At 68.7% G+C, this 113,985-nt stretch carries 100 protein-coding genes and 1 tRNA gene (1 of these 101 only partly in view); 21 read left to right on the forward strand and 80 right to left on the reverse strand.

The features are described 5' to 3' along the window. The 13 genes from AC07NX_RS04710 to ccoN all read right to left on the reverse strand — a co-directional run. Positions 1–208: hypothetical protein (locus tag AC07NX_RS04710; RefSeq protein ID WP_494639560.1), on the reverse strand; the 208-nt coding region annotated here is incomplete at its 3' end. A 72-nt stretch (positions 209–280) separates the two neighbouring features. Further along, a complete protein-coding gene (exaC, locus tag AC07NX_RS04715; protein WP_494639561.1) occupies positions 281–1,798 on the reverse strand; it encodes an acetaldehyde dehydrogenase ExaC in 1,518 nt (505 codons plus the stop codon). 132 nt (positions 1,799–1,930) lie between these two features. Beyond that, complete coding sequence (locus AC07NX_RS04720) at positions 1,931–2,905, reverse strand: GAF domain-containing protein (RefSeq protein ID WP_494639563.1); 975 nt, start codon at positions 2,903–2,905, stop codon at positions 1,931–1,933. Positions 2,906–3,137: 232 nt separating this feature from the next. Next, the gene (locus AC07NX_RS04725; RefSeq protein ID WP_494640020.1) at positions 3,138–3,737 is read right to left on the reverse strand and encodes an OmpW family outer membrane protein; all 600 of its coding nucleotides are present in this window, start codon (positions 3,735–3,737) and stop codon (positions 3,138–3,140) included. A gap of 151 nt (positions 3,738–3,888) precedes the next feature. After that, on the reverse strand, positions 3,889–5,271 hold the full coding sequence (hemN, locus tag AC07NX_RS04730; RefSeq protein ID WP_494639564.1) for an oxygen-independent coproporphyrinogen III oxidase: 1,383 nt from the start codon (positions 5,269–5,271) through the stop codon (positions 3,889–3,891). 59 nt (positions 5,272–5,330) lie between these two features. Next, positions 5,331–5,492, reverse strand: a complete 162-nt coding sequence (ccoS, locus tag AC07NX_RS04735) for a cbb3-type cytochrome oxidase assembly protein CcoS (protein WP_494639565.1) — start codon at positions 5,490–5,492, stop codon at positions 5,331–5,333. Beyond that, positions 5,489–7,654 carry a heavy metal translocating P-type ATPase gene (locus tag AC07NX_RS04740; protein ID WP_494639566.1) on the reverse strand — a complete coding sequence of 722 codons (2,166 nt, stop codon included), beginning with the start codon at positions 7,652–7,654 and terminating at the stop codon, positions 5,489–5,491. Before AC07NX_RS04740 ends, ccoS begins: the two co-directional genes overlap by 4 nt. Further along, positions 7,651–8,178: a FixH family protein gene (locus AC07NX_RS04745; protein ID WP_494639567.1), complete on the reverse strand. Its 528-nt coding sequence runs from the start codon at positions 8,176–8,178 to the stop codon at positions 7,651–7,653. The genes AC07NX_RS04740 and AC07NX_RS04745 overlap by 4 nt, the downstream gene beginning before the upstream one ends. Beyond that, complete coding sequence (ccoG, locus tag AC07NX_RS04750; protein WP_494639568.1) at positions 8,175–9,692, reverse strand: cytochrome c oxidase accessory protein CcoG; 1,518 nt, start codon at positions 9,690–9,692, stop codon at positions 8,175–8,177. The genes AC07NX_RS04745 and ccoG overlap by 4 nt, the downstream gene beginning before the upstream one ends. 4 nt (positions 9,693–9,696) lie before the next feature. Continuing rightward, on the reverse strand, positions 9,697–10,560 hold the full coding sequence (gene ccoP, locus AC07NX_RS04755; RefSeq protein WP_494639569.1) for a cytochrome-c oxidase, cbb3-type subunit III: 864 nt from the start codon (positions 10,558–10,560) through the stop codon (positions 9,697–9,699). Then, the gene (locus AC07NX_RS04760) at positions 10,557–10,718 is read right to left on the reverse strand and encodes a cbb3-type cytochrome c oxidase subunit 3 (protein ID WP_494639570.1); all 162 of its coding nucleotides are present in this window, start codon (positions 10,716–10,718) and stop codon (positions 10,557–10,559) included. The genes ccoP and AC07NX_RS04760 overlap by 4 nt, the downstream gene beginning before the upstream one ends. Before the next feature lie 4 nt (positions 10,719–10,722). Then, positions 10,723–11,466, reverse strand: a complete 744-nt coding sequence (gene ccoO, locus AC07NX_RS04765; RefSeq protein ID WP_494639571.1) for a cytochrome-c oxidase, cbb3-type subunit II — start codon at positions 11,464–11,466, stop codon at positions 10,723–10,725. Between the two features lie 10 nt (positions 11,467–11,476). Further along, positions 11,477–13,120 (reverse strand): cytochrome-c oxidase, cbb3-type subunit I, encoded by a 1,644-nt coding sequence (gene ccoN / locus AC07NX_RS04770; RefSeq protein WP_494639573.1) that lies wholly within the window; start codon positions 13,118–13,120, stop codon positions 11,477–11,479. A gap of 117 nt (positions 13,121–13,237) precedes the next feature. Between ccoN and AC07NX_RS04775 the strand changes: the two genes are divergently transcribed. Next, positions 13,238–13,531: a hypothetical protein gene (locus tag AC07NX_RS04775; RefSeq protein ID WP_494639574.1), complete on the forward strand. Its 294-nt coding sequence runs from the start codon at positions 13,238–13,240 to the stop codon at positions 13,529–13,531. 68 nt (positions 13,532–13,599) lie between these two features. Here AC07NX_RS04775 and AC07NX_RS04780 read toward each other — a convergent pair whose 3' ends face one another. The 10 genes from AC07NX_RS04780 to AC07NX_RS04825 form a co-directional block, all read right to left on the reverse strand. Continuing rightward, entirely contained in the window at positions 13,600–15,945 is a 2,346-nt protein-coding gene (locus AC07NX_RS04780) for a heavy metal translocating P-type ATPase (RefSeq protein ID WP_494639576.1), read from the reverse strand. Between the two features lie 143 nt (positions 15,946–16,088). Then, complete coding sequence (locus tag AC07NX_RS04785) at positions 16,089–16,469, reverse strand: c-type cytochrome (RefSeq protein ID WP_494639578.1); 381 nt, start codon at positions 16,467–16,469, stop codon at positions 16,089–16,091. A gap of 233 nt (positions 16,470–16,702) precedes the next feature. After that, positions 16,703–17,440: a hypothetical protein gene (locus AC07NX_RS04790; protein WP_494639580.1), complete on the reverse strand. Its 738-nt coding sequence runs from the start codon at positions 17,438–17,440 to the stop codon at positions 16,703–16,705. Then, positions 17,437–17,994 carry a hypothetical protein gene (locus tag AC07NX_RS04795; protein ID WP_494639582.1) on the reverse strand — a complete coding sequence of 186 codons (558 nt, stop codon included), beginning with the start codon at positions 17,992–17,994 and terminating at the stop codon, positions 17,437–17,439. Before AC07NX_RS04795 ends, AC07NX_RS04790 begins: the two co-directional genes overlap by 4 nt. A 168-nt stretch (positions 17,995–18,162) precedes the next feature. Next, positions 18,163–18,318, reverse strand: a complete 156-nt coding sequence (locus AC07NX_RS04800) for a hypothetical protein (protein WP_494639584.1) — start codon at positions 18,316–18,318, stop codon at positions 18,163–18,165. Between the two features lie 117 nt (positions 18,319–18,435). Beyond that, the gene (locus AC07NX_RS04805) at positions 18,436–18,843 is read right to left on the reverse strand and encodes a c-type cytochrome (protein ID WP_494639586.1); all 408 of its coding nucleotides are present in this window, start codon (positions 18,841–18,843) and stop codon (positions 18,436–18,438) included. Next, positions 18,840–19,874 carry an alcohol dehydrogenase AdhP gene (gene adhP / locus AC07NX_RS04810; protein WP_494639587.1) on the reverse strand — a complete coding sequence of 345 codons (1,035 nt, stop codon included), beginning with the start codon at positions 19,872–19,874 and terminating at the stop codon, positions 18,840–18,842. The genes AC07NX_RS04805 and adhP overlap by 4 nt, the downstream gene beginning before the upstream one ends. A 113-nt stretch (positions 19,875–19,987) precedes the next feature. Beyond that, positions 19,988–20,383, reverse strand: a complete 396-nt coding sequence (locus tag AC07NX_RS04815; protein WP_494639589.1) for a response regulator — start codon at positions 20,381–20,383, stop codon at positions 19,988–19,990. Positions 20,384–20,464: 81 nt separating this feature from the next. Continuing rightward, positions 20,465–21,085: a response regulator transcription factor gene (locus AC07NX_RS04820; RefSeq protein ID WP_494639591.1), complete on the reverse strand. Its 621-nt coding sequence runs from the start codon at positions 21,083–21,085 to the stop codon at positions 20,465–20,467. Continuing rightward, a complete protein-coding gene (locus AC07NX_RS04825; RefSeq protein WP_494639593.1) occupies positions 21,075–22,958 on the reverse strand; it encodes a PAS domain S-box protein in 1,884 nt (627 codons plus the stop codon). Before AC07NX_RS04825 ends, AC07NX_RS04820 begins: the two co-directional genes overlap by 11 nt. Positions 22,959–23,168: 210 nt before the next feature. On the opposite strand from AC07NX_RS04825, the gene AC07NX_RS04830 reads away from it, so the two are divergent. The 3 genes from AC07NX_RS04830 (at position 23,169) to AC07NX_RS04840 (ending at position 27,311) form a co-directional block, all read left to right on the forward strand. Then, entirely contained in the window at positions 23,169–25,850 is a 2,682-nt protein-coding gene (locus AC07NX_RS04830; protein ID WP_494639595.1) for a bifunctional acetate--CoA ligase family protein/GNAT family N-acetyltransferase, read from the forward strand. Between the two features lie 240 nt (positions 25,851–26,090). Then, a complete protein-coding gene (locus AC07NX_RS04835; RefSeq protein ID WP_494639597.1) occupies positions 26,091–26,762 on the forward strand; it encodes a helix-turn-helix domain-containing protein in 672 nt (223 codons plus the stop codon). Positions 26,763–26,801: 39 nt separating this feature from the next. Continuing rightward, positions 26,802–27,311: a pyridoxamine 5'-phosphate oxidase family protein gene (locus AC07NX_RS04840; RefSeq protein ID WP_494639599.1), complete on the forward strand. Its 510-nt coding sequence runs from the start codon at positions 26,802–26,804 to the stop codon at positions 27,309–27,311. A gap of 90 nt (positions 27,312–27,401) precedes the next feature. Here AC07NX_RS04840 and AC07NX_RS04845 read toward each other — a convergent pair whose 3' ends face one another. From AC07NX_RS04845 to AC07NX_RS04860, 4 genes are read right to left on the reverse strand one after another with little or no spacing between them, the layout of a single operon-like run. Then, a complete protein-coding gene (locus AC07NX_RS04845) occupies positions 27,402–28,253 on the reverse strand; it encodes a universal stress protein (RefSeq protein ID WP_494639601.1) in 852 nt (283 codons plus the stop codon). Between the two features lie 59 nt (positions 28,254–28,312). After that, positions 28,313–30,763: a cation-translocating P-type ATPase gene (locus tag AC07NX_RS04850; protein ID WP_494639603.1), complete on the reverse strand. Its 2,451-nt coding sequence runs from the start codon at positions 30,761–30,763 to the stop codon at positions 28,313–28,315. An 8-nt stretch (positions 30,764–30,771) separates the two neighbouring features. Next, on the reverse strand, positions 30,772–31,101 hold the full coding sequence (locus AC07NX_RS04855; RefSeq protein ID WP_494639605.1) for a hypothetical protein: 330 nt from the start codon (positions 31,099–31,101) through the stop codon (positions 30,772–30,774). 33 nt (positions 31,102–31,134) lie between these two features. Continuing rightward, positions 31,135–32,814, reverse strand: coding sequence for an MBL fold metallo-hydrolase (locus AC07NX_RS04860; RefSeq protein WP_494640021.1), 1,680 nt, complete (start codon positions 32,812–32,814; stop codon positions 31,135–31,137). A gap of 267 nt (positions 32,815–33,081) precedes the next feature. Between AC07NX_RS04860 and AC07NX_RS04865 the strand changes: the two genes are divergently transcribed. Continuing rightward, on the forward strand, positions 33,082–33,681 hold the full coding sequence (locus AC07NX_RS04865; protein WP_494639607.1) for an NAD(P)H-dependent oxidoreductase: 600 nt from the start codon (positions 33,082–33,084) through the stop codon (positions 33,679–33,681). Positions 33,682–33,712: 31 nt separating this feature from the next. On the opposite strand, the gene AC07NX_RS04870 is transcribed toward AC07NX_RS04865, so the two are convergent. The 8 genes from AC07NX_RS04870 to AC07NX_RS04905 all read right to left on the reverse strand — a co-directional run bounded on the left by AC07NX_RS04870 (position 33,713) and on the right by AC07NX_RS04905 (position 47,209). Continuing rightward, positions 33,713–34,963, reverse strand: coding sequence for an MgtC/SapB family protein (locus AC07NX_RS04870; protein ID WP_494639608.1), 1,251 nt, complete (start codon positions 34,961–34,963; stop codon positions 33,713–33,715). Positions 34,964–35,117: 154 nt separating this feature from the next. Continuing rightward, entirely contained in the window at positions 35,118–35,663 is a 546-nt protein-coding gene (locus tag AC07NX_RS04875) for a DUF2971 domain-containing protein (protein WP_494639610.1), read from the reverse strand. Between the two features lie 424 nt (positions 35,664–36,087). Then, complete coding sequence (locus tag AC07NX_RS04880) at positions 36,088–37,485, reverse strand: DUF1593 domain-containing protein (protein ID WP_494639612.1); 1,398 nt, start codon at positions 37,483–37,485, stop codon at positions 36,088–36,090. Positions 37,486–37,819: 334 nt separating this feature from the next. Continuing rightward, positions 37,820–38,731, reverse strand: a complete 912-nt coding sequence (locus AC07NX_RS04885) for a sugar phosphate isomerase/epimerase family protein (protein WP_494639614.1) — start codon at positions 38,729–38,731, stop codon at positions 37,820–37,822. After that, the gene (locus AC07NX_RS04890) at positions 38,721–39,005 is read right to left on the reverse strand and encodes a hypothetical protein (protein ID WP_494640031.1); all 285 of its coding nucleotides are present in this window, start codon (positions 39,003–39,005) and stop codon (positions 38,721–38,723) included. Before AC07NX_RS04890 ends, AC07NX_RS04885 begins: the two co-directional genes overlap by 11 nt. Positions 39,006–39,036: 31 nt before the next feature. After that, complete coding sequence (locus AC07NX_RS04895) at positions 39,037–41,778, reverse strand: beta-glucosidase (RefSeq protein WP_494639616.1); 2,742 nt, start codon at positions 41,776–41,778, stop codon at positions 39,037–39,039. A 65-nt stretch (positions 41,779–41,843) separates the two neighbouring features. Continuing rightward, entirely contained in the window at positions 41,844–44,615 is a 2,772-nt protein-coding gene (locus tag AC07NX_RS04900; RefSeq protein ID WP_494639619.1) for a M14 family metallopeptidase, read from the reverse strand. A gap of 395 nt (positions 44,616–45,010) precedes the next feature. Then, complete coding sequence (locus AC07NX_RS04905) at positions 45,011–47,209, reverse strand: TonB-dependent receptor (RefSeq protein ID WP_494639621.1); 2,199 nt, start codon at positions 47,207–47,209, stop codon at positions 45,011–45,013. Between the two features lie 397 nt (positions 47,210–47,606). On the opposite strand from AC07NX_RS04905, the gene AC07NX_RS04910 reads away from it, so the two are divergent. Continuing rightward, complete coding sequence (locus AC07NX_RS04910; RefSeq protein ID WP_494639623.1) at positions 47,607–48,065, forward strand: MarR family winged helix-turn-helix transcriptional regulator; 459 nt, start codon at positions 47,607–47,609, stop codon at positions 48,063–48,065. Positions 48,066–48,068: 3 nt separating this feature from the next. Here AC07NX_RS04910 and AC07NX_RS04915 read toward each other — a convergent pair whose 3' ends face one another. The 10 genes from AC07NX_RS04915 to AC07NX_RS04960 form a co-directional block, all read right to left on the reverse strand. Beyond that, complete coding sequence (locus AC07NX_RS04915; protein ID WP_494639625.1) at positions 48,069–48,554, reverse strand: flavin reductase; 486 nt, start codon at positions 48,552–48,554, stop codon at positions 48,069–48,071. A gap of 26 nt (positions 48,555–48,580) precedes the next feature. Beyond that, positions 48,581–49,540: a PDR/VanB family oxidoreductase gene (locus tag AC07NX_RS04920; protein WP_494639627.1), complete on the reverse strand. Its 960-nt coding sequence runs from the start codon at positions 49,538–49,540 to the stop codon at positions 48,581–48,583. A 22-nt stretch (positions 49,541–49,562) separates the two neighbouring features. Next, positions 49,563–50,303 carry an SDR family NAD(P)-dependent oxidoreductase gene (locus tag AC07NX_RS04925; protein ID WP_494639629.1) on the reverse strand — a complete coding sequence of 247 codons (741 nt, stop codon included), beginning with the start codon at positions 50,301–50,303 and terminating at the stop codon, positions 49,563–49,565. An 8-nt stretch (positions 50,304–50,311) separates the two neighbouring features. Further along, positions 50,312–50,809, reverse strand: a complete 498-nt coding sequence (locus tag AC07NX_RS04930; protein ID WP_494639631.1) for an aromatic-ring-hydroxylating dioxygenase subunit beta — start codon at positions 50,807–50,809, stop codon at positions 50,312–50,314. Next, the gene (locus AC07NX_RS04935; protein WP_494639633.1) at positions 50,806–52,062 is read right to left on the reverse strand and encodes an aromatic ring-hydroxylating oxygenase subunit alpha; all 1,257 of its coding nucleotides are present in this window, start codon (positions 52,060–52,062) and stop codon (positions 50,806–50,808) included. The genes AC07NX_RS04930 and AC07NX_RS04935 overlap by 4 nt, the downstream gene beginning before the upstream one ends. Positions 52,063–52,066: 4 nt before the next feature. Next, the gene (locus AC07NX_RS04940) at positions 52,067–52,618 is read right to left on the reverse strand and encodes a nuclear transport factor 2 family protein (RefSeq protein ID WP_494639635.1); all 552 of its coding nucleotides are present in this window, start codon (positions 52,616–52,618) and stop codon (positions 52,067–52,069) included. A gap of 13 nt (positions 52,619–52,631) precedes the next feature. Next, on the reverse strand, positions 52,632–53,003 hold the full coding sequence (locus tag AC07NX_RS04945) for a hypothetical protein (protein WP_494639636.1): 372 nt from the start codon (positions 53,001–53,003) through the stop codon (positions 52,632–52,634). A gap of 44 nt (positions 53,004–53,047) precedes the next feature. Then, positions 53,048–54,208 carry an acyl-CoA dehydrogenase family protein gene (locus tag AC07NX_RS04950; protein ID WP_494639638.1) on the reverse strand — a complete coding sequence of 387 codons (1,161 nt, stop codon included), beginning with the start codon at positions 54,206–54,208 and terminating at the stop codon, positions 53,048–53,050. Further along, positions 54,208–55,356: an amidase gene (locus AC07NX_RS04955; protein WP_494639640.1), complete on the reverse strand. Its 1,149-nt coding sequence runs from the start codon at positions 55,354–55,356 to the stop codon at positions 54,208–54,210. The genes AC07NX_RS04950 and AC07NX_RS04955 overlap by 1 nt, the downstream gene beginning before the upstream one ends. Before the next feature lie 117 nt (positions 55,357–55,473). Next, the gene (locus tag AC07NX_RS04960) at positions 55,474–56,838 is read right to left on the reverse strand and encodes an MFS transporter (RefSeq protein ID WP_494639642.1); all 1,365 of its coding nucleotides are present in this window, start codon (positions 56,836–56,838) and stop codon (positions 55,474–55,476) included. Positions 56,839–57,037: 199 nt separating this feature from the next. Here AC07NX_RS04960 and AC07NX_RS04965 point away from each other — a divergent pair, with 199 nt between their 5' ends. Then, positions 57,038–57,925, forward strand: coding sequence for a 2-keto-4-pentenoate hydratase (locus AC07NX_RS04965; RefSeq protein WP_494639644.1), 888 nt, complete (start codon positions 57,038–57,040; stop codon positions 57,923–57,925). A gap of 565 nt (positions 57,926–58,490) precedes the next feature. Here the strand turns inward: AC07NX_RS04965 and AC07NX_RS04970 are convergent. Together AC07NX_RS04970 and AC07NX_RS04975 are read right to left on the reverse strand one after the other, a co-directional pair. Further along, positions 58,491–58,958 (reverse strand): nuclear transport factor 2 family protein, encoded by a 468-nt coding sequence (locus AC07NX_RS04970; RefSeq protein ID WP_494639646.1) that lies wholly within the window; start codon positions 58,956–58,958, stop codon positions 58,491–58,493. A 49-nt stretch (positions 58,959–59,007) separates the two neighbouring features. Next, on the reverse strand, positions 59,008–59,403 hold the full coding sequence (locus AC07NX_RS04975; RefSeq protein ID WP_494639648.1) for a nuclear transport factor 2 family protein: 396 nt from the start codon (positions 59,401–59,403) through the stop codon (positions 59,008–59,010). Positions 59,404–59,695: 292 nt separating this feature from the next. Here AC07NX_RS04975 and AC07NX_RS04980 point away from each other — a divergent pair, with 292 nt between their 5' ends. Next, positions 59,696–60,616 carry a LysR family transcriptional regulator gene (locus AC07NX_RS04980; RefSeq protein WP_494639650.1) on the forward strand — a complete coding sequence of 307 codons (921 nt, stop codon included), beginning with the start codon at positions 59,696–59,698 and terminating at the stop codon, positions 60,614–60,616. 458 nt (positions 60,617–61,074) lie between these two features. Here the strand turns inward: AC07NX_RS04980 and guaA are convergent, their stop codons facing one another. The 6 genes from guaA to AC07NX_RS05010 all read right to left on the reverse strand — a co-directional run bounded on the left by guaA (position 61,075) and on the right by AC07NX_RS05010 (position 67,862). Then, positions 61,075–62,634, reverse strand: a complete 1,560-nt coding sequence (guaA, locus tag AC07NX_RS04985) for a glutamine-hydrolyzing GMP synthase (RefSeq protein WP_494639652.1) — start codon at positions 62,632–62,634, stop codon at positions 61,075–61,077. Between the two features lie 104 nt (positions 62,635–62,738). Then, entirely contained in the window at positions 62,739–64,019 is a 1,281-nt protein-coding gene (locus tag AC07NX_RS04990; protein ID WP_494639654.1) for an RsmB/NOP family class I SAM-dependent RNA methyltransferase, read from the reverse strand. Between the two features lie 8 nt (positions 64,020–64,027). Then, a complete protein-coding gene (locus AC07NX_RS04995) occupies positions 64,028–64,423 on the reverse strand; it encodes an MAPEG family protein (RefSeq protein WP_494639655.1) in 396 nt (131 codons plus the stop codon). A 3-nt stretch (positions 64,424–64,426) separates the two neighbouring features. After that, entirely contained in the window at positions 64,427–65,890 is a 1,464-nt protein-coding gene (gene guaB, locus AC07NX_RS05000; RefSeq protein WP_035077220.1) for an IMP dehydrogenase, read from the reverse strand. Positions 65,891–66,030: 140 nt separating this feature from the next. Continuing rightward, on the reverse strand, positions 66,031–66,738 hold the full coding sequence (locus AC07NX_RS05005; protein ID WP_494639657.1) for an RlmE family RNA methyltransferase: 708 nt from the start codon (positions 66,736–66,738) through the stop codon (positions 66,031–66,033). Next, complete coding sequence (locus AC07NX_RS05010; RefSeq protein WP_494639659.1) at positions 66,735–67,862, reverse strand: Ppx/GppA phosphatase family protein; 1,128 nt, start codon at positions 67,860–67,862, stop codon at positions 66,735–66,737. The genes AC07NX_RS05005 and AC07NX_RS05010 overlap by 4 nt, the downstream gene beginning before the upstream one ends. 160 nt (positions 67,863–68,022) lie before the next feature. On the opposite strand from AC07NX_RS05010, the gene hspQ reads away from it, so the two are divergent. Together hspQ and phhA are read left to right on the forward strand one after the other, a co-directional pair. Beyond that, complete coding sequence (hspQ, locus tag AC07NX_RS05015) at positions 68,023–68,352, forward strand: heat shock protein HspQ (RefSeq protein WP_494639661.1); 330 nt, start codon at positions 68,023–68,025, stop codon at positions 68,350–68,352. An 81-nt stretch (positions 68,353–68,433) separates the two neighbouring features. Continuing rightward, positions 68,434–69,315 (forward strand): phenylalanine 4-monooxygenase, encoded by an 882-nt coding sequence (gene phhA, locus AC07NX_RS05020; RefSeq protein WP_494639663.1) that lies wholly within the window; start codon positions 68,434–68,436, stop codon positions 69,313–69,315. Here phhA and AC07NX_RS05025 read toward each other — a convergent pair. Beyond that, on the reverse strand, positions 69,273–70,484 hold the full coding sequence (locus AC07NX_RS05025) for an acyltransferase family protein (RefSeq protein ID WP_494639665.1): 1,212 nt from the start codon (positions 70,482–70,484) through the stop codon (positions 69,273–69,275). The two genes, phhA and AC07NX_RS05025, sit on opposite strands and share 43 nt — an antisense overlap. A 141-nt stretch (positions 70,485–70,625) precedes the next feature. Between AC07NX_RS05025 and AC07NX_RS05030 the strand changes: the two genes are divergently transcribed. Further along, positions 70,626–71,429, forward strand: coding sequence for a LytTR family DNA-binding domain-containing protein (locus AC07NX_RS05030; RefSeq protein ID WP_494639667.1), 804 nt, complete (start codon positions 70,626–70,628; stop codon positions 71,427–71,429). On the opposite strand, the gene AC07NX_RS05035 is transcribed toward AC07NX_RS05030, so the two are convergent. From AC07NX_RS05035 to AC07NX_RS05065, 7 genes are all read right to left on the reverse strand, one after another. After that, a complete protein-coding gene (locus AC07NX_RS05035; protein ID WP_494639669.1) occupies positions 71,426–71,938 on the reverse strand; it encodes a GNAT family N-acetyltransferase in 513 nt (170 codons plus the stop codon). The two genes, AC07NX_RS05030 and AC07NX_RS05035, sit on opposite strands and share 4 nt — an antisense overlap. A gap of 2 nt (positions 71,939–71,940) precedes the next feature. Further along, positions 71,941–73,284, reverse strand: a complete 1,344-nt coding sequence (astB, locus tag AC07NX_RS05040; RefSeq protein WP_494639671.1) for an N-succinylarginine dihydrolase — start codon at positions 73,282–73,284, stop codon at positions 71,941–71,943. Beyond that, positions 73,281–74,732 carry a succinylglutamate-semialdehyde dehydrogenase gene (astD, locus tag AC07NX_RS05045; protein ID WP_494639673.1) on the reverse strand — a complete coding sequence of 484 codons (1,452 nt, stop codon included), beginning with the start codon at positions 74,730–74,732 and terminating at the stop codon, positions 73,281–73,283. Before astD ends, astB begins: the two co-directional genes overlap by 4 nt. Further along, entirely contained in the window at positions 74,729–75,733 is a 1,005-nt protein-coding gene (locus AC07NX_RS05050; RefSeq protein ID WP_035077201.1) for an arginine N-succinyltransferase, read from the reverse strand. Before AC07NX_RS05050 ends, astD begins: the two co-directional genes overlap by 4 nt. Positions 75,734–75,735: 2 nt before the next feature. Beyond that, entirely contained in the window at positions 75,736–76,992 is a 1,257-nt protein-coding gene (locus AC07NX_RS05055) for a hydrolase (RefSeq protein WP_494639675.1), read from the reverse strand. Positions 76,993–77,183: 191 nt separating this feature from the next. Beyond that, entirely contained in the window at positions 77,184–81,374 is a 4,191-nt protein-coding gene (locus AC07NX_RS05060; RefSeq protein ID WP_494639677.1) for a translocation/assembly module TamB domain-containing protein, read from the reverse strand. Then, on the reverse strand, positions 81,371–83,131 hold the full coding sequence (locus AC07NX_RS05065; RefSeq protein ID WP_494639679.1) for an autotransporter assembly complex protein TamA: 1,761 nt from the start codon (positions 83,129–83,131) through the stop codon (positions 81,371–81,373). Before AC07NX_RS05065 ends, AC07NX_RS05060 begins: the two co-directional genes overlap by 4 nt. 324 nt (positions 83,132–83,455) lie before the next feature. On the opposite strand from AC07NX_RS05065, the gene AC07NX_RS05070 reads away from it, so the two are divergent. Genes AC07NX_RS05070 through AC07NX_RS05080 form a run of 3 tightly spaced genes read left to right on the forward strand, consistent with a single transcriptional unit; the run spans position 83,456 to position 86,914 of the window. Continuing rightward, on the forward strand, positions 83,456–84,946 hold the full coding sequence (locus AC07NX_RS05070) for a circularly permuted type 2 ATP-grasp protein (protein ID WP_494640023.1): 1,491 nt from the start codon (positions 83,456–83,458) through the stop codon (positions 84,944–84,946). A gap of 34 nt (positions 84,947–84,980) precedes the next feature. Then, the gene (locus AC07NX_RS05075; protein WP_494639681.1) at positions 84,981–85,916 is read left to right on the forward strand and encodes an alpha-E domain-containing protein; all 936 of its coding nucleotides are present in this window, start codon (positions 84,981–84,983) and stop codon (positions 85,914–85,916) included. Positions 85,917–85,927: 11 nt separating this feature from the next. Next, positions 85,928–86,914, forward strand: coding sequence for a transglutaminase family protein (locus tag AC07NX_RS05080; protein WP_494639683.1), 987 nt, complete (start codon positions 85,928–85,930; stop codon positions 86,912–86,914). A 12-nt stretch (positions 86,915–86,926) separates the two neighbouring features. Here the strand turns inward: AC07NX_RS05080 and AC07NX_RS05085 are convergent, their stop codons facing one another. The 3 genes from AC07NX_RS05085 to cysT are packed head-to-tail and all read right to left on the reverse strand — an operon-like array spanning position 86,927 to position 89,697. Further along, entirely contained in the window at positions 86,927–87,946 is a 1,020-nt protein-coding gene (locus AC07NX_RS05085) for a sulfate/molybdate ABC transporter ATP-binding protein (RefSeq protein ID WP_494639685.1), read from the reverse strand. 24 nt (positions 87,947–87,970) lie between these two features. After that, positions 87,971–88,831, reverse strand: coding sequence for a sulfate ABC transporter permease subunit CysW (gene cysW / locus AC07NX_RS05090; protein WP_494639687.1), 861 nt, complete (start codon positions 88,829–88,831; stop codon positions 87,971–87,973). Further along, positions 88,831–89,697, reverse strand: a complete 867-nt coding sequence (cysT, locus tag AC07NX_RS05095; protein WP_494639689.1) for a sulfate ABC transporter permease subunit CysT — start codon at positions 89,695–89,697, stop codon at positions 88,831–88,833. Before cysT ends, cysW begins: the two co-directional genes overlap by 1 nt. 873 nt (positions 89,698–90,570) lie before the next feature. Here cysT and AC07NX_RS05100 point away from each other — a divergent pair. Together AC07NX_RS05100 and AC07NX_RS05105 are read left to right on the forward strand one after the other, a co-directional pair. Then, a complete protein-coding gene (locus AC07NX_RS05100; protein WP_494639691.1) occupies positions 90,571–91,227 on the forward strand; it encodes a hypothetical protein in 657 nt (218 codons plus the stop codon). A 43-nt stretch (positions 91,228–91,270) separates the two neighbouring features. Next, on the forward strand, positions 91,271–92,017 hold the full coding sequence (locus AC07NX_RS05105; protein WP_494639692.1) for a hypothetical protein: 747 nt from the start codon (positions 91,271–91,273) through the stop codon (positions 92,015–92,017). A 32-nt stretch (positions 92,018–92,049) separates the two neighbouring features. On the opposite strand, the gene AC07NX_RS05110 is transcribed toward AC07NX_RS05105, so the two are convergent. The 7 genes from AC07NX_RS05110 to AC07NX_RS05140 all read right to left on the reverse strand — a co-directional run bounded on the left by AC07NX_RS05110 (position 92,050) and on the right by AC07NX_RS05140 (position 98,549). After that, positions 92,050–92,964: an RDD family protein gene (locus AC07NX_RS05110; protein ID WP_494639694.1), complete on the reverse strand. Its 915-nt coding sequence runs from the start codon at positions 92,962–92,964 to the stop codon at positions 92,050–92,052. Further along, positions 92,961–93,959: a stage II sporulation protein M gene (locus AC07NX_RS05115; RefSeq protein WP_494639695.1), complete on the reverse strand. Its 999-nt coding sequence runs from the start codon at positions 93,957–93,959 to the stop codon at positions 92,961–92,963. The genes AC07NX_RS05110 and AC07NX_RS05115 overlap by 4 nt, the downstream gene beginning before the upstream one ends. Further along, positions 93,959–95,275, reverse strand: coding sequence for a DUF58 domain-containing protein (locus AC07NX_RS05120; protein WP_494639697.1), 1,317 nt, complete (start codon positions 95,273–95,275; stop codon positions 93,959–93,961). Before AC07NX_RS05120 ends, AC07NX_RS05115 begins: the two co-directional genes overlap by 1 nt. Positions 95,276–95,310: 35 nt before the next feature. Continuing rightward, positions 95,311–96,267 (reverse strand): AAA family ATPase, encoded by a 957-nt coding sequence (locus AC07NX_RS05125; protein ID WP_494639699.1) that lies wholly within the window; start codon positions 96,265–96,267, stop codon positions 95,311–95,313. Continuing rightward, positions 96,254–97,567 carry a hypothetical protein gene (locus tag AC07NX_RS05130; protein ID WP_494639700.1) on the reverse strand — a complete coding sequence of 438 codons (1,314 nt, stop codon included), beginning with the start codon at positions 97,565–97,567 and terminating at the stop codon, positions 96,254–96,256. The genes AC07NX_RS05125 and AC07NX_RS05130 overlap by 14 nt, the downstream gene beginning before the upstream one ends. Then, positions 97,564–98,205: a DUF4129 domain-containing protein gene (locus tag AC07NX_RS05135; RefSeq protein WP_494639702.1), complete on the reverse strand. Its 642-nt coding sequence runs from the start codon at positions 98,203–98,205 to the stop codon at positions 97,564–97,566. Before AC07NX_RS05135 ends, AC07NX_RS05130 begins: the two co-directional genes overlap by 4 nt. 269 nt (positions 98,206–98,474) lie before the next feature. Next, positions 98,475–98,549 (reverse strand) — tRNA-Lys (locus AC07NX_RS05140). 126 nt (positions 98,550–98,675) lie between these two features. On the opposite strand from AC07NX_RS05140, the gene AC07NX_RS05145 reads away from it, so the two are divergent. Next, positions 98,676–99,416, forward strand: a complete 741-nt coding sequence (locus tag AC07NX_RS05145) for a hypothetical protein (RefSeq protein ID WP_494639704.1) — start codon at positions 98,676–98,678, stop codon at positions 99,414–99,416. Positions 99,417–99,478: 62 nt separating this feature from the next. On the opposite strand, the gene tgt is transcribed toward AC07NX_RS05145, so the two are convergent. Next, positions 99,479–100,594, reverse strand: coding sequence for a tRNA guanosine(34) transglycosylase Tgt (gene tgt, locus AC07NX_RS05150; RefSeq protein WP_494639705.1), 1,116 nt, complete (start codon positions 100,592–100,594; stop codon positions 99,479–99,481). Beyond that, the gene (gene queA, locus AC07NX_RS05155; protein ID WP_494639707.1) at positions 100,594–101,700 is read right to left on the reverse strand and encodes a tRNA preQ1(34) S-adenosylmethionine ribosyltransferase-isomerase QueA; all 1,107 of its coding nucleotides are present in this window, start codon (positions 101,698–101,700) and stop codon (positions 100,594–100,596) included. Before queA ends, tgt begins: the two co-directional genes overlap by 1 nt. A gap of 129 nt (positions 101,701–101,829) precedes the next feature. On the opposite strand from queA, the gene AC07NX_RS05160 reads away from it, so the two are divergent. Both AC07NX_RS05160 and AC07NX_RS05165 read left to right on the forward strand, forming a co-directional pair. After that, positions 101,830–102,429: a hypothetical protein gene (locus tag AC07NX_RS05160; RefSeq protein WP_494639709.1), complete on the forward strand. Its 600-nt coding sequence runs from the start codon at positions 101,830–101,832 to the stop codon at positions 102,427–102,429. A gap of 41 nt (positions 102,430–102,470) precedes the next feature. Beyond that, positions 102,471–103,451, forward strand: coding sequence for an endonuclease/exonuclease/phosphatase family protein (locus AC07NX_RS05165; RefSeq protein ID WP_494639711.1), 981 nt, complete (start codon positions 102,471–102,473; stop codon positions 103,449–103,451). Positions 103,452–103,524: 73 nt separating this feature from the next. On the opposite strand, the gene AC07NX_RS05170 is transcribed toward AC07NX_RS05165, so the two are convergent. The 5 genes from AC07NX_RS05170 to gyrA form a co-directional block, all read right to left on the reverse strand. Further along, positions 103,525–103,992 carry a peptidylprolyl isomerase gene (locus AC07NX_RS05170; protein WP_035077308.1) on the reverse strand — a complete coding sequence of 156 codons (468 nt, stop codon included), beginning with the start codon at positions 103,990–103,992 and terminating at the stop codon, positions 103,525–103,527. Between the two features lie 114 nt (positions 103,993–104,106). Further along, a complete protein-coding gene (locus AC07NX_RS05175) occupies positions 104,107–104,955 on the reverse strand; it encodes a peptidylprolyl isomerase (protein ID WP_494639713.1) in 849 nt (282 codons plus the stop codon). Then, positions 104,955–105,770 carry a peptidylprolyl isomerase gene (locus tag AC07NX_RS05180; RefSeq protein WP_494639715.1) on the reverse strand — a complete coding sequence of 272 codons (816 nt, stop codon included), beginning with the start codon at positions 105,768–105,770 and terminating at the stop codon, positions 104,955–104,957. The genes AC07NX_RS05175 and AC07NX_RS05180 overlap by 1 nt, the downstream gene beginning before the upstream one ends. A 1,504-nt stretch (positions 105,771–107,274) precedes the next feature. Continuing rightward, complete coding sequence (gene coaD, locus AC07NX_RS05185) at positions 107,275–107,763, reverse strand: pantetheine-phosphate adenylyltransferase (RefSeq protein WP_494639716.1); 489 nt, start codon at positions 107,761–107,763, stop codon at positions 107,275–107,277. A gap of 49 nt (positions 107,764–107,812) precedes the next feature. Then, the gene (gene gyrA / locus AC07NX_RS05190) at positions 107,813–110,581 is read right to left on the reverse strand and encodes a DNA gyrase subunit A (protein ID WP_494639718.1); all 2,769 of its coding nucleotides are present in this window, start codon (positions 110,579–110,581) and stop codon (positions 107,813–107,815) included. 111 nt (positions 110,582–110,692) lie between these two features. On the opposite strand from gyrA, the gene sodC reads away from it, so the two are divergent. Beyond that, positions 110,693–111,211 (forward strand): superoxide dismutase[Cu-Zn], encoded by a 519-nt coding sequence (sodC, locus tag AC07NX_RS05195; protein WP_494639720.1) that lies wholly within the window; start codon positions 110,693–110,695, stop codon positions 111,209–111,211. 183 nt (positions 111,212–111,394) lie between these two features. Here the strand turns inward: sodC and AC07NX_RS05200 are convergent, their stop codons facing one another. Together AC07NX_RS05200 and AC07NX_RS05205 are read right to left on the reverse strand one after the other, a co-directional pair. After that, positions 111,395–112,303 carry a DMT family transporter gene (locus AC07NX_RS05200; protein ID WP_494639721.1) on the reverse strand — a complete coding sequence of 303 codons (909 nt, stop codon included), beginning with the start codon at positions 112,301–112,303 and terminating at the stop codon, positions 111,395–111,397. Between the two features lie 13 nt (positions 112,304–112,316). Beyond that, the gene (locus AC07NX_RS05205; protein ID WP_494639723.1) at positions 112,317–113,609 is read right to left on the reverse strand and encodes an adenosylmethionine--8-amino-7-oxononanoate transaminase; all 1,293 of its coding nucleotides are present in this window, start codon (positions 113,607–113,609) and stop codon (positions 112,317–112,319) included. Positions 113,610–113,694: 85 nt separating this feature from the next. Between AC07NX_RS05205 and bioF the strand changes: the two genes are divergently transcribed. Then, on the forward strand, positions 113,695–113,985 hold the 5' end (the start) of the coding sequence (gene bioF, locus AC07NX_RS05210; protein ID WP_494639725.1) for an 8-amino-7-oxononanoate synthase. Its footprint extends 864 nt past the window's final position; 291 of the gene's 1,155 nt are visible here — the first part of the coding sequence; it begins with the start codon at positions 113,695–113,697; its stop codon lies off the right edge, out of view.

A 113,985-nucleotide genomic window follows, 5' to 3' on the forward strand; every position in this document is an offset into this window, starting at 1 on the left:
AGTCCAGCCGGCCGGCCACGTCGCGCCAATAGCCCTCCGGATCGGCCTCCACCCGCGCCAGCGCCGCCTCATAGCCGCCGGCGTCGATATGGGCCTTGCCCGCCCAGTCGTCGGGAACCGGATATTCGGGCGACGAGAAGGCCGCCAGGCTTCCTTCACGCTCGGCCGCGCGCCGGAACGGACCGGCGGCTTCCATGGTCTTGGCCATGAATGGGTGTCCCTGCTTGGTGACGACGTCGTGGGGCGTCGATCGCGCCGACGCCCCGTGCGTGGAAGGAGGCTAGAAGAAGCCGAGCTTGTCGGGGCTGTAGCTGACCAGCAGGTTCTTGGTCTGCTGGTAGTGGTCCAGCATCATGCGATGGTTCTCGCGCCCGATGCCCGATTTCTTGTAGCCGCCGAACGCGGCGTGGGCCGGATACTGGTGATAGCAGTTGGTCCAGACCCGGCCGGCCTGGATGGCGCGGCCCGCGCGATAGGCGGTGTTCATGTCGCGCGACCACACCCCGGCGCCCAGGCCGTACTCGGTATCGTTGGCGATGGCGATGGCCTCTTCCAGGGTCTTGAAGGTGGTGACCGCCAGCACCGGACCGAAGATCTCCTCCTGGAAGATCCGCATGTCGTTCGTGCCCTTGAACACCGTCGGCTTGACGTAGTAGCCGCCGGCCAGGTCGTCCTCGAGCACCGCCTGGTCGCCGCCGGTCAGCACCTGCGCGCCTTCGTCCTTGCCCAGCTGCAGATAGCCCAGGATCTTCTTCAGCTGCTGGCTGGAGGCCTGGGCGCCGACCTGGGTGCCGGGGTCCAGCGGATCGCCTTGCCGGATCGCTTCGACCCGTGCGATCGCCTTCTCGATGAAGGCCTCGTAGATGTCCTCGTGGATCAGGGCCCGGCTGGGGCAGGTGCAGACCTCGCCCTGGTTCAGGGCGAACATCGCAAAACCCTCCAGCGCCTTGTCCAGGAAGGCGTCGTCGGCGTCCATCACGTCCTTGAAGAAGATGTTCGGCGACTTGCCGCCCAGCTCCAGCGTGACGGGGATGACGTTGCGGGTCGCGTATTCCATGATCTTCTGGCCGACGGCGGTCGAGCCGGTGAAGGCGATCTTGGCGATGCGCGGATTGGTGGCCAGCGGTTCGCCGACCTCCATGCCGGTCCCCGAGACGATGTTCAGCACGCCCGGCGGCAGCAGATCCTGGATCAGCTCGATCACCACCAGGATCGAGGCCGGCGTCTGCTCCGCCGGCTTGAGCACGATGCAGTTGCCCGCCGCCAGGGCCGGGGCGATCTTCCAGGCGGCCATCAGGATCGGGAAGTTCCACGGGATGATCTGGCCGACCACGCCGAGCGGCTCGTGAAAGTGGTAGGCGACCGTATCGTGGTCAAGCTCGGAAATACCGCCTTCCTGGGCGCGGATGCAGCCGGCGAAGTAACGGAAATGATCGATGGCCAGCGGGATATCGGCGGCCAGAGTCTCGCGCACCGGCTTGCCGTTGTCCCAGGTCTCGGCCTCGGCGACGGCCTTGAGGTTGGCCTCGATCCGGTCGGCGATCCGGTTCAGGATCACGGCCCGTTCGGTGACGCTGGTCCTGCCCCACGCGTCCTTGGCGGCGTGGGCCGCGTCGAGCGCCAGCTCGACGTCGGCCGCGTCGGATCGCGCCACTTCGCAAAGGACCTGGCCGTTCACCGGGGACGTGTTCTCGAAATAGCGGCCGTTGACCGGCGCGACCCACTGGCCGCCGATGAAGTTGTCATAGCGCGGCTTGAACTGAGGGGTCACGGCGCGGACGAATTGCGGCTTGGTCATCAAAGCCTCCTGGTTTCCTCGGGCGTCGATTGTCGACGTCTTTGGAAACCAGGCTCCGCCCGCCAGGATGGAAACACCAGACCGCCCCTCGATGCTGCGACGCAAACCTGTCGCAGGATTGCGACAGTCGCCTCAGTGCGGTTCGCTGGCCAGGCCGAGCCGATGAAGCTTGCGATGCAGGGTCGCCCGGCTGATCCCCAGCGCGCGCGCCGCCGCCGAGACGTTGCCGCCGCTCAGGGCCAGGGCGCGGCGCACGGCTCCCCGCTCGGCCTCGAGGAGATCGCCTTCGACCGAGCCGGGACCCAGCACCTCCGAAGCCGCCAGTTGCCCGGCGATACGCTCGTCGGTGATCGCCAGCGCTAGGCGCGCGGCCCGGGTGGCCCCGATGACGAGGTCGTCCCGATCCACGGCCAGCAGCGCGGCGGCGTTGCGCTCGGCCGCCTCGCCGGCCAGCACGATCCGCGCCGTGGCGAAGGCCTGGCGGAAAGACTGGGCCTCGATGGCGCGTGCCGCGTCCGCTACCGCGGCGGCGATCAGGCCCAGCATGCCGGCGGTGGCGTCGGCCCGGCAGGACGAGACGTCCAGCAGACCCGCCAGCCGCCCCTGCGGATCGTGGATCGGGTGGCTGACACAGCTGAGCGCGGTGTTGCGGGTATGGAAGTGCTGTCCGCCGTGGATGGTGAGGGGGCGGTGTTCGACCAGGGCCGTGCCGATGCCGTTGGTGCCCTCGACCGCTTCGGACCAGACCGCGCCGGGCCAAAGGCCCCAACGACGAAAAAGCGCGTCATCGGCCGCCGCGCCCCGGCGCTCGATGGGCACACCGTCGGCATTGGTCAGCAGCACGCAACATCCGGTGTCGCCTATGGCGAGAAACAGCCGATCGAGCACGCCCTGCGCGGCCCGCGTCATCGGCTCCATGGCCTGGCGCGCCTGATGCAATTGCGTCTCGGTCAGGGTCTGGGGGCCGCCGGCGTCCTCGGGATCAAGCCCATGCAGCGACATCGATCGCCGCCAGGACGCGGCCAGGGCCGAACTCGCTGGGCTGGCGGCGTCGTCCAGCGCCTGTTTGATCCGGCTTCCGTGCCCCCCTCTGGATCTCTCGTCCATGCTGGTGCTCTCCCGCCCCCTTTCGTCCATGGTCGCGCCCGGCGCGGCCAAACGTCAATGAGACCTTCTGTCAGAAAGGCGCGTCGTGATCCCGACCGCGGCCCCCTCGCCCCACAAGCCTTTGTACAGCGCTCTCGCGCGCCCGGTCTGCGAGACCAGGCGCGCTTGGGCTTTGCCAAGACAAAGTTCGGCTGGACAACGGTTCACGCGACGCGCCTGGGGGCAAGCGCGCCTAGAACTTGCGGCTGACGCCGACCGACGCGACGATCGGGTCAAGGTTGACCTTGGCCTTCAGCGCGCCGCCGTTGATCTTGGCGTCGGTGTCGAACCACACTTTCTTGACGTCGGCGTTCAGCGACCAGGGTCCCTTGACCGCCACGTCGACCCCCGCCTGCAGCGCGTAGCCGAAGCCGTCGTCGACCTTCACCTTGAAGCCGTTCTTGTCCTTGCCGCCGTAGAACAGCATGTAGTTGATCCCGGCCCCGACATAGGGGCTGACCCGGGCGGCCGGCAGCGGGTGATATTGCAGGGTCACGACCGGCGGCAGCACCCAGGTCTTGTGGGTCAGGACGTCCGTGCCCGGGCCCTGCGCACGGATGCTGTGCTGGGTGGTCCCCAGGATCGCCTCGACCGCGACCTTGTCGCTCAGGAAGTAGGTGAAGCCCAGGGTCGGCATCACGTCGTCGCCGACATGGGCCTTCAGGCCGGTGGCCGCCCCGGCGCCGGTCAGGATCGCCGCGTCCTTGTCGGGCGCCACCTCGCTCAGGCGAAGATGGACGATCAGGTCGCCCTTCGCCTTGGGCTGGAAATCCTCGGCGTGGGCCACACCCATCGACAGCTCGGCGGCGACCGCCGCTACAAACAGGAGCTTTTTCACAGTCTATCCCCATTTCATCGCAACTCACTCTCAGCAGTGGTTGCCTGGGCTTGTTCTAGAGGATACGCCGATCCTTAAACTTGACCTGCGTCATAAATCCGAAAATCTATACCGCGCGCGAAAATCGCTGCTGAACATTCGAGTGGCGATCGAACACCTGGGCCACGACCCGTACGAAGGGTCGCCCCAGGGCCGTCACGACGACCCGACCGCCGTCGACCCCGACCAGGCCGTCCGCCTGCAGGGCCGACAGCCTTCGCAGGTCGGCGGCGAAGGCGGAGCGGTCCTGGCCATGCCGCGCGGCCACCGCGTCCAACTCGACGGAACCGTCGCACATCAGCCGCTCGATTACCTCACCGCGCAGGCGATCCTCATCGGTCAAGATCAGGCCGCGGGCGACCGGCAGCCGGCCCGCGTCGAGATCGGCGCGCCAGGCCAGTTCGCCGACGTGGTTTTGCACGAAGCCCTGCGGCAGGCGGCCGATCGACGAGGCGCCCAGCCCGATCAAGGTCGGATACGGGTCGCTGGTGTAGCCCTGGAAATTGCGCCGCAACGCGCCCTGGCAGAGCGGATCGCTCGGCAGGGCGAAGTGGTCCAGGCCGACCGCCACGTAACCGGCGGCCAGCAGGCGTTCGGCGGCGGCCAGGCTCTGCTCCAGGCGCTCCTCGGCGCCGGCCAGCACGCTGGCGTCGATCAGCTTTTGATGGGCCTTGGCCCATGGCACATGGGCGTAGCCGAACAGGACGATGCGCTCCGGGCGCAGGGTAAGCACCTTGTCGAGGGTGGCGACGACGTCGGCCTGGCGCTGGCGCGGCAGGCCGTACATCAGGTCGAGATTCACCGAGGCGACGCCCGCCTGGCGCAACCACCCGACCGCGCGCTCGACCACCTCGAACGGCTCGACCCGGTTGACGGCCTGCTGGACATGGGGCGCCAGGTCCTGGACGCCGAGGCTGGCCCGGGTCAGGCCATGGAAGGCCGCGGCCTTCACCCAGCTTTCGGTCAGGACGGCGGGATCGAGTTCGGCGGAAATCTCCACGCCCGGCCGGAACGGGAAGACGTGGCGCAGGGCGGCGAACAATCGCACCAGGTCGTCGCGCGACAGCATGTTGGGCGTGCCGCCGCCCAGGTGCACGGCGCCGGCCCCCATCCGGCCCGGCAGGCGCCGCTCGACCAAGATCAGTTCCTCGATCAGCCCCTGGACGTAGTCGGAGATCAGTTCGGGCTTGCGCACCACCCGGGTGTTGCAGCCGCAGTACCAGCACAGGCGCGCGCAGAACGGCACGTGGACATAGAGCGACACCGGATCGGCCGGATCCAGGGCCGACAGCCAATCGCCGTAGACCTGGCCGTCCACCGACGGTCCAAAGTCCAGGGCGGTGGGGTAGCTGGTGTACCGTGGAGCGCGCTGGTCGTAGCGCTCGAGCAGCCGCAGGCGCTGCGAGGCGGCGGGGTGGGGATGGCGCTCACACGGCGTCGAGAGGGTCATGGCGGGTCTCCAGTCGCCGTGAGAAGACCCGTCGGCTGGGCGCTTCGCCGTGATCTGGATCAATCGGGCGGCGGCCTGTCGTCGAGATGGTCGTAGAGCACGCGGGCCGCGTCGCCCTTGGGGTCGTCGTACTGGCCCGCCCGCATGGTCCACAGGAAGGCCGCCAGGCCCAGGGCGCCCAGCCCGATCGAGCACGGCGCCAGGAACAGGATGATGTTCATCGCCGCCATCCCGGACGCAGGGCGTTGAGCAGAACGACCATCGAGGAGCCCGACATCGCCAGGGCCGCGATGAACGGATTTACCAGGCCCGCCATGGCGGCGGGCATGGCCACCAGGTTGTAGGCAGCGGAGAAGGCGAAGTTCTGCAAGGCGCGCGCCCGGGCCGAGCGGGCCACGCCGACCGCCGTGGCGACCGCCGCCAGGCCCTCGCCGGTGAACACCAGGTCGGCGGCGTTCTGCGCCGCGTCGACGGCCGCGCCCGGCGCCATCGAAGCATGGGCGCGGGCCAGGGCGGCGGCGTCGTTGAGGCCGTCGCCGACCATCAAGACCTTGCGATTCCGCGCCTTGAGCGTGTCGATCGCCTCCACCTTGTCGAAGGGCGTCAGGCCCGCGCGCCAGTCGGCGATACCCAACGCCGCGGCGATCCTCGAGACCGGCCCAGGCAGGTCACCGGACAGGATTTCGACCGTCAGCCCCAGCGCGCGCAGGTTCGCGACGGCCTGGACGGCGTCGGCGCGGGGCGCGTCCTCGAGGGTGAAACGGATCTTCAGGTCGCCCTCGAAGCCGAACCACAGCTCCGTCTCCGCGCCCTGGGTCTGCTCGACGCCGACGAACGCGGCCCGCCCCAGACGCGCGCGCCGGCCCTGGATGAGCCCTTCGACGCCCTGCCCCACCGTCTCCACGCAGGCCTGCGCCACCAGGCCCACGCCCGCCTCGCGCGCCAGGGCCAGGGCCAGGGGATGGCGCGAGGCGCGGGCCAGCGGCGCGGCCAGGGCGACCAGATGGGCCGGCGCGTCGACCAGGCGCGGGCGCCCCTCGGTCAAGACCCCGGTCTTGTCGAGCACCACGTGGTCGACCTCGGCCAGGCGTTCGAGCGCCGCGCCGGACTTGACCAGCACGCCCCTGCGAAAAAGCCGCGCGCTGGCGGCGATCTGCACCGCCGGCGCGGCCAGGCCCAGCGCGCAGGGACAGGTGACGATCAGCACCGCCGCGGCCCTCAACAGGGCCTCGCGCGGGCCAAGGCCCAGCGACCACGCGCCGACGAAGGTCAGGGCCGCGGCGGCGTGGACGATCGGCACATAGAGCGCCGCGGCCTTGTCGGCCAGACGCACATAGGCCGATCGGCTCTGGGCGCCGGCCTCCATCAGCCGCGCGATCGCCGCCAGGGTGGAGTCCTCGCTGCGGGCGCTGGCGACCATCACTAGCCGCCCGGTCAGGTTCAGGGCGCCGGCGTGCAGCCGCGCGCCCGGGCCGACGGCCGTCAGGGCCGTCTCGCCGGTGATCAGGGCGTTGTCGATGTCCGACACGCCCGCCTCGACCTGGCCGTCGACGGGGATCCTCTGGCCGGGCGGAACCGCCAGGCGGTCGCCCACCCGCACCTGGACCACGGGCACGCCCGACTCCACGCCGTGATGCAGGCGCAGGGCCACGGGCGCCTGCAGGGCCAGCAGGTCCCGCGCCGCCGAGCGGGCGCTGGCTCGCAGGCGGTGGTCCAGATAGCGGCCGATCAGCAGCAGGAAGAGCAAGGTCACGGCCGCGTCGAAATAGGCGTGACGGCCGTGCAGCAGGGTCTCGGAGAAGCTGACGGCCAGGGTGAGGATCACGCCGATCGAGATCGGCACGTCCATATTGGCCTTGCCCCGCCGCAGCGAGGCCCAGGCCGAGCGAAAGAACGGCCGCCCCGCGAACAGGGCGCAGGGCGTGGCGACGATGGCGGCCATCCAATACATCAGCGTCAGGGTCGAGGCGTTCAGCTCCTGGCCAAACAGCCCCGCCCAGGCCGGGACCGTGAACATCATCACGTTGCCGGCGCCAAAGCCCGCCACGCCCAGGGCCACGGCGAGCTCTCGCCCCTCCTGGTCCTGGGCCGCGATGGCCTGGGCCGGATCGAAGAGGGTCGCCCGGTACCCCAGGGCCTCGACCGTCTCCATGATCACGTCCGGCTGGGCGTCCGGGCCCGCCAGGTCGACCGCCAGCTTGCCGGTGGTCAGGTTCAGGCGCGCGCCCGCCACGCCCGGCAGGGCGTCCACGGCCGCCTCGATCTTGCGGATGCAGGCCGCGCACCGCGCGCCGGCGACCAGCAGCTCCAGACGCCCGCCGCCCTCGCCGTCGCGGCGGACGAAGGCCTCCAGGTCCGGGCGGCGCGCCAGGACCGGGCTCACCGACCCGCTCCGGCCGGGGCCACCAGCCGGGTCTCCAGCTCGAGAACGTTCCGATCGTCGCGGGCCGTGGCGCGCAGGTCCCAGGCGCCGTCCAGGCGGGCCCGGGCCTGGTATCGCCCGTCGCCCAGGGGTTCGAAGGCCAGGGTCTGGCGGCCGCTTTCCGTGGCCGGGCGATCGAGCGCCCCGGTCAGGGACAATCGGTCGAGGGGACGGCCGGCGCGATCGACCAGGCGAACCACGACGGCGTCGCCGGCACTCGCGTCGACGGCGGCCGACCAGCCCAGGGCCGCCTCGCGTTCGCGCTGGGCGAGGGTCCTGTTGAACGCCAAGCCCGCCTCGTACGGATTGGAGGCCACCTGGCCGGAGAAGGTGGCGTAGGCCTTGACCATGAAGAAGGCGTCGACGCCGATCACCACGGCGAAGAACGCCACCACCATGGCCAGCACATGCCAGCCGGTCAGGACGGTCTTGCCCGAGGCGATGCCCGGCGCGGCCGGGGCGGATGGGGGGGCGGCGAGCGTCATTGCGGGTTCTCGGCTCCGGAGAGGAAGACGGTCTTGGCCTCGGCGCGCGCGGCGCCGGAGGTGATGACGAACCGCACGGGCGTGCTGGTCGCCAGGGCCGCGTCGGCCGGCGCGGTGACGAAGACCCGCACGGACACGACCTGGTCGGCGGGCGCCAGCACCACGCCGGGATCAGCCGCGCCGCCGGGCCGGCCGAGGCGCGCGCCGGCCACCCCGTCGAAGGCGATGACGAAGCGCTGGTCGAAGAAGGTGCGGTTGCTGATCTTCAGCGTGTAGCCGTCGCGGACCGCCCCGTCGTGCATGCGCACGAAGATCGGATTGCGATCGCGGATGACGTGGAGGTCGACCTTGGGCCGGGCCAGCAGACCCCACAGCGTCAGCCCGCTGACCAGGACGAAGGCCAGGGCGTAATAGAGCGTTCGCGCGCGCACCGGCTTGTAGGCCGCCGCCTGGCCGCGGGCCCGGGCCGCCACCGCCGCATCGGTGTCGTAGGCGATCAGGCCGGTCGGGCGGCCGAGCTTGCCGAGGATCTCGTCGCAGGCGTCCACGCACAGGCCGCAATTGATGCATTCCAGCTGGCTGCCGTCGCGGATGTCGATCCCCATCGGGCAGACGACCACGCATTGCTTGCAGTCGATGCAATCCCCGCGTCCGGCCCAGTCCCGGTCCTTCTTGTGGGCGCCGCGCGGTTCGCCGCGATCGCGAAGATAGGTCACCTGCAGCGAGTGCTCGTCGAGCATGGCCCCCTGGATGCGCGGCCAGGGGCACATGTAGGTGCAGACCTGCTCGCGCATCCAGCCGGCGAAGCCGTAGGTGGTGGCGGTCAGCAGGGCGCAGGAGACGTAGGCCGTCACGGGGGCTTGGCCCGTCCAGAACGTGCGGATCAGGGTCGGGGCGTCATGGAAATAGAAGATCCAGGCCCCGCCCGTGCCGAAGGCTATGGCCAGCCAGGTCAGGTGCTTGCCGCTCTTGCGCCAGGCCTTGTCGAGCGACAGCGGCTGGGCGTCCAGGCGCATGCGGGCGTTGCGGTCGCCCTCGAACAGGCGCTCGACGACGATGTAGAGGTCGGTCCAGACGGTCTGGGGACAGGCGTAGCCGCACCACAGCCGTCCAAACAGCGCCGTCACCAGGAACAGGGCCAGCGCGCCCATGATCATCAGGCCGGTGAAGATATAGACTTCCTGCGGCCACAGCTGGATGTCGAAGAAGTAGAACCGGCGGCCGGTGAAGTCGACCAGCACCGCCTGCTGCGGCAGGTCGCCGGGCCGGGCCCAGCGGATCCAGGGGGTGACGTAGTAGATGGCCAGGGTGGCGATCAGCAGCGCCCACTTGACGGTCCGCCACCGACCATGGACGAGCTTGGGATAGATCGGCTCGCGCGGCTTGTAGAGCCCGCCCCTGGCGTCGCCCCGCCCCTTGGCGCGCGCGGCGGCCGAGACCGCCGCGCGTGCTTGCGCCTTGCCCTCCGACTTGGGCGGCGTGGGGGAACGGGTGCTGTCGATCAGGGTGGGCATGACCCTACTGGCCAGCGTTGGCGTGGACGTAGACGGCCAGCGCCTTGAGGGTTTCCGGGCTCAGCCGGCCGCTCCAGGTGGGCATGACCCCGCCCTTGCCAGCGTAGATCTGGCCGCGAATGTCGGCGCGGCCTTGTCCATAGAGCCAGTCGCGGTCGGTCAGGTTGGGCGCGCCGATGGTCTGGTCGCCCAGGCCCGCGACGCCGTGGCAGCTGGCGCACTGCTCGGCGAACACCGGCGCCGCACGCGCCGCGGCGGCCGCGTCGGCGGGCCGTCCCGACAGCTTGACGACATACTCAGTCAGGTCGTCGATCGTCGCGGCCGACAGCATCTCGTCGCGGCCGAAGGCGGGCATCTGCGACAGGCGCGCGCCCGGTCGGCCGGTGCGCACGCCGTGGGTGATGGTGTCCTGGATGTCCTCGAGCTTGCCGCCCCACAGCCAGGCGTCGTCGCGAAGATTGGGATAGCCCTTGCCGCCGGTGCCGCCAATCCCGTGGCAGGTGGCGCAGTTGTCCCCGAACACCGATTGGCCGACCTGCTGGGCGTAGGCCAAAAGCTTGGGATCGCGCTCGATCTCTTCGAGGCTGGCGGTGCGCAAGGCCCGGGCGCTGGCGCCGCGCTGGGCGTCCAGGACCTTGAGGCTGTCAGCCACGGCGACACGATCGGACGCGTGCAGCAGGCCCCTGGTGTAGCCATGCACGCCCGGCCAGGCCGGCATTGCAACCCAATAGCCGACCGCGAACACCACGCAGGCGGCCCAGATCCACAGCCACCAGCGCGGCAGGGGATTGTCCAGCTCCTTGATGCCGTCCCACTCGTGGCCGGTCGTCTCCACCCCGGTCGGGGCGTCGGTTTCGCGCTCGCTCATCGCAGGTCCCCCTCGTCTTCGAGCGGCAGGCGCGCGGCGCGGCGATATTCGGCCGTCTTGGACGGCCACAGGGCGTAGGCCACCCCGGCCAGGAAGATCAGGCCGAAATAGATCAGCCCTCCCTGCTGGGCGATGCGGGCGACGGTTTCGTAGGTCATGGCGCTACCTTTGGTTCTCGGGCGCTTGGGCCTTGTAGGAACTGAAATCGACCAGGGTCCCGAGCATCTGCAGGTAGGCCACCAGGGCGTCCATCTCGGTGATCTTGTCGGGGTCGCCATCGAAGTCGCGGTTGACCGCCTTGGCGCCGTAGCGCTTTCGCAGGCCGACCGCGCCGGTCGAATAGGGATCGGCCTGGACCTCCAGGTCGGCCTTGGCGTTGGCCAGATCGTCGACCGTGTAGGGCACCCCCACCGCGCGCTGGGCCTTCATCTTGCCGACCAGGTCTCGGTAGTCGAGTTCGGTCTCGGCCAGGAACCTGTAGGGCGGCATCACCGACTCCGGCACCACCGCGCGCGGATCGATCAGGTGGTCGCGATGCCAGGCGTCGGAGTACTTGCCCCCAACCCGCGCCAGGTCCGGGCCCGTGCGCTTGGACCCCCACTGGAACGGGTGGTCGTACAGGCTTTCGGCGGCCAGGCTATAGTGGCCGTAGCGTTCGACCTCGTCGCGCAACGGACGGATCATCTGCGAATGGCACAGATAGCAGCCCTCGCGGACATAGATGTCGCGGCCTTCCAGCTCCAGAGGCGTATAGGGCCGCGTGCCGTCGACCTTCTCGATCGTGCCCTGCAGCCAGAACAGCGGGGCGATCTCGACCAGGCCGCCGATCGAGACCACGACCAGGATGCCGATGATCAGCCACAGGGAGTGGCGTTCGAACTTGGCGTGATGCTTCCAGAGTGACATCGCAAGATCCTCAGGCGGTCGCGAGGGCGGGCGCGGCCGCGACGGCCGGCTCGACGGCGCCGGGCATCCGCGCCGTGCGCCAGAGATTGACGATCATGATCAGGGCGCCGGCCAGGTACATGAGCCCCCCGACCATCCGGATGACGTTCTCGACGTGCTTGGCCGAGACGGTCTCGATGAAGCTGTAGGCCAGGAAGCCCTGTGGCGTGTATTCTCGCCACATCAGGCCTTCCATGATCCCCGAGACCCACATCGCGGCGATGTAGAGAAGGATGCCGGTGGTCGCGAGCCAGAAGTGCCACTCGATCAGCTTGTTGGAATAGATGGCCGGCTTCTTCCACAGCCACGGGACCATGCAGTAGACCGCCCCGAAGCTGATGAAGCCGACCCAACCGAGCGCACCGGAATGCACGTGGCCGATGGTCCAGTCGGTGTAGTGGGAAAGCGCGTTGACCGCGCGGATCGACATCACCGGCCCTTCGAAGGTGCTCATGCCGTAGAAGGCGATCGAGACAACCATCATGCGCACCACCGGGTCGGTGCGCAGCTTGTCCCAGGCCCCCGAAAGGGTCATCAGGCCGTTGATCATGCCGCCCCAGGAGGGCATCCACAGCATGATCGAGAAGGTCATGCCCAGGGTCTGGGCCCACTGCGGCAACGCCGTGTAGTGCAGGTGGTGCGGACCGGCCCAGATGTAGATGAAGATCAGCGCCCAGAAGTGCACGATCGACAGGCGGTAGCTGTAGACTGGGCGCTCCACGCGCTTGGGCACGAAGTAGTACATCATGCCCAGAAACCCGGCGGTCAGGAAGAAGCCGACGGCGTTGTGGCCGTACCACCATTGGACCAGGGCGTCCTGGACGCCGGAGAACACCCCGTAGGACTTGTGGTTCAACAGGCCGACCGGCACGGCGGCGTTGTTGACCAGGTGCAGCAGGGCGATGGTGACGATGAAGGCCAGGTAGAACCAGTTGGCCACGTAGATGTGGGGTTCCCGGCGCTTCCAGATCGTGCCCAGGAACACCAGCAGATAGACGACCCAGACGATGGTCAGCCAGATGTCGACGTACCATTCGGGCTCGGCGTATTCGCGGCCCTGGGTCGCGCCGGCCAGATAGCCGGTGGCGGCCAGGACGATGAACAGCTGGTAGCCCCAGAACACGAACCAGGGGGCGATGCCGCCGGCCAGCCGAGCCTTGCAGGTGCGTTGCACCACCCAGAACGAGGTGGCGATCAGGGCGTTGCCGCCGAAGGCGAAGATCACCCCGGACGTGTGGACGGGCCGCAGCCGTCCGAAGTTCAGCCACCCGGCTTCGGGGAAATAGAAGATCCGCGGCCAGGCCAGCTGGCTGGCGATCACCACCCCGACCAGCAGGCCGACGGCCGCCCAGAACATGGTCGCCACGACCCCGGCCTTGATCACCCCGTCGGCGTAGCGGTCGGGCGCGTCGCGCAAGGTCCCGCCGGCCAGGCCGCCGATCAGGAAGAAGGCGCTGATCACCCCGGCCAGACATGCCAGCCCGGCCTGAAACCGGAAGATCGGATCCTCGGACAGACCCGCCGCCATGATCGCCAGGAAGGCGCACAGGACGGACAGGACCAGGACCGCGCCCGCCCCCTTGGGCGGCGCGGCGACGGTGGCGGACGCGGACATGAAGACTCCCTCGACGTTCGGGGCAATCTCACATGGCCGACGGCGGACAAAATTGACTCCGATCAAAGCCAAGCTTCGAGCATGGCGCGACCTATTGGCCGTCTCGAAAGAGCGCCCATGATCGAAGGTTCGCCCGCCATGCTCTCCATCGTTCGCCCAATCCTGCTGACGGCGCTGGGGCTCGCCGCCGCCGGCGCCTGGCTGGCGGCCCTGGACGCCGCCTGGAACCGCTGGAACGCGCTGGCGCTGGGTCCGATCTGCGGCGAGACGACCGGTTGGGCGCTGCTGCCCGGCCACTGCCCAGCCTGTCCGTCGGCCGTCATCCTGACCGCGCTTCTGGCCCTGACGATCGCCGCGCGGCGCCGGACCGCGCCCCGGAGCGCCTGGCTTGAGCGGCCCGTCCAGGATTGACGGATCGCCGTCAAGGCGCGCGCCCTCCGCCGCCGTCTTGACGTGCGCCAAGAACTCCGGAGCGCTGGCTAGAGCTTGACCGCCCGCAGCCTCAAGGCGTTGGCGATGACGCTGAATGACGACAAGGCCATCGCCGCGGCCGCGAGCTGCGGCGACAGCAGGAGCTTGAAGCTCGGATAGAGCAGCCCGGCCGCGATCGGCACGCCCGCGACATTGTAGACGAAGGCGAACAGCAGGTTCTGACGGATGTTGCGCATCACCGCCCGCGACAGCCGCCGGGCCCGGACGATGCCGACCAGGTCGCCCTTCAGCAGGGTAACGCCGGCGCTTTCGATCGCCACGTCGGCCCCCGCTCCCATGGCGATCCCGACCTCGGCCGCCGCCAGGGCCGGCGCGTCATTGACCCCGTCGCCGGCCATGGCCACCGCCCGACCTTCGGCGCGCAGCCTCTGCACGACCTTGGCCTTGTCCTCGGGCAGAACCTCGGCCTCCACCTCGTCGATGCCGAGCCGCTGGGCCACCGCCAGGGCGGTGGCGCGGTTGTCGCCGGTCATCATCACCAGGCGGACGCCCTGCGCCTGAAGGGCGCGGATCGCTTCCAGCGTCGTCGGCTTGATGGGATCGGCCACGCCCAGCAGGCCGGCCAGCCGGCCGTCGATCGTGGCGAACAGGGCCGTGGTCCCCTGGCCGCCCAGGCGCTCGGCCTCGCCTTGCAGCGAGGTGGTGTCGACGCCCTGCTCGCGCATCAGCCGCGCGCCGCCCAGGGCGATGCGCTGGCCGTCGACCACGCCCAGGACGCCCTTGCCGACCGGGGAGTCGAATTCGCTCGCCTCCGACAGCTTCAGACCGCGCGCCGTGGCGGCGCGCAGAATGGCGTCGGCCAGCGGGTGCTCGCTGCCGCGTTCGAGGCTGGCGGCCAGGCGCAGCAGCTCGGCCGCGTCGAAGCCGGGCGTGGGCAGGATGTCGGTCACCGCGGGCCGCCCCTCGGTCAGGGTGCCGGTCTTGTCGACGACCAGGGTGTCGATCTTCTCGAGCCGTTCCAGGGCCTCGGCGTCCTTGATCAGCACGCCGGCCTGGGCCCCGCGGCCGACCCCGACCATGATCGACATCGGCGTGGCCAGGCCCAAGGCGCAGGGACAGGCGATGATCAGCACCGAGACCGCCGCCACCAGGGCGTAGGACAGCCGCGGCTCGGGACCGATCAGCGCCCAGGCCGCGAAGGCGATCGCGGCGGCGGCGATCACCGCCGGCACGAACCAGCCCGAAACCTGGTCGGCCATGCGCTGGATCGGCGCGCGGCTGCGTTGGGCGTCCGCGACCATCCGCACGATGCGCGACAGCAGGGTGTCGGCCCCGACCTTCTCGGCCCGCATCACGAACGAACCGGTCTTGTTGATCGAGCCGGCGATCACCTTGGCGCCGGACTCCTTGGTGACCGGCATCGACTCGCCGGTGACCAGGGACTCGTCGATCGACGCCCGCCCTTCGGTCAGCTCGCCGTCGACCGGGACCTTCTCGCCAGGCCGCACGCGCAGCCGGTCGCCGACCTGGATCAGGTCGAGCGTGACCTCCTCGTCGGCGCCGTCGGCCCGGATGCGACGGGCGGTCTTGGGGGCGAGGTTGAGCAGGGCCTTGATCGCCCCACCCGTCCGCTCGCGGGCCCTCAGCTCCAGCACCTGGCCGAGCAGCACCAGGACGGTGATCACCGCCGCCGCCTCGAAATAGACCGGAACCGCGCCCGAGGCGTCGCGGAAGGCGGGCGGGAACAGGCCTGGCCGCAGGGCGGCGACCAGGCTGTAGGTCCAGGCCACCCCGACCCCCATGGCGATCAAGGTGAACATATTGAGCCGCCGGGTGACGATCGACGTCCAACCGCGCACGAAGAACGGCCAGCCGGCCCACAGCACCACCGGCGTCGCCAGGGCCAGCTGGACGCCGTTGGAGACCTGCCGGTCGAGCATCATCATCAGGCCGGTCAGATGGCCGCCCATCTCCAGGGCGAAGACCGGCGCGGTCAGGGCCAGGCCGATCCAGAACCGGCGACTCATGTCGGCCAGTTCGGGGTTGGCGCCCGTGTCGGCGGTCACCGCGGCCGGCTCCAGCGCCATGCCGCAGATCGGGCAGACGCCCGGGCCAACCTGGCGGATCTGCGGGTGCATGGGGCAGGTGTAGATCGCGCCCGTCCGCGCCGCGCCCTTGGGACGGGAATAGTGCTCCGGTTCAGCTTCGAACCGGGTCTTGCAGCCGGCCGAACAGAAGACGAATCTTTGGCCGCCCCATTCGGAGCGATACCGCGTCGCCTCGGCGTCGATCGTCATGCCGCAAACCGGATCGACCGCCACGCCGTCCGCCGATGCGTCGTGGCCAGGATAGTCGTGGCGGTGGCCGGCGGGGTCGTGACCTTCATCGCTCATCGAACTTCCTCCAAACGCGGTGATGTCCCGCTAGACCGCCACGGCCGCCCCGTGATGTCGGGTCAGGGCCACAACCAGGCGCGGCGGGCGTTCCAGTCCATCGGGGCGCCTTCCGTGGCTTGACGGAAACCTCAACGCGCGTCTCATGGCCGGTGGGTTCGCGCCGGAGCGTCCGGCTCCAAGCTCTTCAGATAGGTAATGAGAGCCTCGATCTCGTGAGGCTCGAAGACCCATTGCGGCATCGGCTCATGCCCAACGACGATGCCTTCAGCGAGGGCCTCGCCAAGCTGCTCGACCGGATAGCGGCGGTGAAGGTCACGCAGCCGAGGGGCCTTAGGCAATCGGCTTTCGTCCGAGGGTCCCACGGCGTGACATCCGCCGCAATCGCGCTTGGCGATGGCCTCTCCCAGGGCGAGGGATTCGCGCGGCAGGGGATCGACGATCCTGGTCGGCGGCCGGCCGGCGCCGGTCGCCGCCACGGCCAGGGCGATGATCAAGGTCAGGCCCCACGCTCTGGCGCGCATCTCGGTCTCTCCAATGTGTCACAGCCACCCTTGGTAGTGCGAACGGCCGTCTCCGGTTTGATCCTTGTCAACACGGTGGTGATGCGCCGCGCCAGGACCAGCCTCCAGTCACGCGGTGTTCGCCGTAAGCAAGGCCCGCCGGGTACGGCGGTGCACGAAGCGCCCGCCCAGTCGCCCCCCAAAAGACGCCGAGAGCCCGGCGACCAGGAACCGCGGACGCAGATCCTCGTCGCTCATGCATGCGAACCGCGCGTCGAACGGTTGGCCGGAACCGGCTTGATCGGCGCGGCCGCCTCGAAGAAGGACGGAGGCAAGCCGGCTTGACGCGCCGCCATGATGAAGCCGATGCGGCAACCCAGGGCGTCGATATTGCTGTCCTGGACATCGGCCCAGGCTTCGAACTTCGCCGCGCCCTCGGCGCCGGTCCTCAAGGCCTCCGCCAGCCGTCCGTGGCTGTTGCCCTCCACCACATAGAGATATTGGCAACGCGCCAGGGCCTGGCTGAAGGCGGCGCGCTCGAAGTCCGCCGCGGCTTGGGGCGGTCGCAGCGCCAGCAGGCTCAGGCCCGCTCGGCGGCAGGCGTCGCGGGCGGCCAAGGCGCGTCGCGCCGCCGCCGGCGCCTGTCCCGGCGCGGGTGGCGCGGAATCGACCTTGGCCACCGCTCGGTCGCAGGGCTTCAGGGTCGCGTCGAGCCGCCTCCAGAGCGTGCGGGTCTGGTCGATCAAGGCCGCACTCGGTGCGGGACGCATGGGCGGCGACGAGGGCGCGGCGACGAACGGGGCGGACAACGGCAAGCGAAACACCCGTTGGGCGGGCCAGGCCAGCGCCGCGACCAGCCCTAGCAGCAGCGCGGGGACCCAGAGCTTGCGTCTGGCGCGCGCCCTTTTGGTCGCGTCCGACATGGCGCTGGAGAAGGACGATTTTCCAGCGGCGCGGACCGCGGGCGACCGATCGGCGAAGACCTCGCTCATGGCCTGGCCCGCCGACGCGCCTCCAGGGCCAGCGGCAGGGCCGCCAGATCCAGCGCCACCGCCAGGGCGGCTTCGAGGCTACGCCAATCGGGCGTGGCGTTGGCGGCCAGGATCACCAGGGCCAGCGGACCGCTGAGCGAAAGCAGCACGCGCCCTCGCGCGCGCCATCCCGCGGTCGTCGCCGGACGGCCGACGCCCAGCAGCGCCAAGGCCTGCACCGCGGCGACGCCCAGCACCAGCAGGGTGAGGCTCTGACCGTTCGGCGCATCGAAGACGGCGAGCATGGCGCCCAGAACCCCGGTTGCGCCGCCCCAGGCGAGCAGGGACCAGAAGGCGCCGGTCGGTCGGGCCGCGACAAGGCCGGCGACGGCCCCCAACATCAGGCAGGCCTGCAGCAGCGACGCCGAAGCGCCGCCGGCCAGCGGGGCGACCAGCGCCAAGGCCGAAAGGATCCAGCGCGGCTCGAGGCGCGACCGCGGCGCCGATCGTCTCTTGGCCTGTCGCGCCAGGTGATCCAGGGGGCGCCGATAGGCATGTCCACGCGGATAGGTCATCGGAAGATCTCCTTGGACCCCGGCGCTAGCGCGCGCTCGGCGGCTGCAGGACCGGCTCGTGATAGGGCTGACGGAATTGTCGCAGCTGACAGCTGGCCAGCGACGCCACGGCCACAACGACCACGGCGGCGACCGCCATGGTCCGAAGTCCCAGGAACGGGCGGCGGATCATCGCGCGATCCTCCGGTCCCAAGCCCTTGGCGACCTGCGCATGGTCGGCCCTTCGCCGGCGGCGGCCTGCACCGACACAGCGCCCAAGGTCAGGACGAAGGTCGCGAAGGCGACGACGTTCAGGATGACGAAGGCCAGTTGAAGAACGGTCATGTCGCGAACCTCCTGTTCGTGGTCTGATGATTTCGAGCTTGGGCGCCGTTGGTCTTGATCCTGCTCAACCGTGCAACAACTTCACCGCGGCGAGCGATCGACGCCACGGCCCCTGGCCTATCGCGGCGGTGTCCGGGGCCGAGGATCGAGGCTTCGCAGATAGGCCTTCAGCTGGGCGACTTCGTCATCGTCGAGTTCGACCATCGGCATGCGCGGATGGTGGTCCGGAGACCCCTCCTCCGGCTTGCGGCTGGGCGCCAGCATGCCTTCGGTCAGAATCTCGTCGAGGCCGCCTGGCGGGTAGCGTCGATACAGGGTCGCGAACGGCGGCGCCTCGGCCAGCGGGCTGGGCCTGGCGTCCACGGCGTGGCAGACGCCGCAGTTGCGCTGGGCGATCCCCCGCCCGCCAAGCGCCTGCGAGGACGGCCCTGGCGTCGCGGACTCGGGGGAAGCCTGAACCGCCGCCACCAGGCCCAAGGCCAGGGTGGCGAAAAGCACCGCGCCGATCGTCCTGTCGCCCTTCACGGCCGATCCTCGAAGTCGAGCACCACCCGCCCCTCGATCTCGCCGCGCGCCATACGGTCGAAGACGCTGTTGATGTTGTCCAGCCCCTCGGCGTGGACCGTGGCCCGCACCCGGCCGTCGGCGGCGAACGCCAGGGCCTCCTGAAGGTCCAGCCGCGTGCCGACGATGGAGCCGCGCACGGTGATCCCGCGCAACACCGTGTCGAAGATCGACAGCGGGAAATCCCCCGGCGGCAGGCCGTTGAGCGACACCGTGCCGCCCCGCCGGACCATGCCCAGGGCCTGGGAGAACGCGATGGGCGACACGGCGGTGACCAGGACGCCCTGGGCGCCGCCGATCTCCTTCTGCAGATAGGGGCCAGGATCGGTCCCCTTGGCGTTGACCGTGATGTCGGCGCCCAGGGTGCGGGCCAAACGCAGCTTGTCCTCGTCAATATCGACGGCGGCGACCTTGAACCCCATGGCCTTGGCGTATTGCACGGCCATGTGGCCCAGCCCGCCAATGCCGGAAATCGCCACCCAGTCGCCGGGCTTGGCGTCGGTGACCTTCAGGCCCTTGTAGACGGTGACGCCGGCGCAGAGGATCGGCGCCACCTCCAGGAAGCTCAGATTGGCCGGCAGATGGCCGAGATAGTCGGCGTCGGCCAGCACGTATTCGGCGAAGCCGCCGTTGACCGAGTAGCCGGTGTTCTGCTGCGCCTCGCAGAGGGTCTCCCAGCCGCCCAGGCAGTGGGTGCAATGCCCGCAGGCCGTGTGCAGCCAGGGCACGCCGACCCGGTCGCCTTCCTTGACGTGCTCGACGCCCTTGCCGACCTGGACCACCGTGCCGACGCCCTCGTGGCCCGGAATGAGCGGCAGGCTGGGCTTAATGGGCCAGTCGCCGTGGGCGGCGTGCAGGTCGGTGTGGCAGACCCCGCAGGCGGCGATCTTGACCAGCACCTGACCACGTCCGGGCTTGGGCCGCGCGACCTCTTCCACCACCAGCGCCTGGCCAAAGGCTCGAACGACGGCGGCCTTCATGGTCTTGTCCATGGTGTCTCTCCAGGTGATGGCGGGGGCGTTTCCCGGAAGGAAAGGGTCGCCTGACCATCGCGGTTTGATACCGCCGCCGGAGGCGCCTGGCAGTTGGGAGTAATACGTAGGCGTCAGCGCCCGGCCACGGCGCGCTCGACCGCGTCGACGAGGGCGGCCTCGACCATGGGCTTCTCGACGACGCGGCTATAGCCCGCCGCCAGGGCCTGATCGATCAGATGCGCCGAAGGAAACGCGGTGATCAGCAGCGCCTTGCCCTGCCATCCCAAGTCTCGCAACCGCCTCAGGATCAACAGGCCGTCGATCTCGGGCATGCGGTAGTCGGCGACCAGGCACACCGCGCCGAGCGCCGTGGGATCGGCCAACAGCGCCAGGCCCGAGGCATAGGCGCGGACCTCGAAGCCTCGTCCGCGCAGGAGCAGTTGCAGCGAACGGCGCACGCCGGGATCGTCTTCGACCAGCAACACCCGCGCGCGGGCTTCGGGTTTGATGGGAAGCGCTTGCGTCATGTCCGCCTGCTTGCCGCGACCAGGAGGGGTCGCGACGTGAACATCCCATGACAGGCCGAGGCGGTCGTTACGTAGAGCCCCTTAGGCCTCGTCCTGCAAACCGGCGGCGAAGGCCAGGCGCAGCGCCTCGGAGAGGCTCTTGACCTGCAGCTTGGCCATCAGGTTGGCGCGATGGACCTCGACCGTGCGCGGCGAGATGCCCAGGTCGAAGGCGATGGTCTTGTTGGGAAGGCCCTGGGCCATGCCCCTGAGGACATCCTGCTCGCGGCCGGTCAGGGCGGCGATGGCGACCGCCGCGTCGGCCGCCCGCGCGGCGCGGGCCTGGACATCGTCCAGCCGCTCGAAGGCCGCGGCGATGGCGGTCAGCAGCACGGCCTTCTCGAAGGGCTTCTCGATGAAGTCGACCGCCCCGCCCTTCATGGCGCGCACCGCCACGGTGATGTCGCCGTGTCCGGTCAGGACCACGACCGGCATGGCGATGCCGCGCTCGGCCATGACCTGCTGGACCTCCAGCCCGTCCATGCCCGGCATGCGCACGTCCAGCAGCACGCAGCCCGGCTCGGCGTCCTTGGCGGCCTGCAGAAAGGCGTCTCCCGAAGCGTAGGTCGAGACCGCATAGCCCGAGGTCTTGAGCATGAACCCGGCCGAGCGACGGATCGCCTCTTCGTCATCGACGATATGGATCATCCGTCTAGCGCTCATGGATGGTCTCCTTGTCGACCTTGACCAATGTGAAATGGAACTGCGAGCCGCCGTCTGGCCCTGGCTCATGCCAGATGCGGCCACCATTGGCCTCGACGATCGTGCGGCAGATCGACAGCCCCAGCCCCATGCCCTCGGTCTTGGTGCTGACAAACGCCGTGAACAGCTGCCCGGCGATGCTCGGCGCGACGCCGGGCCCGTTGTCGGCGATCGTCACGCGCACCAGTCCATCGCCCTGGTCGCGCGTGCGAAGCCAGAGCCTGGGCTGTTCGGCGCCGCCCATCGCCTCGACCGCGTTGCGCGCCAGGTTGATCACCACCTGCTGGATCTGCACCCGATCGATCAAGACGGGCGTGGCCTTCGCATCGAGATCGAACACCGGATCGAGCCCCTGGTCGCGGGCTCCCATCAGGCCCAGGGCGGCGGCTTCGTGAATGACGGACGGCAGGTCCTCGACGCTCTTTTCGACCTCGCCCCGGGCGACGAAATCGCGCAATCGGCGGACGATATGGCCCGCCCGCATCGCCTCGCCGGCCGCATCGTCGAGGGCCTCGCGGATCATCGGCAGGTCGTCGGGATCCGGCTGGGTCAGGAGGTCGCGCACCGCCTCGACATAGTTGGCGACGGCGGTGATCGGCTGGTTCAGCTCGTGGGCCAGGGTCGAGGCCATGGTCCCCATGCCGCTGACCCGGGCGATATGGATCAGCTCGGCCTGGAGTTCCTCGAGCCGGGCCTGGGTGCGTTGGCGATCGGTCAGGTCACGGACAAAACCGGTGAACACCCGCGGGCCGTGGCCGATGGCCTCGCCGACCGACAGCTCCATCGGAAAGGTCGTGCCGTCCTTGCGCAGGCCGACGACGACGCGCCCCATGCCGATGACCTTGCGTTCGCCGGTGTCGAGATAGCGCTGGATATAGGCGTCATGGCGCTCGCGATCGGGTGACGGCATCAGGCGGCGAACGTTCTCGCCCAGCACCTCGGCCTCCTGAAAGCCGAACAGGCGCTCGGCGGCGGCGCTGAACGACAGGATCTTGCCCCGCTCATCGATGACCACCATGGCGTCGGGGACGGTGGACAGGATCGAACGTAGATGCTCCGCGCCGGCGTCCAGGGCCCGCTCGCTGGCCCGTTGGTCGGTGACGTCGCGCACGACCTTGCCAAAACCCCGCAAGGCGCCGGCCGGGTCATGGAGCGCCGTGATCGAGACATGGGCCAGAAATTCCGAGCCGTCCTTGCGCAGGATCCAGGCCTCGTCCTCGATCTTGCCTTCGGCCTGGGCCCTGGCGAGGTCGGCCTGCGGCTTGCCCGCCTGCCGGGTGTCCTGCGGATAGAAGGTCGCGACGTCCTGGCCGACGGCTTCGGCCTCGCTCCAGCCCATAAGCCTTTGCCCGCCGGCGTTCCAGATCAGCACCCGCCCTTCGGGATCGAGCATGCAGATCGCGTACTCGGTCGCCCCGTCGATCAGCAGGTTGAATTCGCTGGCGAGATCTTCGGCCTGCCGAGCCCTGGCCGCGGCGCCCTGCTCGCTGGAAGCCGACCGCTGGCGCAGCCGTCCGATTTCCGCCCCCACCAGAATTATGCCCGTCGCCGCCAACAGGAAGGTCAGCGCCTCCGCCGCCGCCAGGGCGTCCAACGGGTCGCGACCGCTGAAGGCGAAACCGGCGACGAGGCCCAGAAAGGTCGCGCCCAGCCCGGCGCCCCTGCCGCCGAACACCGCGGCGACAGCAATGGGCGCGGTGAAGAGCAGATAGGCGGCATGATCCCCCAGCCAGGGGGCCAAGAGCCAGCGTATCCCGACAGCAAGAACGAAGGCCGCCAGAGCGGCGCCGTAACCCCTTATCTGGTCCTGCTGGAGGGCCGAGCCCGACGCCATGCTGTCTTCACCTTCCCCGTGGTCGTGGCTGTCCGCCCCGGGGCCAGACCACGGTCGATCATGCCTCCTCACGTCGCGGCTTACAAACCGGTTCGGCAAGGCTTGGGCAGCAGGCTGCATGCGGGATTCTACGGATGGCGCGCAAGGGCCCCGGCGCGTTCTTTGCCCGCCGACGGCCCCGTCCGGCGGGCCTTGACGCTCGAGGCCGCCATGTCGCTCTTCAATCTCGCTCCTCTGCTCTCTCCCGCCTCGGTGGCGGTGATCGGCGGCTCAGATCGCCTGGGCTCCGTGGGGCAGGTGGTCGTCGAAAACCTGTTGTCCGGCGGCTTCGCCGGTGCGGTGTATCTGGTCAATCCGCGCCCGGTGTCGATGGTCGGCACAACCTGGTCGGCGACCATCGCCGGCCTGCCCGAGCCGCCCGAACTGGCCGTGGTGGCGATCCCGGCCGCCGGCGTTCCCCAGGTGATCGCCGACCTCGGCGCGGCCGGGACCAAGGTCGCCGTTGTTCTGTCCGCGGGGATCACCGAAGCCAACGGCCTGCGCCAGGCCATGCTGGAGGCCGCCAAACCCTTTGGTCTGAGGATCGTCGGGCCCAACGGCCTGGGCCTTCTGGTCCCCCGCGCCCATCTCAACGCCTCCTTCGCCCGCGGCGCCCCCGCCCCCGGGGGCCTTGCCCTGATCTCCCAGAGCGGCGCCCTGGTGAGCGGCGTGATCGACTGGGCCAACACCCGCCAGCTGGGCTTTTCCGGGATCGTCTCGGTGGGCGACATGGCCGAGGTCGACCTGGGCGACCTGATCGACCTCTTCGCCGCCGATCCCCACACCGAGGCCATCCTGCTCTATGTCGAGGGCGTCACCAACGCGGCCAAGTTCATGTCCGCGGCCCGCGCGGCCGCGCGCATCAAGCCGGTGATCGCCTTGAAGGCCGGGCGCAACGCCGCCAGCGGCAAGGCCGTGCGCTCCCACACCGGCGCCCTGGCCGGCGCCTACGACGTCCACGCCTGCGCCTTCGAGCGGGCGGGCGTCGTCCAGGTCGAGACCCTGACCGACCTCTTCGACGCCGCCGCGGTGTTGCGCGCCGGGCGAAGCCTGGCCGGCGACCGCCTGGCCATCGTCACCAACGGCGGCGGAGCCGGCATCCTGGCGCTGGACGCCATGGCGACGGGGGGCGGCGTTCTCGCCGAACTTGAACCGCAAACCTTGGCGCGCCTGAACGCCGCCCTCCCCGCCGGCTGGTCGCACGGTGATCCCGTGGACCTGATGGGCGACGCGCCCGCCGAGCGCTATGGCCTGACGCTCGATGCGGTGCTGGCGGACGGCGGGGTCGACGCGGTCCTGGTCATGAACTGTCCCACCGCCTTGTCCAAGCCGGGCGACATCGCGCGGGGCGTGGCCGCCGGCGTCGTGGCGGCTCGCGGACGCGGCGTGCGCAAGCCGGTGATCGCCTGCTGGCTGGGCGACGCCAACCAGGACGCCGCCGGGCCGATCCTCAGCGCCGCCGGCATTCCGATGTTTGGAACCCCCGACGCCGCCGCGCGGGCCTTCGGCCATCTCCTCGCCGCCCGCCGCGCCAAGGGCAGCCTGATGGCCGCGCCTACTGGCCACGACGAGCGCGTCCGCGACCGCGCCGCCGCCAGGGCGCTGATCCAGGCCGCGCGAGCGGAGGGCCGAACCCTGCTCAACGAAATCGAGGCCAAGGCGCTGCTGAAGGCCTACGGCGTCGCCACCGTCCCGACCCGCCTGGCCCCCACCGCCCAGGACGTCGCCGGGATCTGCGTGGATCTCGCCCCGCCCTACGCCGTCAAGATCGTCTCACCGCAGATCAGCCATAAGTCCGACGTCGGCGGCGTCGCCCTCGATCTCCAAAACGCCGGGGCGGCCAGCGCCGCCGCCGCGGCCATGGCCGCGCGCATAGCCCAGACCCTCCCCGAGGCCGTGATCACGGGGTTCGCGGTGGAGACCATGATCCCGCCGGGCCACGCCCACGAACTCATCGTCGGCCTGGCCCAGGACGCCACCTTCGGTCCGGTGCTGATGGTCGGAGCCGGCGGCAAGGCGGTCGAGGTGCTCAAGGATCGCGCCCTGGGCCTGCCGCCCCTCGACGGCGACCTGGCGCGGGCGATGATCGCCAAGACCCGGATATCGCGCTTGCTGGCCGGCTATCGTGACGAACCCCAAGCCGACATCGCCGGGGTGGTCGCCGCCCTGGAGGCGCTCTCGGCGATCGCCGTCGACCTGCCCGACATCGCGGAGCTGGACATCAACCCCTTGCGCGTCGACGCCTACGGCGTCCTGGCGCTCGACGCCCGCATCGTGATCACCCAGGACGCCAGCCCCGCCTCGCGCCTGGTCATCCAGCCCGTGCCCATGGAATGGGCCGCCGACCTGCGGACCCGAAGCGGCCTGGCCTTCCACGTTCGACCGGTGCGTCCCGACGACACCCCGGCCGTCGCCGCCTTCTTCGCGCGGCTCGACACCGAAGACCTGCGACTGCGGTTTCTGTCGCCCCTGCGCACCGTGGATGCCGACCGGCTGGCCTTGATGACCCAGGTCGACTACCGGCGCACCATGACCTTCCTGGCCTTTGAGGCCGGTGGCCGGACGGTCATCGCCACCGCCATGCTTGTATCTGGCGCCGATCCCGAGCGCGCCGAGGTGGCCGTCACGGTGCGCAGCGACCTGAAGGGCCACGGCCTGGGCTGGACCCTGCTCAACCACGTTCTGGCCTATGCGCGCGCCCGGGGCGTCAGGATCGTCCATTCACTGGAAAGCGCCGACCATGTCGCCGCCCTTCAGCTCGAGCGCGACATGGGCTTCACCGCCCGGATCTGCCCGGACGACACCAGCCTGCGGATCGTCGAACGTCGGATCGACGCCAGCGTCGACGCCTAGGTCCGATCCGAGACCGCCCGCAAGTTCGCCATGACCGGCGGCGAGCCGTCCCAGGCGGCCATCGCCGAGCAGGTGACGTCGACGCCGCGGACATTGTCGGGAACGGCGAGCACCGAAGCAACGAGCCTGGGCGGGCGGCGGCATCGTAGTCCGGTCGTGGTAGCGACTACGTAAACATCCCAATGGGCGGTCCGGCGCCGTTCACCTATCCCTGAGGTCGACCGCTCAAGGAGACGTTTGATGTCCATGCCGGCTTTTCTGCGAGATTGCGCCGACGTTACTGACCCGCGCGCTCAGGCGGTTTCGCCCGTCGAGATCTTCAGCGCGATCGGCGTTGGCATGAACTTCTCCTCTGGCGAGGAAATCTACGCCCAGGATGAGCAGACCGATATGGTCTACCAGGTTCAGCGCGGCGCGGTCCGCGCCTCCCGCCTGCTCGCTGATGGCCGTCGGCAGATCGCCGGCTTCTACTATCCTGGCGACCTGTTTGGTCTGGAGACGGGCCCCACACACCGCGCCTCGGCCGAAGCCTTGTGCGACAGCAAGATCCTGGTGGCCAAACGCTCGGCTCTGAAGCACTACGGGGAGGCTGGCGAGCGTCTGGAGCGTCTGATCTGGCGCGCCACGGGTCAGGAACTGGGCCGCGCTCAGGATCATATGATGCTGCTGGCGCGCAAGAGCGCCTATGAGCGGGTGGCCGGGTTCCTATCGGGCGTGGCCGAGCGCCAGGGCGCGGCCTGGAGCGAACTGGCGATGAGCCGCCAGGACATCGCCGATCATCTGGGCCTGACCATCGAGACCGTGTCGAGAATGATCACCCAACTGCAGGCCGACGGCCTGGTGGCTCTGGAGAGCTGCCGGCGATTTCGCATAGCCGCCCCCGATCGCCTGACCGACCTGGTCGCGGCCTGAGTCAGTAGGCTAGCCCCGCGAAGTCCATAGGAGGACGTCATGGCTCAAGACCATCCCGCCACTGAGCCACCCGAGCCGCTTGGCTCTCCCGAGGCCAAGGTCAGCGCGATCCTGGCCCGCCACCATCTGATGAGCGTGGCGACGCTGCGCCCCGATGGCTGGCCGCAAGCGACCTTGGTGAACTATCTCGCCGACGGGCTGACGCTGTATTTCCTGGTGGCGCAGGACAGCCAGAAACGCGCCAATATCGCCGCCGACCCTCGGATCTCGATCGCGATCGGCGGCGACGCCGACGGTCCGCCCCAGGGCCTGTCCCTCGCCGGTCGCGCAACCCTGATCGAGGATCCGCTTTGGGTCGATGCGCTCAATCGGAAGATCTGGGGAACGCCCGAGTTCGCCCGCTTCGAGCCCCACCCCTCCGGGCACGCCGTGGCCCTGCTGCGGTTCACGCCGCAATGGGTGTCGTTGATCGACTACGCCGCGCGCCCCGGACGGATCCAACTGTTCGCCGTGCAGCCGGATTGGCGCCTCGAACCCGCCGACGCCTAGCGACCGGGCGATCGTGCGCGACGCCACGGCGCGGCCGTCGCCGCGCGTGGGCGCTGCCCCCCTGCCCGACAGAGCGCCGCCAGAGGCGTTTCAGGCATGCGCCATCCAGAGCGCGGTCGGCGGTTTGTGAAGGAGATATTCGGTGGCGCCGCCGAGCACGAAGTCGCGCAGCCGCGCGTGGCCATAGGCCCCCATCACCAGGAGATCGGCGTCGACTTGGCGGACATAGTGCTCGATGGCCGCCCCGGCGGAGCCATGGTCGGGCGCCAGCGCCTTGGCCTGGGCGGTGATCCCGTGGCTGTGCAGGTGGCGCACGACGTCCAGGCCCGTCTGGTCGTCGACCCCGGGCTTGTCACCGCTGATGGTCAACACCGTGACGGCGTCGGCCTTGGCCAGAACAGGAAGGCTGTCGGACAGGGCGCGCGCGGCGCTGGCGCCGCCGTCCCAGGCCACCACCACCCGCGCGCAGCCGCTGGTGCGCGCCTCGACGGCGGTTTCGTCCAGGATCAGGGTCGGACCGCCCGAGCCGAAGACCACGGTCCTGACCACGCCCTGCTGCTCGTCGAACCGCCCGCTCAGCGGCACGATGCAAAGATCCCGCGTCCGCGCCATCCTGGCGATGTGCTCACCGATGTCGAAAAGATGAGCCCGGTGGGTGTGGACGAGGAATTCGACCTCGGCGCGCAGGGCGCAGGCGGCGGCTTGAGCGAGCGCTTCCTGGCCCTGGCGATGGGACTTGGCCTCCTCGGCGCGGGCCAGGTCCGTCAGCCCGATCAGATAGTCGGCGACCCTGTTGCTGTGAACCGGGATCTGGATATCGACGGCCAAGGCCGTGAGCGTTGCTCCCAGGTGCCGCGCCCACCAGACGCCGCGTTCGATCACAGCCAGCGGGGTCGGCTCCGGATAGCTGTCCAGCTGGAGGAGAATATCCTTGAAAGCCATGGGAAGCTCCTTTTCGACGGCCATTTCGGACCTTGCCGCCGCCCCGGCCTTGATCTGGATCAGGTCCGCCGCATCATCCTCTGCGCCCAGGTCCAGCCCGCCGCCGCGCCGCCCGCCGCCACGCAAATCGCCACGAACCCAGCCGGCGGCGTCGCCATGCGGAAGAGGGCCGCCAAACCCGGCGTCGACAAGACCAGGAGCAGGATGGTCCCCGCGACCGCGGCGATCGTCCAGAACACCCAGCGCCGCGCATCCAGCAGCCGGCCGTCGCGCCCCGTGGCGGTGGTGACGGCCAGGGTCAGGTTGCCGACCACCAGGGCCGCGAAGGCGCCGGCCCGCGCCTGGGCGGCGGGCATCCAGGTGAGGCCCCAGAGATAGAGGGCCAGCACCACGGCCAAGATCACCGCCCCCCGCAGGGCGCCTTGGGCGATCTGCCGCGCGCCAAACAGACTGGCCCGGGGCGAGCGGGGCGGCCGTTTCATGCTGTCGCGATCGCTGGCTTCGCCTTCGAAGACCAGGGAGCAGACCGGGTCGATGACCAGTTCGAGAAACACCACCTGCACCGGAAACAGCATCGGCGGCGCGCCGAGCAGCACCGGCGCCAGGGCCAGGCCGGCGATCGGCACGTGGATGGCGGTGACGTAGGTCAGGGCGCGCCGCAGATTGTCATAGATCCGCCGGCCCAGCCGGACGCCGCCGACGATCGAGGCCAGGCTGTCGTCCAGCAGGATCAGGTCGGCGGCTTCGCGGGCCACGTCCGTGCCGCGCAGGCCCATGGCGATGCCGATATGGGCCGCCTCCAGGGCCGGTGCGTCATTGACGCCATCGCCGGTCATGGCGACGATCTCGCCGTTGGCTTTCAGGGCTTCCACCAGGGCCAGCTTCTGTTCGGGCCGCACGCGCGCGAACACGCGAACCTCCGCCAGGCGCGCGCCCAGCGCCGCCTGGTCGAGCCGGGCGATGTCCTCGCCGGTCAGGACGCCGGCCGCCACGTCGAGGCCGGCCTGGCGCGCGATGTTCAGGGCCGTGGCCGGATAGTCGCCGGTGATCATCATCACCTTGACGCCGGCCGCCCGCGCTTCGCGCACCGCAGCGGCCGCGTCGGACCGCAGCGGATCGGCGAACCCGACAAGGCCGCGGAAGCTGAAACGGGCGCCCTCGGGCTCCTCCGGCGTCTCGCCGCCCTCGACCGCCTCGGCGACGGCCAGCACGCGCAGGCCTTCGAGCGCCAGGGTTTCAAGCGCCGCACGGATGGGCGCTATCTCGTCGGGCGTCAGGCGACACAGGGCGAAGATCGCTTCCGGCGCACCCTTGGCGGCCAGCAGCAGGCTCTGGTCGGCGCGACGCCAAGCCTGGACCACGGCCAGGCGCTCTGTCCGTAGAGGCCAGACACGTTCGAGGCGCGCGTCGGCCGGCGGCCGCGCCAAGGCCGTCAGCGCGCGGTCCATCGGATCGACCGGGCGGGCGGCGCAGGCCAGGCTCGCGGTCGCCAGCAGGGGATGGGGAACGGGCGCGTCCGGCGGCGAGGGCGGGCACCGCGCGGCCCGCGTCCAGAGGGCGGCGACTGTCATGCGGTTTTCGGTCAGGGTGCCGGTCTTGTCGACGCAGAGCACGGTGGCCCCGCCAAGGGTCTCGATCACCGCCCCGCGGCGCACCAGCACGTTGTGACGGCCAAGCCGCCATGCTCCCAGGGCCAGAAAGACCGACAACACCATCGGGAACTCTTCCGGGATCATCGCGATCGCGACCGTGATGCCCGCCAGGGCGGCCTCGAGCCAGTCGCCTCGCATCAAGCCGTAGGCGACAACGACCAGGACACAGAACAGGCCGGCGGCCAGGCCGAGCCACCCGACCAGTCTTGTGAGAGCCTTCCGTAGCGGAGCCGGCGACGTCTCCAGGGTGGCTAGCGCCGCGCCGATCTTGCCGATGGCGGTTCGAGACCCCGTGGCGGTCACCTCGGCCACCCCCTGGCCCGAGACGACCAGCGTCCCCGCGAAGATCGCGCCGGACGGGCCGTCCGCCACGCCCGGCGCGCGCTGAACCGGAATGGATTCGCCCGTCAAGGCCGCCTCGTCGATGGTCAGGAGTTCTCCGTCGATCAGCTGGGCGTCGGCGGGCACGCGCTGCCCCTCCCCCACCAGCACAACATCGCCGGGCACCAGCACGCGCGATGACGCCGGGCGCTCGATCCCGCCGCGAACCAGCCGCACCATGGGCTCGGCCAGGTCGCGCAGCGCCTTGAGGGCCCGTTCGCTGCGCGCCTCCTGGAACACGACTTGGACGATGGTGGCCACCGCCGCCAAGGTCAGCAGCAGGCCTTCGGCCAGATCGCCAAGCGCCAGATAGAGGCCCGAGGCCGCCAGGAGCAGGCCGAACATCGGTTCGCGGATCGTCCCCAGCACGATTTGCCCCACCGAGCGCGTGCGCGGCGGGTCGATCTGATTGGGGCCGACGAGGGCGAGGCGACGCGCCGCCTCGTCCTCGTCCAGGCCATTGGCGCGATCCGTCACGGGCGTGTCTATGCGCCGCGGGCCCGGCGGGTCACGGCATAGGTGACGAGACTGGCCGCGGCGGCGGCGACCAGGGCCGCGCCGGCCGCGGTGGCCGCCAGGGCTTCACCGGGATGGCGTCGGATCCGTCGCTCAGCCGCTGTCTCGAGCCGATCGAGCTTGGTCTGGACATCGCCGACCAGCTCGATGGCCGCATGGCCCAGGGCCACGGCGCTCACCGAGACCGCGTCGCCGGCGTCGCGGCCCAGGTGATCGACCATGGTCCTGAGGTGTTCGGTGACGTTTTCGAAAGCGTCACGGCCGTCGCGAGCGAGCGTTTTGATCTTGCGAGCTGACATTGTCTTGCCTTGCAAAGAGGGTGGGATGAGGTCCTACAACGCACCTTCTCGCGGTGACCGGTGTTGACCTGGGTCAAGTTCATGCGAACCGGCCCGCGCTCGGGACGGCTGAGAATCTCCGTCGACAACTTGGCCGTCGACGACCGCGCTCAGGCGGCGCAGCAGCGCCTCGCGGGCTGCATCGTCATGCGCCCCTTCCAGGGCGGCGTTGAGCGCCATCTGGAAGGCGACCCGGTGATTATGCCAGTCGAGCTTGGCGGCGGCGTGGGGCGCCAGTCGGGCCGGCGACGGCTGTCTTGGGATCGCACCGTCTTCGGTCAGGTCGAAGCCGTCGTCCAGGTCGGGGATCAGGATGGCGTCCGCGTCGAAGCCGGCGACGGTCAGCCGATCGCGCAGCCCCGCGGCGGCGTCCGGCTCGCCATGGGCCAGCAGGATCGACCCGGCGACGGGCGCCCGATCGAGCGCCCAGCGTGTCAGGCCCGTCGCGTCGGCATGGGCCGAGTAGGCGTCGAGCTTGCGCACCCGCGCGCGGACCCGAACCTCGTCGCCCTGGATGCTGACACGCTCCGCGCCGTCAGCGAGCAGTCGACCCAGCGTACCCGCCGCCTGGAACCCGCACAGCAGCACCGTCGCCTCGTTGCGCCACAGCAATCGCTTGAGGTGCTTGCGCACGCGCCCGGCGTCGCACATGCCGCTGGCCGCCAGGATCACATGCCAGCCGGAGAGGCGCTCCAGGCCGTCGCTATCCCAGGGCTTGTCCAGGAAGCGAAGATGTTCGGAGGGCCGGACCGGCTCGAATGGGTTGCGCTGGAGGGCGGGATTCCAGCCCCGTTCGAGGAACACCTTGGAGGCCTCGATGGCCAGGGGCGAGTCCAGGAAGATGTCGCCGCGCGGCGCGTTCCCGTCCTCCATCAACTGCAGCAGATCGACCAGCAGTTCCTGACTGCGTTCCAGTGCGAAGGCCGGGATGAGCAGCGGTCCGCCCGCGGCGTGGGCGGCCTTGAGTTCCTCGGCCAGGGCCGCACGGCGGGCGACGCCGCTGATGGCCGCGCGCTCGCGATCGCCATAGGTGGATTCGAGGATCAGGTGATCGACGCCCTTGGGGCCTTGCGGGTCGGCGACGAAGTCGCTGCCGCCCGAGCCGAGGTCTCCCGAGAAAAGCAGGCGCTTCTCGGCGCCGGCGGGGCCAACGACGACCTCGATCGAGGCCGAGCCCAGAATGTGGCCGGCCTCCCAATAGACCGCCGAAATTCCCGGCGCGACCGTCACCGGCTCGCCCAGCTTGACCTTCCGAAACTGCTTCATGACCCGGACGGCGTCAGCCTCGGTATAGATCGGTTCGACGGGCGCCAGGCCTCGTCTCTGGTTGCGCCGGTTGAGCGCCGCCACCTCCCCTTCCTGGATGCCGCCGGCGTCGGCGAGCATCACCGCGCAGAGATCGCGCGTCGCCGCCGTCGCATAGATCGGCCCCTCGAAGCCCGCGAGCATCAGCTTGGGAAGCAGACCGCAATGATCGACATGGGCATGGGTGAGCAGGACGGCGTCGACCTGGCTCGGATCAAATGGAAACTCGCCATAGTTCAGCGCCTTGAGGGTCTTCGAGCCCTGGAACATGCCGCAATCGACCAGGATCGTCGCCGCCTGCGTCTGCAGGCGGGCGCACGAGCCTGTCACGCAGCCGGCGGCGCCGTGAAAGGATAGGATCGGGGTCATGATAGAACCTCGCGGAGACGGATCAGGTCGGACACGGCGCGATCGGTCGCGCCAAAGGAAGCCCGGCTCACGGCGCGCCACGCCGTAGCACGGGCTCGCCCGCCGTCGGCCGCCACCACCAAGGTTCGTCCATCCGTGATCATCGGCGCCTCCTGCGGCCGACAGCATCGGCCAGGCCATGTCCCGATCCCTGATCTGGATCAATTTGGCGGCCGCTCCGGCGACTAGTCTTCGTGGGTCAGCATGTCGCTGTTTGGGAGCCGCCCCATGAAACACGCCGTCATCCTCGCCCACCCCAAGCCCACCAGCTTCTGCGCCGCCATCGCCCGAACCTGTGTCGAGCACCTGCGCGCCACCAACCACACCGTGGTCTTGCGCGACCTCTATGCGCTGGATTTCGACCCGCGCCTGAAAGCCGAGGAACTGCCCTCCCCGTCGGGCGCGCATCCGGCCGCCGACGTGGTCGCCGAACGGCGGCTGATCGGCGAGGTCGACAGCTTCATCTTCGTCTATCCCTTCTGGTTCAACGCGCCTCCCGCCATTCTCAAGGGCTATGTCGACCGGGTGTTCAGCATGGGCTTTGGCTATGCGCCGGGCGCTGGGGGCGCGGAATCGCTGCTCGACGACAAGACCCTGCTCAGCTTTTCGACCTCCGGCGCGCCCGAGGACTGGGTGAACGACACCGGCGCCTTGAAGGCCCTGATGACGGTGTTCGACCTGCACCTGTCGGGCGTCTGTGGCTTGCGGGTCTTGGACCACGAGCACTTCGGCTCCATCGTGTCCAACATCACCGCCGAGTCCGTGGCCGACGTGCTGGACCAGGTTCGCACGCGCCTGGACGACCTGTTCGCACCCGCGCTCGCATAGGACGCGCTCGGGCCAGTCGCGATGAAAGGCTTCAGAGCCACGCCCAGACACCGGCCGCTGCGGCCAGGGCCAACAGGGTTCCCGCCGCATAGAGGGCGCCAAAGCGCGCGCCGCCCACCACCCAGGCGATGACCATCTTCGAACAGCTGTCGACCGTGGCGGCCAGCAGCACCGCCTGGCCGGCGACGCCGATGGCCATGCCCCCCGCGCTCATGCGGGCGGCCGACAGGGTGACCGCGTCGGCGTCGACCAGGCCGCCGAGCGCCGCCACCGGCAGAAGGCCGGACGGACCGTAAAGGCCGGCGGCGATCCTTGACGCCGCCATGATGACGCCCAACACCAGGGCGAATTTCAGCACCAGCGCCAGTTCAAAGGGGCTCTTGGCCGAGGACGACGACGGCGCGGCCTCACCGGTCGACGCCAAGGCGGTCGCCCCCAAGCCAAGGACCGTCGAGAGCGCGGCGAACACGCCCAGCGGCGCCGACAGCGACCAGAACAAGGGCGGCCAGAGCGCCAAGGTGATGGCCCCCAGCCGGATCGCCATGATGGCGCTGGCGACCAGGGCCGCGCCCGCCAGGGCGAAGGGGTTGGGGGCTTCCTTTTGCAGTCGAGCCAGATAGAAGGTCACCGCTGTCGACGAGACCAGCGCGCCGGCCGCGCTGGCCAGCAACGCGCCCCGGGCCGGTCCCCACACCTTGATCGCGGCGTAGGCGACAAAGGAAATCGCCGCCATGGCAATGGTCAGCACCCAGAGTTCCGCGAAGTTGACCAGGCCGTAGGGGCCAAAGGGGCGGTTTGGCAGAAGCGGCAAGGCCACGAAGGTCATGGCGAGCAGGACCAACGCATCTCGGAGTTCGGGCCAGGTCAGGCGCTTGAGCCAGGTGTGCAGCACCTCCTTGCCCGCCAGCAGGGCCGCGACCGCCACGGCGGCGGCGGCGGCGACGCGCTCATCGCCGATCGCCGCCAAGGCCCCGAGCCCGAAGGTCAGCAGGCCCGCGACGATGGCGGTGGCCGAGTGGTCGTTGTCGTCGCGCTGTTCCCGTTGCTTGAAGAGGATGAAGGCCGCCGCGAACGGCAAGCCAAGCGTCAGCATGGCCCAGCCGCCCAGGGCCTGGCTCAGCATCCCCGAGACCCCGCCCAGCAGACCCGACAGGGCGTAGGTGCGCAGTCCGGCGGCCCGCCCCCCTTCGGCGACGTCGCGCGCCCGCCAGCCCCGCTCGATGCCGATCAGGAAGCCGATGGCCAAGGCCAGCCCGAGCCGCTCGAAAGGTTCCGCCGCCACACCCAGTCCCCGTTCGCTTGAGAGCCCAGGCCTCACTCTGGCTCAGACTGGCGGAGCCGTCCTGCGCCAGATCAAACGGCTCGACATTCCCTCGGCGGTCAACGGGCGGCGGCGCTGGCGTAGGCGACCGGTTCGATCACCGTGAGCAAACGGTTCAGGCAAGCCCCCACCCGACCGATGCCGTCAAACGAAAAGAGCGCCGACGATAGCCGGCGCCCTTGGAAGACATAAATACCTCTTCTTCAGCCACGGTTTCTGGTGCGCAGTTGGCGCCCGGCACGATTTTTCGAATGGCGTCCGGGCGGAAGTCGAACAGCAGCAACTCATGGCCGTTGACGACGCCGCCGCGCGGGGCCGCGCCATCGGGCATGTTCATGAAGCGCCACTCCTTCTCGTAGGTCCAGTGGTCCATCTTGGCCGTCAGGAAATTGCTAGTGTCCATGTCGGACATGCTGATGCACGGCTGGCGCCGGACGTACTTCACTTTCAGAGCAGGCAGGAACCGCTTGTCCGACTTAGGGTTCGGGTTGGGAAAAGCCGTAGCCGGTTCGAGGCCTATGGCGAACCCGGTGTGGTTGCCCGCGTAGTGGGCCCACATCGGCACCGAAGCCCAGGTCTCGCTACAACTGAAAACGAGCACCAGTCCCCGTCTCACCTGTTCGAGCAGCAGAACCTCGAACTCGTCGGCCGCAGCAGCCATCACCTTTCGGAACGTCTTGGCGATAAGGGGCCCAGCCGCAGGGTCATGAGGATCGCCAGGGGGGGCGACAAGGCCAAGCTCGATCTGGCGGCGCCAACTATCTCGACACCCTGGCCTGCGCCCTGGCGGTCGCGGACGAGATCGACAGGGCCGTGCGGATCGAGACTGAGGCGATCGCCCTAGATCCGACGAGCGCGGACCTGAAGGCGAACCTAAAGGCCATCAGGACAGGCGGCCCCTGTCTCTATGAGCAGCCTTCACCGACGTTCCGCGCCGCGCCGCTTAGTCGACGCATGGGCAAAGGGGGCGACTACATTCCAGGCGGAAAATGACGGCCGATCAGTTGGTAGTGAGCCGAAGGAGATAGCCGACGACGGTTTTCCGCTCGTGCCGCTCCGCAGAAAACGGCGGCGTGTGATTACTATCAGCCGGGCACGACGGCCACGATCGCGCGGCGGTAGCTCACCAACGACGGGCCGCCGGCGTCGCGAACTTCCAACAGGACGTGCAGGTCGGTCTTGGCCGCCACTTGCGGGGCGGTGAACTCCAGGTTTTGCGACTCGGCGCCATCCAGTCGTAGCTCGGGGTTGAGATGCCCGCCGGCGCCGGCTTCCCGGTAGTAGGTCCAGCGATAGGTCAGGGCCTGGTCGTCGGGGTCGCTGGAGCCGGCGGCGCTAAGGCGAACCCGGTCTCCGGCCTTGACCGTCAATGTAACCGGTTCGCGCCCCGGCCGGCCGTTGAGCACGGCCGCCGGCGCGTGATTGGCCGCTGCGGGATCGGGCGTCAGCGTCCAGGCCATGCGGGCGGCGAAGTCCGACTGGTAGGCCGATCTCCAGCGCCAGACGCCGGCCTGGTAGGTCCGGTAGGTCTTGCCGTCGGCGCCGACGGCGGTGTCGGTCACGTCGGCGAAGAGGCCGTCCGCCGCCGAGACCTTGGCGTACCGGCCGCCCCAGCTGCCGTAGTCCGGGTGCTCCGGGTCGCCCAGACCGTTGGAAATGAGATAGAGGAAGGAGGGGGTATCGCCTTCCATGATGTACTTCGGGGCCGGGTAGAGCGCCCCAAGCGGGCCCTTCTGGATGTGGGCGGCGAGCCAGTCCTTGCTGACCCAGGAGATGTCGGCCCCCGGAACCGAGCGCATCAGGTCGCCGGAGACGCCGAACCAGGCCGCCTGGCCGTAATCGCTGAACCCATGGATGCTGGCGATCCAGAACAGGTCCGGAAAGTTGCGCCGCGCCCAGGGCCCCGCATCGTCCTGGTCCGAGATGGAATAGACGCGCAGCTTGGCCACGAAGGCCGCGACTTCGGCAGGACTGCGCTCGCTGCGCACGCGCCAGAGCGCCTGCGCTAGATCTACGGCCCCGCCCCACACCGTGATCCAGACCGGCCTCGGATCAGGTCGGTCCACCGCCTCGATGATCCGCTGGGAGGCGGCGGTGTCCTTTCCCTCGCCGACGCCCTGCATGCCGTATTCCGAGCGGCCGGACTGGATGAGGCCCAGTAGGGCAGTGGCGGCGGGGTAGCCTTGCGCATGCCGTCGAAGGTTGGGAAGCACCTGGCCGTAGGCCCGGACTCGTTCTTCGATCAGTCGGGGCTGCACTTGGTCCCGTTGCCAGGTCGAGGTGGTGGCGATCAGGCCCTCGATGTCGAATTCATTGGCGTACAGCAGAAGCCGGACCATCGATTCGGAATCGTCCGGCTCGTTGCCGATATCGGTGAGCACGATCAGCCGAGTGCGTTCTGCTGCGGCTGCGGGCGGGACAGCCGTCATGAGCCCGGCGACGGCCGCCAGGGGGAGAATCCCCGTCCACAGGTTCTTGAGCATCAATTTTATCCTTCCGGATCGCATGACGGACTCCTTGGGAAGCCGCATGATCCTGGTGTCGTGGAACTCGATGGGATAGCCATCTCCTTGCAGGGCAAGTAGCCGCCGCCCAGCGCCAGATCGTCACCCCCCGCATCAAGTAGTATTCCATGGCCCACGGATCGGTCGGGGCAATCTGCGGGTGTTTGTATTGAGGTACGAGCTGGCCGGCGGTCATGTGTCGGATCGAGGAGCGGCAATGCCGAACCATATTCGGCCCCTCTGCTGCCGCGGGCGCCGACGGGATTTGAAACCGGTTGGGGAAACGTTCGAGCGCTGATGAGAACCGAAATGGTCACTGCAACCCCCGCAGATAGGCCAAGGAGCGCCGACTTTCCGACAAGGGATCGTTGGAACGATCATATTCGACGAAGAAGTGCTCGACACCGGAAGCGCGCGCCGCCTTGACGAGACCAGGAACATCGAGCACGCCCTCCCCAACCACCGCGAAATCCCCGTTGGCGCTCATGTCCTTGAGATGGCATGCCTTGATACGTCCGGCCTGGCGCTGGAGATAGGCGATGGGATCGGCCCTGGCCTTGGTGACCCAGAACAGATCCAATTCCAGCTTCACGAGATTAGGATCAGTCCCAGCCAGGATCAGGTCGTAGATCACTTCGTCACCGACCTTGGCGAACTCACGGTCATGGTTGTGATAGGCGAACACCACGCCCTCACGGGCGCAAAGCGCGCCGGCGGCGTTGAACAGGGCGACATAGGCGTCGAGCGTCCGGCGGTCGGCCAGATGGGCCGGCATCAGGATCGGCCAGGTGACGTAGGTCTGACCCATGACCTTGGCGCTGGCGACGCCGTCCTCGACGACCGCCATCGCGTTCTCGAGGCCGAAGGCGCGGGTATAGTTGGCGCGATTTTCTTCCGTCGAGATCTCCCGCCGCGACCAGGCCCGGAACGAGCTGTAGATGTCCTTGGGCGAAAGATGCTGCGAGGGTGAAACCAGACCGTTCTGATCCAGCAGGTCGCGGACATAGGCCGGGTCACGACCAAAGCTGCCGATGGTTTCGACCTCGACGTAACCCATCTGCGCGACCTGCTTCAGAACGCCCGGGAAGTCGATCTCCAACGGTGTCAGCACCGTGAAGAGTTGCAGCCCCCAGCGACGCGAGTCTTTGTCGCGGGTCGCCGCCATCGCGGAAGAAGCGGTCGTCAGCCCTGAAGCGGCGAGCGCCAGAAAAAGTCTACGATCCACGTCGGATCTCCGGTGAGATGCGGGAGAGAACTTCAAGAGGCAGGCTTGCGACTGGGGGTCCGGCGTCGATGCTGGCGCGCGGGGCGTCCACGGCGAGATCCGCGCGCATCCGTATCCGCTCCCAGGTGCTGGCCTTGATCGGCTCGCCGCGCCGCAGCTTGCCCCAGGTCGTCTCACTGATGCCGAGCACGGCGAACAGGTGCTCCCGCGTGATCGCCGGCAGCACGCGCCGAAGACCTTCGACCTCCACGGCGGGGATAGAGATGAGTTGCATGGCGGGTCCTGACAGATCGACTTGGCCGGCCCTAGGGCTTGGACTGGGCCAGCGGGGCGTTCAAACGCAGGTCTCTTGAGCTTGCCCCGACCAAGACCTGCCGGTCCAACGGAGCGTCCGCCCACGCCTTCCTGGCCGTCGACCAGTACTGCAGGCGACGCGGCGCGACGTGCACGCTGACGACTTTCTGTTGACCGGAGGCCAGAGATACCCGCTCGAAGCCCGCGAGCACGCTTTGCGCGAACTGAGCGCCCTCCGGCCGCCGCTTCGGCGCGCCCAGATAGACCTGGGCGACCTCGTCGCCGGCGACCACGCCGCTGTTCTTGACCTTGAACGTCACGTCCAGGCCGCCATCGGCCGCCTTGGCGATCTTAAGGTCCGAATAGACGAACCGCGTGTAGGACAGCCCGTACCCAAAGGGAAACAGAGGCTCGATCCCCTGTTTGTCAAACCAACGATAGCCGACATCGACGCCTTCCGAATAGACCGTCTTGCCATCGACGCCATGGCCAGATCGCTCGGGATGGGCCGGATCGGTGGCGGCGTAGTCCTGCAGGCTCTTGGCCCAGGTAAATGGCAGGCGGCCGGCCGGGTTGACCTTGCCGGTCAGGACGCTGGCGGTCGCCCAGCCCCCCTCGTCGCCCGACCACCACATCTGCACGACGCCCTTGACCTTGGAGAGCCAGGGCATGGCGACCGGTTGGCTGGTGTTTAGCACGACGACAGTGTTGGAATTGACCGCCGCGACCGCCTCGACCAGGGCGTTCTGGTCGCCCGGCAGGCCGAAGGCCGGCGCGCCGCGCGCCCAGACGAAGACCACGGCGGTTTTTGCCGCCTTGGCCGCGGCGATCGCCGCTTCACGGTTGACCGCCCGCGCCTCGGGCGTGGACCAGTTCAACCGCACCTGGACGGGATTGTGCGAACCGTCGGCGATCGTCTCGATCTTGATCTCGTGGGGACCGGCGGCGAGATCCAGGCCGACCCGCACGGCGTTCAGGCCATCGGGCGTCGGCAGGAGATTGTCGAGATTGGGCTGAACGGTGTCGCCATGCAGCCCCCCCTTCATCGAGCCCGAGCCGCCGACCCGCTTGCCGTCGATCCACAGGCTGGCGCGAACACCAAGGTGCTGCAGGTTCAGCCAATAGTCACCGGCCCGCTCGACGGTGAAGGTTCCCGCCCAGTGGTGGCTGGTGTCGGCCTTGAGCGCCTGACCATTGGCCAGGGTGTAGTCGACGCGGCTGGAGACCCCTTCGCCGTCCGGGCCCGCATGCGCCAGGCCAGGCTGGCCGTCGTGCGACAGCGCCACGTCTGGGACCAGCGCGCCGGTCATGTCGTTGTCGAGGGCCAGAACGACCTGGCTAGCGTCGGCGCCCGTCATCCGACGCAAGGCCTCGACGGGACTGACCTGACGTTCGGGCATGCCCACCGAGCGCTCGCCGGCCTTGCCGATCGCCACGACCTGGCCGGCGCCCGGCCCAATCATCGCCACGGCGGTCAGAGCGTCGACCTTCAGGGGAAGGATCGCGTCCTGGTTCTTCAGTAGAACCGCCGCGTCCTCGCTGGTCTTGCGGATCACCGCGCCGATCTGATCGGGCGTAAAGGATCGCTTGGTGTTGTTGCGGCCGTCCAGATAGCCAAAACGGTTCATCTCGTAGAGCACGCGCCCCGCCGCCAGGGTCACGGTCGACTCCTTGATCTCGCCGGACTTCAGACCGTCCCAGAGGTTCTTGGGCTCCTGATCGACGGGAAACTCCGCCGCCCAATTGACCGCGCCCTTCTTGGGCTCCTCGGGAATGCCGCCTTCGAACAGGGTGGCCAGGATGCCGAAATCGGGCTTGGAGATCTCATGAGGCCCTGGCGCGTCGTCAAAATAGGAGCGCATCATCTGCGCGAACGGGCTGCTCTTAGGTAGGACGCCGGGCATCTCCATGTCCAGGCCGCCATTGATGTAGAGATGGCCGTGCACCGCGCCCCAGTCCGACGTGACAAAACCCTTGAAGCCCATCTCGCCGCGCAGGATGTCGGTCAGGATCGCGTGATTGCCGCAGGCGAAGCCGCCGTTGATCAAGTTGTAGGAGCACATGATCGAGGAGACGCCCGCCGAGATCGCGTCAGCGAACGGCGCCAGATAGACCTCGTGCAGGGCCTGGTCGTCGATGGTCACATCGTGGCCGTTGGTGTCGAAGCCGACGAAGTGCTTGGCCTGGGCCATGACGCCCTCGCCCTGGATGCCGCGGATCAGGCTGGCTCCGATCTCGCCGGTCAGCACCGGATCCTCGCCATAGGTATTGAAGCCGCGTCGGAAGGTCACGTCGCGGTCGATATTGACGAAGGGCTCCAGCACCACGTCGATGCCCAGGCGCTTGGCCTCTTCAGCGATGATCACGCCATTGAGCCGCGCATCCTCATGGCTGAAGGTCGCCGCCAAGCCCATGGTGGCGGTCTGGGCGGGCGAAGGATGGCGGGTCAGCACGCCGGGCGGTCCATCGGCCAGACGCAGCGACGGGACACCCAACCGCTTCACGCCCGGCAGATATCCTGCTTGGCCCTGGTTGGTGGCGGCGTCTTCCTCCACGCCGCGGATGAGCCCCAGCTTGTCGTCAAGCGTCATCTGGCCAAGTAGCCCATCGACCCGGGCGTCGCCCGTCACCTTGGCGGCGGGTTCGCCCGCCAAGCCGGCCGTGGGATGACCCGCCATGGCGAGGATCACGACCAGGGCGCTGGCCGAGAACAGAGCTTGGGCTCTCGGGCTTGGGGCGGTCTTGCGGATCATTTCAACGCTCCTGACGAAGAGACAACTGGCGCCGACGATCGGGCGGCGGGACGTAGGTCGAAGGTTCAGTGTCGGGCGCCGCTGACGGCGGGGCCGTAATAGACGCCGTTGAAGAGGAACTTGAACGTCCCGTGCGACTGGCCGCGCTGGCCAACCTCCGGGCCCATCAACAGCACGCGGCCCTTGCCCAGCGGCGCATCGACGATCGCGCTGGCGCCGTCCAGGCGCTCCTGTCCCCAGGCCCAGCCGCTCTTCAGCACCTTGGATCCGGAAAACCAGGCGACGGCGTGGACATCCTTGGCGGCGGGATCGATCCTGAACACCGGACTGGAGTCGAAGAAAAGGTCGGCCGTCTCGCCCATCCCATAGGCGAGCGGCTCGCTTGGGTCGACGCGTGCGGTAATCAGCGACCCGCGCACCTGGAATTTGACGGGAGACAAGGCGCTCGTCTTGCCATCGACTGTCTCGGTCAATGGATTGCTCAGCGGCAGGCCAAGGGCCGCGCCCACGGCCGTCGACTCCGCCGAGGCGATCACGGTTCCGCCCTGGCGCGCGAAGGCCTCCAAGGCCGGCCCCGTCCTGGCGGCGGTAATCGAGCCCAGCATGGCGTGATACCGCGCGGGGATTTCCTCGGCCCGTGGCTGGTCCATCAGGAAATGGAACGCGCCAGCCCCGGTCTGGCCAAGCGCGCCGGCGCCGACACCGCTGGGCAGGACCACCACGTCGTACTTGGCGCGCAAGTTCCCGGCATCCAGTTCGGCGGGATAGACGACCGTGTAGGGGAACTCGAACTGATCGAACAGAAACCGGGTCCAGCCCGAACCGGAACTGCCGCCATAGACATCGACCAGGGCGATCCTCGGCGCCTCGAGCGGCAGACGGGGTCCGGCTGGGATCTTGTCCTGGCCATGAACGATCAGGCCGAGTTCAGCCGCGCCCCGCGCCAGGATCGCCGTGGCGCGGGGTGACCGCGGAACCCAGATCGCGCCGGCCGACAGGACGCCTCCATCGACCGTCAGGGGTTGTCGCAGCCAGGAAACCGGCAAACCGGCCTTGGTCAGCCGGTTGACGAGAATGACGCTGTCATTGGTCCGATGATCAAGCACATAGCCGGCCTTCGCCGATCCGACCACGGCCCCGACCGGCGGTGTCAACAGATCATCGACCGGCGCGAACGGGCCGTCGAAGCCTTCAGTGAAACGATCGAACTTCACGCCCATCTGGAAAGCCAGGGTATAGCCGGCCGAGTCATACGGCTTGACCGGCGGTCCGCCGGGATAGGCGAAGGTGGTCGGATGGTCCTGAGCTTCGAACATGTCCAGGATCTGCGGCCGAAAGGCCTGGGCGGTCCTGACGACGAACGAGCCGGCGGGATAGGACTTGCCGGCGACCTCGAAAGCCGATGTCGCCCGTTCGACCTCCACGCCAGTCTTGATCAAGGCGTTGAGGAACTTCACCGCCGTGGGAAAATCGGGCTGGTCGGCCGGGACGATATAGCCGCGCGCATCGCGATAGGCCGGATCGCGCAGGATCTTTTCATAGAGCGCGGCGTCGGTGGTGATCGCCCCGCCGGGCATGAAACGCAGATCCCGATGGGTGTCGGCGGGCGAGAGCTTGTCGGCCGCTTCAAGGGCGGCGATACGCGAAGGGGTGACGGTCCAGGAGTCCGTCGATCCGCGAGCGATCGAATTGGCGCCCATCCTGTAGATGTTGAACAGCAGGCGTTCGCGATTGCGCGAGGCGTAGTCCAGGACCGCTCGGTCCATGGAAAGGGTGTAGTCCAGCGATTGACGGATATGCCAGAGCTGCGGCGCGACCGGCGCCGGCAGGTTGAGGCGCGGCAGCTGGTTCCTGGCCACCAGATGGACGTTGACGGGCGTGGGATTGCCGGTGATCTCGGTGAGGATCCCGACCATGTTGTGGAAATAGGACGTGGTGCGCAGACTGCCATTGTACCAGGTCGAATAGGGCGCGATGTCCTGCATGCCCCCGCCCGGCTTGCCCTCTTCCACCAGCCGGCTCTGCATGGCGTTCCCGACCTCGCCGACCTGGGTCATGGTCAGGGGATCGAAGTTGTAGTTGAACGGGTCTCCGAACGGCGGAATGAACACGGCCGCACCGGCGGGTCCCGGCTGATGCTGGTTGTAGACGATCTGCGGAAACCATTGCCGGAACAGGACCCGATCGACGTTCTCGGTCTCGGGCAGATTGGCCATGTAGTAGTCGCGGTTGTTGTCGTGGCCGGCGTATTTCTGCCAGAGGAAAGGGGTCACCCCGGCAGGCGGAAAGCCGTCGGGGGTCATGCCGATCTGGCGCTTCTCCGGCTCGGCCGTGCGCATGTACCAGTCGGCGACCATTTCCTGGCCGTCGGGATTGACCGCGCCGAACAGGATGACGACGTCGTCGAGGATGCGCGTCCACTCGGGGTCGTTGTCGCTCAGCGCGCGATAGACCGCCAACATCAGGGCCTGGGCCGGGACCGTTTCGTTGGCGTGCATGCCGCCGTCGATCCACACCACCGCCTTGCCGGAGCGCGCCAGATCACGAGCCTGGGCCTCTGTCAGATCCTTGGCCCTGGCCAGGCGTTCGGCGACGGCGCGGATGGCGTCGAGGGCGCGGATGTTGGCGGCGGACGAGACCACCATCATGTACTGCGGGCGTCCCTCGGATGTCCGCCCGATCTCCACGAGCCTGGCCCGGTCCGACTGCTTGGCGAGCGTCTTCCAGTAGGCCTCGAGCTGGCTATAGCTGGCGAGAAAATAGTCTTCGCCCAGATCGCGCCCCAGCGCCTCGCGGGGAGTCGTCACCGTGCCGGCGCAGGCCGGCGAACTCTGCACGGCGCAGATCATGACAGACAACGCGATAGCGGCGACCGCGCTGCGGAGTGTCGGCGGTCTTATTCTCATCGCTAAGCCCATCAGTCGCACGCCCCCTCACCTTAGCTTCCAGCATCAGCCCAGTTAGATGAATATTCAAGTTATAAGCTCGCGCTTGCCAAAGAGGAGCGAAGCAGGCTCAGGGACCCGACACACCAGACCTAACGGCGCTTGCTCGGTCTCGATCGGCGCCGGCTTGGGGACCGCACGGGCGGTCGAAGCTCGAACTCCGGACCCTCCCAGCGCGGCTGGCGTCAACAATGGGCTTGGCGGTTCATCGCAAATCCACGGCCCGCGATCGCAATCGCGCCATCCTGGGATCGCCGCCCGCCGACCGGAGTCGGCGGGCCTGGACGCTACCAGTTAACGGTGAGCTTCACGCCCATCGTTCGCGGCGCCTGATATTGATAGCGATAGGCCAGATAAGTGCTGCTGGCCGGGTTTTGGGCATTGGACAGGATCAGGGTGTTCTCGATGTTGCGAACATAGCCTTCAAGCTGCCATTTCCCACCGTCCGGCTTGTAGGTGACGGTCGCATCCGAGCGGAAATAAGCCGGTTGGCTGTCGGCTTCGTAATTGTAGACCGTAAAGTAGGTCTTGCTCTCGTAGTGGGTCTGAGCCCGAGCGGTAAGCACGCCGCCGAAGAGGTCGAAGTCGTGCTGATAGCCGGCATTGAACGTCCAGCGCGGCGCCTGCGGCGGAATGTTGCCCGCCAGCTGAAGGTTACTCGCACCGTTGGCGACCGCGAAATCCTTGTATTCGGCATGTATATAGGCCGCGTACAGGTTGAAACGATCGACAGGCGTCAACATGGCCACGCCTTCGGCCTCAACCCCGTAGTATTCAGACTCGCCGGCGTTGACGATGGTGCTGTTGGCGCTAGACGGAAGGAACTGAGTAACCTGCTGGTTTTTGTAGGCATAGTAGAAGGCGTCGACATTCAACTGGAGACGGTTGTCGAAGAAGCGGTTCTTGGATCCAACCTCGTAGGCGGTGATGGTTTCCGGGTCATAGGTGGTCAGTTCGTTGAAGCCGCCGGCCTTGTAGCCGGTGTCGACCTTTCCATAGAGCAGGTTGCTCGGCGTGATCTGCCAGTTGAGACCGCCGTGATAGGTGACCTTGCTCGATGAGGATTCGACGTTTTGCGGCGTGGTGGTGTAGTTGAGTGCTCCGGTGGCCAGATAGGCGCCAAGCGAAGCCAAGGTCGCAAAGCCTTCCCGCGACCGGTTGTCCTTGGTGTATCGCGCCCCGCCTTCGATTTTCAATGTATCGGTCAGGTTGTAAGCCACCTGACCGAACACCGCCTTCGCCTTGGCGACATCGTTGGGATAGTCGTAAATGAAGATATTGGTTGGCGCTTCCAACAGCGTCGCGCTGTTTCGATAGTCCTGGAACGTTGTGTAGCCATTATTCTTCTCGTGGAAGTAGAAGCCGCCAACCTGCCAGAACAGGTGCGAGTCGCCCTTCGACGTCAGCCGCACCTCATGGTTCCAGGTGTCGGTCTTGTCGTGCGAATTGTAGCTGAGGTTCTGTCGCGCGCTGCCGTACAATGCGCCCAGGGTGTTCAGGCGCTCGTAGTCCAGGCGACGGAAGCCTCCCAGATAGGTCAGCTGGGCCACGCCAAGGTCATAGGTGGCGTTCCAGCGCACCCCTTTTGTTTCACCGTTCTCATAGCCGCCGGCCGGCACCGAGAACGAACGGCCGTCGTTGGGAATTGAAGGTCGGCTCAGGTCGATCGCGCCGCTGGCGGTGTAGCGCTGGGCCACGCCCTGAACCACGGGACCAACGTCATCGATCTTGGAATAGTCCAGGGTCACAAGCCCGCTGAGACGCTCAGTAGGCTGAAAGGCGATGTGTAGGCGCGCGGCTTTCGAGTGCTCGTCATCGCCGTCGCTGCCAGCCGGATTCTTGCGATAGCCGTCGTGGTCGCGGGTCTGGAACGCCGCTCGCAGTTGGAGCTTGTCGCTGACCGGCACGTTGATCATGCCGGTGGAATTGAGCGTGCCATAGTTGCCGGTCTCGCCGGTGAGATAGGCCGCGAAATTCATGGTCGGCTTGGCGGTGATGATGTCGACCGATCCGCCCGTCGCATTGCGCCCCAACAGCGTGCCTTGCGGGCCGCGCAGGACCTCGACGCGTTCCAGGTCGAAGATCGAGGCGTTCAGACCGGTGGGCTGCTGAGTGTAGAAGCCGTCCATGCTCAACGACACCGCCGGATTGGTGACGTCGCGGCTGGAGACGCCGCGGATGCCGACGATGACACTGGCGTTCTGCTGCGCGAAGCTGACGCTCGGCGCGACATTGGTGAGATCCTTGAGATTGCCGACGCCATTGCTCTTCAGCGTGGTGGCGTCGATCACCGACATGGCGATGGCGGTCTTCTGTTCGGTGGTCGATCGCTTCTCGGCGGTGACGACCACCTCTTCCAATTGCCCGACTTCCGGAGCCGCGGACGCGGCCGTCGCACTCTGGGCCAGAGCCGTGACGGGGCTCAGCAGCGCCATGGCCAAGCCGATGGCGCCCAGGCTCGCGCTGTTCAACAGATGCCACTTCATATTGGTCTCCCCTTTTGTGGTCGCACGCTGCGGCCCCCTTACCTCAGAGAGACCCGCGCAGTTGCGAGAGCCATTGAGTTCAGCGGGCCGGTCTCATGCAATTCTTATTTGAACATTCACGTTATTTAGTTGAATAATCACGTTCCTGCGCAGGTGTCATCCATTTTTTTAGGCTGTCCGCTCACGAAACGGGCGCCGCGAAAAACCCAACCACCATTGCCGTTTGGCGTGTTCTGCATGGGCGCCGCCGATGGTTGCAGGCTTGGATGGCGACCGCGGCGCCCGCGACGCGGCAGAACGGCGCCGCGGAGCACCCACGGCGCAAGACGGAGCGCACGTGACGGCTCTGGATCAAGCCGCTATGGAATGTTGATCGTCCGTCGACCGCAAGGATTCCATGAACACGCTCGCCGACCAGGATCAATTATTTCGAAAGGCGGACTGGCCCTTCTACTGGTTGACCCGCGCCAGCGCCCGCTACCTTCAGCACATGGAAGTGGCGTTAAAGGCCATCGGCCTGGACGTGCCGCGGTGGCGTGTCCTGATGTCCATCCATGAGAGCGGCTGCGCCAGCGTCAGCGAGATCGCCGACCAGGCGATCGTCAAGCTGCCGACCATGACCAAGATCGTGCAGCGCATGCAGTTGGACGGTCTCGTCATTTGCCGGCCGCGCGCCACCGACGCCCGGGTCACCGAGGTGTTGCTGACCCCGGCGGGTTTGACCGCCCGCCAGCAGGCCTGGAACGAAGCCGATCGGATCTATCAACGGGCCTTCGGCGCCATGGCCGACAAGGACATCGTCAAACTCAATCAGTTGTTGACGCGAGTCTTCGACAGCCTGGGAGTCGACGACTGACGCCTAGCCGCCGCCGATCTTGTGAAAGCCGCGGTCGAAATAGATCAGGCCTTCGGACAGGTCGTGCACCGTCAGCGCCTGGACCTCGCAGAGGAAGGCGCTGTGGGTGCCGATGTAGCGCGACAGAGTGATCTTGCAATCGAAGGACACCGCCGCGTCCTGCAGCACCGGGGAACCCGTCTCCAGCGTGGTCCAGTCCGCGCCCTCGAAGCGATCCGTCTCGGGATCCGATTGCCCCGCGAACCGCATCGACAGCGCCTCGTGACGGCCGGCCAGGACATTGACGCAGAGCACGCCGTTTTCCGTCAACTTGGCGTGCGAGCGCGAGCGGCGGTTGACGCAGACCATCAGGGTCGGTGGTTCATCGGTGATGCTGCAGACCGCCGAGACGGTCAGACCGTGACGGCCGGCCGTGCCGTCGGTGGTGACGACATTGACCGCCGCCCCGAGCCGGGCCATCGCGTTGCGGAAGGTTTTCTGATCGACCATCGAAGACTCCTTGGAACGTCCTTGGTCTAGAGATCCAGGACCAGGCGCGAGGACTTGGCGCGCGAACAGCAGACCAGCATCTGGTCGTTGGCGGCCTTTTCCTCATCGGTGAGATAGACGTCGCGGTGATCGACCTCGCCCTCGATCACATCGACTAGGCACGTGCCGCAGACGCCCTCCTGGCACGACACCTCGACGGCGATGCCGACACTGGCCAACGCCTCGACGACAGAGACTCCCTCCCCGACGGTGAAGGTCTGATTGGAGCGCGCCGCGAAAACCTCGAAGGACCCGCCCGAGGTGTCGACTTCGGCGTTGAAATATTCGCGATGGATTTGGTCCTCGGCATAGCCGAGGACCTTGGCCCCGGCGATCACCCAGTCCATGAAGCCGGCCGGCCCGCAGACGTAGAGATGTAGGTCGGGCTCGGGCGGCGGCAGGCTGGCGGCCGGCGTGAAGCGTTGGGCTTCGTCACCGTCGTCGTGATGCAAGCGCACACGATCAGCGAACGGAGCTTCCGCGAGGTCCGTCAGAAAAGCGGTCCTTGAGCGCGATCGTGTACAATAGTGCAGTTCGAACGCCCTGCCGTCGCGGGTGAGTTCATGGGCCATGGCCAGCATCGGCGTCACGCCGATGCCGCCCCCGACCAGCACCGAGCGGCCGGCTCGCGGAGCCAATGGAAAATGATTGCGCGGCAAGCCGACCCGCACGGACGCCCCCGCCCGCAGGGTCTGATGCACCGCCGCCGAGCCGCCGCGCGAGGTCGGTTCCAGGAGCACGCCGAGGCGGTAGCGGCCGGTTTCGGCGGGACTGCCCAGCAGCGAATATTGCCGCACCAGACCGGGCGCCAGATGCAGGTCCACGTGCGCTCCCGCCGTGAACGGCGGCAGGGCCGCGCCATTCGGCGCGACCAGGTCCAGGCCGACGACGTCGCCGGCGTGTTCGACCCGGTTGGCGACCTCAAGGGTCAAAATCGTCTCGCCCATTAGCAACTCCTTGGACCGCGCCTCAGCGCATGTAGAGGCCGCCATTGGCGTCCCAGGTCGCGCCGGTCACGAAGCCGGCTTGCGGACCCGACAACAGGCAGACCATCTGGGCGATGAAATCCGGGTCGCCCAGGTCGCGCACCGGGATGGTCTCGATGATCGCCGCCAGCTTGTCTGGCGGCACCGTGCGGCGCACCGACGGCAGGTCCAGAGGTCCGGGCGCCACGGCGTTGACGGTGATGCCGAAGGCCGCCAGGTCGCGGGCGAAGACCTTGGTGAGGGTGATGATCGCGCCCTTGGAGGCGGCGTAGTGGGCGCCCGTCGCCGAGCCGCCGTTCTGACCGGCCAGGGAGGCCAGGTTGACGATGCGGCCATAGCCGGCGGTCTTGAACCGGCGGCCCAGAACCTGGCAGCCGATGAAGACTCCACGCAGGTTGACCGTCATCACCGCGTCGAACTCGTCGGGGGTGATGTCCAGGACCGGCTTGGCCACGGTGACCACCGCGTTGTTGACCAGCACCTCGACCCCCCCCCAGCGCTGGGCCGCCGCTTCGGCGACGGTTTCGAACGCCGTCTGATCGCGAACATCGAGCGCCAGCGCCAAGACCCGCTCGCCGCCAGGATCCAGGTCCGTCGCCAGGGCCTGGGCCCCGGCCAGATCGACATCGCCGATCGCGACGTTGAAGCCCTGAGCAAATAGCGCGCGGACGATCGCCGCGCCCAGTCCCTGGGCGCCGCCGGTGACTAAGGCTGATTGAGCCATCGGGGGCGCTAGAGCAAGTAGGCGATGCCGCCCAGGGCATCGGTGGAGTTGATGAGGCGAACGACCTTCTGGTCAATCCGCAGACCGTCTGGACCCCGCGTCAGGAGGAAGGTCACGTCGGCGGCGTAGGTGCGCTCGATCCCGCGCTTGGACTCCACCAGATGCTGGGCGCAGCGCACCGTCATCGCCGTTTCCGAGGCCTCGACCATCACGAAGCGCGACACGGTCCGCGCCGTGCGGGCTGCCGAGGTCGCCGACATCGAGTGGTGACTGCCAAGGCGGGTGACCCGGGCCCGCCGCATCTCGTCGTTGTCGTGCAGATAGTTGAGCGTGTTGTCGAAATCCTCGGTGTCGGGATCGATCGGGATCACATAGCTCCCCTCCGGTCTCCACAGGTCGAGCCACGCGGCGTAGTCCCGGCGGTCCAGAGCCTCGGCCTCGGCCCAGATGAAGGCCATGGCGTCGAGCAGGTCGGCCTGTTGCGATGTCATCGTCCGGGCGCTCATGCCGTCATCATCCTCTTCCACATCTGATAGGCGGCCCGCATGCCGGTCTCGGCGCTGACATCGCCAAGGTTTGGCCCCTGGTTGTCGACGCCCTGCCCGTCCAGGCCGCGGTTGAGCATGATCCACAGATCCGAGCCGGCGGCCGAGCCGCGCTGCACCCGCGCCCAGGCCTCGGCGTCGTCGGGACTGCCAAAGCCCATCGGCCCCTGGAAGTGCTCATGCAGGCGCAGCCGGGCGCGATTGCCCGCCGCTGGACCACCGTCCATGGTGATGGCGATATGGCTGATCTCGGTCTCCTCGACCGACACCGGCCGCAAGACCCGGAAGAACGCCATCGAACAGGCCAGGTTGGGAAAGAGGTTCAGGTTGAACCCCGTGCCCCCCACCGCGCGCACCACCTTGCGCACCACCTCGTCAGGATGGTCCTTGGCCAGTTCGGCGGCCAATTCGGCGAAGCGCTCGGGGATCGGCGCGTCAAGGTTTTCGTCCAGATCGACGAGTTCGGGGATCATCACCATGACGCTGTGGCCATTGCCCAGGTCCTGGACGAAGCCGCCCTGGCTCAGAACGTCGAACAGCTCCTCGGTGTCGTCGTCCAGCGAGGTCAGGAACGACTTGTGGACCAGCGGGAAATGATAGGCGTCGGTGGTGTTTTCCAACTGGATCTTCCAGTTGCCGGGGAAGCGGAATTTGTGCTCGCCCGCCGTCTTCACGCCAAAGCCGGCGCCCTGTTTCATGAACAGGTCGATCCACGGCTTGGCCTCGCCCAGGAAGTCCTCGAGCGGCTCGATGTCGGGGTTGAGAGAGGCGAAGATCAGTCCGCCATATTGCTCGACGCGCAGAGCGACGAGTGGAAACTGGCTCTTGTCGAAGCCGGCGTCATAGCCTTCCGGATAGGGCACGCCGCGCAGGGAGCCGTCGAGCGAATAGCTCCAGCCATGGTAGGGGCAGACATAGCTGTTGGCCTTGCCCGACTTGGCCTCGCAGACGCTGGCGGCGCGGTGGCGGCAACGGTTGAGCAGGACGTTGACCTGACCCTTGCGGTCGCGATTGACGATCACCGGCTGGCGGCCGACATGGGTGGTCTTGAAGTTGCCGGCCTCGGGAATTTCGCTGGCATGAGCGACCCAGACCCACGTTTTGCCGAAGATCTTGTCCATTTCCGCGTCGAAGATCGCCGGATCCCGGTAGAGCGTGCTGTGAACCCGGTCGGACTGCACCAGGTCGGCGACCGGGGGCGTTTGAGTGGTCATCTCTTCAAGTCCCTTGGGGGTTTGAAACTGGGTGGTCGGCATTGGGCGTAGGCAGCGTCGTGGGGTCGTCCCAGACGCTGACCGGCCGGCTGAAGATGTTGATGGTGGCGAACCGGGCGATGCGCCACCGGCCCTCGTCGCGGGCGAACTGAACGCTCAACCGCGCGCTGGTCAGGAAGGACGCGCCGGTCGCGAAGGTCGAGGTCTGCAGCATGACCCAGGATCCCGTCGCGACGGCTCCGCTGACCTGGATCGACTCCGAGGTCAGGAAGTGGGCGTTGAGCGAAAAATGTGGCGTTGGTCCTCGATAGGCGTCGAGCATCGCTACGATCGCTTCACGGCCTTGATGGCCGCCGAACGCCGCGCCGTAACGCGCGCCCTTCCCGGCCCACTCGGCGTCTGGAGTGAACAGCGCGCCCAGTTCGTCCATCGGCGTGGCCGCGTCCAGATGGTCGCAAAGTTCCATGTAACGCGCCATGACCTGACGGATCGCCGCTTGGGCCTCGAGGACTTCCAGGCGATCCAGGATCGATGGGGAGAATGAGTGAGAAAACACCGGCCGGCCGTCCCTAGGCCGGGGTCGCGGCCGGGATGGCCAGTTCGCGGCCCATCCGGGCTTCGACGCGGATGTATTTCCACAGCCGGTGTTCGCCGATCTCGATGGTCCGGAAGAGATTGCAGGCGGCCACGACGCTAGCCCGGTCGGGCATGTCGGCCAGGATGTAGAAGGTCCAGGGCCAGCCGTTGGGCGAAGTGCCGACCATGGTCTCGTCGTCGTCCAGGGTGCCGAGGATCTCGGCGCCGGGGATATCGGCGACACCGCGTAGCATCTGGCCCGTGGCCTTCCAGACCCCGCCGATCTCCGCGCCCGGCAGGTCGAAGAAGTTCTGCAGCACGGCCATGCAGAACAGCGTGCGGATCTTGGGTGTGGCTTGCGACATCTGCGGCTCTTGTCTGGAAGGGATGGAGGGGAAGACGGTGAGGTTCAGGGGAATCCAGGGAGGCTCTCGCCGCCGAGCAGGATGCGACCCGCGCCCTGATAGTGGCCCTCGGACAGGAAGGCGTGCTGGGCCACGACCATGGCGTCGCGAACGTGACGCGACAGCGGATGGTCCAAATAGATGCTGGTGGTGCCCGCCAGCCGGAAGATCGCCTGCGCCACCTGGGCCGCGACCTGGGCGGCGTGGATCGAGGCCAGCCTCACAGGAAGGACATCCCGCGGCGCCAGAGCCTCGTCGGTCAGCACCTTGGCCCAGAGGGTCTCGGTGGCCTCGTAGAACCAGGCCCGCGCCGAGCACAGGAGCGCCTCCTGCCGGGCGATTTCGATCTGCACCCAAGGGCGCTGGCCCATTTGGGGCGCGCCGGTGATCGACGTTTTGGCGGAGGCTACGAGGCTGATCTCGTCGATCGCCGCTCGCGCCACGCCCAGGCCGACCACGGCCAGAACCTGGGCGGCCAGGGCCATGGACGGGTAGCGATAGAGCGGCTCGTCCAGCGCCGGCTCGCCGCCGCGGATAAAGGTCCAGGCTTCCGGCACGACCACGTTCTCGACGATCAGGTCGTGGCTGCCCGTGCCCTGCATGCCGATGACGTTCCAGTTCTCCTGGATACGCACCTTGTCGGCCGACATCACCGCCATCCGCGGCAGACCGCCGGTGTCATCGTCCTTGATGACGACGCCGACGCCGATCAGGCTCGCGCCGGGACTGCCGCTGCCAAACTTCCAGCGCCCGGAAACCCGCAGGCCAGCCTCGGTCCTGACCGCGGCCTGGGGCGGAAACAGTCCGCCTGCGAACACCACATCAGGCCCGTTGGCGTAGATCGCCTCGAGAGTCTCCAGCGGCAGGCAGGCCAGATAGGTCGCCGCCGCGCCAAAGCTCGCCACCCAGCCAGCTGATCCATCGGCTTGGGAGATGGTCTCGATCAACCGACAAAACTCGGCCGGCGACTTGGCGTCGCCGCCGAAGCGCTTGGAGACCATGGCCCGATAAACGCCATGGGCTTGAAAGGCCTCGATGATGTCGGGTGACACCGACTGACGGGCTTCGAACTCCGACCGCCGCGCCCGAATATCGGCCAGCAGCGCCTCGAGAGCGGATGCCGTGGGCGCCGGCGTCGCGGGAGACAAGGAAGTCAGAACGCTCATCAGGAAAGCTCTCGTTGCGTCGTGTGCAGGATGACGTCGGCGGCCCGCCCGGCGATCAATTCGCCGATGGCGCAGACGCGGGCGTCCTCGCCCTTGCGGCCGATGATCTGCAGGCCGACGGGCGGCCCTTCGGCCGATCGCAGGGGGATGGACAGGGCCGGGTGGCCGCTGACGTTGAAGGGGCGGACCAGGGCAGTGATCACCAGGGCGGCGGCGGCGTCGCCGGCCGCCGCCAAGGTCAGCGGAAAGACCGGCAGGGTCGGCAGGACCAGGACGTCGAGATGTCGCAGCGCCTGATCGACCTCGGCGATGAACATCGCGCGAACCGTCCGCGCCTGATCCAGTTGCGCGGCGGTGACCGTCGCCGCGCGCCGCAGTCTCGCCGCGACATCCGCACCCAGACGGTCGTCATCGACGAGTTGGCCATAGGCGGACCACGCCTCACCGGCCATCAGCACGATCCCAGCGTCGAACGCCGCCACCAGCCCGTCCAGTTCGAGGGAGCGGACGTCCAATTCGGACTCCGCCAGCGCCTTGGCGATCGTGCTCGAGACACCCGGATCGGCGTTCACGACAACCCGTCCCAGGGTCGGCTCACCGGCGAGCGCCTGCGCGTCGAACGTGGAATCGATCATCGCCATGGCGGCGCGCAACCCCTGCATGGTTCCCGCGAAGGGCCCAACGCAGTCCAGTTCGGTCTCGGCTGGTGTCACCCCGACGCGACTGACCCGGCCCTGGGTCGGCTTGAGGCCGAAAACGCCGCAGCAGGCGGCGGGCACGCGGATCGAGCCGCCGGTGTCGCTGCCCAGGGCCAGATCGGTCAGTCCTGCCGCGACGGCGGCCGCCGACCCGCTGGACGAGCCTCCCGGAATGAGGTTCGGAAAGTCAGGATTGAGCGGCGTTCCGGACCAGGCGTTCACGCCGGTCACACCATAGGCCAGCTCGTGCATCTTGGCCTTGGCGGCGATGCGCCCGCCGGCCGCCAGGATCGCTGTGACGACGGCGGCGTGGCGCTGAGCGGGGCTTGCGTTTTCGAGCGCACGGCTGCCCAGGCGGCTGGGATACCCGGCCACGTCGATACTGTCCTTGATGGCGAAGCTCGGGCCCGAGCCCCCCAGCGCCATGGTTTCAAGAAGCGGCGTGTCCACGAGTGGGATCCTTGAGTTTCACGTTCTTCGGCGCAGTTGGAGGTCGCTGAGGAATTAATAGAAGAGTGAAGCATTTTAGATGAATATTCAACTATTATCTTGTCGTTTTGGCGCCCCCTAGACCATGGAAAGCCGCCGCCGCAGCGCGGGCGTCCCGGCCAGAAGGATGACGATCTGCAAAAGCGCCGCGCCGACCACCACCACGGTCAGGGACTGACCCGTGGCATGGAAAACCTGGTCGTTGAGCAGGCCGACCAGGTAGGCCCCCAGCGCCAGCCCGAGCAGCGAATTGCAAAACAGGAACATCGCCGAGATCCGGGCCCGCATGGTCGTCGGCGCCGTCAGTTGCATGGCGGTCGTCGAGGGCGGCAGGGCGAACGCGGCGAAGAAGAAGCCGCCGGAAAGCAGCGTCATCGCCAAGCCGAAGGACTGGACCCACGGCAGGCCGATCAGGCAGACGACCACGCCGGCCGCGCCGATCACGCCGACGGTGAAAGGCGAGGCCAGGTGGCCCCGGCGGCGCAGACCATCGACCAGGCCTCCGCTCACCAGAACCCCGCTGGTGCAACCCACCACGATGGCCAGGCCGAGCCAGTAGCCGCTGGCATGGGCGTTCAGATGAAAGGTGCGCATCAGATAGGCCGGCGACCAGCCCATCAGCGAGAACAGGGCCATGGCCGCGAAGGAATAGCCGATGAAGATGCACGGATAGATCGCGCCGCATCCGCGCATGAAGGACAGCACCTGAACGAAGGTCGGCGGCGCGATGGTAGTGGTCCGTGCGGGTTCCTTGACGAAGAGGACGACCACCAGCGCCAGCAAGACGCCGGGCGCGCCGGCGGCCATGAACGCTAGTTGCCACGCCTTAAGGTGCTCCAGTCCCGGAAGGGTCACCCTGGCCCCCGCCCCCACCGCGCCGACGATCCAGCCGCTGGCGACGAAGCCCAACCCTGCGCCCAGGAACGACCCCGTCGAATAGACCGCCAGGGCCCGGCCAAGCCTGTCCTTGGGGAAGAGATCGGCGATCAGCGAATAGGCGGCCGGTGACATACAGGCCTCACCGGCTCCGACACAGATTCGCGCCAGAAAAAGCTGGGTGAAGGATCGCGCCAGACCGCAGGCCATGGTCGCCAGACTCCAGACCAGCAGCCCCGCAGCGATGATCGTCGAGCGGCGGCGACTGTCGGAGAGCGCGGCGATCGGAATACCCATCACCGCGTAGAATAGAGCGAAGGCCAGGCCGTTCAGGAGGCCGAACTGGGCGTCCGAGATCGCGAGATCGGCCTTCACCGGCTCGATCAGGAGGGACAGGATCTGCCGGTCAACATAAGCGAACATATAGGCCACGGTGCAGATCAGGACCGCGCTCCAGGCCTTGGCGGCGCTGATCGCTGGCCGGCTCATCGGCGCGTCCGCTGGCGCGCTCATTGACGGGTTCATGTCCGCATCTCCGTTGCTTCCGCTTGGCGCGCCCTTCTCCATTCCCGGAAATCGACGCACCCAGCAGGGTCATGGGCACGCCATTTTACGTGAATAGTCAACTATAATAGCGCGCCTGCCGAGGCCGGGACCATTTTGATGAATTTTCAAGCAATCAGTCGGCGCGATGCGAACGCGCGCCCCGGCCCTTGTTATGAAAATAATTGAATGTTCAATTTATAGCGTAGGCTGGAGCACCTCGATGACGACTGAACCGCCCAAACCCCCGCGCCCGTGGGCGCCAGATGATTTCGCGGCGACCCTTGCGACGGCGCGTGGCGCGGGCCTGGCGCTGAGGGCGTTCCCGGGCGCCGCCCCGTCGACCTTGCCGGAAGCCTATGAGGCTCAGGCCGCGGCGATCGACGCCTGGGCCGGCGACATCGTCGGTTGGAAGGTCGGACGCATCGCCGACTTCGCCAAACAGGAACTTGCCGAGGATCGTTTCATCGGCCCGATCTTCGCCGAGACGGTGCGGCAGGTGGGTGACGGACCGGCCTATTTCGATGTCATCACCGGAGGGACCGCCGCCTTGGAAGTCGAATTCGTCGCGCGCCTGAGGACCGATGCGGATCCGGGCAGGACCTATGACGCTGACGAGGTCAGCTTGCTGATCGACGACGTCTTCCTGGGCATCGAGGTCGCCGGCAGTCCCGTGCCAGGCCTCAACAGCCTGCCGCCGCTGTCCTCGATCGCCGCTTTCGGCAACAATCTCGGCTTGATCCTAGGCCCGTCCGTCGGCGACTGGAGCCGTGAGCGGCTGAACACCCTGGCTTGCTCGGCGACCATCGATGGCTTGGTGGTGGGATCGGGCGGCGCCGGCGATGTGCCGGGCGGAATCGCGACGGCGATCGCCTTCGCGCTCAACAAGGCCGCATCGCTTGGCCGGCAGCTCAAGACGGGCGCACTGATCTCGACGGGCGCGGTCACCGGGATCCATCCGGTGCGAGTAGGTCAGAGCCTGGAAGCGCGCTTTGGCGACACCGGCCGGATCGACGCCGCCGCCATCGCCCTAGACCCACGCGCCTTAGCTTCGCCATTCAAGCGCCAGGATTGTCAAACGGCGTTCAAAACTGGCCCTGACTCAGTTTGATGAAGTTGGCGTGCTGACTGGCGTGAGGATCACGTTCGGATCAGCGCCATGGCCAACCGCCTCTCCCCATCCAGTCTCGTCCAGCCGGCTTCACCTCAGTCGGCGCTTGGCCCAGCGATGACCTCACCACGCTGGACATCAGGAGCACCGGCTCGACAAGTCGATGTCCTTGCTACGACGCCTTGGGCCAGCGCATTCACAGCCGCTACCCCCGCCGGCGACGGTGGTCGCCTTGCGAATAGCGCTGCGCACCGTCTCCGAGAGCTCGCCGCTTTCGAAGTCTGGTCGACCGCTAAGCTCGGGAAGCCAGCGGTCGGCCAGGGCGATGTAGAGGTCCTTCTTGCGGGGATGTTTGAAGATGTAGCTGACCTGCGAGTTGAACGAGCTGCGGTCCCCGACGGCATGGGCTGGGGCTTCAAGGGGCAAAACTCGCGTGAAACAACGCGTCACTAAGCGAGGGAACTTTTTGGGTTCGGCGCGGCCATCTCCAGGGGTACGGCGGCTTGACGATCAACCGCCACGGCTTGCCACGCGAACGAGGTTTGCCGCGGCGGTCTCTGGGCCCCTATCGTGCATAGCCCGAAGGAACCGAGAAGATCTCCTGCGCATGCGGAGCCAGGTCGGCGACGCCATTCGGATTGAGCACCTGTGCAGCGGCCACCGTGTTGAGGGACTCGCGCAGCAGCTTGATCTCGCCGTTCTCGGCGACAAGGCGTCCTGCGAACAGGTGATGAATGACTCGCCCGGTCGCCGCCGCGCGTGCGGTTGTCAGATATTCCGCGAACACCTGATCCTTCGTGTCGATCAGTACCGTGACATTCTCGGGGTCGAAGCCGAAGCCCGGATAAAGGGCGCCGCCGACGAAATCGTAGAAGTTCGCGATGGCTTCGCGCCCCTGATGGCGGGTCGGGATGCCGAGCGAGTGGAGGAAGGGAAGTTCCAGCACACCGTCTTCGGCGAAGAGCGCGGCGACCTTCCTGCCGTCGGGGGCGACGGCAAGAAGGTCGAACAGCAGGGTTCTTGCATCGGTCATGATGATAGTTCTCGAAATGAGTGTGGGAGCGATGGGCGGCTGTGTGCGATCAGTCCGGGAAGTGGTCGCCGAACATCGGCAAGCCGCTCTTTGACCCCTCGCGCGTAGCCTCGTCCTGGATCACGTCCCAATGCTCGAAGAGCTGGCCGTCTTTCATGCGGACGATGTCGACCACGATCCAGTTCACCGGCGCCCCGAAACCCGAAAAGCGGCCATGAAGCATGACATAGTCGCCCGAGGCCACGGCGAGCGCGTTTTCGTACCGGAACTCAGCGGGCGCGGTCTTGGCGAGATTGAACAGGCCCTCACGGCCGGGCTCGATATAGGCGCTGTGCTGGATATAGTCGGGCGACCAGAAGCGTTCGGCCGCGGCGTGGTCGCGCTTGTTGAACAGCGTCTCGAACGCTTCCAGCACAAATTTCTTGTTTTGCTCTTCGGTGCTCATCGTCTGTCATCCTCTGTTTCATCAGTCCGGCTGAGGCTGCTGACGCTCGGATCCGCGCCATGTTCGCTCTCAGTACGCCAGTCAGATAGAGGGCCGCACTTTCGCCAGTAGATCATGTCTTGAGCTATGAGTTATGCGGTACATACATAGATGCGGCATGGCCGCAGGTGCCGCCATCAGCGACCGAAGATAAGGTTGTTGTATAGGCTCGAGAAACGCATCGGCTCGGCGCTTCTTTCATGCATGTAGCGCATGCCATGGCGGTCGGTGATGATAGAGGGTTCGACGATCAATGGCCTCACCGGACTCTAGCCATATCAGGGATATTTCAGCGCTCCGGCTTTATTCGCGCGTCGCACGCCTGGGCAGCTTTTCCGCCGCAGCGCGAGAATGCGGAATGTCACAATCTCAGGTTTCGCGGATCATCGCGGATCTGGAAGCGCATCTTGGAACGCGTTTGCTTACACGCACCACCCGCGCTGTCGTGCCCACCGAATTGGGCACGGAATTCCTCGAACGGATCGATCCGATCCTACTGGCGCTGGACGAGGCCCAATATAGCGTTCGTGAGGGCGGTGAACTGCGGGGCACGCTGCGGCTGAGCATGCCGACAAGCGTCGGAATCCGTGAAGTGGTTCCGCGGCTGAGGGCGTTCGCGAACAGGCATCCAGCGCTTCATATCCAGTTGCTCCTGGACGACAGGCGTCAGGACTTGGTGCGCGATGCGGTCGATGTGGCCATCCGTGTCGGGGCGCAGAGCGATTCCAGCGCGACAGCGAAACTCATCGCCATGATCCCCCGGGTGGTCCTCGCATCGCCATCGTATCTCGAGGAACATGGGACGCCCGAAACGCCCGCCGACCTTGCCTCCCATCGAATTTTGGGCGGGCCCGCCTCCGCCGCGCCCGATGCCTGGTCCTTCCATAGGAAGGAGCAGACCGTGACACTCGATCTTCACCCGCATTTTTCGACCAACGAGAACGAAGGCGTCATTGCCGCGTCTGTCGCCGGTTTGGGCGTCGCGACGACGACGGGTTGGGCGTGTCGGCGCGAACTGGCGGACGGGTCGCTCATTCGGCTGTTTCCGGAATGGAAGATGGCCGAAATTCCTGTCTACGCCTATTTTCCAATGGGCCGGACGACCCGCGCCGCCGGGCGCGCCATTGTCGACTATCTCGTGGCCAAACTCGCGGAAGAAGAGCGCTCCACCTGAAGACCAGGAGACGCCACTTCGCCTCGCCAAAACAGGCTTTCGCAACAGTATGTGCACACTCCCCTGTCGGACGGGTCATGCGACAGACTGATGACATCATCTATCCCAAAACCGGAGAGACGCGGTGCAATGCCACCGCGATCCGGCAAGCTGCACGGCACATAACGCGCTTTTACGATGCCGCCCTGGCACATACTGGCCTGCGCGGTACCCAGGTTCGGTCGCCCCGGCTACACATCGATCTCGGTCCCCGGCGGTCGGCACGGCTGCCAAATCCGCCGATTGCCTGCCTTTGTACGCCACAGTACGACGCCGCTGGGAAGCCGCTTTACACCGAACTGCAAGCGGGCTTCCCTACGGATCACGAGGCCCTGTGAAGGCGAACAGCATTTGCAGGGCTCGGCAAAGTGAGCCGTTGACGACGGATGCAGGTCCGGCGAGTGCGGTATTATATCACCTCACTCCCACTCGATCGTGCCAGGCGGCTTGGAGGTCACGTCATAGACCACCCGGTTGACGCCACGGACCTCGTTAATGATCCGGGTAGCGGCCTTGCCCAGCACCTCCCAGGGGAACTCGAAGAAGTCGGCGGTCATGCCGTCGGTCGAGGTGACCGCACGCAGGGCCAGGACGTTCTCGTAGGTGCGGGCGTCGCCCATCACTCCGACGGTCTTCACGGGAAGCAGCACGGCGAAGGCCTGCCAGATCTTGTCGTAGAGGCCGGCGTTGCGGATCTCCTCCAGATAGATCGCGTCGGCGTCCTGCAGGACCTTGACCTTCTCGGGGGTGATGTCGCCCGGGATGCGGATGGCCAGGCCCGGGCCCGGGAATGGGTGGCGGCCGACGAAGGCCGGGGCCAGGCCCAGCTCGACGCCCAGGGCGCGAACCTCGTCCTTGAACAGCTCGCGCAGCGGCTCGACCAGCTTCAGCTTCATGTAGTCCGGCAGGCCGCCCACATTGTGGTGGCTCTTGATCACCGCCGACGGGCCGCCGCGGGCCGAGACGCTTTCGACCACGTCCGGGTAGAGCGTGCCCTGGGCCAGGAACGCCGCCCCCTCGATCTTGGCCGCTTCCTTGTCGAAGACGTCGATGAACAGCTTGCCGATCGTCTTGCGCTTGGTCTCCGGGTCGCTGATCCCGGCCAGCTCGCCCAGGAACAGGTCGCCAGCGTTCACGTGGATCAGCGGGATGTTGTAGTGGTCGCGGAACAGGGTGACGACCTGGTCGGCCTCGTTCTTGCGCAGCAGACCGGTGTCGACGAACACGCAAGTCAGTTGGTCGCCGATCGCCTCGTGGATCAGCACGGCGGCCACCGAGCTGTCGACGCCGCCCGACAGGCCGCAGATCACCTTGCCGTCGCCGACCTGGTCGCGGATCTTCTGGACCATCTCCTGGCGGAAGGCGGCCATGGTCCAGTCGCCCTTCAGGCCGGCCAGGGTGAGGAAGTTCTTGTATATGCGCGTGCCGTTGACCGTGTGGACCACCTCGGGGTGGAACTGGACGGCGTAGATCTTCTTGGCGTCGTTGGCGATGGCCGCGAACGGGGCGCCGGTCGAGGTGGCGATCACCTCGAAGCCTTCGGGGATGGCCGTGACGCGATCGCCATGGCTCATCCAGACGGTTTCCAGTTCGCCCACGCCGGCCAGGCCTTGGAACAGCGGGCTGACCTTGCCGATCGTCAACTCGGCGCGGCCAAACTCGCCGGCGTGACCGCCCTCGACCTTGCCGCCCAGCACGTCGCACAGCAGCTGCTGGCCGTAGCAGATGGCCAGCATCGGCACGCCCAGATCGAACAGCTTGGTCCCGATGCGCGGGCTGTCGGCCTCCAGCACGCTGGCCGGACCGCCCGACAGGATGATGGCGGTCGGCTTGTAGTCGTCGACCAGAACCTCGGCCTTGTCGAACGGATGGATCTCGCAGTAGACGCCGGCCTCGCGCACCCGGCGCGCGATCAGCTGGGTCACCTGGCTGCCGAAATCGACGATCAGGACGCGCTGGTGGTGGGGTTCGGCGGTCATGGGTAGCGTTCTCCAGCGTGTCGTTTCGGTTCGGTCTCCCTCGCGGGAGGGATCTCATTCTTTGACGAGCCCCTTGGTCCCAACCGCAGGCGGTCGGGCGGGCTCTAGGGCGCGTAGGACCCGCGCTCGATCACGGCGGCGAAGAAGCCGTCGGTCCCAGCGCGATGCGGGGTCAGCCGCAGATAGCCTTCCGGCGTCAGGTGTTGTTCGATCCCGGCCAAGGTGATCGGCTTCACGGAGAAGCCCGGATGACGCTCGACGAAGGCCGCAACGCGATCCTCGTTCTCCTCGACCAGCAGCGAACACGTCACATAGATCAGGCGGCCGCCGGGCTTCACGAAGTCAGCGGCGTCGGCCAAAACCGCGTCCTGCTCGATCTGGCGCTTGGCCAGCTGGTCGGGCGACAGACGCCACTTGGCGTCCGGGTGGCGGCGCCAGGTGCCCGAACCGGTGCACGGCGCGTCGACGAACACCAGGTCCAGCTTGCCTTCCAGGCCCTTCAGCGGTTCGCCCTCGATCGGCGAGCGGATCTGCAGGTTGCGGATGCCGGCCCGCTGGCCGCGGCGGATGGTGTCGGCCAGACGGCGGGCGTCGCTGTCGTGGGCGTAGATCTGACCGCTGTTGCCCATGGCGGCGGCCAGGGCCAGGGTCTTGCCCCCGCCCCCGGCGCAGAAGTCCAGCACCTGCTTGCCCTTGATCAGGCCAGCCGTGGCGGCGGCGATCTGCGAGCCCAGGTCCTGAACCTCGAACCAGCCCTTGGAGAAGGCCGGCACGGCCTCGACCGAGGGGGTACGATCGGCCGCGCCGGGGGCGGGAATACGGAAGGCGGTGTCCAGAACACCCGCCGGCTCGGCCCCGATCAGGGCCACGGCCTTGGCGCCGCGCTCGACGTCGGTCTTCAGGAGGTTGATGCGCAGATCGACTGGGGCGCGCTCGGCCAAGGCGGCCATCTCGGCGGCGCGGTCGTCGCCCAGGGCGCGCGCCAGCGACGGTTCCATCCAGTCGGCATAGTCGCCGGCCACGGCGGGCGGCGCGTCGGTCAGGGCGCGCGGCGCGACGATCCGCTCGCGCTCCGCATCGGTCAGCGCGCCCGGCCCGTGGTCTTCGGCCGCGGCCTCGGCGATCCGCTCCAGCGACCATTTCCAGTCCTGGGCCAGCACGCCCAGCACCACGCCGCGCGGACTGTCGTCGCCCATCATCCAGCCCAGCGAGCGCTTGCGGCGCAGGGCGTCCAGCGCCAGGCCCGAGACGAAGGCGCGGTCCTTGGAGCCCGCATAGCGGGCGCTCTCGCCCCAGCGCTTCAGCGCCATCCGTACGGGGAAATGACGCGTCTCGATCTCGGTGAGGACCTCGATCGCCGCTGCTAGTCTGCCGCCGTCGCGCATTTTTGCTTTCAGATCACCAGGGCCACCAGGATCAGGCCAATGCCGATCACGGAAGCCAGCCAGACCAGCGACCGGGCGACCGGCACGCCGAAGGCGTAGAGAAGGATGTAGATCGCCCGCGCCCCGACATAGAGCACCGCGCCGTGGGCCGAGAGCATGCCCAGCCGGCCGCCCAGATAGGCGACCAGCACGGCGGCGGCGAAGAACGGGAAGGTCTCGCGGAAATTGGCGAAGGCGCGTTCGAGGCGCCCCGCCATGCCCGTCAGCACCACCGGCGTGTCGCGAGGCCCGACGTTCCACTTCAGACCGCGCTGCGGCTGGGCGGCCGCGGCCGCCCAGAACAGTTGAACCAGGCCGATCACGACGGCCCAGCCCAGCATCTGAAGTTCAAGGGCCATCCGCACCGGCTAGACCGCGCTCGGATAGTTCGGCGCTTCCCGGGTGATCATCACGTCGTGGACGTGACTCTCCCGCAGACCAGCGCCGGTGATCCGCACGAAGCGGGCCCGTTTCTGGAATTCCAGAATGTCGGGCGCGCCGACATAGCCCATGGCCGCCCGCAGGCCGCCGACCAGCTGGTGCAGCACCGGAGCGATCGGCCCCTTGAAGGGCGTCTGGCCCTCGATGCCTTCCGGCACCAGCTTGAAGCTGTCGGTGATGTCCTTCTGGAAGTAGCGATCGGCCGAGCCGCGGGCCATGGCGCCCACCGAACCCATGCCGCGATAGCTCTTGTACGAGCGCCCCTGGTACAGGAACACCTCGCCCGGCGCCTCTTCGGTGCCGGCGAACATCGAGCCCATCATGGCGGTCGAGGCCCCGGCCGCGATGGCCTTGGCCAGGTCGCCCGAATATTTGATGCCGCCGTCGGCGATGACCGGCGTGCCGCTCTCGCGGGCTGCGCGGACCGCTTCGGCGATGGCGGTCAATTGCGGCACGCCCACGCCCGCGACGATACGGGTGGTGCAGATGCTGCCGGGACCGATGCCGACCTTCACCGCGTCGGCGCCGGCGTCGATCAGGGCGCGGGCCGCGTCGTAGGTGGCGATGTTGCCGGCCACGATCTGCACGCGGTTGGCTTCGCGCTTGAGGCGGCTGACCGCCTGGGCGACCTGGCTGGAGTGGCCGTGGGCGGTGTCGATGACGACGACGTCGACGCCGGCGTCCACCAGGCCCATCGAGCGCTCGAAGCCGGCGTCGCCGACGGTCGAGGCCGCGCCGACCAGCAGCCGCCCCTTGTCGTCCTTGGCGGCCAGGGGGTGGGCCTGGGCCTTCTCGATGTCCTTGACGGTGATCAGACCGACGGCGCGATAGGCGTCGTCGACGACGATCAGGCGCTCGATCTTGTGCTTGCGCAGCAGCTCGCGCGCTTCGCGGTGATCGACGCCTTCCGAGACGGTGATCAGGTTGTCGCGGGTCATCAGCGCCGAGGCCGGGACCTTGTCGTCGCCCTCGAACCGCATGTCGCGATTGGTCAGGATGCCGACCAGCTTGCCCGACTTCTTCTCGACCACGGGAAAGCCCGAGATCTTGCGCCGCGCGGTGATCTCGCGAACCTCGGCGAGGGTCGTGTCCGGATTGATGGTCAGCGGGTTGATGACCATGCCGCTTTCGTAGCGCTTCACCTCGCGCACGTGGTCGGCCTGTTCGTCCACCGTCAGGTTGCGGTGCAGGATGCCCATGCCGCCGGCCTGGGCCATGGCGATGGCGAGCCGGCTTTCGGTGACCGTGTCCATGGCGGCGGACACGAGCGGGATGTTCAGACTGATTTCACGCGTGAACTTGGTCTCGGTCGTCACCTGGGTGGGCATGACGTCTGACGGACCGGGTTCGAGCAAAACGTCGTCGAAGGTGAGCCCTTCGCGAATCTCCATTGGAGTCTCCATTTTGCGAGCCGCGTATACCTACGCAGGTCGTCCGTGTCGACTCGCTTGGCGGCATAAATGGGGACGAATTGCCGCCTCGCAGCCCCGATCTGAAAACGATGGACCGGGTCGACACGCCGAGACGCCGCCTAGCGCCCCTTGAACCCCGTCGCCACCAGGAACACCTCGGAGCTGTCGCTGCGGCTGGCCTTGGGCTTGAAGTGAACGACCTTGTCGAAGTGCTTCTTCAGCTGGGCGATCACCGCCGCCGTCTCGCCGCCCTGGAAGGCCTTGGCCACGAAGGCCCCGCCGGGCTTGAGCACCTCGATGGCGAAGTCCGCGCCGATCTCGATCAGGCCGACGATGCGCAGGTGGTCGGTCTCGCGATGGCCCACGGTGTTGGGCGCCATGTCCGACATCACCAGGTCCGGCGCGCCGCCCAGCAGCTCCAGCATCTTCGGCGGACAGGCCGGGTCGGTGAAGTCCATCTCCAGGATGTGGGCCGGGGCCACAGGATCGACCGGCAGCAGGTCGACGCCGACGATGTCGGTCACGCCGCGCTCGGTGGCCATCTGCAGCCAGCCGCCCGGCGCGCAGCCCAGGTCGATGACCTTCGCGCCCTTCCTGAAGAACCGATACTTGTCGTCGATCTCGCTGATCTTGAACGCCGCGCGGCTGCGATAGCCCAGCGCGCGGGCCTTGGCCGAGAACGGGTCGTTGATCTGCCGCTCCAGCCAGTGCTGCTGCGAGGGCGTGCGGCCGAACGCGGTCTTAAGGCGAGCCGGCTTGGTGCGGCCGCTGTCATTGCCGCCGGCCGGCGGCTTGACCATGCGCTTGCGGGGAGGTTCGTCGTTCATGCATTCACCGTCGAAGGGCGGGACGCCCGACCGGAGCCGCCTCGCCGACGCCGGCGCGGCTTCTTCTGCTGATCGGACATCAGGGACATCAGGAGACCTTCTCTAAGCCCCCGATCGGCGACACGCACGCGAGAACACGGCCAAAGCTCCTGGACGGCCTGCAGGATCGCCGCCCCGGCCAGCACCAGGTCGGCCCGATCGGCGCCGATGCAAGGCTCCATGGCCCGCTCCCGGGCGGTCAGGGTCAGCAGCCGATCGGCCGCCGCCTCGCATTCGTGGCGCTGCATCCACAGGCCATCGACGATGTTGCGGTCATAACGCGGTAGCCCAAGGTGCAGGCCCGCCAGGCTGGTGATGGCGCCGGAGGTTCCGACCATGTGGGCGCGGCCGCTCTCGAACAGCCGCCGCATCGGCTCGGCGTGCGGAAAGGCCTCGATCCGCGCCTTGACCGCATCGACCATGGCCCGGAACCACCCCTCCTCCACCCGCTCGCCTTCGGGGAAGCGCTCGGCCAGGGTGACCACGCCGATCGGGATCGACAGCCAGGCCTTGATCGGCAGCTTCCAGGCCGCGAACTGGCGCGGCTTGCTGTCCAGCCCGCCGCCCTTGAGGTCGACCCACGACAGCTCGGTCGAACCGCCGCCGACGTCGACCACCAGGGCGGCCTCGGCGTCGCGGTCGAACAGGCTCATGCAGCCGGCCACCGACAGCTGGGCCTCCTCCTTGGGCGTGATGATCTGCAGCCGCAGGCCGGTCTCCTCGGCCACCCGGCGCACGAAATCGGGACCATTGGTCGCACCCCGGCAGGCCTGGGTGGCCACGGCCTTCACGCGCACCACCTTGCGACGGCGGATCTTCTCGGCGCAGACCTTCAAGGCCGCCATGGAACGGTCCATGGCCTCTTCGGAAAGCTGGCCGGTCTGGGACAAGCCCTCGCCCAGCCTCACGATTCGGGAATAGGCCTCCACGACGCGAAAGCCGCGCGGCGAAGGGGTCGCCACCAGGAGGCGGCAGTTGTTCGTACCCAGGTCGAGCGCCGCGTAACACGACTGCTCGCCTGGCGGCCGGCGCCGGCCAGAGCCCGAAGGCTGAGGCGCGCCGGGCGCTCGCGGCGCCTCCGACATGGTCTTTCCACCTTGTCTCGCAGGCGATTCATGCCGAACCACCTCACTTCGAAAGCGAGCATAGCGGCGAGATTCCCGCGCCGGAAGGCCTCGCCTTGTCATCCGACGGCGGAAGTCTACGTTCAGGTTCTAGTCAGGAGACTCATGTAGGCTGCTCGACATGAATTCGAGACTTGCCAAATTCGCGATCGGCCAGGTGGTCAGGCACCGGATCTTCCCCTTCCGGGGCGTGGTGTTCGACGTCGACCCCGTGTTCGCCAATACCGAGGAATGGTGGAACTCCATTCCCGAGGACATCCGGCCGACCAAGGACCAGCCGTTCTACCACCTGCTGGCCGAGAACGACGACAACACCTACGTCGCCTACGTCTCCGAGCAGAACCTGTTGGCCGACGAGACCGGCGAGCCCGTGGGTCATCCGCAGACGGCGGTGATCTTCGAGAGCTTCGACCACGGCGCGTACAAGCTTCGCCCCCGGATTTCGCACTAGGCGCAAGCTCTATCCGGTCGACCTAGGTTCTCGCGCAAAATCCGAACGGAATTTGCCGCGAACCAGGCGTAACGTCGTTTCATGAGCGCAGATGGTTTTGGCAGCGGCCCACCCCCCGGCGCGGCCGCCGATTGGACGATCGACCAAGGCTGGGACAACTACGCCCAGGCCGAGCACGAGGTCTGGATCACCCTTTACGAACGCCAGACCGCCCTGCTGCCGGGGCGGGCCTGCGACGCGTTCCTGCGCGGGCTCGACGCCCTGGACCTGCACCGCTCGGGCATTCCCGACTTCAGGCGGATCAACGAGGAACTCCAGCGCCTGACCGGCTGGCGCGTGGTGGCCGTGCCGGGCTTGGTGCCTGACGACGTGTTCTTCGACCACCTGGCCAACCGCCGCTTCCCCGCCGGCCAGTTCATCCGCAAACCACACGAACTGGACTACCTGCAGGAGCCGGACATCTTCCACGACGTCTTCGGCCATGTGCCGATGCTGACCGATCCGACCTTCGCCGACTATATGCAGGCCTACGGCCGCGGCGGCCAGCGGGCTCTCGGCCTGGGGCGGCTGGCCAACTTGGCCCGCCTCTATTGGTACACGGTCGAGTTCGGCCTGATGGAAACCCCGGAAGGCCTGCGGATCTATGGAGCCGGCATCGTCTCCTCGCGCACCGAGTCGATCTTCGCCCTCGACGATCCCTCCCCCAATCGCATCGGCTTCGACCTGGAACGGGTGATGCGCACCCCCTATCGGATCGACGACTTCCAGCAGGTCTATTTCGTCATCCCCTCGATCCAGACGCTGCAGGAGGTGACCCTGCGCGACTTCGGGCCGCTCTATGACCGGCTGGCCGGCGCCAGCGACCTCGGCATCGCCGAGATCACCGCCGCCGACCGGGTGATCACCGCGGGAACCCAGGCCTATGCGAAGACCGGCGGGCGGCTGGCCTCGGCGGGCGGCTGACCCTTCAGGCCGAACAGGATCCGAACGCCAGGGATGCGCCGGACGATCTCGTAGGTGGCGAAGCAGCCGGCGAAGGTCAGGACGATCAGGATCAGCGCCTCTACCGGTTGAGGCAGGCTCAGCTTGGCCAGGTGGTGGGCCATCACCACGATCAAGGTCTGGTGGACCAGGTAGAACGGGAATACGCCCAGGGTCAGGTAACGCAGGGCCGGTCCGCCCCGGTTAAGGTGCTTGGCCCCGAAGCCCAGGATTGCGGCGATCGAGCACCAGGCGTCGGTGGGATGGACGAAGCGCATGACCAGGCGCATCCATTCCGGCGGGATTGGCGTGTCGTTGCGATAGACATAGGCGTACGTCGCCCAGCCCAGATAGCCGGCGACCGCCAGGCCCAGGGCCGGCCAACGGGCGGCGATCAGCCGTTGGCGCAGCACCTCCGACTTGGCCAGGCCGAACCCCAGCAGGAAGGCCGAGAACGACACCGCGTGCACATAGTGGTCGCCGACCAGGGCGTGGGTCTCGCCGAAGCGCGGATAGAGCGTGGCGCGCAGCAGGCCCAGGAACAGGATCGGCCACAGGACCAGGCCCGGACCACGCAGCGCCGCCTCGGCGGCCGCCTGCAGATGAGCGCCCAGTCGCCGCCAGACCAGCAGCAGACCGGCCAGCACCAGGGTGTAGAACAGCAGGTAGGCCACGAACCACATGTGGTTCCAGGTCGGGGTGACCAGGCAACCCTCCGGCGCGCACCAGCGGCCAGAGGCGGTGACGTACTTGGTCCAGAAGTCCCCGTAGGACGTGAAATGCAGCGACGCGCCAGGGTGGGCGGCTACATACTCGACGATCTGGTAGTAGGACTGCGGCGGGACGATCACGAACATCGCGAACAGCAGCGGCGGTAGCAGGCGGGCGATCCGCGTCCCGGTCAGCTCGCCGACCGTGACCTTGTCGGCCATGAACCGGGTCGCCGCGCCGGAGACCAGGAACAGCAGCGTCAGGCGCCAGGGATTGGTCAGGAACATCGCCAATTCCAGCTCTTCGACCGGATGGGGCGATTTCACGTGCCAGTCCCAGGGCACATAGAACATGCCGACGTGATACAGGATCAGCAGGAAGAACGCGCCGACCCGAATCCAGTCGAGGTCGTAGCGGCGATCAGGGATTGAAGCGCTCAAGGGCATGGCGAGGCGTCCGGCTTGAAAAACGATGCAGACGTCGTGACCCGGACCGACACCGGGAGCCAAGCGGCCGGGGACCGGCGGTCGCCGGCAGGGACGAGCGGAAAAGCGAGAGGGACCAGCGGCGCGCTTTTCGGGATGAGCGGCGAAGAGCGCCAGGGCGTCTGGCGCGCCTGGCTTCTCGGCGTGGGCCTGATCTCGTGCATCGCCGTGGTCAATGTCCTGACCATTCGCCACGACGCGCCGCGCCTCGGCACGCTGGCGCCGGCGATCTGGGAATCCAGCAGCGCCCTGGTGACCATGGTGATCTTCATGATCCCCGCCGCCGTGGCGGTGTGGACCACCCGGACAGCGCCGCGCTGGTGGCGGTCGGTTCCCGTCCACCTCGCGGCGGTCGTGCTCTATTCGGTCCTGCACGTCGCGGGCTTCGTGGCCCTGCGCAAGCTGGCCTATCTGGCGGTGATGGACGGTCCGTACCGGTTCGGTCCGCTATCGAGCGAATTCCCCTACGAGTTCCGCAAGGACCTGCTGGCCTACGGCCTGGCCTCGATCATCTTCTATCTGTCGCTGAGGCGCAGCGCCCGCGAGGCCGCCGCCCAGGCCCAGACGGCGACGGCGGCCGCCAGCTTCGACATCCGCGACGGCGCGCGGCTGGTGCGCGTCCCGGTGTCGGAGATCCTGGCCGTGCGCTCGGCCGGCAACTACGCCGAGTTCCTGCTCGCCGACGGCCGGCGGCCGCTGATGAGGTCCTCGCTCAGCGCCCTGGAGACCGGCATGGCCGGGCACGGCTTCGTGCGCACCCATCGCTCCTGGCTGGTCAATCCGACCCGGGTGACCGGCCTGCGCCCTGAAGGCTCGGGGGACTACGCGATCGAACTCGGCGCCGTCGAGGCCCCGTTGTCGCGGCGCTTCCCTCAAGCCTTGGCGACGCTGCGTGGCTAGTCCAGCAACAGGCCCATGACGATGTCGTCGTCGACCGCGCCGTCCGGCAGCCTCCCTCGCCCGATCATCCGCCCCTCGATCCTGAAACCCAGGCGCTCGTAGAGCCGCTGGGCGCCGAGATTGGCCGCGCCGGTCCACAGCTCGATCCGGCCGACCGGCGGCGCCATCGTCCGGGCCGTGTCGATCAGGGCGCGGAACAGGGCCGAGCCGACGCCCCTGCCCTGCCAGTCCGGATCGACCGCCACGGTCAGGTCGGTCAGCACATGGGCGAAGATCGCGATCTTCATCCGCTCGACGTGCAGTTCGCCGCACAGCACCCCGTCGGCGCTCTCGGCGATCAGGTTCACGCCGCCTTCGGAGGCCGCCGCCAGGGCGTGGGCGACATAGTCGGCCGTCACCTCCTCGGGCTGGCGGGCCAGGCCGCCGGGCTGGGCGGCGACCTTGCGGTGCAGCGCCAGGACGGCGGCCGCGTCGTCGGGCGTGGCGGGACGAACGGTGAAGTCGCGCATGATCAGGCGGCTCGCTGGAACGGATAGAAGTCGCCGCCAAGCTCGAGGATCGCGGTCAGTTCGTCCAGCGCCTCGCGGCTCTCGACGATCAGCGACGGGTCGGACAGGTCGGCGGGCGCCAGGTGGTCACGATAGCGGCGCTGGGCCCAGGCGTTCAGGCGATCGTGCAGGACGGCGTCGAAGCGCTGTCCGAGGTTGGTCGCCGCGAGCTCCGCCTCGGTCAGGACCACCCGCAGCCGCAGACAGGCCGGACCGCCGCCGTTGCGCATGCTCTGGCGGACGTCGACATATTCCACCCGGCCGATGGGGCCGTTCGAGCTGGCCAGGCCTTGGGCGGCCGCATGGGCCCGCGGATTGTCCCGCGTCTCGCCGGGGGCCAGCAGCACCAGACGATCCTCGCCGGGCAGGACCAGGAGCTGGGAATTGAACAGATAGCTCTTGACCAGGTCGTCCATCGGCAGGTCGGCCTCGCTGATCTCGACGAAGGCCGGTTCGAACAGGCCCTCGGCGGCGCGGCGGACGCCTGCCTCCGTCGCCGCGCGATCCTCGAAGGCGCGCTCGTGGAACAGCAGGCATTCGCGCGTGCCGACGCAGACCACGTCGTTGTGGAACGCCCCGCCGTCGATCGCCGCCCGGCCCTGGCGGGCGAAGACGCCACGCGCCGCGCCGTGGCGGCGCTCGACCGCCTCGAAGGCCTCGCGGGTCTGGCGGGCCGGATAGCGACCGGCCCAGTGCTCCCAGGCCTCGCGACCCCAGACGAACAGATTAACCCCGGGCTCGCCATGCTCGGCGCACAGCCGCACATGGTTGGCCGCGCCCTCGTCGGCGAAGTGCGGCTGGGCCGGCAACGGATCGTGCACGGCGAACCGGTCCTCGTCTGGGAACAGCCGCCGCAGGCTGCGCGCGGTCTGCGGCCCCTCGAGGCTGCGATGCAGGTTGGTCAGCAGGTTGGCCGGGGTGAAGTGCACGCGGCCGTCGGTCGTGTCGGCGCTGGGCGTGACCGTGGCGGCGTTGGCCGCCCACATCGGCGAGGCCGAGCACGCGGCCGCCGCCAGGGCCGGCGCGTCTTTCCAGGCCTTTTCAAGGACCTGCGCATCAGAACCCGAGAAGCCGATCGATCGCAGCAGCGCCAGGTCCGGCCGCTCGTGCGGCGGCAGCACGAACTGCGGCACGCCCCAGTCGGCCAGCTTGCGCATCTTGGTCAGGCCCTCCAGCACCGCGGCGCGCGGGTTGGAGACCTCGCCGGCGTTGGTCTGGCTGGCGATGTTGCCCGGCGACAGGCCGACATAGGAGTGGGTCGGCCCCACCAGACCGTCGCAATTGGCTTCCGTCGCGCGCGAGGTCATTCGCGCAGTCCTCTGATATCACTCAAGGTATTGACCACGCCTTGCGCCTCGAAACTGGCCACCGGATAGGCGCAGTAGTCGGCCGCGTAGTAGGCGCTGGGCCGATGGTTGCCCGAACTGCCCAGGCCGCCGAATGGCATGGTCCCGGCCGCGCCGGTGGTCGGCCGGTTCCAGTTGACGACACCCGCCCGGATCCGCTTCAGGAAATGATCCCAACGCGTTGTTTCATTGGAGATCAGGCCAGCCGAAAGGCCGTAGCGCGTGGCGTTGGCGGCGGCGACCGCCTCGTCGAACGAGCCGACCCGGCGCACCTGCAGCAGCGGCGCGAACAGCTCCTCGTCGGGCACGGTCTCGCCGGTCACGTCGACCAAGCCCGGCGAGACGAAGGCCCCGCTCAGGCCGCCGACGGCCGCCATGGCGCGCACGGCCTGCCCCGGCATGGCCTCGGCGCCCGCCAGGGCCATGGCGGCGGCCCGGTCCGAGATCAGCGGCCCCATGAACGGCTCCTCGCGACCGTTCCAGGGACCGATCACCAGCCGTTCGGACAACGCCGCCACGGCGTCGATCACCGCTCGCCCCGTCGCGTCGTCCGGCACGATCAGGCGCCGGGCGCACGAGCAGCGCTGGCCGGTGGTGATGAAGGCCGACTGCACGACCAGGGCCGCCACGGCCTCGGGATCGCCGGCGTCCCAGACCACGAGCGGGTTGTTGCCGCCCAGCTCCAGGGCCAGGATCACGTCCGGCCGATCGGCGAAGTGGCGGCGGAAGAAGGCCCCGGCGGCGGCCGAGCCGGTGAACAGCAGGCCGTCGATCTCCCGGTCGATCAGCGCCTGGCCGACCTCGCGGCCGCCCTGCACCAGGTTGACGACGCCGGGCGGCGCGCCGGCCGCTTCCAGGGCCTCGACCAGCAGTTGGCCGGCCAGGGGGGTCTCTTCCGACGGCTTGAAGACCACCGTGTCCCCGGCCAGCAAGGCCGGCACGATGTGGCCGTTGGGCAGGTGGCCGGGGAAGTTGAACGGGCCCAGGACCGCCATCACGCCATGCGGGCGGTGGCGCAGCACGGCGCGGCCGAAGGCCATGTCGCTGGCGTGCTCGCCGGTCCGCTCGTCATAGGCCTTGATCGAGGCCTCGACCTTGCCCGCCATCGAGCCCAGCTCGGCCTTGGTCTCCCACAGCGCCTTGCCGGTCTCGCGGGTCAAGGCCTCGGCGAAGTCGCCCGTGCGGGCCACCAGCACGTCCTTGTAGCGGCGCAGGACGGCGATCCGTTCTTCACGCGGCAGATCGGCCCAGGCCGGAAAGGCCTTGCGGGCGGCCGCGACGGCCGCGACGACGTCGGCAGGTCCCGCCGTCGCCTGACGCCAGATGATCTCGCCGGTCGCCGGATCAATAGAAGTCGCCTCCGCCCCCGCGCCCGACCGCCAGACACCCTCGATGAACACGCCGCTCATGCCTTCACCCGCACCATTTCGCCGTCCTTGACGCCCAAGGCCGCCGCGGCGTCCCGTCCGATGATCGCGCTCTCGCCGTCGACCAGCACCGGGACGCGCACCGCCCGGAAGCGGTCCACGGCGCCCGAGCAGATCAGGGCCTCCTCGCCATAGGCGTCCTCGCCCAGCCGGACCCGCAGCCGCCGGCCCTCGCGCACGGTCTTGATGTCATCGCGCCGCGCCGCCACCGTCGGGCCGGCGTCGAAGATGTCGATCAGGCCCGAGAAGCGAAAGCCTTCGCTCTCCAGCATGGCCCGCGCCGCCTCGCCCTCGCGATGCACCCGGCCGATGGTCTCGGACGCCGCCTGGGGCAGCAGCTCGGCATAGATCGGGTGGCGCGGCGCCAGGTCGAGGATGAACTGGCCGTCGGTCGAGGCGCTCATCATGTCGGCCTCGTCGAACTCCAGCCGGAAGAACTTGCTGGCCACGTGGTCCCAGAAGGGGCAGCCGCCATCCTCGTCGAACCAGCCGCGCAGTTCAGCCAGCACCATCTCGGCGAAGCGCTGCGGCTCCAGGCCGATCAGCATGTAGCGCGACTGGGCCAGCAGCCGCCCCGCCCCGCCCTTGCGGCGCTCCGGCTTCAGGAACAGCGAGCCCACCTCGGACCAGCCCGCGCATTCGTTGACCAGCACCAGGGCCCGGTGGTCGAAGCGCTTGTCCAGGGTGGGCGAGGACTGGGCCAGGGTCACGACGCGGAACGAGAAGTGCGGGCGCTTCAGGCCCACCCCCGCCTTGACCCCGGCCACGCCGACGACGTCGCCTTCCGCCAGGTCCTCGAGCATCAGGGTGTACCAGGCCTCCGGCGCGGCCACCTCGGAATGGAAGCTGGCCCGGGACAGGTCCAGGCGCGCGCGCAGGGTCTGCTCGTCCTCCGGCAGGCTGGTGAAGCCGCGGCCGGACAGGACGGCCAGCTCCATCAGGCTGTCGAAATCGGCGGGCATCGCGGGACGGACGACAAGCATGCTCAAACGGTCTCCGCGAGGTCGGTCATGGCGGCGCGCAGGGCGGGACCGTCGATCTCGCCGCTGGCCAGCTTCATCAGGATCAGGGCCGACAGCTGGGCGCGCTCCACGAAGCTGTCGGGCCAGGCGTGCTCGGCCTCGCTGTGGATGTCGCCGCCGCGCACGCCCAGGGTGTCGACATTGGGCAGGCCCGAGGCGAACAGGTTGTTGCCCTCGCAGACCCCGCCGGACGGTTTCCAGGCGATGTCCTGGCCCAGCAGGGCGCCGACATCCTTGATGGCCCCGAACAGTCGCTGTTGGGCGACGTTGAACGGCTTGGCGCCGCGGGTGATGCGACCGTGCAGGTGGGCGTGAAGGCCCTCCCCGGTCGCGCCGACGATCCTGTCGACCTCGCCCTCGAACCAGGCGACGTCCTCGGCGGCCGGGAAGCGGACGTTGAACCGCACCACGGCGACGTCCGGCACCATGTTCAGCGGCGAGCCGCCGTCGATCTTGGCGATGTTGCAGGTGACCCCGTCGCGCAGTCCGTTCAGGGCGTGCAGGGTCTGGGCGATCCTGGCGGCCTCCATCACCGCGTTACGGCCGGCGGCGAAGTCGCGGCCGGCGTGGGCGGCCTTGCCGCGGACCACAATGTGGAAATTGCCCGAGCCCTTGCGGGCGCTGGCCAGGGCGCCGTCGGCCAGGGCCGGCTCGTAGGTCAGGCCCACATGCCCCTGGCGCGCGAATTCCGCCAGGATCGGCGCCGAGGCGACCGAGCCGATCTCCTCGTCCGGCGACAGCAGCACGCGATAGCCGACCTTCTGCGCCAGCGGATGGCGTTCGAAGGCCTCCAGCGCCGCCAGCATCACCGAGATCCCGCCCTTCATGTCGGCGATTCCCGGCCCGTGCAGGGCGCCGTCGGGCCGCGTGGCCACGGTCTGGAAGCCGGAGGTCTCGGGATAGACGGTGTCGTAGTGGCCGGTCAGCACGACCTGGACCGGCGCCTGGGGCCGCACGACCACGGCGATGGCCGCCGGATGCGCCTGCTCGCCGATCCGCCCGTCGGCCCCGACCTCGGGCGAGGCGCCCAGCGGGATGTCGGTCGGCGCGGCCGGTAGGCTTCCGAACGCGTCGAGCAAAACCTGCCGTTGGCGCTCGAGGCCGGCCAGGTGCCGGCTTCCCGAATTTATGGCGCACCAGGTGACCGCCCGATCGATGATCAGCGGGCCTTGGCCGGCCAGATGTCGCAGAACGGCGCGATCCTCGTCGTTGAGTCGCATGAATCCACTGTCTCCCTCAGTTCAAACTAAACCAAGGGCCGCGGACAATTCGTGCTTCCTCGAACCTGGAAACCGGTCGCCCACGCAACAGCCTTGCTCCGAACGCGGTCCGATCCCGGTCAAGGCCAGGTCGGTGTTTCGGATCTGTCACGCGCCTCAGGGCCGACCAGGCGGGACGGCGCGGAGACGGATCAGTTGTAGTCCTTTCTCCAGCGGACCGAAAGCTGGGCGTCGCCCTGGCTGCCGATCTTGGACACCAGCGACAGGGCCCGACGCACGCGCCATTCGACCTGGGCCGAGGTTCCCTCCCGTCCGCCGCCGATGATCTCGACATAGACGTCGTCGGTCACGTACTTGCCGCCGGACACGGTCATGCCCGTGGCGCTCTCGGCGAACGACAGGCGGTCCAGGCCGGCCAGGCTGCGAAGATTGCCGATCACGTCGAAGCCGCCGCCGCCCGCCAGGGCCGCCAGGGCCGAAGCCAGCTGCGCCGCCTCGATCGGGGTCAGGTTGGCGGCCGACGACCCGAACAGCACCTGCGACAGCACCTCGTCCTGCGGCAGTTCGGGCTTGGAGGTCAGGGTGATCTCCGGCTTGGCGGCGGTGCCCTGCACCCTGACCACGGCGGTCAGGGCGGGATCTTCGCGCGTGGCGGTCAGGTCCAGCCGTATGCGGTCCAGCTGGGTGGCTAGGCGGACCGTGCCGTTTTGGTCGAATTCGAAGCGCTTGCCGGCGAAGTCGTACTCGCCGCGCACCATTCGCGCCTCGCCATCGAGGACGGGGCTGTTGGTCGAACCACCGACATGGGCGTTCAGCGACAGCTCCACGTCCAGGCCCCGGCCGCGCACGAAGATCCGGCGCGGGGCGGTCAGGGTGACGTCCAAGAGCATGCCGCTGCCCGGAACCACCTTCCGGGCCTCGACGCCCTGGTCCATCTCCTCGGGGCGGTTGCGTTCGACCACGTCCAGCGACACCACCCCGGCCGGCGTCTTGGTCTGGGCCGAGACGTCGGCGCGGTCGATGACCAGGGCGCCGGCCATCTTGACCTTGCCGTCGGCGCCGCGATTGACCGTGGTCTGGCCGCTGGCCGTGGCCGAGGCCAGTTCGTTGTCGATGACCCGGAAGCCCTTCAGGTCCAGCTTGAAGCTGCCCAGACCGCCGCGCGCCAGGCTGATCCGGCCCGACCCGGCCATCGTCCCGCCCTGGCCGTCGCCGGCAGAGACCTGGCTGACGTCGATGGCGTTGTCGGCCAGGGCGACACGCACGATGACGTCGCGCAGGCTCAGGCCCGTCTGGCCGTCGTCGACCCGGCCGCCCTCCAGGCTGGCGCGGCCGGTCAGGCGCGGGTCGGCCAGGGTGCCGGCCAGTTCGCCCTCGGCGTCGATCTTGCCCGACACGCTGCGTTCGGAGCTGCCCAGCAGGTCCCACAGCGGCTTGATCTCGCCCTGCGCCGTGAACTGCCCGCGCACGGGACGCTGGCGGTTGATCGCCAGGTGGAACGGCTTGGCCGAGGCCTCGGTGGGCAGAACCACCTCGGCCTTGGCCTGCAGACCCTGGCTTGTGGTGCTGGTGGCGTTGATGGTCATGGTGTTGTCGCGCAGCACGCCGCGGATCTCGGCGTTCAGGGCGCGGTCCGTGCGGGGCCCCCGCTCGCGGGCCCCGATCAGGTTGGCGTCGAACTCGCCGGTCAGGGTCGGGCCCGAACCGCTGAGCGTCACGTGGGCGTCGACCTTGCCGGCCATGTCGGGATTGATCGCGGTGAGGCTGACTCCGGTCAGCTGGGCGCGCAGCGTGGCAAGGTCGCCGCCGACGTCGGCGTCGAGATCGGCCGCGCCGTCGCCGACCGAGAGGCGCAGGCGGGCGTTGGTGCGCGGGCCGCCGAACCGGATCTGCGCGGCCTCGCGGGTCTTGATCTCGGTGCGCGCCATCGCGCCAGCGGCGTCCAGGGCCAGCAGGTATTCAGGGCCCGACTGGGTCAGCACGCCCGAACCGTTCAGTTTCCAGCGCCCGGACGGAGCCTCGCCCCGCGCCTCGATGGTCAGGGGCAGGCGGGCCATCGGACCGGCGGCCTTCACCGCCGCGTGCCGGACCTTCCAGGCCCCGCCGACAATGTCGTCGGCGGCCAGATCGAGCTGGGCCACGGGGCCGCCCGCGCTGTCGACGATCTTGGCCGTGCCGGCGACCCGGCCCTGGGTCAGGAAGGCGCCGGGTCCGACGGCCACCACCAGGTCGGCCGTGGCGGGACGGCCGCTGCGCAGCGACACCGCGCCCTTGGCCTTGGCGCCGCCGGCGTCGACATCCAGATCCCTCAGCTCCAGCCCGCCTGGCGCGAAGCTGAACGCCGCGCGCGCCTTGGCCGGCCCGTACTGGCTGCCGGCCTCTATTGAGGCCACGCCATCGCCGCCATCGGGGCGCTTGGCGAACGACAGCACCACATGGGCGTCCTTCAACGGCAGGCGCGGCACGTCGATGGAGTCGAAGTCGGCGATCAGGTCGGCCTTGGGCGCCGTCAGCGTCCCGGTCACCGCGCCCGTGCCCTTGGCCTTGCCGGCGACCTCGATCGGGCCGACGACGAACGGTCCCGTAGCGGTCCAATCCAGCTTGAAGCCCAGCGCGGCGCCCGGGCCAAGGACGCCTGAGGCGCGGACCGAGGCGGCCGTCCCGTCCAGCTTGGCGTCGGCCACCGAGAGCCGTTCGTTGGCCCAGGAGGCTCGAGCATTCAGCCGCGGGGTCTTGCCCAGCAGCCGGTCCAGCTCGGCCAGACCGGTGGCGAAGTTGCCGCCGCGCGCATCGACGGTCAGCAGCCACGGCTTGCCGACGCCCTGGCTGGCCGACCATTTGGCGGTCGCCTGGCCCTTCATGCCGGGGCGAACCGGGGACAGGGAGCCGACCTTGGCCTCGCCCTTGAACGACAGGCCGCCCAGGATGCCGCGCTCGCCCTGGGCGACGACGGTCAGGTTGGGGGCCTGGACCTTGGCGGATCGGATCAGGAAGCGGCCGTCCTTCAGCCGCGCGCCCTCAAACTGGGCCGAGGGCGTACGGCCCAGCACGGCCAGCAGTCCCTGCCCGCCGCCGCCCTCCGTGGTGGCTTCGCCCTTGATGGTCAGCTCGCCGCGCTTCCAGCCGATGGTCGCCGGGCCCCTGGCCCGCGCCAGGCGATAGCCGAGCAAGGACAGGTCGCGAACATCGACCCGGCCGTCGATCAGCAGGCCGTCGCCGGTCAGGTGGAGCACGCCGTCCGCGACGCCGGTCCCCATGGCCGGCAATGGCGTCACGCGCGACAGATTGCCGACCTTGGCGCTGAAGGCCAGGCCGGCCGGCGCGGTGATCCGCTTGCCCAGGTCGGCCGGACCGTGGGCGACCAGGCTCAGGTTCTGGCTGTCGATCTTCAGGTCCAGGTCGCTGAAAGCCCCGACCTTGCGTCCGACGATCGAGAAGCGAGCGTCGGCCCCGAACATCTTCTCTTCGCGATCGGTCAGGGTCGACGCCGCCAGGTCGATGTGGCCCGTCGCCGATCCGCCCTGCGGCGTCCAGGCGCCGCCGGCCTTCAGCGGCGTGGCGTCGCCGGACCGCGCCAGCAGGGTGAACGCACCCTGGCTCACAGTGCCGTGGGCCTTGGCGTTCAGGTCGAAGGGTCGGTCGGGCGACAGCCCCATCGCCCCGGCCAGCGCTCCGCCATTGGCCTCCTGGGCCTCGGCGTCGAGCAACAGGGTCTTGTCCCGTCCCAGATCGAAGATCAGCTTCAAATGGTCGCCGACGTGCAGGCGGCTCGACGCCCTCAGGGCGCCTTTCTGGCCGCCCTGCCGTTCGGACTCGTAGTCGCCGCTCAGGTCGAAGTCGCCGGCCTGGCGGCTGAACTCCGGCCGGGTGATCACGCGCAGGGCCACGCGGTCCAGGTCCACCGACAACGGCGCGGCGCTGGACTTGCCCTTGGGGGTCAGGGTCGGCCGACGCAGCACCACGACCTGGCGGGCGGTGATCTCGTCGGCGTGGAAGCGGCGGTAGAACAGCTCGGCCGGACGCCAGTCGACATGGAGGTCGGCGGCGTCCAGCCAGACGCCCTTCTCGTCGCTGATCGTCAGGCGGCGGACGCCGAACGCGCTCCAGATGTCGCCCGTCAGGCCCTCGATCCTCAATCGGCCGATGCGACCCAGCTTCAACCCGCTGGTGCGCGCCTCCAGGAAGGCGCGGCCCTGCGGGGTGATGGCCCCGAAACGCACGCCGCCCAGCAGCACGGCGACCAGCACCACCAGGCTGATCGAAACGATGATGACAAAGCCCGGCCAGCCGATCTTGCGCGCGACCTTGGTCGCCGTCTCGGCGACGGCTTCCGGAAGGTCCTCGGGCGGTGGCCCGCCAGGTGGTTTTTGGGCGTCGGTCAAAAGGCCTGCCCGATGCTGATATAGACCTGGAACGCCGGATCGCCCGATCGCCGGCTGACCGGCATGGCGATGTCGGCCCGGATCGGCCCGAAGCCCAGGTCGTAACGGACGCCCACGCCCACGCCCACCCCGAAATCGTCGCCGTTGGGCCACTTGTCGACCCCGACGGCGCCGGCGTCGATGAAGGCCACCGCCCCCCAGGTGTCGGTGAACCTGTGGCGCAGCTCGAGCGAGCTCTCCAGCAGCGACAGGCCGCCCTGCGGCGTGCTGGTGTTGTCGATCCTCGGTCCGATGGCCTGATAGGAAAAGCCGCGCACCGACCCGCCGCCGCCCGCGTAGAAGCGCCTGGAGGCCGGCACCTCCGGCATGGTGCCGCCCAGGATCTGCCCGGCCTTGATCCGGCCCGCCAGCACGGTGCGCGCGCCCTCGCCGAATGGCAGATAGGCCGTGCTCTGGGCCTGAACCTTCATGAAGGCCATGGTCAGGTCGCCGGTGATCGCGGTGGGCTCGGCCCGCACGTCCAGCCGCCAGCCCTTGGTGGGGTCCAGCACGCTGTCGGACCGGTCCCAGGCCTGCGCCCCCAGCAGGGTGAAGGTGGCGAAGTTCTGCCGGATGTCGGTGGTCACGCCATTGGTGGTGGTGGGCGAATCGATCTGCGAGACGTCCAGCGAGACGCCATACGTCCGGTAGATGGTCGGCTGCAGCCGCCGGGTCAGGTCCGCGCCGACATGGGCGCCGGTTTCGGTATAGGCGTCGGTGTTGTCGCGGAAGATGGCGGTGTTCAGCTTCAGGGTCTGCTGGCTGCGTCGCCAGTGCGGCAGGGCCAGCTCGGCCTCCAGGCGGCTGTCCAGCTTGGCCAGCCGCGCCGTCAGGGTGGTGGTGTCGGCGCGACGAAGACGGTTGTAGCGGATCCACTTGGCGTCCACGCCTGGCCCGTCGGTGCTCGAATAGCTGGCGCCCAGCTCGATCGTCTTGGCCTTGCGGTCGGCCAGGGTGACGATCACCGGCCGCAGGCCGTCGGGCGTCGCCTTGTCCTTGGGCGCCAGCGACACCGAAACCGTGTCGTAGACCCCGGTGTCGCGCAGCCGCCGCTCCAGCTCGGCGATGTCGTCGGGCTCGTAGATGTCGCCCGACTTCCAGGGCGCCAGATGCTGCACCCAGGCGGGGTTCGACCGGCCCTGCGTCACCACCTGGATGCCGTCGACGTGGGTCAGGTCGCCCGCCGCGATGTGAAAGGTCGGACGCACCGTGTGGTCGGCGTGGTCGACGACGACCTCGCGCGGCTCGGCCGTGGCGTCCGCATAGCCCAGCTGCTGCACCTGGGAGACCGCGCGCCCCTCGGCCGCCAGCACGTCGGCGGCCCGCCCCGGGGCGCCCGGCGTCAGTCGGATGACGCTCTGCGCCCGCTGGGCGACGCCTTCGTCCGGCGGGGTTCCGCTCCAGGCCAGCTGGGGATCGGCGATCACGAAGACCGGCCCGGGGGTGATCTTGAGAATCGCGCGGGGCGGATCGGCTTCGGACACGTCGGGCTCGACGACATAGCCGTAATAGCCTTCCGAGCGCAGCACCGCGACGGCCTCGTCGCCGGCGTCGCGCGCCCGGCGGCGGGCTTCCGAGCGGCTGCGCGGCGGCTGCTTGGCCTCGGTCATGGCGCGCTGGATCGCCTCGCGCAGCGCACGGTCCTCGACGCCGGTGATGGTGGCTGCCGGCTCTGCCGCATTGGCATGGCCGGCGACCATCAGAGTCGCCGCGGTCATGCCAAGGGCTAGTCTCTTACGCACCAAGCCTTCCAGTTCCCGCGCAGCGCCCCGAACCCCCTGTAATGGCGCCCCCGCCGGCTGTCACGCGGTGAAATGTAACCAAACGCTCCCCGCCATGAGCCCGTGCGCGTCAGAGCGGCGCCCAAATCTTGAGCAGGACCGCACATTTCGTCATCGCGACAAGAAAAGCACCGCTTGCGTCCTTCGTGCGTTCTAGGCTGGATCGGGACACGTCGCCTCATTGCGGCGGACGGGGTGTGCAAAGTGGACACGGGCGTGGTGGCGAAAATCAAGGACATCGACGATACCCCCACCTTGCCGATGACCGGGGCGGCCTACCTGCCCGGCGCGGCTTATGACGAGATGATCGCCCAGGGCGGCGACGTGCGGGCCCACTACGCGGCGCTGCAAACCCGAATCTCCACCCTGGGCGCCGGCGAGCTGGCCGACCGGCAACGGATGCTGGAACGCTCGTTCCTGCTGCAGGGCATCACCTTCACCGTCTATGGGGCCGACAGCGCCACCGAGCGGATCATCCCGACCGACCTTTTCCCGCGCATCCTGCCCGCCCAGGAATGGGCCAAGATCGAGGCCGGCCTGACCCAGCGCCTGCAGGCGCTGAACATGTTCCTGGCCGACATCTACGGCGAGCAGCAGATCCTGATGGACGGGGTGGTGCCCCGCGAACTGGTGCTGGGCGCGCCCTCGTACCGTCGCGAGATGCAGAACCTCTACGTGCCTCACAAGGCCTACGCCAACGTCTGCGGCAGCGACCTGATTCGCGGCCAGGACGGTGAGTTCGCCGTGCTGGAGGACAATCTGCGGGTCCCGTCCGGCGTGTCCTACATGCTGGCCAACCGCGACGCCTCCAAGCGGACCTTCCCCGGCGCCTATCGCGAGGCCGGGGTGCGGCCGGTCGAGCGCTATCCCGACCTGCTGCTGGCCACGCTCAAGAGCATGAGCGCCGACTGGCGGCCGAACCCCCAGGTCGTGGTGCTGACCCCGGGCGTCTACAACTCGGCCTATTACGAGCACGCTTATCTGGCGCGGCTGATGGGCGTGCCGCTGGTCGAGGGCCGCGACCTCGTGGTCCATGACAACATGGTCTACATGCGCACCACCACCGGCTTGCGGCGGGTGGACGTGATCTATCGCCGGGTCGACGACGACTTCATCGACCCCCTCACCTTCCGGCGCGATTCGTCGCTGGGCGCGGCGGGCCTGTTCAACGCCTACCGGGCCGGCAACGTGGTGATCTGCAACGCCCCCGGCACCGGCGTGGCCGATGACAAGGCCGTCTACGCCTTCGTGCCCGACATTATCCGCTACTATCTGGGCGAGGACGCCATCCTGCCGAACATCGAGACCTTCCTGTGCCGCGAGCCGGCCCAGCTGAGCCACGTGCTCGACAATCTCGACAAGCTGGTGGTCAAGGCGGTGGGCGCCTCGGGCGGCTACGGCATGCTGGTGGGCCCCCACGCCTCGGCCCGGGAGCGTTCGGAGTTCGCCGACGCCCTGAAGGCCGATCCGGCCAACTACATCGCCCAGCCGACCATCCAGCTGTCGACCGCGCCGTGCCTGGTCGACAGCCGCATCGAACCGCGCCACGTCGACCTGCGGCCCTTCATCCTCTCGGGCGAGAAGACCGTGGTCACCCCCGGGGCCCTGACCCGCGTGGCGTTGAAGCGCGGTTCGCTGGTGGTCAATTCCAGCCAGGGCGGCGGATCGAAGGACACCTGGGTGCTGGCCGAGGAAAACGGCCACAACGGCCATGGCGGCGGCCATCCCGCCGAAAAGGGACCCGGCCAATGATGCTCGCCCCCTTCTTTGACAAGGAGACGCTCGCATGATGCTCGCTCGGGTCGCCGACAGCCTCTACTGGCTGGGCCGCTATATCGAGCGGGCCGAGCACCTGTCACGCCTGTCGACCGTGATGCTCAACGCCACGCTCGACCAGACCGACACCGGGGCCGAGGCCGTGCGCATCGCCCTTTCGGCGGTCGGGGAGACCGAGCTGACCGCCGGCGCCTTCGAGGCGGCCAAGGGCCTGGTCCTGGACCGCTCGGACCCCAATTCGGTGGTCTCGTCCCTGTCGCGGGCCCGGGAAAACGCCCGCCAGGTCCGCGACCAGATCACCACCGAGACCTGGGAGCGGCTGAACCTCCTCTATCTAAAGGTCATCGACCGCAACGCCGGCCGCGAGTTCGCCGACAACTCGGTGACCTTCCTGCACGACATCATCGCCGACGTGCACCTGTTCAAGGGCGCGGCCGACACCACCATGAGCCACGGCGAAAGCTGGCGGTTCATGATGGTCGGCATGTACCTTGAGCGCGCCCAGCTGATCGCCAGCCTGCTGGAGGCCTGCTTCTCCGAGGACAGCCCCAAGGTCAACGACCACCTGGCCCTGGTCAGCCTGCTGCGGATGGGCTGCGCGCTGGAGCCCTACCTGCGGGTCTACACCGCCGAGATCGAGCCGCGCCACATCCTGGAGTTCATGGTGTTCGACGAGGACTTCCCGCGCTCGATCCGTTTCGCCACCAGCCAGATCGAAAAGCACCTCAGCGAACTGGCCCGCCACGTCGAGGCCACGGGACGCGCGGCGCCGGAGCGGCTGGCCGGGCGGCTGAAGGCCCGGCTGGAGTTCGCCGACGTCGGCGAGCTGGAAACCCAGGGCGCGGGCGAACTCCTGACCACCGTCGCCAACGAATGCGCCCGCATCCACCAGGCGATCTACGAAACCTTCGTCGCCTACCCGCTGGAAATGCGCCTCCCCGCCTAGGAATACCGCCCGTGTTGCTCGAGATCCGCCACGTCACCCAGTACCATTACGAACGGCCCGTCCGCGAAAGCCTGATGGAGCTGTGGATGCAGCCCCAGAAGGGCGCGCGCCAGCGGCTGGTCAGCTTCGAGCTGGACATCGAACCCGCCGCCCAGGTGTTCTCCTACGCCGACAGCTTCGGCAACGCCGTCTACCATTTCGACGTGCCCCAGCCGCATGACGGCCTGACGATCATCGCCCGCTCGGCCGTCGAGACCGAGCCGGTGCACGAATGGCCCGTGCCGCTGGACATGGGCGAGTGGGAACGGCTGAAGAGCGCCTTCGTCAAGGGCGAGTGCTTCGACTACCTGCAGCCGCACGGCTTCGTCCACATGACGACGGCCCTGGAGACCTTCATCGCCGAGCACGACCTGGACGCTCTGCGCCGCCGCGATCCGTTCTCGGCCGTCCAGGCCCTGTGCGACACGATCTACAAGGCCTTCGAGTACCAGCCGGGGGTCACCGACGCCGACAGCCCGATCGACCTGGCGCTGAGCGCCGGCCGCGGGGTCTGCCAGGACTTCGCCCACATCATGCTGGCCATCTGCCGCGCCTGGGGCATCCCGGCCCGCTACGTGTCCGGCTACCTGTTCACCGACCGCGAGGCCGGCGACCGATCCGATCCCGACGCCACCCATGCCTGGGTCGAGGTGTTCCTGCCCAGCTATCGCTGGGTGGGGTTCGATCCGACCAACAATGTCATGACCGGCGAGCGCCACGTGGCCGTGGCCGTGGGCCGGGACTACAGCGACGTCACCCCGTCGCGAGGCGTCTACAAGGGCGATTCCGAGAGCCACCTGGCGGTCGGCGTCTCGGTGCGGCGGGCCCGGGCGGCGGTGGCCGAACCGGAATTCCTGCGCCTGCCCCGCCCTTCGGCCCCGTTCGGTTCGGCCAACCGCCGGCGGGCCAGCGCCGACGCCATCCGCGAACAGCAGCAGCGCCAGCAGCAGCAACAGTAGGTCCGCGACGCGCTAGACCGGGTAGACGTGGCTCTTGCGGGTCGCGACCCGGATCGTCCCGACGAACCGGCCGGCCTCGGCGCGCGAGGCGCAGATCTCGACCTGGCGGCCGTCGGCGGCCGTGGCGGCCACGGCGGTGAGGGCGCCCTGCACGTGCGCTCGGTCGACCCGGACCTCGAAGCCGCCGTCGTCCAGAGCGAAGTCGTGCGGCCGCACGAAGGCCACGGCCGCGCCGTCGCGGACGCCGTCGGCGGCCAAGGACACCGCGCCGGCGGTGAAGCGCCCGCCCGAGACCGCGCCCTCGAAGCGGTTGGCCTCGCCCACGAAGCCGCAGACGAACGGGGTGGCGGGGTTGTCGTGCACCTCGTCGGGCGTGCCGATCTGCTCGATGCGGCCGGCGTTGAGGATCGCGACCCGGTCGGCCAGTCCCAGGGCTTCTTCCTGGTCGTGGGTGACGAAGATGGTGGTGACGCCGGTGGCGTCGTGCACCCGGCGCAGCTCCCTGCGCAGCGACTTGCGGACGGTGGCGTCCAAAGCGCCGAACGGCTCGTCCAGCAGCAGCACGCTGGGCTGCACGGCCAGGGCGCGCGACAGGGCCACGCGCTGGCGCTGGCCGCCCGACAGCTGCGAGGGGTAGCGCTTGCCCAGGCCGTCCAGCTCGACCAGCTTCAGCAGTTCCTCGACGCGGCGGTCGATCTCGGCCTTGGGCGGCTTGTCCTTGCCCTTGCGGACGTCCAAGCCGAAGGCGATGTTGCGCGCGACGGTCATGTGCTTGAACAGCGCGTACTGCTGGAACACGAAGCCGACGCGACGGGCGGCGGCCGAGGCGAAGGTGACGTCCTGGCCCTCGAACAGCACCTGGCCGGCGTCGGGGAATTCCAGGCCGGCGATGGTGCGCAGCAGGGTGGTCTTGCCCGAGCCCGACGGCCCCAGCAGCGCCACGAGCTCGCCGTCGGCGATCTCCAGGTCGACGCTGTTCAGGGCCGGATAGCGCCCGAACTTCTTTTCGACGGAACGGATGGAAATGGTCATGGGAGCGTCTTCGTTCCGGTCAATCTAGTGGCCGCCGCCGCGCTTGACGTCGGGTTGGGCGATCTCGAGCAGGCTCTTGAGCACCAGGGTCACGATCGCCAGCAGGCACAGCAGGGCGGCGACGGCGAAGGCGGCGACGAAGTCGTACTCGTTGTAGAGGATTTCTACGTGCAGCGGCATGGTGTTGGTCAGGCCGCGGATGTGGCCGCTGACCACCGAGACCGCGCCGAACTCGCCCATGGCCCGGGCGTTGCACAGCAGCACGCCGTACAGCAGCCCCCAGCGCACGTTGGGCGCGGTCACCCGCCAGAAGGTGTAGAGGCCCGAGGCCCCCATCGAGACCGCCGCCTCTTCCTCCGACACCCCCTGCTCCTGCATCAGCGGGATCAGCTCGCGGGCGATGAACGGGAAGGTCACGAAGATCGTCGCCAGCACGATGCCGGGCACGGCGAAGATGATCTTGATGTCGTGGTCGACCAGGCGCTCGCCGAACCAGCCCTGCAGGCCGAAGACCAGCACGTAGATCAGGCCGGCCACCACCGGCGACACCGAGAACGGCAGGTCGATCAGGGTGATCAGCAGCGGCTTGCCGGGGAAGTCGTGCTTGGCGATCGCCCAGGCGGCGCACAGGCCGAACAGGGCGTTGAACGGCACGGCGATTCCGGCGGTGATCAGGGTCAGCTTGATCGCCGCCAGGGCATCGGGCGTGGTGATGGCGTCCAGCGCCGGCCCCAGGCCCTTGCGCAGGGCCTCGGCGAACACCGCGGCCAGGGGCAGGATCAGGACCAGGCCCAGGAAGGCCAGGACCAGGCCGACGACCACGATCTTGGCCCACAGAGGATCGTCGGTCGGGTGGCGGAAATTGGCCTTGGTCGGCGCGGACATCAGACGAACCTCCGCGACCACGCCTGGATGGCGTTGATGACCAGCAGCATCAGGAACGAGACGCCCAGCATGACCAGGGCGATGGCCGCGGCGTTCGCGTATTCGAACTGCTCCAGCTGGATGATGATCAGCAGCGGCGCGATCTCGGACTTGTAAGGCATGTTGCCGGCGATGAAGATCACCGAGCCGTACTCGCCGACCCCGCGAGCGAAGGCCAGGGCGAAGCCGGTCAGCCAGGCGGGGCCCAGGGCGGGCAGGATGATCCGGGCGATGGTGGCCAAGCGCCCCGCCCCCAGGCTGGCGGCGGCCTCCTCGACGTCGGCCGACAGGTCGCGCATCACCGGCTCCAGGGTGCGGACCACGAACGGCAGGCCGATGAAGATCAGGGCGATGGTCACCCCGATCGGGTTGTAGGCGGCCTTGATCCCCAGCGGGGTCAGGTACTGCCCGACCCAGCCGTTGGGGGCGTACAGCGTGGCCAGGGCGATGCCGGCCACGGCGGTCGGCAGGGCGAACGGCAGGTCGACCAGGGCGTTGACCACGGCCTTGCCGGGGAACTCGTAGCGCACCAGGGCCCAGGTGGTCAGCACGCCGAACACCCCGTTGATCACCGCCGCCACGAAGGCCGCGCCGAAGGTCAGGCGATAGGCCGCCAGGGCCCGTTCCGAAAAGGCGGCGGCGACGAACTGGGCCGGCGACAGGGCCGAGGCCTTGATCGCCACGGCCGACAGCGGGATCAGCACGATCAGCGACAGGATCGTCAGGGTCACGCCCAGGGTCAGGCCGAAGCCCGGGATCGCCGAGCGTCGGCGAAACAGCGGTCGACGTGAAGCGCGGGCGGGCGCGGAAATCGTTTCGGCGGTCATCGGGTGATCGTCGTCCAGCATCCGCGTCGGGCCCCGGCACGGAGCCATGAAAACAGGAACGCGCCAAGCCGTGAATTGGCCAAGGGCGCGGTGAAGCTGGTGCGGCTTAAATCCCTACACGGCCGGTCGGGTCAATTGAGTTCGTCGAAGGGGGCGAACAGAAAAACTGTGGGGACGCCATCCCCCCTCCGGCCCTTCGGGCCACCTCCCCCAGAGGGGGAGGATCTACGCCGTGCAACTGCTCCCCCTCTGGGGGAGCTGTCGGCGAAGCCGACTGAGGGGGTCTCGCGGCGCGATCTCTCGTCCTCACGCGGAATCCGCTGAGCTGGTGGGGAGGGTGCGAAGCGCCCGGGCCTCGCCCGGAGTAGCTTTGATGTTGTTACCGTTTCGACGAAGTACAGGCGCTTCGCGTGGAGCCGTTATCCGGAAGCCTTCGGGTCGCGGATTCTTAACCCGCTCCGATGGAGGCCCCCGACGGGCAGGACGTTGGCGCGTCCTGGACCGCCCGGGCGATTTCAGCCCAGGCCTGCTGGCCGTATCCGCCTATCCTGGGCGCCGAAGCTTCGTCGCGACTAAGGCGAACCTGCCGCGGACCGACCTGAGACGTCTCCGAGGAGACACGACGGACAAACCTTCCCGCTCGTCCACCCCCGAAGGCCGCATCGGTCGCCGTACGTGCGCCCTCCCCGTGCCTTCAGGTGGGAGCATTATGCGGTCAGGGCGGAGGGGTGAGCGTAGAAAACCTGCGTTTTCCTGTAGCCCGCTGATTTCCTTGGACATCGTTTCGACGATCGCGGGGATGGACGCGCCCGCGATGGACACTCCCCTCACGGCATGGTTGAACAGGCTGGTTGCTTGGGGGACTCGCCAGAAATGACCGACACGATCGTGGGGTCGCGCCCCTTCGACATGGGCCGGGTGATTTCCGGAACCTTCGCGGTGATCGGCCGCAACTTCGTCCCCTTCGTCCTGTTGGCCCTGCTGCTGGGCGGACTGCCGAGCCTGCTGGCGGGCCTGTTCAACCTGCGCTTCGCCAGCGAAGCGGCGACGTTCCAGCCCCGCTGGATCGGCGGCTCGCTGATCGGCGGCCTGGTCATGCTGGCCGCCGCCTACGTGCTGCAAGCGGCCATCGTGCACGCCACCGTGACGGACCTCAACGGCCGACGCGTCGTGCTGGGCGACAGCCTGAAGGTCGGCGTGATCGAGGCCTTCACCCGCAGCCGCGACCTGACCCGCGGGCGGCGCTGGCCGATCTTCGGCCTGTTCGTGCTCTACGCCATCGCGGCCGGGGTCCTGAACGCGGTGATCCTGGCGGCCTTCGCGCCGTTCGCCCTGGGCAAGAGCCTGCCGATGGGCGCTTCGGTGGACGGCGTCGCCCAGTCCCTGAACCTCGTCCAACTGGTCGCCGATCCGCTGGTCGCGACGATCACCGCCCTGGTCAGCACCGCCGGCCTGGCGACGCTCTATTTCGAGCTGCGCGGCTCCCGCGAAGGCGTCGGCCCCGAAGCGCTCGCTTCGGTGTTCGACTGAGCCTCCCCGCCTTGTCCAAGCCCCCACACGCCCGGAGACGTTGATGACCGACGCCTTGACGCGAACGGGTTTCAACACCGGGCGCGCGTTCCAGTACGCGACGACGATCCTCAAACGCGACCTTGCCCGGCTCGCGTTGTTTTCGGTCCTCTTCGTCGGCCTCCCGGACGCGGCCGTGACCTTTCTGACCCCGCTCTTCGCCGATACCGCGGCGGGTTATCGTGACCCCGCCGTCTGGGTCATGCTGCTGCTCGGCATGCTGGTGATCTTGCTCGGCGGGATGTTGCTCCAGGCGATAGCGGCGCGTGGCCTCGCCAAGGACCTGGGCGATCGGCGCGCCGGGGAAGTCGCCTTTGGTCGGCCTCGTGACTGGCTGGCCCTTGTCGCGTTGGCCACGGTCACCGGCCTGGGCATCCTCTGTGGGTTCATCCTGCTGGTCATTCCAGGCGTCGTCCTTTCCCTGGCCTGGCTTGTGGTGGTTCCGGCCATGGTGACCGAGCGCCTTGGCGTGATGGAGGCCATCCGCCGAAGCAACCGCCTGACGGGCGGGGCGCGCGGGACGATCTTCGGCCTGACGATCGCGGTCGGCCTAGTCGGATTCATCCCCGCCTGGTTGCTCCAACTGCTGGCCGACGCCCTAGCCAATCCAGTCGTCAGCGCCATCGTCGATCCGGCGATGCAATCCGTCTCGGGCCTGGTCAACGCGATTTTCGCCGTCGCGATCTATCACGAGCTGCGCTGGAGCAAGGAGGGCGCGCCGACGGACCGTCTCGTGGAAGTCTTCGCCTAGTTCTCCGCCCCCGCCGGTGTGGGACTGAACACCTATCCCTTGTCGAACTTGTCCTTGCGGCGCTTCCCCAGCAGCAGCCGCGACTCCAGGCGGCCACGCAGGGCCGCGTAATAGGCGGCCAGGAAGTCGCCGTCCGACTCGTCAGGGGCGGCGTTCCAGCCGATCTTCAGGCGGATGCGGGCGGCGACCAGGGCGATGGTCTTGGTCTCGTAGCGGCGCAGCACGTCTTCCAAAACGTGCAGTTCCTTGACCCCATAGGCGTCCAGCTGGGCCATGGTGAACTTGAAGCGGCCCACGGACGGCCGCGAGGTCTCCACCAGGTCGGGCGCCAGCTTGCGGGTCGGCGCCTTGACCACCCAGGTTCCGGCCACAAGGTCGCCCACCCGCAGGCGGTCGCGGTTGAACAGCGGGAACAGCATGAAGACCGCGCACCAGAGCAGGCCGGCCAGGTTGATCCATGCCTCGACCTGGTCGCCCTGCACGGCCAGGAAGCTGATGGGCAGGTAGAGCTCGATCTCGCGCATGGCGTTGCGGGCGAAGATGGCGTCGGCGGTCAGCCGCCCGCCGTTGCGGGCTGCCACGCGCAGCCCCATGGCCCGCTTGCCCGGGGTGGCCGCGCGGGGCGTCAGCTCGAACAATACGAAATAGAGGTTGCGCAGCACGAAGAAGACCAGCACCGCCACCGTGCCGATCACCTCCCAGCCCTTGCCCTTCGAGCCGATCATCGCCAGCCCCGCCAGCAGGGCGAAGGCGATCAGGGCGCCCAGCATGACGAGCAGGTCGATCAGCAGGGCGGCGGCGCGCTCGCCCGCATCGCCCAGCCGCAGCTTCAGGTCCACGCCCTCGGGCGTGACCAGCGAGCGGGCTCGGCGGTCGTCGCCGGCCGCCGGGTCGCCGATCGCAGGCGCCGCCACGGCGGCCTTGGCCTTCTTGCGGGTCGCCTTCATCCGACGACGCTCCGGCGGCGCGGCAGGTAGAGATAGGCCGGCCAGGCGACCAGGGTGGCCAGGCCGATCCCGTAGCGTGCGAAGTCGTTCTGGATCACCTGCCGCCCGACGCCCTCCAGGATGCCGGCGCAGAACAGCATGACCACGACCCCGCCCATCAGGGTCGCGGCCTGCCGGCCCGCCTGGGCCATGGCGGCCGGGCGAGAGAGGTCGCCGGGGAAGGCCAGGGTCCAGCCGATCCTCAGGCCCGCCGCGCCCGCCAGGACCACGGCCGAGATCTCGGTCACCCCATGGATCGCCAGCCAGCCGCCGGCCTCGAAGCCCAGGCCCTTCATGGCGAACGCCGCCAGGAAGGCGCCCAGCATCGCGCCGTTGTAGGCCATCAGCATCGAGGTCGGCAGGCAGAAGGCGAAGCCCAGGGCGAAGGCGAAGATCGCCACGCCGGAATTGTGGGTGAACAGGAAGGCGGCGAACACCGACAGGCCCTTGTGTTCGCCCTGGTCGTAGAGCGTGGCCCGCATCGCCTCGACCGAGGCCGTCGGCCCGCGCCCACCCGCCAGGTCGCCCGGCACGAAGGCGCTGAACCAGTCGGGGTCGTGCAGGGTCAGGAAATAGGCCGCCAGCACGCCGACCAGGGTCAGCAGGAAGCTGGCCAGGGTCTCGCGCCACAGCGCCTTGGCCGCGTCGGGCCAGGCGTGGCCGAAGAAGCCGCCCAGCCGCTCGAGGAAGTTGGACCGCGTGCCGTAGACCAGGAAATAGGCCCGAGTGCTCAGGCTCTCCAGATAGTCGACCAGGCCCTGGTCCAGCGAGGTGGCGCGGGCCACCGACAGCGACGACAGGGCCTGGCGGTACAGCACCGGCAGGGCCAGCAGCTCCTCGTCGCTGAGCGCCTTGGCCGAACCCTTGCCGACCTTGGTCAGCAGCTTTTCCAGCCGTCGCCAGTCGTCCTCGCGCTCGGCCCGGAAGCGGTAGCTCTTCAGGTGCAGCTCGGCCATCAGAGCAGGTCCCGGCGCTTGAGGTCCAGATAGCTGGCCAGCAGGGCCGGCCCGACCTGGTCGGCCGGGGCCTCGACGATCTCCACGCCCATGCGGCGCAGGCGGGTCACCACCACGTCGCGCTCGCGCAGCAGCGAGGCGGCGACCACGGCGCGCGAGACGTCGTCGGCGGTCTCGGGCGCCTTGCGCTCGATCGCCTCCAGCTCCTCGTCGCGCATCATCACGAACAGCACCAGGTGCTGGCGCAGCAGGCGGCCGACGTTCTCGAGCATCAGCTCGGCGCTGGTGGAGTCGGCGATGTCGGTGAACACCACGATCAGCGAGCGCCGCGACAGCTGGCCCGACAGCTGGGTCAGGCCCAGGGTGTAGTTGGTCTCCTCCGTCGAATAGTCGATCCTGGAGGCCAGACGCTGCAGGGCGACGAAGGCGTTGGGGCCGGACGTGACCCCGCTCGAGATGTTCGGCTTGGCGTCGAATCCGAACAGCCCGACCTTGTCGCCCATCTTCAGGCCGACATAGGCCAGCAGCAGGGTGGCGTTCAGGGCGTGGTCCAGCCGCGGCCGGCCCAGCAGCGACTGGCTCATCAGCCGGCCGGTGTCGATGGCCGCGACGATGTGGTGGTTGCGCTCGACGTGGAACTCCTTGGCCAGCAGAGCGCCGTGGCGGGCCGACTGCTTCCAGTCGATGGCCCGGCGGTTCATGCCGGGGCGGAAGTCGGTCAGGGCGTGGAAGTCGCTGCCGCCGCCCAGGTCCAGCTGCAGACGGTGGCCGACCGAGGGGTCGCGGGAGAACAGGCGCAGGGCCTCTTCCTTGACGCCGGCGATGTCCAGCGTGACCGGGATCACCCTGTCCAGCGCGTCGTCGCGCTGCTTCCAGGTCAGGCCCAGCGGGCCGCGCCAGCGGGCCGAGACGCGGTGCACCCTGCCCTCGCCGCGCCGGACCGCCGTCAGGTCCATCGGCAGGGCGGCCTGGCGCTCATGGGTCCGGGCCCGGCCGTGGGCGGGTTCGGCCGCCAGCCGATCGTCCAGGTCTATGGCGAACTCCACGCTCCCTGGCGCCACGCCGCGCGGGAACGCGGCCCGCAGCAGCGCCGGCTCGCTCGCGCCGCTGGACATCGAGCCGGGCGCGGTCAGGCTCAGCTGCACCCTGCGCCGGCCGGGGGCCAGCAGGGCGTCGACGAACAGCAGGGCCGCGACCAGCGCGATCCAGGCCGGTCCCACCAGCCACAGTCGCCCCGAGACGAGCGCCGCCGCCAGGGCCAGGGGCGCGCCCAGGACCATCAGGAAGATCGCTCTCGCCGTGGGATAGATCCGCACGTCCCGCCCCTAGCCAGCCCAGTTCGCCACGAGACTCATCGTGGGGCCTCGACCTGGTCGACCAGGCCGCGCACCACGTCGTCGACCTTGCGGCCCTCGATCTCGGCGGCCGGCGACAGGATCACCCGGTGGCGCAGGGCCGGCAGGGCCAGGGCCTTGACGTCGTCGGGGATCACGTAGTCGCGGCCCTCGAGGGCGGCGCGGGCCCGGGCGGCGACGGCCAGCATGGCCGCGCAGCGCGGCGAGGCCCCGCCCGACAGCTCGCCGGTGTCGCGGGTGGCCCGCACCACCCCGACGATGTAGCGGACGATGTCGTCGGTCAGGCGCACGGACGCCACCGCCGCCACGGCCTCGCCGATCGTGGCGGTGTCGCCGGCCGCCTCGACGCCGAACGCTTCCGGCGAGGGCTGGCCCGTGCGGCCGCCGTGGCTGGCGACGATGGCGGTCTCCTCGGCCAGGCTGGGATAGGCCAGCACGTGCTTGAACAGGAAGCGGTCCAGCTGGGCCTCCGGCAGCGGATAGGTGCCCTGCTGCTCCAGCGGGTTCTGGGTGGCCACCACCATGAAGCGGTCGCTGAGCGCATGGCGCTCCCCGTCCAGGGTGACGTTGCGCTCCTGCATGGCTTCCAGCAGGGCCGCCTGGGTCTTGGGCGGGGTGCGGTTGATCTCGTCGGCCAGCAGCAGCTCGCAGAAGATCGGCCCCTTGACCAGGGTGAAGGCGCTGGTCTGGAAGTTGAACAGGTTGGCGCCCAGGATGTCGCCCGGCATCAGGTCGGGCGTGAACTGGATGCGGCCGAACTCGAGGTTCACCGCCTGGGCGAAGCACTGGGCCAGGAAGGTCTTGGCCGTGCCGGGCGGGCCCTCCAGCAGCACGTGGCCGCCGGCGAACAGGGCCGTCAGCATCAGGTCGATGGTGTCGTTCTGGCCGACCACCGCCTTGGCGGTCTGCTCGCGGATCCTGCCGGCGAGCGCCTGCACCTCAGCGACGTTCACGGGTCATCTCCAGTCTCCACTGATGCCATTTGACGGCGACCTTCATCAGGTCGCCGAGGGAACGGACCGTTCGGGTTTCCTCGTCCAGGTGCGAGGCGCTGTCGGCCGCGCCGAAGCGCTGGCCCTGGCGGTCCAGGAAATCGGTCAGGGCCTGGCCCTCCAGACGCTGGCCGCCGTGCCGCGGCCCACCCAGGGCCCGGATGGCGGCGGCGCGCTGCAATTCGGCGTAACGCGGCGCCAGGGCGGGCTCGCGCCGGGCCATGCGGATCAGGCCGGCGGAATTGTCGATCAGGGCGTCCTTGCCCAGCGCCAGGGCCCGCTCGCCGCGCCGCACGGCGCGGAACCGCGCGGCGGCGTGCAGCCCCATCAGCAGGGCGGCGGCCACCAGGCACAGGGTGGCCCCGACGAACGGCGCCTCGAAGGCCAGTTTCAGGATGCTGCGCGAGCGGGCGAAGCCGTTGAGCGTGACGTCGAAGGCGATGGTCCGGCCCCGGTCCTCCCTGAAGGCGCGGCCGCCGCCGGCGGCGTCATCCCGCAGCGCTTGCAGGATGCTCACCCCGCCACGCGCCGTATGGACGTCCTTCAGCCCCATGGTGTTCAGAAGGTCGGGGTCGGCCAGGAAATAGGTCTCGGTCGGCAGGCGCCGCGCCAGGACGATCCGTCCCTTGGCGTCGGTGAGCACCGGGGCCAGGCCGGGACCGGACAGGGTCTGCAGGTTCCGGATCGGACCCGTGTCCAGCACCAGCCCCTCGGCCAGGCCGCCCGGCGTCCCGGTCAGCCTCTGCGCCGCCGCCCCCTTGTCGATCGTGGTCGAGGCCTTGGGAATCCCGACGGCCTTGAGCAGCCCGGCCAGGTTCTTGGGGTCCACGGGCTCCAGGCCGCTCACCCAGCCTGGATGGCGCGGGTCCAGCCCGCCCGTCCATTTGGGCAGCACCACCAGGGTGCGCGACGACAGCTGGGCCGCCTTGACGTAGGCGTCGCGCGAGAGGTTCGACTCCGGCGTGAAGATGATCAGCGCCGGCTCCTCATGACGCAGGTCGCGACGACTGACGATCACCGGCTCGCCCATCTCCCGCAGCAGGCGGACCATGCCGCCATAGCCGATCGCCGACTTCGACAGGGCGTGGGCCCGGGCGTTGTCGCCCGACTGCAGGTCCGGCGCGTAGGTCGACAGCACCATGAAGGCCGAGAAGGCGAAGACCCCGGCCACGATCATGCCCAGCACGACCTTGGGCGAGAACAGCCCCCCGTCGCCGTCGCGCGGTATCTCCGTCGCCGGCGTGGCCTGCGCGTCGCTCATCGCCAGGCCTCGTTGAAGGCGAAGCCCTCGTAGGCCTGACGGCAGGCGGCGAATTCGTCGGCGCCGACCGGCCGCCCGCCAAAGAAGCTGCGCTCCACCACCCGGGCGATCTGGCTGAACGTGCGGCGCACGCGCTCGGGCACGCCGTCCAGCTGGGCGATGTCGCGGCTGGTCAGGGCCGGCTTGATCAGGTCCGGACGCTTGCCTTCGATATCCTCGATGCTGCGGAACAGGATCAGGTGCACCGCCTCGGCGAAGCGGCCGGCGGCGGCCAGGCGATCGGCGTCCTCCAGCAGCGTCCGGGCCTTGGCGGCGCTGGGCCGCCAGGCCTCGTCGCCCAGGACGGGGCCCTTGTTCGGCTTCATCGAGGGCCAGCGCGTGGCGATCAGCTCGCGCCCCACGAAATAGAGGATGACCGCCGCCCCGAGGATCAGGCAGCCCCAGAACACATAGGTCAGGTAGGGCGCGGCCGCCGCCAGCATCTTGCCCAGCGCCAGCAGCCAGTCGGGAACGTCCGGCGGCTTGGGCGCGGCGGTCGGCTGGAACTGCAGGTCCTTGCCGCGCAGCAGAGCGTCATGGGCGCGTGCGAAGGCGTCCGACGCGCCGTCGAAACCCGGCGACGCCGCGTTGCGATCCACACCAGCCCCCGCCGTCAAACGCTCACTCCGCATTGCCCCGATGACACTGCTAGACGATTCAACTTTCAGTGTCGCGTGCAACTGGCGCGGCGCGCGATTCTTCGGGACGCGCGCGGCGATCCGCGGCCGAGGGCGTGCTCCGCATGCGGAGGCTCGATTCGACGCCCGCGCTCGGCCAGGGCGGCCTCCGCGCCTTGGGCGCGGCGCGGCCGCGAGGCTCAGCCCGCGCCGCCGAGGCGGTGATTTTAATCAATCATTTCAAGGGAGGTTGGTGGGCCGGCTGGGATTCGAACCCAGGACCATTCGATTAAAAGTCGAATGCTCTACCACTGAGCTACCGGCCCGCATCGACACGGCGGGAGGCCGGTGGAAGCGGCGCGGACCATAGTCGGGGCATGCTCGGCTCGCAAGCGTGCTTTCGTACGGAGAGGGAGATGACGAATGCCTCGTCCTGGCGTTAGGCTGGCTTCATGCGCAGTCTGTTGCTTCTCGCGATCGTCGTTCCCCTGCTGGCCGCCTGCGCGTCCAAGTCCGAGCCCCCGCCGCAGAAGATCCAGACGACCTCGGACGCCAACAAGGACGGCATCACGGGCGCGGCCGGCGCGCCACTGCGCGACATGAACCTGCTGCGCACCAAGATCCCGCCGGTCCTGCTGGAGGCCATGGCCGATCCCTACGCCCGTCCGCCGGGCAAGAAGATCAGCTGCGACATCCTGATCTCGATGGTCGCCCCCCTGGACCTGGCCCTGGGCGAGGATGTCGACCGCCGCCCGCCGGAGGACGACGAGGACCTGATGGATCGCGGCAAGCGCATGGCCGGCTCCGCGGCCTTCGGCGCCATGGCCAGCGCCGCCCAGGACCTGATCCCGATGCGCGGCTGGGTCCGCAAGCTGAGCGGCGCCGAGAAGCACGACAAGCTGGTGCAGAGCGCCATGGCCTCGGGCGCGATCCGCCGGGCCTATCTGAAGGGCCTGGGCGAGGCGCGCGGCTGCGACCCGCCGGCCACGCCCCAGCACCTGGCCAAGCCCGCCGCGCCGATCGTCGAGAAGCGCTTTCCCTGGCAGAAGGACGAGCCGGCGGCGGAGACCCCGGTCGTCGAGACCTCGCAAGCCGACGCGCCGGCCGTGGACGCGCCAACGGCCGCCACGCCGCCCGAGCCGCCAGCTTCCCCGCCGGTCAAGAAGAAGAAGCCATTCTACAAGATCTGGTAGGGGAAGAGCCGACGGTCGGGCCGCTCCACACCCCGTGGCCACACGCACCGGTGCGACACCCCCTACCCGCCCCGCTGACGCGCCGCGAAGTCCCGGCGGAAGGCCTCGAACCGGCCCTCGGCGATCGCCGCGCGCATGGCCGCCGTCAAGGCCTGGAAGAAGGCGATGTTGTGCCAGGACAGCAGCACCTGGCCCAGGATCTCCTCGGCCTTGAACAGGTGGCGCAGATAGGCCTTGGAATAGTCGCGGCTGGCCGGGCAGTCGCTGGTCGGGTCCAGCGGCTCCTCGTCCTCGGCGTAGCGGGCGTTCTTGATGTTGATCGCCCCGTTCCAGGTCCAGGCCTGGCCGTGGCGGCCCGAGCGGGTGGGCAGCACGCAGTCGAACATGTCCACGCCGCGCCAGACGGCCTCGACCAGGTCGATCGGCTTGCCCACGCCCATCAGGTAGCGGGGTCGGTCGGTCGGCAGCATGGCGGGGGCGTAGTCCAGCACCTCGCACATCGCCTCGTGCCCCTCGCCGACGGCGAGGCCGCCCAGGGCGTAGCCGTCGAAGCCGATCTCCTGCAGCCGGTCCGATGACTCCTGGCGCAGGTTGCGGAAGGTCGAACCCTGCTGGATGCCGAACAGGGCCTGGCCGTCGCGCGTCCCGAACGCGGCCTTGGAACGCTTGCCCCAGCGGGCCGACAGCTCCATGCCCTGGCGCGCCCTGGCCTCTTCCGCCGGCCAGGCGACGCACTCGTCCAACTGCATGACGATGTCGCTGCCCAGCAGGTCGGCCTGGATCTCCATCGACCGCTCGGGGCTCAGCACGTGCCTGGAACCATCGATGTGGCTGGAGAAGGTGACGGCCTCCTCGGTGACCTTGCTGATCCCCGACAGGCTCATCACCTGGAAGCCGCCGCTATCGGTCAGGATCGGCCCGTCCCAGCGCATGAACTTGTGGAGCCCGCCCAGCCGCTTCACCCGCTCGGCCGTGGGTCGCAGCATCAGGTGGTAGGTGTTGCCCAGGATGATGTCGGCGCCGGTCGCCTTGACCTGGTCGACCATCAGCGCCTTGACCGTGGCGGCCGTGCCCACCGGCATGAAGGCCGGGGTGCGGATGTCGCCGCGGGGGGTCTTCAGCACGCCCGTGCGCGCCGCCCCATCGGTGGCTTTGATCTCGAACGGAAAGGCCGCCATCAGGTTTGCCCAGGATCGGCGCGGAACAGCAGGGATCCGTCGCCATAGGAATAGAAGCGATAGCCCGTGGCGATCGCGTGCCCGTAGGCCGCCTTCATGGTCGCCTGGCCGGCGAAGGCGCTGACCAGCATGAACAGGGTCGACTTGGGCAGGTGGAAATTGGTCATCAGCACGTCGGCGGCCCGGAAGCGGTAGCCGGGGGTGATGAAGATCGCCGTTTCGTCGGCGAACGGCCTGATCACCCCGTCCTCGCCCGTGGCGCTCTCCAGCAGGCGCAAGGACGTGGTTCCCACGCAGACGATGCGGCCGCCGGCGGCGCGGGCGGTGTTCAGGGCGTCGGCCACCGTGGCCGGAACCTCGCCGAACTCGGCGTGCATCCTGTGTTCGGCGATGACCTCGGTCTTGACCGGCAGGAAGGTGCCCGCGCCGACGTGCAGGGTGACGAAGTGCAGGGACACGCCCCTCGCCTTCAGCCGCTCCAGCAGGTCGGGGGTGAAGTGCAGGCCGGCGGTCGGGGCGGCCACCGAGCCGTCCTCGCGGGCGTAGACGGTCTGGTAGTCGGCCCGGTCGCGCGCGTCCTCGGCGCGCTTGGCGGCGATATAGGGCGGCAGCGGCATCTCGCCGTGGGCGGCCACGGCCAGGTCCAGGTCGACGCCGGCGAAGTCGAAGGCCAGCTCGATCTCGCCGCCCTCGCGCTTGGCGACCACGGTGGCGTCCAGCAGGCCGGCCATGCAGGCGCGGTCGGAGTCATGGCCGAAGGCGATGCGGTCGCCTTCCTTCAGCCGCTTGCCCGGACGCATGAAGGCCACCCAGCGGTCGGGCGCCACGCGCCGGTGCAGGGTGGCCTCGACGGCCACCGGCGATCCGTCGCCGCCGCCCGTCTCCCGCCCCGCCCGCCGGCCCATCAGGCGGGCCGGAATCACGCGGGTGTCGTTGAAGACCAGGGCGTCGCCCGGGCGCAGGAAGTCGGGCAGATCGCGCACGACGCGGTCTTCCAGGCCCTCGCCCGGCTTGACCACCAGCAGCCGCGCGGAATCCCGCGGCTCGGCCGGCCGCAAGGCGATCGCCGCGTCGGGCAGGTAAAAATCGAAGTCGGACAGGCGCATGGGGCGGCTTCAAGGCCACGGCGAGGCGTCGAGGTCAAGCGCCGAGGCGGGGTGACCCAGCCAAGCTTCGATGGACAAACCGCCTTTCCGGCCGCCATCCTGCCCCCTCGACGCCATCACGGGGGAGTCATGACCGTCATCGACCGCCGCTTGCCGGCCCTGCTGGCCTGCCTGGCCCTCGCCGCCTGCAAGCCCGCGACGGAGGTCAAGACGCCCGAAGCCGCGCCCTTGCCGTCGACCGCCCCGGCCGCGACGCCGGCCGCGCCGGCGACGTTCTCGAACGACCCGACCCTGGACAGCCGGGGCGTCTATCTCACCCGCGCCGTCGTCCAGTCCGGCAACCTCAAGCTGGCCTCGCTGGACATCGGCCAGGCCGGGGACTTCGCCGATTGGGAAGCCGGCAAGCGCCCGACGACCTACGCGCCGATCTTCATGACCTTCGACGATGTCACCAGCCCGACGGCGGAAAACGAGCTGGGCCAGACCTATCGCACGGTGTCGATCCGGGTGATGCCGACCGCCTATCGCGTCGACGGCCGGGAGGTCAGCTTCCATGGCGTCGACCCGAACCTGGGCCAGGTGACCTTCACCGGCGCCTTCGATCTCAAGGCGCTGAAGGCGGCCAAGGCCGCCGGCCCCGGCGAACCGAAGCCGGTCCTGACGGGCGTGCTGCAGGTCGGCGACCGCGCCTTCCGCGACATCGTCTTCAGCTACTTCGGCGGCGACTAAGGCCCGCGCGGACGGCGTGCGGTCGTGCTAAGGGCCGTGAAATGCGCCTCGTCCTCCATCTCGCCAACCTGTTCCTGCGCGGCACCGCGCTGATGCTGTGCCTGGCGGGCGCGGTCGCTGGGCTGGCCGGCCTGGGCGGCGCGTTCAGCGACCGTCTCGACATCCTGACCCACGGGGCGCCGGCCTGGCTGGCGTGCGCGGCGGCCGGCCTGGCCCTGGCCGTCGCCTTCTCGCGGGGCGACGAGCGCAAGGCCCTCTCGGCGTTCGCCCTGCTCGGGATCGTCGCCACGCTGGCCCTGATGGGGCCGGAGCTGGTCTTGGCCCTGCAACGGCCGGAAAAGGCGGCGAAGGCCTCGTCGCAGGTCAAGCTGGTCCAGTTCAACGCCTGGGCCGACAACCTCGACCCCGCCGCCACGACCGCCTGGCTGCTGAAGCAGAACGCCGATGTCGTGGTTCTCGAGGAGGCCGGCGGCGGGGCCTGGCCCGTGGTGCGCGCGCTCAAGAAGGCCTATCCCCACAGCACGGCTTGTGGGGTCAGGTACGGCTGCGACACCCGGATGTTCAGCCGCTGGCCCATCGTCGCGGAACACGGCTTCCATCAGGACAACCTTGATCTGGCCGGCGGCTGGATGACCTTGCGCCATCCGCTCGGCGACTTCACCGTGGCGGGCGCCCATTTCGTCTGGCCCATTCCCGCGGGACAGTGGCAGGCCCAGAGCCGGACGCTGGTCCACAGGCTGGCGCCCTTCCCCAGGGACAGCCTGATCCTCACCGGCGACTTCAATTCCACGCCCTGGTCGTGGAGCCTGCGCCGACAGGACAAGGCCCTGGGCCTGGAGCGCCGCACCCGCGCCCTGGCCAGCTGGCCCAGCGGCGCGTTCTCGCGGGTGCTCAAGGCGCCCTTCCCCGTCCTGCCGATCGACCACGTCTATGCCGGCAAGGCCTGGAAGACGGTCAAGGTCGAGCGCGGCCCCAGCCTGGGCTCGGACCACCGGCCGGTGGTGGCGATCCTCGCCCGCTGAAGAGCGGCCGGCCGGCGCTCAGCAAAAGGGCCCCGGTCTCCCGGGGCCCTTTCCGTTCCGAAAGCGCGGCGCCCTAGGCGTCGGCGGCGATCTTGGCGCTGAGGATCTTGCCCGGGTTGCGCGGCGGCTCGCCGGTGGGCAGCGAGTCGACGTTCTCCATGCCTTCGACCACCTGGCCCCAGACCGTGTACTGGTTGTCCAGGAAGGTGGCGTCGTCGAACACGATGAAGAACTGGCTGTTGGCCGAGTTCGGGTCGGGGGTGCGGGCCATCGAGCAGACGCCGCGCACGTGCGGCTCCTTGGAGAACTCGGCCTTGATGTCCGGCTTGGCCGAACCGCCGCGGCCGGTGCCGGTGGGGTCGCCGCCCTGGGCCATGAAGCCCGGGATCACGCGGTGGAAGACGACGCCGTCATAGAAGCCTTCGCGGACCAGTTCCTTGATGCGGTCCACGTGGCCCGGGGCCAGGTCGGGACGCATCTTGATCGTGACCGGGCCGGTCTCAAGCGTCAGGATCAGGGTGTTTTCGAGGTCGGCCGACATGGTCATCCCTTGAGGATTGGAGGAGTCGCAAGGCTTCTAGCCCGCTTTCCGCAAGGGGGAAACCGCGCGGTTGAATCCCGAACGCGGATCAATCGCCATGGCCCAGCTCGCGACCTAGCGGACATCGACCGCCAGATCGAGGTCGCAGACCGAGAAATCGGCGCCGCGCGCCGCGCGCTTGCGGGCGATCTCGGCCTTGAACCAGGCGCTGGCCGGGTCGACGACGCGCACCGTCGGGCGCTCGGCCGGCGGGATGTCGGCCAGCAGCCGCACCTTGATCATCCGGTCCTGCGGCTTCTCGACCGGCTCGCCGGTCTTGATGGCCCGCACCACGTCCAGCCCGACCAGCACCCGGCCGAAGGCGGTGTAGCGCTTGTCCAGCGACGGATAGGGCTGGCGCATCAGGAAGAACTGGCTGTTGGCCGAGTCGACGGCCTCGTCGCGGGCCTCGCCGACCACGCCGGGGCAGTAGGTCCCCCAGGCCGAGACCTTCTTGTCCGAGGTCATATCCGACCAGCTCCAGGCCTGGCTGACCACCGGCAGCGACTTGAGCAGGCCCACCTCGGTCCCGGCCGGGGCGGCGGCGGCCACGAACGGCGTCGCGGCGTCGCGGCGGAAGGTGAACTCGGCCTTCAGGTTGGGCTTCTTCGTGCCGCCCTCCCCCGTATCGTCCGGGTCGCCGGTCTGGGCCATGAAGCGGTCGATCACCCGGAAGAAGGTGCGGCCGTCATAGACCCCCTCGCGGGTCAGCTCCTGGAAGCGCGCCACGTGGCCGGGGGCGACCTCGGGGATCAGCTCCAGGATCACCCGGCCCTTGCTGGTGTCGATCACCACCACGTCCTCGGGCGCCGGCGTCCGCCAGTCGCTCGCCTTGGGCAGCGGGACCTTCGGCGCGGCCTGAAGCCCCCCGACCGCGACGAGGCTCGAAAGCAGGACGGTCGTGGCGATCAGGGGGCGGATCATCATTTCACCTTCACCGGAACATCGACGTCGCAAGGGCCGAACGCCCCGCCCATCTCGGCGCGCTTCTTCTCGACCAGGGCCGCGAAGGCCGCCGAGCGGGTGTCCATCACCTGGATGGCCGGACGCTGGGCGGCGGGCATGTCGGACAGCACGCGGACGGTCAGCATCCTGTCCTGCGGATCGGCGACCGGCTCGCCGGTCTTGATGGCGCGGATGGCCTCGAGGCCGGTCAGGGCGCGGCCGAACGGGGTGTAGGTCTTTTCCAGCGACGCATAGTGCTGGCGCATGAAGAAGAACTGGCTGTTGGCGCTGTCGGGGTCGCCGGCCCGGGCCATGCCCAGCACGCCGGGGCAGAAGGCGCCCCAGGCCGCCACCTTGCCGTCGGCGGTCATCGCCGCCAGGGCGCTGTTCTGGCTGTAGACCGGCAGCGCGCCGACGAAGCCCATCTCGGTGGTTCCGGACTTGCCGGCCGGCGCGTAGCCGGGGCCGCGGCGAAACAGGAACTCGGCCGTCAGGTTCGGCTGGTCCGAACCACCGGTGCCGTCGTTCTTGGGATCGCCGGTCTGGGCCATGAAGCCGTCGATGACCCGGAAGAAGGTCAGGCCGTCGTAGAAATGGGCCTTGGCCAGCTGGCGCACCCGCGCCACGTGGTTGGGGGCCGTCTCGGGCGACAGCTCGACGATGATCCGGCCCTTGTTGGTGTCGACGACCAGGATGTTCTCGGGGTCGGGCGTCCGCCAGTCGGAAGCCTGCTGGGCGCTGGCGGCCGAGGCCGCGGTGAGCGCCAGGACGGCGACGATGGACGCAAGCTTCATGGAGATCCCCGATAGAACTGACCCGACGGCGTAGAACGCCGCCGCGCGGACGACAAGTGGCGACGCCTTAGAGCCGACGATTCCGGCGAGTTTGGGGTCTCGCCACGCGGTCCCCTCCGGCCCTTCGGGCCACCTCCCCCAGAGGGGGAGGAGCTACGCCGTACGAGCTGCTCCCCCTCTGGGGGAGCTGTCGGCGAAGCCGACTGAGGGGGCCTTTCGCAGGCACGATCTCTCGTCCTCACGCGGAAACCGCTGAGTTGATGGAAAGGGTCGCGGAGCGCCGGACATCGTCCGGAGTGTTTGAATAAATACCGTTTCGACGAAGCCCAGATCGCTCCGCGCGGTCGTTATCCGGAAGCCTGCGGCGCTGAGCCCTGTTGGAGCCTCGCCGCCTTGAAGCCTCCGACGGGCGGGCCAGGTCAACGACACCCGGTCCCGGACCGCGAGCCTGTCAAAGCTCGCCTGCTGCTCCGTCGGCCCTCACGTCACGTCGTATCTGTATAACAGGCCCGACCGGCACCAGAGACGCAAGGTTTGACGAGACCCCTACACATGCGAGCCTCGGCCGAAGGAGCTACCCGCTCGATCGCCCCCAGCCGCCGCATCGGTCGCTGGCCATGCGCCCTTTCCCGCGACGAGGTGAGTAAAGGATACGGGTGGTTGGAAAGGGTGAGGACAGATTGGGGTCGAGAAAGTTCAGGGCGTTGATTTTGCTGGGGTTCGCTTGCTCGACGCCGAGCATATACCACCCAAACTCCGCTCATCCCGGCGAATGCCGGGACCCAGATCCCATGGCTGGGTGGAAGATTGGAGGGACTCAGCGGTCCTGGCGTCAGCCACACCGCCATTCCATCTGGGTCCCGGCATTCGCCGGGATGGGCGGATCAATAATCAGGAATTTCAATCCCCTGTACCCATCCGCCCGCAGCGGCGAGGCCGCGCCTCGAAACCTTGATGGCGAGCCTGCTCTGGCGTCTGACCGGGGAGGATGGGCGGCTTGCGCCGAACGGACATTCTGAAGGTTAGCTGAGGGTGCTGTCGGACTAACAGCATTCGGCCGGAAGCGGACCAGACCCGATCCCATTCAAGCGGTCATCGAAGAACGATGCGCTCTTGAGCTCGCTACCAACTCGCCAAATGTATACATCGCCGGAAGTTCCCGGTACGAGCGCTCCATCTAGCCGCTCTCCAACACGCAGTTTGCGGTAAGGCGGCCCGACAATTTCGACGACTGATTGATAGTTCATGCCGAAATGCAGGCCAGACCAGCCATTCGGGGGAGCTTCGGATGACGCTGCACAGCTCGCCGTTAGCGATAGCGTGAGCCCAAGTAAGACGAAACGCTTCATCTTTGCCTTCCCGGTTTGAGCCAGTGGAAGCAGGCTAGGCCCATGTCCGCAACGGATCGAACCCAGCCCGCCGCGCCAGACCGGCAAGCGGGCGTTCGGCGGCGGCGGCCAATTGCGACCTGACCGCCCGCGGAACCACCGAACCGCCCCGCCCCCTACTTCGCCAGCTTGGCCAGCAGCTGCTCGGCCACACCCGGCGGCACGAACTTGTGGACGTCGCCGCCCAGGGCCGCGATCTCCTTGACCAGGCGCGAGGCGATGGCCTGGTGACGCGGGTCGGCCATCAGGAACACGGTCTCGATCTCGCGGTCGAGCTGCTGGTTCATGGCCGTCATCTGGAATTCGTATTCGAAGTCGGCCACGGCCCGCAGGCCGCGGACGATCATCTGGGCCCCGACCTCGCGGGCGAAATGCATCAGCAGGCTGTCGAACGGCCGGACCTCGATCTCGGCGATCCGGCTCAGGTGGGCCGTCTCGCGGCGCACGATCTCGACCCGTTCGTCCAGGGCGAACAGCGGCCCCTTGCCGATGTTCACCGCCACCCCGATCACCAGCTTGTCGACCAGCTTGACCGCCCGGCCGATGATGTCGAGGTGGCCGTTGGTGACCGGGTCGAAGGTGCCCGGGTAGAGACCGATCCGCATGCTTTTCCCTCACCCGGGCCTAAGCCCGCTGGCCCCTTGCTTGGGTCGCTTACGAGGTCTCTTCCGCCCCGTTTTCGTCGCCCGTGTTGTCGTCCCCGCCGGCGTCGGCCAGGCGCTCGACGCTGACGACGTGCTCGTCGGCGGCGGTGCGGAAGATGGTTACGCCCTGAGTATTCCGCGCCGCAACACGAATTTGCGAGACCGGCACCCGGATCATCTGGCCGGCGTCGGTGACCAGCAGGATCTGGTCGCCGTCCTCGACCGGGAACGAGCCCACCAGCTTGCCGCCGCGCTTGCTGAGGTCCTGGGCCGTCAGGCCCTGGCCGCCGCGGCCGGTGCGGCGATAGTCGTAGGCGCTGGTGCGCTTGCCGAAGCCCTCCGACGACACGGTCAGCAGGATCTCCTCGGCCGCGCCCAGCTCGGCGATGCGTTCCGGCGTCAGGCTGGCCTCGCCGCCGTCCTCCTCACCCTCTTCCGGCGCGGCCGGGGCCTCGTCGCCTTCCTCGCCCAGGGCCCGGGCCAGGGCCCGCTGGTGCTTGAGATAGGCGGCGCGCTCGGCCGGGGTGGCGTCGACATTGCGCAGCACGCTCATCGAGATGACGCTGTCGCCCTCGGCCAGGCGCACGCCGCGCACGCCGGTGGAGTCGCGGCTGGCGAACACCCGCACCTCGTCGGCCGAGAAGCGGATGCAGCGGCCCGAGGCGGTGTTGAGCAGGATGTCCTTCTGGCTGTCGCAGACGGCCACGCCGACGATGCCGTCGCCTTCATCCAGTTTCATGGCGATCTTGCCGTTGCGGCGCACGTCCACGAAGTCCGACAGCTTGTTGCGGCGTACGCTGCCCGAGCGGGTGGCGAACATCACGTCCAGGCCGTTCCAGGTGGCCTCGTCCTCCGGCAGGGCCAGGATCGAGGTGATGGTCTCGCCCGGCTCGATCGGCAGCAGGTTGACGAAGGCCTTGCCGCGGCTGTTGGCGACGCCCAGCGGCAGGCGCCAGACCTTCATCTTGTAGACCTTGCCGCCCGAGGTAAAGAACAGCAGCGGGGCGTGGGTCGAGGCCGAGAACACCCGGGTGACGGCGTCCTCGTTCTTGGTGGCCATGCCGGCCTTGCCCTTGCCGCCCCGGTGCTGGGTGCGATAGGCGGCCAGCGGCGTGCGCTTGACGTAGCCGCCCAGGGTGACGGTGATGACCATCTCCTCGCGGACGATCAGGTCTTCGTCTTCCATGTCGGCGTCGCCATCGACGATCTGGCAGCGGCGGGGCACGGCGAACTTGTCGCGCACCTCGACCAGTTCCTCGCGGACCACGGCCATGATGTTGGCGCGGTCCGACAGCAGGTCCAGATAGCCCTTGATGGCCTCGGCCAGGGTGGCGGCCTCGTTGCCGATTTCGTCGCGGCCCAGGCCGGTCAGGCGTGACAGGGTCAGGGCCAGGATCGCGCGGGCCTGCTCGTCGGTCAGGCGGATCAGTCCGCCGTCTTCCTGCACGGTGCGCGGGTCGGCGATCAGCTCGACCAGCGGCAGCATGTCGCCGGCCGGCCAGGACTTGGCCACCAGCCGCTCGCGGGCCTCGGTCGGGTCCTTGGACGAGCGGATGATGTGGATGAACTCGTCGATATTGGCGACGGCGATGGTCAGGCCGACCAGCACGTGGCCGCGATCGCGCGCCTTGCCCAGCTCGAACTTGGTCCGCCGGACCACCACTTCCTCGCGGAAGGCGACGAACAGCTCGATCAGCTGGCGCAGGCCCATCTGCTCGGGCCGCCCGCGGTTCAGGGCCAGCATGTTGACGCCGAACGAGCTTTGCAGCGCCGTGAAGCGGTAGAGCTGGTTGAGGATCACCTCGCCCGAGGCGTCGCGCTTCAGCTCGACCACGATGCGCATGCCGTCGCGATTGCTTTCGTCGCGGATGTCGGAGATGCCCTCGATCCGCTTGTCGCGGACCATTTCGGCGATGTACTCGACCAGGTTGGACTTGTTCACCTGGTAGGGAATGGCCGTGATGACGATGGCCTCGCGGCCGGCGCGGATCTCCTCCACCGTGGCCAGGCCCCGCATGACCACCGAGCCGCGCCCGGTCAGCAGCGCCTGGCGCGGGCCGGCCCGGCCGATGATCTCGCCGCCGGTCGGGAAGTCGGGACCCGGCACCAGGTCCAGCAGCTGGTCGGTGGTGACGTCCGGCTGGTCGATCACCAGCAGGCAGGCGTCGATCACCTCGCCCAGGTTGTGCGGCGGGATGTTGGTGGCCATGCCGACGGCGATGCCGCCCGCGCCGTTGACCAGCAGGTTGGGGATCCGCGACGGCAGGACGACGGGTTCCTGCTCCTTGCCGTCGTAGTTGTCCTGGAAGTCGACCGTGTCCTTGTCCAGGTCGGCCAGCAGCGACATGGCCGGCGGGGCCATGCGGCATTCGGTGTAGCGCATGGCCGCGGGCATGTCGCCGTCGACCGAGCCGAAGTTGCCCTGGCCGTCGATCAGCACCAGGCCCATCGAGAACGACTGGGTCATCCGCACCAGGGTGAAGTAGATCGAGGCGTCGCCGTGCGGGTGGTACTTACCCATCACGTCGCCGACCACGCGGGCCGACTTGACGTAGGGGCGCTCGGGCGTCTGGCCCTGCTCGTGCATCGAGAACAGCACGCGGCGGTGCACGGGCTTGAGGCCGTCGCGGGCGTCCGGCAGCGCCCGGCTGACGATCACGCTCATCGCATAGTCGAGATACGAGCGGCGCAGCTCGTCCTCGATATTGATGGGGGTAACGTCCCCGCGGGCGGCCGGCGAGGCCGGGGACCCGGGGATGGTGTTTTGATCGTCGCTCAAGGGAATTTTTCGCCGTCAGAATCGAACACGGAACCGTCAAAAACAGTTAGCATTCCCCTCGCCAAGACGCCACCTTCGCGGCCTCGCCCCTTGGTTTTCCGGGAGTTTCCGATGCGTTTGACCGCCCTCGTCCTGTCCGCCGGCCTGCTGGCCGCCACCCAGGCCTCCGCCGCCGCCACCAGCGCCACGGCCGAACTCAAAGGCGCCGGCGGCCAGGCGATCGGGACCGCGACCCTGACCGAGGCGCCGCACGGCGTGCTGCTGCGCATCCAGGCCAAGGGCCTGACGCCGGGCTGGCACGGCCTGCACTTCCACGAGAAGGGCGATTGCGGGACGCCGGACTTCAAGTCGGCCGGGGCCCACGTCCACACCACGACGGCCGTGGTCCACGGCCTGCTGAACCCGGACGGCAACGACAACGGCGACCTGCCCAACCTGTTCGCGGCGGCCGACGGCTCGGCGACGACCGAACTGTTCTCGCCCCTGGTGTCGCTGAACGGCGCCGGCGGCCGCCCCGCCCTGCTCGACGCCGACGGCTCGTCGATCGTGATCCACGCCAGCCCCGACGACTACAAGACCCAGCCGATCGGCGGCGCCGGCGCGCGGGTGGCGTGTGGCGTGGTGAAGTAGGCACGGAACCTTCCTTCTCCCCTTGCGGGAGAAGGTGGCCTCGCGGAGCGAGGTCGGATGAGGGGTCGAAGGAAAGGCCCACCGTGTCGGGCGGAGCGACCGGGTGCGCGGTCGGGTTTGAGAGACCCCTCATCCGTCGGCCTTCGGCCGCCACCTTCTCCCGCAAGGGGAGAAGGACGCACCTTACGTCGCTTCCCCCTCCGGCGGCGCGGCCTTCTTCGCCGTCAGGGCCACCAGCGCCACGCCGGCCATGGTGGCGGCCGCGCCGATGACCAGTTGCGGCGACAGGGCGTCGCCCATGAACAGGACGCCGATCGTGCACGACACCAGGGGCGTCAGCAGGAAATAGGGCGTCACCCGCCCCGCCTCGCGCCGCTGGACCAGCCAGAACAGCAGGGCGCTGGCCCCGATGGTCGAGACCACGCCGGCGAAGGCCACGCAGGCCCAGGCGAGCGGGGCGGCCGTCCGCACCCGCTCCACGACATTGTCCTCGAAGCCGAACGACATGGCCAGCAGCGCCGGCGCGGCGACGACGGCGGTCAGGGCCTGGACCTGCAGCGGCTTGGCGCCCGGCGTCTGGCGCACGAACACCGTGGCCAGGGCCCAGCAGGCGCTGGCGACCACGCCCAGGGCGATGGCCGGCAGGTCGGCCGCCCCGTGCGGGTCCAGGCTCATCCAGGCCACGCCGACGAAGGCCACCACCAGGCCGGCGACGGCCAGGGGCTTCATGGTCTCGCCCAGCATCTTCCAGGCGAACAGGGCGGTGAACGGGATCCACAGCTGGGTGGCCACCACCAGCGGGCTCAGCGACTTGGCCAGGCCGAAGGCGATGTAGATGATCCCGAAATGGATCGGTCCCGACAGCAGGCAGATGGCCGCCAGCCGCCTGGACCACGGGAAAGGCGGCTTCAGGAACGGCGCCAGGAAGGCCAGGGCCAGGGCGAAGCGCAGGGCCCCGACCATCATCGGCGGCAGCTCGGCGGTCGCCACCTTGGCCGCGGCGTTGTTCAGGCCCCAGGTCAGGATGATGGCCGCGATGGCCAGGCGCTCCAGGGCGCTCAGAGGACCATCTTGGGGCGTGTTCGACGACATGGCCTCGCTTGGATCAGACCCCGCCGGTTCCTTCAACCCCGCCGGCGCCGACCACCTTGCGGATCGCGGCCGTCAGGAGGGCGAGATCCGCGTCCGGCGTCGTGAAGGCCGGGGTCAGGTAGACCGTCCGGCCCATCGGCCGGATCCAGGCCCCCTCGGCGGCGAAGGCCTCGCACAGGGCGCCGACGGCCACCGGCGCGTCGAACTCCACGACCCCGATCGCGCCCAACACCCGGACGTCGACCACGCCCGGCGCGGTCCGCGCCGGCTCCAGCCCCTCCGCCAGCGCCGCGCCGACCCGCGCCACGTCGGCCCGCCAGGCGCCGTCCTCGAACAGGTCCAGCGAGGCGTTGGCGGCGGCGCAGGCCAGGGCCGCGCCCATATAGGTGGGGCCGTGCATCAGGGCCGCGCCGGGGTCGTCGGACCAGAAGGCGTCGAACACCCGGGTCGAGGCCACCGCGACCGACAGCGGCAGGGTCCCGCCGGTCAGGGCCTTGGACAGGGTGACGATGTCGGGCTCGATCCCGGCCGCCTGCATGGCGAACATCTGGCCGGTGCGGCCAAAGCCGGTGAAGATCTCGTCGAAGATCAGCAGCACGCCGTGCTTGTCGGCCAGACGGCGCAGGGCGCGCAGCACCTCCGGGCCGTGGAACAGCATGCCGCCGGCGCCCTGGACCAGCGGCTCGGTCAGGATGGCGGCGACCTCCCCGCCCCGCTCGGCCAGCAGCGCGTCGAGGGCGGCTTCCGACGCCGCGTCGGTCGGCAGGTCGGCGATCAGCTGCGCCGGCATCACGCCCGAGAACAGGCTGTGCATGCCCTCCTCCGGATCGCAGACCGTCATCGTCGCCAGGGTGTCGCCGTGATAGCCGCCCCGGAACGACAGGAACTTGGTCCGCCCGGCGACGCCGCGATTGATGTGGAACTGCAGCGCCATCTTCATGGCGATCTCGACCGACACCGAGCCGGACTCGGCGAAGAAGGCGTGGTTCAGGTCGCCCGGCAGCAGGTCGGCCAGCCGCCTGGCCAGGCGATAGGCCGGCTCGTGCGCCAGGCCGCCGAACATCACGTGCGGCATGCGCTCCAGCTGGTCGCGGATCGCCCCGGCGATATGAGGGTGGTTGTAGCCATGGCAGGCGGTCCACCACGAGGCCAGGCCGTCGACCAGTTCGCGCCCGTCGGCCAGAATCAGCCGCGAGCCCTGGGTGGCGACGACCGGCAGCGGCGGCCGGGCGGTCTTCATCTGGCAATAGGGCCGCCAGACGTGGGGCGCGCCGGCCACAAGCCAATCGGGGCTTTCAGCGGTCATGAGGGCGATCCTTCAGGCCTGGGCATTGCGTGCTTGGGGCGCACTGCCTATGCCCTCACGCGGTGGGGGGCAAACAGGAACCGTGATGCACAGTCTCGACACCTACGCCGCCGACAAGATCCAGCGCCTGGAGGCCGCCAGCCTGATGCGTCGGCTCAGGCCCACCCACCGCGCCGCCGGCGCCGTGGTCGAGCGCGACGGCCGCCGGCTGCTGTCCTTCTCGTGCAACGACTATCTGGGCCTGTCGCAGCACCCGGCGGTCAAGGCCGCCGCCCAGGCCGCGATCGAGACCTACGGCGCGGGCTCGGGCGCCTCGCGGCTGGTGACCGGCGACACGCCCCTGCTGTCGGACCTCGAGGCCCGGCTGGCGCGGCTG

It is taken from the genome of Caulobacter sp. GW821-FHT09A05, assembly GCF_059418465.1.

Coding starts and splice junctions, on each gene's coding strand:
- exaC (WP_494639561.1), bottom strand. CDS start 1,798: ATGACCAAGCCGCAATTCGTCCGCGCCGTGACCCCTCAGTTCAAGCCG.
- AC07NX_RS04720 (WP_494639563.1), bottom strand. CDS start 2,905: ATGGACGAGAGATCCAGAGGGGGGCACGGAAGCCGGATCAAACAGGCG.
- AC07NX_RS04725 (WP_494640020.1), bottom strand. CDS start 3,737: ATGGGTGTGGCCCACGCCGAGGATTTCCAGCCCAAGGCGAAGGGCGAC.
- hemN (WP_494639564.1), bottom strand. CDS start 5,271: ATGACCCTCTCGACGCCGTGTGAGCGCCATCCCCACCCCGCCGCCTCG.
- ccoS (WP_494639565.1), bottom strand. CDS start 5,492: ATGAACATCATCCTGTTCCTGGCGCCGTGCTCGATCGGGCTGGGCGCC.
- AC07NX_RS04745 (WP_494639567.1), bottom strand. CDS start 8,178: ATGACGCTCGCCGCCCCCCCATCCGCCCCGGCCGCGCCGGGCATCGCC.
- ccoG (WP_494639568.1), bottom strand. CDS start 9,692: ATGCCCACCCTGATCGACAGCACCCGTTCCCCCACGCCGCCCAAGTCG.
- ccoP (WP_494639569.1), bottom strand. CDS start 10,560: ATGAGCGAGCGCGAAACCGACGCCCCGACCGGGGTGGAGACGACCGGC.
- AC07NX_RS04760 (WP_494639570.1), bottom strand. CDS start 10,718: ATGACCTACGAAACCGTCGCCCGCATCGCCCAGCAGGGAGGGCTGATC.
- ccoO (WP_494639571.1), bottom strand. CDS start 11,466: ATGTCACTCTGGAAGCATCACGCCAAGTTCGAACGCCACTCCCTGTGG.
- ccoN (WP_494639573.1), bottom strand. CDS start 13,120: ATGTCCGCGTCCGCCACCGTCGCCGCGCCGCCCAAGGGGGCGGGCGCG.
- AC07NX_RS04775 (WP_494639574.1), top strand. CDS start 13,238: ATGATCGAAGGTTCGCCCGCCATGCTCTCCATCGTTCGCCCAATCCTG.
- AC07NX_RS04780 (WP_494639576.1), bottom strand. CDS start 15,945: ATGAGCGATGAAGGTCACGACCCCGCCGGCCACCGCCACGACTATCCT.
- AC07NX_RS04785 (WP_494639578.1), bottom strand. CDS start 16,469: ATGCGCGCCAGAGCGTGGGGCCTGACCTTGATCATCGCCCTGGCCGTG.
- AC07NX_RS04790 (WP_494639580.1), bottom strand. CDS start 17,440: ATGAGCGAGGTCTTCGCCGATCGGTCGCCCGCGGTCCGCGCCGCTGGA.
- AC07NX_RS04795 (WP_494639582.1), bottom strand. CDS start 17,994: ATGACCTATCCGCGTGGACATGCCTATCGGCGCCCCCTGGATCACCTG.
- AC07NX_RS04800 (WP_494639584.1), bottom strand. CDS start 18,318: ATGACCGTTCTTCAACTGGCCTTCGTCATCCTGAACGTCGTCGCCTTC.
- adhP (WP_494639587.1), bottom strand. CDS start 19,874: ATGGACAAGACCATGAAGGCCGCCGTCGTTCGAGCCTTTGGCCAGGCG.
- AC07NX_RS04815 (WP_494639589.1), bottom strand. CDS start 20,383: ATGACGCAAGCGCTTCCCATCAAACCCGAAGCCCGCGCGCGGGTGTTG.
- AC07NX_RS04820 (WP_494639591.1), bottom strand. CDS start 21,085: ATGAGCGCTAGACGGATGATCCATATCGTCGATGACGAAGAGGCGATC.
- AC07NX_RS04825 (WP_494639593.1), bottom strand. CDS start 22,958: ATGGCGTCGGGCTCGGCCCTCCAGCAGGACCAGATAAGGGGTTACGGC.
- AC07NX_RS04830 (WP_494639595.1), top strand. CDS start 23,169: ATGTCGCTCTTCAATCTCGCTCCTCTGCTCTCTCCCGCCTCGGTGGCG.
- AC07NX_RS04835 (WP_494639597.1), top strand. CDS start 26,091: ATGTCCATGCCGGCTTTTCTGCGAGATTGCGCCGACGTTACTGACCCG.
- AC07NX_RS04840 (WP_494639599.1), top strand. CDS start 26,802: ATGGCTCAAGACCATCCCGCCACTGAGCCACCCGAGCCGCTTGGCTCT.
- AC07NX_RS04845 (WP_494639601.1), bottom strand. CDS start 28,253: ATGGCTTTCAAGGATATTCTCCTCCAGCTGGACAGCTATCCGGAGCCG.
- AC07NX_RS04855 (WP_494639605.1), bottom strand. CDS start 31,101: ATGTCAGCTCGCAAGATCAAAACGCTCGCTCGCGACGGCCGTGACGCT.
- AC07NX_RS04860 (WP_494640021.1), bottom strand. CDS start 32,814: ATGACCCCGATCCTATCCTTTCACGGCGCCGCCGGCTGCGTGACAGGC.
- AC07NX_RS04865 (WP_494639607.1), top strand. CDS start 33,082: ATGAAACACGCCGTCATCCTCGCCCACCCCAAGCCCACCAGCTTCTGC.
- AC07NX_RS04875 (WP_494639610.1), bottom strand. CDS start 35,663: ATGGCTGCTGCGGCCGACGAGTTCGAGGTTCTGCTGCTCGAACAGGTG.
- AC07NX_RS04880 (WP_494639612.1), bottom strand. CDS start 37,485: ATGCTCAAGAACCTGTGGACGGGGATTCTCCCCCTGGCGGCCGTCGCC.
- AC07NX_RS04890 (WP_494640031.1), bottom strand. CDS start 39,005: ATGCAACTCATCTCTATCCCCGCCGTGGAGGTCGAAGGTCTTCGGCGC.
- AC07NX_RS04895 (WP_494639616.1), bottom strand. CDS start 41,778: ATGATCCGCAAGACCGCCCCAAGCCCGAGAGCCCAAGCTCTGTTCTCG.
- AC07NX_RS04905 (WP_494639621.1), bottom strand. CDS start 47,209: ATGAAGTGGCATCTGTTGAACAGCGCGAGCCTGGGCGCCATCGGCTTG.
- AC07NX_RS04910 (WP_494639623.1), top strand. CDS start 47,607: ATGAACACGCTCGCCGACCAGGATCAATTATTTCGAAAGGCGGACTGG.
- AC07NX_RS04915 (WP_494639625.1), bottom strand. CDS start 48,554: ATGGTCGATCAGAAAACCTTCCGCAACGCGATGGCCCGGCTCGGGGCG.
- AC07NX_RS04920 (WP_494639627.1), bottom strand. CDS start 49,540: ATGGGCGAGACGATTTTGACCCTTGAGGTCGCCAACCGGGTCGAACAC.
- AC07NX_RS04925 (WP_494639629.1), bottom strand. CDS start 50,303: ATGGCTCAATCAGCCTTAGTCACCGGCGGCGCCCAGGGACTGGGCGCG.
- AC07NX_RS04930 (WP_494639631.1), bottom strand. CDS start 50,809: ATGAGCGCCCGGACGATGACATCGCAACAGGCCGACCTGCTCGACGCC.
- AC07NX_RS04935 (WP_494639633.1), bottom strand. CDS start 52,062: ATGACCACTCAAACGCCCCCGGTCGCCGACCTGGTGCAGTCCGACCGG.
- AC07NX_RS04945 (WP_494639636.1), bottom strand. CDS start 53,003: ATGTCGCAAGCCACACCCAAGATCCGCACGCTGTTCTGCATGGCCGTG.
- AC07NX_RS04950 (WP_494639638.1), bottom strand. CDS start 54,208: ATGAGCGTTCTGACTTCCTTGTCTCCCGCGACGCCGGCGCCCACGGCA.
- AC07NX_RS04960 (WP_494639642.1), bottom strand. CDS start 56,838: ATGGAGAAGGGCGCGCCAAGCGGAAGCAACGGAGATGCGGACATGAAC.
- AC07NX_RS04965 (WP_494639644.1), top strand. CDS start 57,038: ATGACGACTGAACCGCCCAAACCCCCGCGCCCGTGGGCGCCAGATGAT.
- AC07NX_RS04970 (WP_494639646.1), bottom strand. CDS start 58,958: ATGACCGATGCAAGAACCCTGCTGTTCGACCTTCTTGCCGTCGCCCCC.
- AC07NX_RS04975 (WP_494639648.1), bottom strand. CDS start 59,403: ATGAGCACCGAAGAGCAAAACAAGAAATTTGTGCTGGAAGCGTTCGAG.
- AC07NX_RS04980 (WP_494639650.1), top strand. CDS start 59,696: ATGGCCTCACCGGACTCTAGCCATATCAGGGATATTTCAGCGCTCCGG.
- guaA (WP_494639652.1), bottom strand. CDS start 62,634: ATGACCGCCGAACCCCACCACCAGCGCGTCCTGATCGTCGATTTCGGC.
- AC07NX_RS04990 (WP_494639654.1), bottom strand. CDS start 64,019: ATGCGCGACGGCGGCAGACTAGCAGCGGCGATCGAGGTCCTCACCGAG.
- guaB (WP_035077220.1), bottom strand. CDS start 65,890: ATGGAGATTCGCGAAGGGCTCACCTTCGACGACGTTTTGCTCGAACCC.
- AC07NX_RS05005 (WP_494639657.1), bottom strand. CDS start 66,738: ATGAACGACGAACCTCCCCGCAAGCGCATGGTCAAGCCGCCGGCCGGC.
- AC07NX_RS05010 (WP_494639659.1), bottom strand. CDS start 67,862: ATGTCGGAGGCGCCGCGAGCGCCCGGCGCGCCTCAGCCTTCGGGCTCT.
- hspQ (WP_494639661.1), top strand. CDS start 68,023: ATGAATTCGAGACTTGCCAAATTCGCGATCGGCCAGGTGGTCAGGCAC.
- phhA (WP_494639663.1), top strand. CDS start 68,434: ATGAGCGCAGATGGTTTTGGCAGCGGCCCACCCCCCGGCGCGGCCGCC.
- AC07NX_RS05030 (WP_494639667.1), top strand. CDS start 70,626: ATGAGCGGCGAAGAGCGCCAGGGCGTCTGGCGCGCCTGGCTTCTCGGC.
- AC07NX_RS05035 (WP_494639669.1), bottom strand. CDS start 71,938: ATGCGCGACTTCACCGTTCGTCCCGCCACGCCCGACGACGCGGCCGCC.
- astB (WP_494639671.1), bottom strand. CDS start 73,284: ATGACCTCGCGCGCGACGGAAGCCAATTGCGACGGTCTGGTGGGGCCG.
- astD (WP_494639673.1), bottom strand. CDS start 74,732: ATGAGCGGCGTGTTCATCGAGGGTGTCTGGCGGTCGGGCGCGGGGGCG.
- AC07NX_RS05050 (WP_035077201.1), bottom strand. CDS start 75,733: ATGCTTGTCGTCCGTCCCGCGATGCCCGCCGATTTCGACAGCCTGATG.
- AC07NX_RS05055 (WP_494639675.1), bottom strand. CDS start 76,992: ATGCGACTCAACGACGAGGATCGCGCCGTTCTGCGACATCTGGCCGGC.
- AC07NX_RS05065 (WP_494639679.1), bottom strand. CDS start 83,131: ATGACCGCGGCGACTCTGATGGTCGCCGGCCATGCCAATGCGGCAGAG.
- AC07NX_RS05070 (WP_494640023.1), top strand. CDS start 83,456: ATGACCGGGGCGGCCTACCTGCCCGGCGCGGCTTATGACGAGATGATC.
- AC07NX_RS05075 (WP_494639681.1), top strand. CDS start 84,981: ATGATGCTCGCTCGGGTCGCCGACAGCCTCTACTGGCTGGGCCGCTAT.
- AC07NX_RS05085 (WP_494639685.1), bottom strand. CDS start 87,946: ATGACCATTTCCATCCGTTCCGTCGAAAAGAAGTTCGGGCGCTATCCG.
- cysW (WP_494639687.1), bottom strand. CDS start 88,831: ATGTCCGCGCCGACCAAGGCCAATTTCCGCCACCCGACCGACGATCCT.
- cysT (WP_494639689.1), bottom strand. CDS start 89,697: ATGACCGCCGAAACGATTTCCGCGCCCGCCCGCGCTTCACGTCGACCG.
- AC07NX_RS05100 (WP_494639691.1), top strand. CDS start 90,571: ATGACCGACACGATCGTGGGGTCGCGCCCCTTCGACATGGGCCGGGTG.
- AC07NX_RS05105 (WP_494639692.1), top strand. CDS start 91,271: ATGACCGACGCCTTGACGCGAACGGGTTTCAACACCGGGCGCGCGTTC.
- AC07NX_RS05110 (WP_494639694.1), bottom strand. CDS start 92,964: ATGAAGGCGACCCGCAAGAAGGCCAAGGCCGCCGTGGCGGCGCCTGCG.
- AC07NX_RS05115 (WP_494639695.1), bottom strand. CDS start 93,959: ATGGCCGAGCTGCACCTGAAGAGCTACCGCTTCCGGGCCGAGCGCGAG.
- AC07NX_RS05130 (WP_494639700.1), bottom strand. CDS start 97,567: ATGAGCGACGCGCAGGCCACGCCGGCGACGGAGATACCGCGCGACGGC.
- AC07NX_RS05145 (WP_494639704.1), top strand. CDS start 98,676: ATGCGCAGTCTGTTGCTTCTCGCGATCGTCGTTCCCCTGCTGGCCGCC.
- tgt (WP_494639705.1), bottom strand. CDS start 100,594: ATGGCGGCCTTTCCGTTCGAGATCAAAGCCACCGATGGGGCGGCGCGC.
- queA (WP_494639707.1), bottom strand. CDS start 101,700: ATGCGCCTGTCCGACTTCGATTTTTACCTGCCCGACGCGGCGATCGCC.
- AC07NX_RS05160 (WP_494639709.1), top strand. CDS start 101,830: ATGACCGTCATCGACCGCCGCTTGCCGGCCCTGCTGGCCTGCCTGGCC.
- AC07NX_RS05165 (WP_494639711.1), top strand. CDS start 102,471: ATGCGCCTCGTCCTCCATCTCGCCAACCTGTTCCTGCGCGGCACCGCG.
- AC07NX_RS05170 (WP_035077308.1), bottom strand. CDS start 103,992: ATGTCGGCCGACCTCGAAAACACCCTGATCCTGACGCTTGAGACCGGC.
- AC07NX_RS05175 (WP_494639713.1), bottom strand. CDS start 104,955: ATGATCCGCCCCCTGATCGCCACGACCGTCCTGCTTTCGAGCCTCGTC.
- AC07NX_RS05180 (WP_494639715.1), bottom strand. CDS start 105,770: ATGAAGCTTGCGTCCATCGTCGCCGTCCTGGCGCTCACCGCGGCCTCG.
- coaD (WP_494639716.1), bottom strand. CDS start 107,763: ATGCGGATCGGTCTCTACCCGGGCACCTTCGACCCGGTCACCAACGGC.
- sodC (WP_494639720.1), top strand. CDS start 110,693: ATGCGTTTGACCGCCCTCGTCCTGTCCGCCGGCCTGCTGGCCGCCACC.
- AC07NX_RS05200 (WP_494639721.1), bottom strand. CDS start 112,303: ATGTCGTCGAACACGCCCCAAGATGGTCCTCTGAGCGCCCTGGAGCGC.
- AC07NX_RS05205 (WP_494639723.1), bottom strand. CDS start 113,609: ATGACCGCTGAAAGCCCCGATTGGCTTGTGGCCGGCGCGCCCCACGTC.